Here is a 113,335-nt window from a genome sequence, read left to right on the forward strand (position 1 = left end):
TTCCCAGCGCCGATGGTACTGCACTCGGGAGGGTGTGGGAGAGTAGGTCACCGCCGGACAATTGTTAGGTGAGGGCGGGAAGAGGACCCCTGTTGAGGGGTTCTCTTCCCGCCCTTTCCGTTTTTATGTGTGTGGGATCTTTCTTGTGTTGTGGGGGGTGTCGGGTTTTCTGGCAGGCGGGGCTGCGGCTTTGGGGGGCGGGTGTTCCGTTTGGGGTTGGTGTTCTGTTGTTCGTGGCTGGCGCTGTGCAGGGGTCGGGCCTGGCTGACATCAGCGTCTCGGTCGGAGCTGCAGCTGCTCGGCCTGTCGATCTAGAAACTGTCGGCCACCCAGGCCTGAGTGGTCCAGCTAAGGTGCTTCGGCGGATCTAGCGGTTCGGGCCGCCGGAGCACGTGGTCCGGCGGCCCGCGAACCCGCGGTCGGGCCCGACGGCTGGGGCGATCGGTGAGTCAGCAGCCGGGGCGTGACCGCCGCCTCACCACGGTGCACCACCCGGACGCCCTCCACCAGCTCCTCGGGGGAGATGTTCGTGGGTAGAAAGCCCGAGGCCCCGGCCCGCAGCGCGTCGACGACGTACTCGCCAAGGACTACGTTGCAGGCGGGCGGTAGCCACCTGGTCTGCGACCGGGCGTCGGCCACAGACCAGGCGCGGCTGTCAGCTTCTCGGCGTGTTCCACCATGACGTCGTGGTGGACAGGTCGCGTTCGACGTTGGTGACGCAGTGGATGTCGCCGCCGACGGTGCCGACGTGGTGGGCGTAGTCCCAGTCCTCGATCCAGTGGACCCGGACGCCGACCTTCTGCAGCGCCCGTTCGATGGCCTCGGCGAAGACGTCCGCACCGGCTCGCCGCGGGCCGTGCTGTTTGGGGGCCAGGTAGCCGCCGGTGCCGGTGCTGACACCGTTGGCGGCGTTGGGCAGGTAGGCCGCCGTGACGTTCTGACGCGGATAATCCTTAGGCAGGGCGACCTTGGTGTAGAGCACCGGGATCCGGACGATGTCGTCCTCGGTGATGTCGGCCTGCTCACGCAGTTGCCGTAGCGCCTTGTCGACGCCTTGGGCCGCGATGCGGGTGCCGTTCACCAGGGCCTTGTCTCGTACCGCCTGGGAGACCGTCATTGCGGGGTGGTCGGTCTTCGCCGGTTTCACGCCCTGGACCAAGCGCCGGTTCCCGCCGCCGGTGCCGGCGAGGTCTTGGAGGAGCTTCATGGCCATACGCGGGTCGGCGACCACCGCGGCCCAGCCCCGCTTGTTACGGGCGGGAACGAAGTGCAGGAACTCATCGAGGTGCCCGACGCCGAGCCAGCCGGTGTCCACGACGACCGGATCCTGGTAGCCCTGCGCGGCCAGCATTTTGGTGAACGCCGGATCCGGGGAGAACCTGCCCGCGCCGCCGTACACGATCCGGCCGGTGGGATAGCCCTGATGGGGCGGGATCGTCCCGAAGTTGCCCGGGGAGCTGGGCGATCCGTAGTAGAGGTTGACGTCCGGCTGGTCGACACGGGCGGCGTCGAACTGCTGGACACCGGCCACACCGGGCCCGCGCAGCTTGGTGAAGACCGGGCGCGAGGCGTCACGCAGCGGCCGGTCGCGGGCGGGCAGCTTCGGCATGACGGCTGGCGATCTGAGGTCCACCACGATGCGGTGCTCCTTGCCGTCCGGTCCCGGCATCGAGGCGTACGCGGCCTTATACATGTCACCGATCCACTGGTCTCCGCCGGCGGGCCACTCACGGGACGGCTTGTGCAGGCCCGCGGCGTTCAGGGCCCGCCGCAGATCCCGGCGGTAGGCCTGCGCTCCCGGCACGGTCTTGCGGGCGGCCTTGCGTCCTTCAAGAGTTTCGGGCGCCTCGGGGCTGGCCACGACCGCCCGCTCCAGCGGCAAGAGATCGTGCTGGAAGAGGACCGGGGCGACGCGCAGCCGGACCCGGTCGGTTCTCGTGCTTGCCGAGCTGACGACGGTCAAGGTGAGATCGGTGACTCCCGACCAAACGGCGGGGTCCCTGATGACGTCGCGGGCTTCGATCGCGAGTCGCACCCCGCGGCGCAGCTCGTTCGCGGAGATCCGGCCAGCGGTGACCCACTTTCCCTCTCGCTCGACGAAGAGGCGGACTTTGCCGCGTGAGCGCACGTCGGGAACCACGGTCGCCTCCGCCTCAGGGGAGATGTGTGGCATCGCGGGTATCTCCAGGCGGGCGAGATCCGCGAGGTCGGCCGCGCCGTTCACCACCTCGTCCGCGGCATCGTTGCAGGCGGCCAGCACGGCGTCCGAAAGACGGGCCCCCTTCGGGCCCGTCGTGCGACAGCTGGATTGATCGTCATCTACGTTCGGCAGCATGATGGCGCCGCGGGCCGCGGTCCAGGTGTCGTCCCCCGCGTCATCATCGGCCGTCAGACGGCCGTCGCGGTTGCTGTCGGCGCGCAGCAGAACCTCTGAAGGCGTGGCGGCCGCCGCGGTGGCGGTCGGCCCGGCGAGCACCACGATCGAGGTGAGCGCTGCGAGGCCGCCGCGTAGACGTGGCAAGTGATCAGACATGGGAGAAGCTTCGTGGCGGAGACCTCGCCTACATATCGGCCATACGATCGATATCCTGTCCAACGCTTCGTCCACATGGCTGGGGCCACGCCGAGCCGAGAGCCGGCTCAACATGCGGTTGGGGGTTGTTCTGAGTTCGGATCATGCTGCCGGGTGGAGGCTGCGGAGCCAGATGACCGCTCCGCGTAAATGGAGTCCGGCGAGGTAGCTGGCGGGGGTGTCCCTATGGGATTCGTCAAGCGATGATCTGGAAGCGCTGGTGCTGGTAATCGTCAGGCGTCGCTCTCGGTCCGGTCGTCGCTGAGGACGGGTTCGGGCAGGGTGCCGGCGTTGTGTTCGACGAGCCGCCAGCCTTTGCGGCCTTCTTCGAGGATGGACCAGCAGCCGTTGGACAGCCCGACGGAGCGGCTAACTACTGCTCGCCCGAGACGAAGCCAACCTGGTCTTCTCGATGATCTCCAAACGATACGAGAAAGGCTCCATCCTGCTGACCAGCCACGAAGCCGAGTGAGGCCAGGTCTTCGGCTCCAGAGTTCCTCTGGGAAGCCGAGCCAGCGCAGCATACCGATGCGTATGGCGGCGCCGTGGGACACGACGACGAGGAGGCCTCCATCGGGGATGCGTTCCAGGGCGCGTTCGAGGGCGGCGCTGAACCGTTTCGCGACCTGTTCGCCGGTTTCGCCGCTGGGGGGTTGCCAGATGGCGTGTTCGTCGGGGTAGCGGGTGCGGATCTCGTGGTTGGTGAGTCCTTCCCAGACGCCGCCGCTGCGTTCGATGAGGTCGGGATCGTGGGTGACGGTGAGTCCGGTGGTGTCGGCGAGGGCTCGGGCGGTGGCCGCGGCGCGTTGCAGCGGGGAGGAGACGATCGCGGTGGGGCGTAGAGCGGCGAGGAGTCGGGCGGCGCGGGCGGCCTGTTCGGTGCCGACGGCGTCCAGCGGAATGTCGGTCGTGCCTTGGAAGCGGCGTTCGACGTTCCATGCCGTCTGGCCGTGCCGCCACAGGACGATCTTGCGCGATCCGCCTCCAGCCGTCACTGGCCCTCCCCGGCGCGTACGCGCTGCGCTGCATGGGCGTTGATGTTCTCGGCGGCGATCCGGACCAGCCGGGTGGCCTTGTCGGATGCGGTCACGGTGGTGTCGTGTTCCTCCCAGCGGGGGGTTGGGTCGTCAGTCACGATAGAGCCTCGCTTATTGACCGGTCAGCAGTTTCATGCCGATGTCCTGGTTGCGGGCTCGGCGATGAGCCGTCACGACGTGGATGTTATGGGCGGGCTCGTGCGGGGTTGCTCATGCGGCGTGGGCGGTGGGATTGCGGTCGGGTTGGTAGGGCTGCTTGTCGCGGAGCATGGCGTAGATGACGTCGCTGCGGCGGCGGGCCAGGCAGATGACGGCGGCGTTGTGTTTCTTGCTCTCGGCTCTCTTCTTGTCGTAGTAGGTCCTGCTAGCGGGGTCGGACAGGGACACGAACGCGGACAGGAACGTGGCCCGTTTCAGGCTCTTGTTGCCGCCTTGTTGGATCTGCACTGAACGTCTCGATCGCGGCCCACGTGTCCTGCTGAACGGGTGTGAGGTTCAGTCCGCGTGGCAGGTGAGTCCGGCGGCGGGCAGGGTTCCGTCGCGAAAGTAGGTGTTCACCGCGTTGTCCACACAGGCGTTCGGCAGGCGGCCGAAGATGCCGTGCATGCGCACGTCCTGGAGGGTGACCAGGCGGGAGCCGGACATCGCCCGGTGCAGGTTCACGCCTTCCTGGTAGACGGTGCGGGTGTCGCGGGTGGCTTGGACGATCAGGGCGGGGACGTCGTTGCGCACAGTGGTCTTGGGCTCGCGGGGCGACGGCCAGAACGCGCAGGCGGTGATGTTGTTCGCGTACGGCCCGAATACCGGCTGGCTCGCCCGGCTGCGCTGGATGGTGCGCCAGTACCACCGCGGGTCGCGGGGCACAGCGGCGTCACCGCAGATCACGGCCGCCTGGCCGGACAGGTCCTGGGGCCGGCCCGTCAGCGTGAAGCGCAGTTCGTCGTCGAAGTCCTTGGTCGGCTGGACCGGTTTGCCCTCGGCAGCGTCGGCGATCTGCCGGACCCGCGCGGCCAGGTGGGCGTTGTAGCGGGCATCGGGCAGCAGCGTGAACAGCGTCATGGGCAGGAACCGCTCGTCCAGGAGGTGTTCGCCGATGCGGATCGGCGAGTCGGCCGCCTGCCTGATCAGGCCCTCGACCCGGGCCCGAACCTGTCGGCCGGTCGTGCCGAGGTGGTAGTCGGCGTCGCGGGCCGCGGTCCAGTCCGCCCACTCATCCAGTGCGGCCTCGTTGATCGGCCCTTGGTTCCTGATCGACCCGGCCATGTACGCGGTCGGGTCGATCGCGCTGTCCAGGACGATCCGGTCGCTGCGGTGCGGGAACATTTGGGTGAAGACCGCGCCGAGGTAGGTGCCGTAGGACATGCCGAAGTAGGAGAGCTTCGCCTCGCCCAGGGCGGCGCGGACGACGTCCATGTCCCGCGCGGTGTTGCGGGTGGTGATGTGGGCGATCCTGTCGCCCTCCTTGCGCGCGCACCGCCGTGCGAGATCGGCCTGGGTCCGTACGGCCTCGCTGAAGTCTGCCCGATCCAGCCCGGCCGACCAGAGCATGTGCCCGATGGGCCACGCGCAGTCGATCGCCGCGCTCCGCCCGACGCCCCGCGGGTCCATACCGATCAGGTCGTAACGGGAGGAGACCTCAGGGGTCATCGCCCCTCGGATGTAGAGCATGAAGTGCAGGCCTTCGCCGCCGGGACCGCCGGGGTTGGAGAGCATGATCCCGCGGCGGCGCTTGGTGTCGGTGGCCTTCAGCCGCGAGATCGCCACCTTGATCGTTCGGCCCTGCGGCTCGGAGTAGTCCAGTGGCACCGTGATCTCGGCGCATTGGGCGCCCGCCTGGTCCAGCGCGGCGTCCCCGCAGGCCTTCCACTCGACGGCTTGCTCGTAGAAGCGGCTCAGAGTCTCGGCGCCGGCCACGCCGGTCCCGGTCAGCACCCCGGTTCCCACCGTCAGCGCGGCGAGTACAGCAGCTACCCGTTTCATCACTCATCGTCCTCGGATAAGGGGAGTTCGCAGGCGCGCCACGGGCTGCAGGTGGATCGACCGAGGCGCGCACCACAGAGAGAATGAAGCAACCGTAGTTGACTAATCCGAAGATAGTCAACCCAAGTTGCTTATCTCCTGGAGCCTCGTCGGCCCGCCGATGCGGCCCTCTGCTTGGGTCCATGTCAGCCTCATTGCGGTGGCGGCCAGGCCTTGCTTCATAGGTGACCGCCTATGAAGCAGCGCGCGCGGCGGGGGTGGCAGCCACGCTCGTGGTACACGAGCACAAGCGGCTCGGCTGCGGCCTCGACCTCGCCGAGCAGCTGTGCGCCGCCGACATCGGCCAGGAGTTCCTCGCCAGCGACCTGTAAGGCGCCCACGATCCCTCAGGTGTGGTGTTCACCGTGCTCGCAGCCCTGTCCGGAATGGAGCGCGAGTGCATCCGCGACCGCACCCTGGAAGGCCGCGAATCCGCCCGCGCCCGCGGCAAGGCCATCGGCGGCGCCGGCGTCACCGACAAGCCGCCCTCGAAACCAAAGATCTGAAGCGGGCTGCGTCGGTGCCGAAACGTACGCCAACGCCTTCGAGCGCGCCTCATGCGGTGCCCCATCCTGGCCTGCGGGAATGCGCTTACCGTACGAAACGGTTCCGTTGCAGGTCCACCCCCTGGCCGTGGCCCGTTCTCGGGTTGAGGCCGACTTGCCGTCGACGTCCTGTAGTGGTGACTGGGGGCGTCGAGCGGCGCTGTTAGGCGGATGCTCTATCGGGAATGGAGGGTGAAGACCTGGCGAGGGCGACATTCGCGCTCGTCGTAGGTGAAGTCCACGCCCGCCTCGCGGGCGGTGACGAAGGACGCCTTGTAGGTGTCCTCTGACTCCCATTGGCCGGTGGTGACGACGGCGTCACCGTCATTCGTGACCCAGCAGTCGGCGGACAGACATCCTGGTGTCACTCGTATGGCTTCGACGGCCTGCTGTGCGCGGGCGATGAACTCGTCAAAGAGTTTTGGCTCGGGGTAGTGGAAGGCGACCAATCCAACTGTCATCCCGCTGCTACCTCCTTCGGTTGACATGGGCGCGGACGCGCCCGATGTGGCATACCGTCAAATATACGGCACCGTATATTTGGTGGCTGATTCGAATGGTGGGTTGGTCGGTCCAGCAGGCGATGATGGCCAGCCATGGTCGCCGTCATGCGCACACCACGCAGCAGCTGGATCGAGGAGCGTGCGGAAGTCGTCTCCCGTGCCGCCAGCCTCCTGCTCGAAGCCGGCACCAATCCGTAATGTCCTGTCGTCCGGGCTTCGGTTGGGCGGTCGGGTCGCGATTTATGTCGCGGGTCACTAATACTTTCGGATGATTCGGCGCCTCCAGGACGGCGACCTTGGTCGAGGGAGCACAGGCTTGCGGTCGATGTGGTGCTGGAGCGTCGGCCTCTACCGTCAATGTCGTGGTGTTGAGCCTGCTGGACCGTCCGCCCGTGCCGTGCTCGGGGCGCGGCGGTTGGCGCGCAGTTGTGCGGGGACCTGGTGGCCGACGCGAAGCTGTGCAGGGCGTGGCGGCTGGCGCGGACTTGTGTAGGACGCGGCTGTTGACACCAAGCTGTGCAGTCGAAGAGACAGAGGCTGGAGTGAAGAGCTGTGCGGTCTCTGGAGATTTGCTGGAGGAGGGGCGCTGTCGATGACATCTGATGTGTCGTCATCTCCCGATCAGACAGTGGTGGCCCGGCCGGTGGGGGAGCGAGTCCTCGTCTGGTGTGGGGCTCCGCTGTTGGGAGCCGGGGCCGGGTGGCTGCTGAAGGTCGTTGCCGACTGGGCGACGTCGTTGCCATGGACCCCGTTTCAAAAGCCCCTGGAACTCATTGCGTCATTGCCGGCTGGGCCGGTCACGATCGCCGTCGTGGCCCTCGGGAGCGTTGCCGGGCTGGTGGTCGCGTTTCTCGCCGAGCGGGACTACGTGACGGTAGTCGTCGATGACGACCAGGTCACCATCGCGTACCGGGAGTCGCGGCGGGAGGTGCGGCGCGCGTCGATCGAGGCGGTGTTTCTCGACCGAAAGCGGCTCGTGCTCCTCGGCCACGCGACTGAGGAGCTCGTCCGGCAGACTGGCGACCTGCCTGATGCCAAACGGCTCAGCGATGCCTTCCAAGCGCACGGCTACCCCTGGCGATCGGGCGGCGACCCGCACGGGAACGATTTTCGGCGCTGGGTGGCAGATCATCCGGACCTTTCCGCTGCCGCCCACGCCTTCCTCAAGGCACGCGAACGAGCACTGGATCAGGGCGACGGCGGGGACGCCGAGCAGCTACGCGCGGAGCTGGCCGAGCATGGCATCGTGGTTCGTGAGGAGGGCAAGCGCCAGTACTGGCGCCGCACCAACCAGGCGTCGGAGAGCTCGGACGACCTGGGCGGTTAGACCTCGATTTGTTGGCCTGAGGCGGCCGCGATGCCGGGCCGCCGAAGAACGTCTCGAACACGTCGATGGCAGGCTGGCCCGGCGAGCGTCGGGCGTATGGCCGGAAGGGTTGTGCGGGTGGAGAACGCCGTGATCGTGGCCCGTGATGAGGACCAGGTGCCCGCCCCGGCCAGGCGCGGGCGCCACCGGTGGCGGCCGGCGTCTTGAGAGACCCTGCGCCGCGCAATGCGGAGGAGGCGTAGGCGGTGGTGGCCCGCGCACGGCGAGGGCCTAAGCCTACGGCTCGGTCTGGTGTGAGCAGGACGACGAGTTGCAGCGTCCCGCAGGGGCCTGAAATGGACTACCGGCCCCTGCAGGAGGCACGCACCACCTGCCCGGTTCGCGTTGAGTAACGGGTGAGCAGCCGTTCCGTACTAGCGAGTGCTCACCTGTTCGTTACGTCAGAATCCGGGCGGTGGAGTCACGCCTGCCCCTGGCTCGACGTGCAGGATGATCACTCCGTCGTGGTACGTTTCGGCTGTCGCCACCTTCCAACTTGGATCGACGCGGGAAGCGGGCACTTCCTCGTAGCGAACGCCCACGCCCCCGTCCCGGAGCGGCCAGTCGAGTTGGTAAGCCACCTTCAGGTCGTGGTCGCGCACGACCTGTACCGCCTCGGCCACCGAACGTCCCTGAAGCTTCACACCGGCCAGCGCTTCACCTGGCAGGCTCGCATCGACAGGGGAGGCGTACTTCTCGCCTGGCTTCGCCAGGCGGCCTAGGAGGAGCTGCGCGGGCCCCTTGAGGTCAGCGGTGACGCCGAAGGCCGTCAGGCACCCTTCGACACGCTTGCCACAGGCGGATTTGGTGTAAGACGTGGTGGACGACATGCGGGAGCCGGGAGAATTCGCGTCGAAGTCGGCGTAGCTCTCGACGTCTTGCGGCGCGACGGGGACCAGCTTGACCGTGATGTTGTCCAGCCCGACCTTCCGGAAGGCCTTCTCCAACTCGGCAGGATCGGGATCGCCGTCAGTGATGTAGAAGTTGTACCATTCACCGTCGCGGTCAATGGTCACGGCCTGGCTGGCGTACACCTGCTCGGCCCCCTTGAAGAGGGATGGCCCGACGACAAAGGCTCCAGCCAGGACAACCGAAGCGGCCAGGCCCAGCAGCGCGCGCCGGGGTGACGGCGTGAGCCGCCGCCGCCGGGCCGGCTCCTGCTCCAGCAGGACGATCTCCGCCAGCAGCGCGTCCGCCCCCGCGGTGGACGCCCGGCCGGCCAGGTCCTCGTCCAGCACCCGGGCCCGGTTCTTGAAGATCTGGTCGTTGTTCACCGTGACTCCTTCTCGATGAGCGGCCGCGCTTCGAGGCGGGGCATGGATCGGCGGGTCTTCTCCAGCGCTTTGGCGAAGCGCTTGCGGGCCCGGTGCAGGCGTATGCGTGCGGCGTTGCGTGAGCAGCCCAGCACTGCGGCGATCTCTCCGGGGTCGAGTTCCTCCCAGAAGGCCAGGGCCAGCAGCTCGCGATCATCGTCGGAGAGCATTTCCATGGCCTCGCCCGCTTCGTCAGTCCCGGTCTGAAGAGAGGGCGGGGCGTAGAGGACTTCAACCTCGGACGTGAGTTCGACGTGCCGGGTGGCTCTGCGTCGTTCGCCACGACGGTGGTTGGATAGGGTCCGCCGGGCCACACCATACAGCCAGAGTCTGCCAGCCTCGCCATGCGGAAGCTCCGCTATCCGCCGCCACGCGATCACGTAGGTCTCGGCCACGACATCGGCCGCGTCCTCGGGAGAGGAACACCGCCGCATGGCGTAACCAAGGATCTGTTCATATGTTTGCCGGTACATGGTTTCGAACCGGTGCCGGCTGCTTGCTTCATCCACGCGTCATCCTCATCCAGACCCTCCGAACGCTTTTGGGTTTCGCTTTCTACGTGTCCGCGAGCGACGGCAGAATTTCAGGCCCGGTGCAGAATCCCCGACGGGATCGAGAGCACCTCGGTCGCTGGCGCGGTTGGTTCCCGGCCGAACGCCACCAAGCAGATACGCCAGCGTCGCAGCCGCCGTTGACCGGTACCTCGACTCCAAGCAGAACAAGACCACCCGTGACAGCTACGCCGAGACCCTCACACGCCTCACGGCGCTCGCCGGGAACGAGCCCGCCGCCGTGCTGACGGCCGAGGACTACGCCGCGGTGATGGACCGGTGGGACGGTGCGGCGGCCGCGACCTGGAACCGGCACCTGTCGGCGCTGACGTCGTTCACCGCCTGGGCAGGGCGACAGGAGATCCTCGCCCCCAACCCCGCCCGCCGCCTGGAGCGCCGTAAGCCCGTCCGCCGCGGTGACCGCTCGATCCCGCGCGCCCGGCTGGACAAGCTGTTCACCGACGACCGGCACGGCCTGCGCGAGCGGGTGTTGTGGCGGATGCTGTACGAGACCGCCGCCCGCGCCGAGGAACTCCTGTCCCTCAACATCGAGGACCTGGACCTGGAGTTCCGGTGCGGCCGCGTCCGCTCCAAGGGCGGCGCGATCGAGTACGTCCACTGGGCCACCGGCACCGCCCGTCTCCTGCCCCGGCTGCTGCGAGGCCGCGCCTCCGGACCGCTCTTCCTCGCCGACCGGCGTGCCCCCGCCTCCGGGCCGCGAGCCCCGGCGGCCGCCGACATCTGTTCCGAGACCGGTCGCGGCCGGCTACCCGCGCGCCGAGTACCTCTTCAAGACGGGAACCGCCGCCCTCGATCCGCACAAGAACGGCTGGACGCTCCACCAACTGCGACACAGCGCGCTCCAGCATCTGGCCGCCGACGGCCGCACTGCCCTCGAACTGCAAGCCAAATCCCGCCACCAGCACCTCGCCAGCCTCGGCCGCTACGTCCAAATCGGCGAACGGACCTCCGCCCAGGTCACCGCCGACGCCGCCCCCGCCGCAAACCTCGCTGACCCCCGCTACGCCTTCATCAGACCGGCCCGGACGCCTTGGACGGGCCGGTCCGCCACCTCTCCCCGGAGTTCCACGCGTGCGCCGCCAACGACGCCACGAACTCTCCCTCGAAGTCCGCGAAGTCCTTCAACCCGAAGATCTTTTGGATCTGGCCGGCGTGCTCGCGGTGCGTCTCCTCCCGTTGCGCGTACTTCTTCAGGCAGGACGCGTCCTGAATCCCCAGCTGCTCGGCCAGGCAGTCGATCACCTCGGTCGGCACCCCGTTCAACGGATCCGTCAGGAACCTGCCGACATATCGGACCGTCGTGAGTTGGACGGCATAGCCGAGCCGGTTGTGCGGACCCCGGCACCTCTTCACCAGCCTGCGATCCGCGTCGTCAACGTTCGCAGAGACGGCGTCTGCGCAGCCCATCCCGCCGAGTGTGATGGAACGGGAACGTACGCCAGGCCGCTTCACCGCCCGCGTTCCACCGTCACGGTTGAGCTGCGGGAACGGGCTTAGCGTACGCTTTCGTTCCGCCACACTCTGCCCCCCGCTTCCTGCGGTCTGTGGGGCGGCGTCGCCTGCGGGTTTGTGCTCCGGGCGGGCCTGGGGTCCGTGTTTCCTGCGGGGCCGTGCTTCCTGGGGGCTGCGGGTTGGCAACTCCTGAGGGTGCCGCACGGGCCTGGGGGGCCGTGGCTCCTGTGGATTCCTCGTTCTCCTGTGGAGTCGCGGGTCCGCGTCGCCTGCGGGTTCGTGCTTCCTGTGGGCCTGCGCGCCCGTGCCTCTGCGGGCCTGGCGCCCACGCGCCCGTGCCTGCGCCGTGTCGACGGTGCCGCTGCCGCCGCTTCGTCGGGTGCGGCTCGGGCAGCCGATGGGCTGGCAGTTTGATGCGGGTGCTGCCCGTGGTGCACACAGCGACTCGACGACGGTGTCCGTGCGCAGCGACACGGCGACGGTGTCCGTGCGCAGCGACTCGGCGGGGTTTTTGACGTTGTCGAAGGGAGCCTCAGACGTGCAGGTCGGCTGTGAGGACGGTGACGGCGCGGCCCGAAAGGTCGACGCGGTCGCCCCTGGCGGTGACCCGGACGAGGCCGCCTCGTTGGGAGAGCTGGGCTCCCACCAGGTCGTTGCGGCCGAGGCGGGCCGCCCAGTACGGCGCGAGGGCGCAGTGGGCCGAGCCGGTTACCGGGTCTTCCGGGACGCCCACCCTGGGGGCGAAGAAGCGGGAGACGAAGTCGGTATTCGTGCCTCTCGCGGTGACGATGACACCTCTTGCGTCGATTGCGCGAAGGGCCTCGATGTCCGGTCTGAGGGCGCGTACCGCTTCCTCTGATTCCAACTCCACCAGCAAGTCGAGATTGCTCTTGCCCACCTGCTCCACTGCAGCTCCGAGGGCTTTCTCGAGGTTGGGTGGCGGTGTGGTGGGTGTCACTTCCTTGGCCGGGAAATCCATCGTGATCATGCCGTCGGGGCTGCGATTCACCGTGAGCGTTCCGCTGGCCGTGGTGAATTCGAGCCGTCCGGTGGCGGCGCCCGTCGAATAGAGGACGTGCGCTGTAGCGAGCGTGGCGTGCCCGCAGAGGGAGACCTCGACCACGGGGGTGAACCAGCGGAGGGAATCGCCGAGCAGGAAGGCGGTCTCGGAGAGGTTCATCTCGGCCGCCACGGCCTGCATCCACGTGTCGGGAGCCGAAGACTCCAGCAGGCAGACGGCGGCGGGATTACCCTGGAAAGGACTGTCGGTGAAGGCGTCTACAGTGAACACTCGCATGTTCCGAGGCTAGCGGGGGTGCGATATCCGGGTGAAACCTGGATGCCAGGCGTACAAAATGGAAATGGTCGTGGGCGTGTCGCATGGCGAACACGGAATCGTCGGTTACCGTCCAATGTGTGGGGACGTGCCGATTGCGGTGAGTTCCTGAGGAAAGGACAAACCGATGGGGGCAGTGCGCAAGGTGGTGAGCTACCTTGGCCTGGGCGGGATCGACCAATACGAAGACGGCTACGACGACGAGCAGTACGAAGAGGAGTACATGCCGGCGGCGGAGCGGGCGGCCAGGAGGTGGCGTTCGACCGTCGACTCGTCGCGGATCGTCATGGTGCAGCCGCTCAAGTACAACGACGCGCCGATGATCGGTCAGCACTTCCGTGAGGGGCAGACGGTCATCATGGACGTGACGGGCATGCCGATGCCCGAGGCCACCCGCATGGTGGACTTCGCGGCCGGGCTGGCCTACGGGTGCGAGGGCCGGATCGAGCGCATCGCAGACCGAGTCTTCCTGCTCGCGCCGGCGCACGTGGAGATCGAGACCACCTAGTAGGTGCTAGGCCGCTCGCGGGCCGCGACGGATCAGCCGGGTCAGCTCGGCCGAGTCGTCGGCGGCCTGCTTCGCGCGTGCGTCCGCTTCGCGCGCGTACGCGTGTAGTGCCCAGAAGGCACCGTCTGCCAGCTCTTTGAGTTCGGCCAGTTGGGCGGCCACGTACCGGGAGTCTGCTTCGATCGCCTTGCGGCGCTGCCAGAGTTGCCACCCGGCGAGCCCGAGCAGGGCCGCGCCGAGCACGGCGAGCGGCCAGCCGACGGCGACGGAGCCGGCCAGGCAGGCGATGCCGGCCACCATCAGGACGATCGCGCCCCAGGGCCAGCGGCGTGGCATGACCCCCTCGGCCACGATCGCGTTCTCGGCCTCGGCCAGCGACCTCTCGTCGGGGCCCTCCGGGCGCAGTTCGACCGAGTGGCCGAGCAGTGTCACGGTCACGGTCGCCGGCGGCATCAGGCGGGTGTCCTCTTCGAGCTCTTGCGCCAGGCCGCGCAGGATCGGGGCCGCCACGTGCAGCGCGATCGCCGCCAGGTGCGGGTCGGCGCCGGGGCGCAGGTCGTCGAGGAGATGCGAGGTCAGCGAGGCCATCGGGCCCGAGGGGCCGCCCTGCCCGATCAGCGAGCGGAGGACGGCCAACGGCTCGTCCTCGGCCCAGGCCGCGGCAGGGCTGGACGAGTTGTTGGTGAGCGGGGCCGAGGAGACGGGTTCGGCCTGGCGGGTCGAGGTGATCTCGGCGCAGCGGGCGCGCAGCCTGGCGAGCCGGGCGGCGGCCTGCGCGGGCTTGGCGAGTTCGGGGATCTCCGCCATCTCGGGGAAGTCGGCCAGCGAGGGCGGTACGACGACGGACGGCTCGCTGGGGGCGAGCGCCTGCACCCACTCGTGCACGTCCGCGTGTTCGGGGACGGCGACCGCGTCGAGCTTGCGCAGCACGAAGATCTTCCCGGCGGGGCCGTAGGCGCCTCGGGCGGCGGCGCGCCAGAGGGCGCGCTGGCCGTGGCTGACCGGCCGGTCGATGGCGAGGTCGCCGAAGGCGGTGCCGAGCCAGGACGCGTGGATGCGGCTGCCATGACCTGCGACGGCCAGGGCGAGGCAGAGGAAGAGCGCGGTCTGCTGCTGGTCGCGGCCGGCGGCGCGGCTCAGTGGTTCGAGCGGGTCGGCGCCGCTGAGGATCATGGTCAGCGCCTCGACGGCGGCGGGCAGCCAGTTGCCCGGAATGTCGCGGAAGCCCGGGGGAGCGGGAGGCATGGTGCCGTTCGCGGCGAGATGTGCCAGCAGTGCTTCGGCGTAGCGCTGGAGCTCCGTCGCGGCTTGGGGGCTCGCGGTCAGGTCCGTGCTCAAGGCAGAAGACTCCCCCATGTCGGCCTCAGTCATGACCGCGTAAAGCCTAGCCGGGGGGCGCGCCAACCAGGTGGAGGCGCGCCCTACTCCGGAGCGGAACAAAGCCGGTCTTACATGCGATCGGGGACAGGAACCCCCAGAAGGTGGAGGCCGTCGTGCAGCACGCGGAGGGTCAGCGCGCAGAGCGCGAGCCTGGAAGCCCGTGTCTCGGGGTCGACGCCCTCCTTGATGACCGGGCAGTTCTCGACGAACGCGGTGAACGTGGTGGCGGTCGCGTAGAGGAAGGCGGCCAGCCGGTGCGGCTCGCTCAGGGCGGCCACCTGCTCGACCACGGCCCCGAAGCCCAGCACCTGCAGGGCCAGCGCCCGCTCGGCCGGGTGCCCGAGAGTGATGGGCCCGGTCGCGGTGGCGGGGTCGATGTCGCCACGGCGGAAGATCGAGCGGATTCTGGCCTGCGCGTACTGCAGGTAGGGAGCGGTGTTGCCGGTGAAGGCGAGCATGCGGTCGAAGTCGAAGACGTACTCGCTGTCGTGGCTGACCGACAGGTCGGCGTACTTGACCGCGCCCATGCCCACGGCCCGGGCGATCTCCGCGCGGGTCGCGTCGTCGTAGCCGCGCTCGTCGAGGAGGGCATCGGCCCTGTCGACGGCCTCCTGCAGGAGGTCCATCAGCTTGATGGACTCGCCGGAGCGGGTCTTGAACCTGCGGCCGTCCTTGCCGAGCATCATGCCGATCTGGACGTGCTCGGCCGACACCGTGTCGGGCAGCCAGCCCGCCAGCCGCGCTGCCGCGAACACCATGCGGAAGTGCAGCGCCTGGTCGGCGCCCACCACGTACAGGACGCGGTCGGCCTTGAGGTCGTCGACGCGGTAGCGGACGGCCGCCATGTCGGTGGTCGCATATCCGTAGCCGCCGTCGCTCTTCCTGATGATGAGCGGCAGCGGCTTGTCGTCGGAGCCGGTGAAGCCGGGCGGGAACACGCACAGCGCGCCCTCGCTCAGCACCGCGACCCCGGCGGCCTGGAGGTCGTCGCAGGTCTTCTCGAGCATCGGGTTGTAGATGCTCTCGCCGGCGATGTCGGCGTCGGTGAGCGTGACGCCGAGCAGGCCGTAGATCTTGTCGAAGTAGCGGACGGTGGCGTCCATGAAGACGTGCCAGAGCCGGATGGTCTCGGGGTCGCCCGACTGCAGCGTGGTCACCCGGACGCGTGAGCGCTGCTTGAACGTCTCGTCGCTGTCGAACTTGGCCCGGGCGGCCTGGTAGTACTCGGTGCCCATGCCGGCTTCGAGCTGCGCGATCGCGGCTTCCTCGCCGATGTCGAGCAGGTGCTCGATGAGCATGCCGAACGGGGTGCCCCAGTCGCCCAGGTGGTTCTGCCTGATGACGTGGTTGCCGAGGAGCTCGTGGACGCGGGCCAGAGAGTCGCCGACGATGGTGGTGCGCAGGTGGCCGACGTGCATCTCCTTGGCCGCGTTGGGCGCGGAGTAGTCGATCACCACGGTCTGCGACGGCGCGGCCGTGCCGACGCCGGTGCGCGGGTCGGCGAGCATCTCGGCGGCCTCGGACGCGATCCACGAGTCGTCGAGGGTGATATTGAGGAAGCCGGGGCCGCTGACCTCCACCGTGCCGGGGAAGTCGGAGAGTGCGGCCTTGAGCGTCTCAGCGACCTCCCGCGGGGCCCGTCGCAGTCGCTTGGCCAGGCTCATTGCGACGTTCGCCTGGAAGTCGGCGAACTGGGAGGGCCGGATCAGCGGGTCTGCATCGGCGTACTCAGAACCGAACGCGTTCGCCAGCGCCTGCTGGACGCGCTCGGTGAGCACTATCTGCGGGTCGGTCATGGTCTAAGAGTACCGGCGACCTTGACCGCGGCGCTGATGACTATTGCGGCAATCACGGAGATTCCGACGGCCGTCAGATCGTTGCTGATGTCGCCGGGGACGAGCGCGAAGAATTGCCGGACGAACGGGATGAGCAGGGCCACCCCGAACAGCACGGCCATGGCCGCGACGAGGCCGATCCGCCACCAGGTGAGGGGCCGGGCGATCAGCACCAGCACCCACCAGGTGGTGAGGAAGAGCGCGATCACCGCCGAGGTCTGGTCCTCGACCAGGGTGGACGTGCTGGTGTGCGCGGCCCAGAACGCCGCGAACACCGCGGCGGCGCAGAGCACCCCGGCCGGGACGGCGAAGCGCAGCACTCTGGGCACGAACCCGGGCTTCGAGCGCTCCAGGGTGGGGGCGAGCGCGAGGAAGAACGCCGGGATGCCGATGGTCAGCGCGTTGACCAGCGTCGAGTGGCGCGGCGCGAACGGGAACTGCAGCCCGACGACGCCCACCAGCAGCGACAGCGCGATCGCGTAGAAGGTCTTGGTGAGGAACAGGTTCGAGATCCGCTCGATGTTGGCCAGCACCCGGCGTCCCTCGCCGACCACGTGGGGGAGGGTGGCGAACCGGTTGTCGAGCAGCACGACCTGGGCCACGGCCTTGGTGGCGGGGCTGCCGGCGCCCATCGCGATGCCCAGGTCGGCGTCCTTGAGGGCGAGCACGTCGTTGACGCCGTCGCCGGTCATCGCCACGGTGTGGCCGCGCGACTGGAGCGCGCCGACGAACAGGCGCTTCTGCCTGGGGGTGACGCGGCCGAAGACGGTGTTGGCGTCGAGCAGTTCGGCGAGCTTGTCCTGGTCGTCGTCGGGCAGCGTGCGGGCGTCGATGGCGCGATCACCGTCCGGGATGCCCAGGCTGGTGGCGATGGCGGAGACCGCGTCGGGGTTGTCGCCAGAGATCACTTTGACTGTGACGCCCTGCTTGGCGAAGTACTCCAGGGTCTGGTGTGCGTCGGGCCGGATGCGCTGCTTGAGGGTGATCAGCGCGACGGGTTCGACGTCGCCGCCGGCCTCGGCGGACGGCAGGCCGTCGGCGCGGCACAGCGCCAGCACCCTGGTTCCGGTGGCGGCGAGCTCGGCGGCCCTGTCGTACCCGTCGGCGCCGGCGTCGAGCAGGACGTCGGGCGCCCCCAGCACCCAGGCGCCGTGCCGGCCGAAGTCGGCGCCGCTCCACTTGCGGGCGGAGGAGAAGGGCACGGTCGCGGTGGCGGCCCACCCGTCGGGGACGGCGTCGTAGCGTGCCTGGATGGCCAGGGCCGTGGCGTTGGGCCGGTGGTCGGCGCCGGCCAGGGCGGCGAGCGCGTCGTCGACCGGCTGGTCGTCGCGCAGGCGCAGGACCTGGTCGAGGTCCATGCCGCCCGCGGTGAGCGTGCCCGTCTTGTCGAGGCAGAGGACGTTCACCCTGGCCAGGCCCTCGATCGCGGGCAGCTCCTGCACCAGGCACTTGCGCCGGCCCAGGCGGACCACGCCGACGGCGAAGGCGATCGACGTCATCAGCACCAGACCCTCGGGGATCATGGTGACGATGCCCGCGACGGCGCCGGTGATGGCGGTGCCGAAGTCGGTGGAGTGGCGCAGCTGGCTGTAGAGCAGCAGCGCGCCGATCGGGATGACCAGCCAGGTGATGTACTTGATGAAGTTGGCGACGCCGTCGCGCAGCTCCGAGTGGGCGAGGTGGAACTTGCTGGCCTCCTCGGCCAGCCGCACGGCGTAGGCGTCGGTGCCGACCTTGGTGGCGACGAACGAGCCTGACCCCGCCACGGCGAAGCTGCCGGAGAGCACCTGGTCGCCCTCGTGCTTGTGCACCGGGTCGGCCTCGCCCGTGAGCAGCGACTCGTCGACCTCCAGCCCGTCGGACTCGACGACCTCGCCGTCGACGAGCAGGCGGTCGCCGGGGCCGAGCAGGATCAGGTCGCCGAGCACCACCTGGCGCGGCTGGATCTCCTGGTCCCGTCCGTCGCGGCGGACCCGTACCGGGGCCTCGTTGATCACGGCCAGCTTGTCGAGGGTGCGCTTGGCGCGCAGCTCCTGGACGATGCCGATCAGTGTGTTGGCGACGATGACCAGGCCGAACAGGCTGTCCTGCCAGTGCCCGAAGATCAGGATCAGCACCCACAGGACGCCGATGACCAGGTTGAAGAGCGTGAAGACGTTGGCTCTGACGATCGCGGCCAGCGATCTGCTCGATCGCCGCGGCACGACGTTGGCCTTCGCCTCGGCAACCTGTGCTGAGGTGAGCCCGTCCACACAACCCCCCGTTTCTGTGGATCTGCCCCAGACTACGGGGTTACCACAGTCTGTGTGATCGATGCGAGGCGGTGATTCTGTCACCGATCCTGGCCACGATGCCGCGCGCGGACAGGTCGGCGGCGAGTTGGCAGGCGGCGCTGATGGCCGGCGCCCTGGACGAGCCGTGCGCGATGACCATGGTGCCGTTCAGGCCGAGCAGGACGGCGCCCCCGTGGGCCTCGGCGTCGAGCCGATGGCTCAGCTCGCGCAGGCGCGAGCGCTGCATGAACGCGCCGATCCTGGCCACCTTGCTGTCGCTGATGGCCTCCCTGAGCTCGCGGAAGGCGTAGCGGACGGCGCCTTCCATGGTCTTCAAGGCCACGTTGCCCGTGAAGCCGTCGGTGACGATCACGTCGACGCTGCCGGTGAGCAGGTCGTGGCCCTCGACGTTGCCGGCGAAGTCGAGGCCCGGGGAGGTCTGGAGCAGTTCGTGGGCTCGCCTGACGACCTTGTTGCCCTTCTCGGCCTCGCTGCCGATGGTGAGCAGGCCGATCCTGGGCTTGGCGACGCCGTAGGCCAGCTCGGCGTAGGCCGCGCCGAGGTGCGCGAACTGCACCAGCATCTCCGGCTTGGCCTCGGCGTTGGCGCCCGCGTCCAGGAGGAGCGTGGGGTGGGGCAGCGTGGGGAGGGCGACGGCGATGGCGGGCCTGAGCACGCCCTGCTGGGCCTTGAGCCTGAGCCTGCCGGTGGCCACGATGCCCGCCGTCGAGCCCGCCGACACCACCGCCGACACGTCGCCGCGGCGCAGCAGGTGGCAGGCGATCGCGATGCTGGAGCGGGGGCGGCGCAGGCTGGCCAGCGCGCCCTCGTCCATCGCCAGGGCCTCCTCGGCGCGGACGATCGGGATCTCCTTGGCCGCGTCGTGATCGGCGAGCGCCTCGTACAGGACGCGTGGCGAGCCGACGAGCACCACCGGCAGCCCGCGCTCGCGCACGGCGTGGACCGCCCCCGCCACGATCTCGTGCGGCGCGTGGTCGCCGCCCATGGCGTCAAGCGCGATCGGCCTGCTGTCGGACAAATGGTCACCTCGTGCGGCATGCGAGCCCGCCGCCACGGCTCGGCCGGGTGCGAGTTCGGGTATCTCCGCATCGTAGGCAAGGCGGAGGCCAGGTTGACCGGCGGGTAGGCCGGTTCCCCGCTAGGCGAGGTTCCAGTCGGTGACTGCGCGCGACACGATCACCTTCGAGAACGTCGACCTGCCCACGATGCGGATGAGCGGGCCGTCGCCCTCGGAGCCGCCGGTCACGCTCCGCTTGCCGAACGTGGAGCCGCCCTCGTCGATGACGCGGGCGTTGTCGGGGACGCGGACGATCAGCTTGCCGAAGCAGGCGTCGGCCTCGATCGTGATCTCGCGGCCCGGCAGCACGGCCTCCGACAGGTCGACGATGAGCGCGCCGAACCTGGCCGACAGCTTGGTGTGCCGGGAGGCGACCCAGCGGCCCTTCCGAATGGTCTTGCTGAACGTGGAGTCGATCGTCTGCTGTTCGACGGTGGCGGGGGCGGCGCTCACGGACACGTCCGGCAGGTCGCGGGTGAGGGGGACGAGCTCGCCGACGGTCTTGGCCGTGTAGGCCGCTTCCAGGCGGTCGGCGTGCTCGACGCTGGTGAGTCTTCCGGTGGCGAGTGCCTCGCCGAGCACCGCGGCCACGCGGTCGCGGTCGGCGTCGGAGGCGCGAAGGACGGGGTCGTCGGTCACGGTTAGAGAGTGTATGCCCATTCGCGATATGTCGCGAGTGGTGTTTTCCTCCAAGGAAACTTGGAGCCCAGCGGAACCGGAGGTGAGGTCCGCCGCGTCCGGGATATAAGAGCCTTAGACGCGCGACAGGGTCGTGAGGTTTACCGCCGACCGGACAAAAAAGATGGGAAATGCCTAGTGATCTTGAACCAACCGGGAACACGGCGCTTCCGGGCGTACACGTCCAAGCATCTCGACGAGCTTCTGCAGCGTGCGGGGCTCGGTGACGAGGAGCGGCTGAAGGTCCGGGCCGTCGCCACGGTCCTGCCCTTCAGGACCAACGCCTACGTCGTGGATGAACTCATCGACTGGTCGGCGGCGCCCGACGATCCCATATACCGCCTGGTCTTCCCGCAGGAGGACATGCTTCCCGCGGCGGACGTCGCCAGGCTGGCCGACCTGCTGAAGGCCGAGGCGCCCAACGCGGAGGTCCAGGCCGAGGCGAACAGGGTGCGGGCTCAGCTCAACCCGCACCCGGCAGGTCAGAAGGAACTCAACGTGCCGCGGATCGGCGACGAGCCGGTGCCGGGCATGCAGCACAAGTACTCGGAAACCGTGCTGTTCTTCCCCAAGCAGGGGCAGACCTGCCACGCCTACTGCACGTACTGCTTCCGGTGGGCGCAGTTCGTCGGCGACGCGGACCTGAAGTTCGCCTCCGACGACATCGACCAGATGGTCGGCTACATCCGTCAGCATCCCGAGGTCACCAGCGTGCTGATCACCGGCGGCGACGCCATGATCATGGGCGAGCCGGTGATCAAGCGGTACATCGAGCCGCTGATCGGCCTCGAACAGCTCGAGTCGATCAGGATCGGCACCAAGGCGCTGGCGTACTGGCCGCAGCGCTTCACCACCGACCCCGACGCGGCCGACACGCTCAAGCTCTTCGAGCAGGTGGTGGACGCCGGCAAGAACCTCGCGTTCATGGCGCACTTCACGCACCCGCGGGAGCTGGAGTCGCCGATGGTCGAGGCGGCGGTCAAGGGGATACTCGGCTCCGGCGCCACGATCAGGACTCAGGCGCCGCTGATCAGGACGATCAACGACGATCCCGAGATCTGGTCGGGCATGTGGCGGCGGCAGCTGCGCATGGGCATGATCCCGTACTACATGTTCGTCGAGCGCGACACCGGCCCGCAGGACTACTTCGCGGTCCCGCTGGCGCGCGCGTACGAGATCTTCAGGGACGCGTACGCGTCCGTCTCCGGGCTCTGCCGGACCGTTCGCGGGCCCTCCATGTCGGCCACGCCGGGCAAGGTGTGCGTCGACGGCGTCACCGAGATCGCGGGCGAGCGGGTGTTCGTCCTTCACTTCATCCAGGCCCGTGACGCCTCGCTGGTCGGGCGGCCGTTCTTCGCGCGGTACGACCCGACGGCGGTGTGGCTGACGGATCTGCGCCCGGCTTTCGCCGACCGCTTCCCGTTCGAGTCGGAGGACGCGCTGCTCATGGTCTGAGCGGTCAAGCGCGTGCCCTGCTAGCGGAAAATCTGCGCCGCGGCCCGTGACATTTGTTTTTCCAGACGCTTGTTCACGGGCCGTGTGGCCGCCGCTTCCGCTCGCGGGAGACGTCGACGGAATATCGGAAATAGCCCCCTGCTATTTGCCGACTTGTCTCCCCGTCCGGCCGCCCTTTCTTGATCGCCAACCGGCTCCTCAACCGAGCTGTGGACGGGCTTTTCCGCGCTCACGGCCGGTTGTGCGGGGTGATAGAACTGCGTGTGCAGCTCAGCCGGGACGGCGCGTTCGGTGTGGTGCCCACAGCGCGTACGCCGCGGCAATCGGGGGTTTTCGATTCGCATTTCCACTGCGTTCCAGAGCGATCGATCAGAGCCGGGAAGGCAATCATGAAACGTGCAGGAAAGGCGGCTTTTGCCGTCGCGACATTCGGGCTGGCGGTCGCGCTGGCCGCGCCCGCGTACGCGAGCGACGATCCGGTGAGCGGCCTGCTGGGCAGGTTGCTGGGCGGCGGGTCGTCACTCGGCGGGCTCTCGCTGAGCGGCGGGCCGCTGGGTGGAGGGCTGCCGGGCTTGCTGGCCGCGTCGGGGGCTCACGACGCGCTCGGGCAGGCCCGTCTGGGCGTCGCGGGCGAGTCCGGCAGCGTCCAGGGCGACCTCGACGGTGTCGACGGGTCCGGCAGTGTCCAGGGTCGCCTGAACGGTGTCAACGGCTCCGGCAGCGTCCAAGGTGGCCTGAGCAGCGTTCAGGGTGGCCTGGACGCCGTCAGCGGGCCGGGCGGCGTCAACGAGCCGGGCGGCGTTCAGTGGCTGCTCGCGCCGGTCGCCGGTCTGGGAGGCGTCGGCGGGCCTGGTGGCGTCCGCGGCACGCTCTCCTCGGCCGACGACCCGGCCGGTGCCGCCTCCGGCGCGCTGGACGACGGCGCCGGCAGCCTGTCCGGGCTGGACGCCGCCGTCAGGCAGGCGCTCCCCAGCACGACCCCGGTGCGGCTCGCGCCGCTGCCGGGGAAGGTCGCGCCGAGCGAGACCGCGCCAGTCGTCCGGGCTCTGCCCGGCGTCGGCAGGGCCGCCACCGTCGACGGGATCGCCCCGCTCGTCGAGGACGCGTCCAGAGCCGGTGCCTCCCAGGGGGTGCGGGTGGCCGATGCCTACAACGACGTGCTGACCGGTGTCGCCTGGGCCACGGAGAGGCTGACGGCCGCCGTCGGCCGCTGACGTGGCCATGGCGTGCCATGGAGACCGTCCGCTGAACGCCGAAGCGGAGGTCCGCGAGTGTCCCGGTGCCGGAGCTCGATGGATCGGACGTGGAGGCGGCGACGCGGCGGGCCCGTGGCCGCCAGAAACCGGCAGGTGATGCATCCCGGTTCGTGGGGGTATCGCTGCCATCACCTCGCGCGGCTTGCCGGCGGGTGTCCCGGTGCCGGGGTGCTCACCGTACGGGCGGTGCAGGTTGCGAGATCGGCGCGTGAGGGCGCGGTCTCAGGACGGGTTCGGGCGGACGCGCCCGGACGCGGGCGGCATCCGCGTCGCGTCGCTCTGCAGGGCAGCGGCGCCACGGCGGGTGCACCAGCCGCCGGCCCCTGGTCAGGGGGTCGGCGGCTTCTTCGTCTTCGGGAGCCCGACCACTCTCAGCCTCCGCGCCGTCAAGGGCCCGACCGCCTGGCGCTTCTGCCTCTTCGCCCTCAGGGGAGCCGGACTCCGGTGCGTCGGGCGATCTGAGCCTGCAACCTGGCCATCTGCCAGTGGAGCTCGATGAGCTGCTCCGCGAGCTGCAGTCGCGGGATCTCGGTCACGTCTTCGATGGCCAGGTGGTCGATCGCGGCAGAAAGCTCTCCCATCGCGCGCCTCCAGAGTCCTCGTATCGAATCTGCGTTCGAATCCTATCCGAACGCCAGGCGCGATGTCAGTGATTTGCCTCTGGAGTCGCTCGTGTCACGCAGCTCAGCCCTTGTTGTAGGCGGCGAGGACTTCCTTCGGGTCGCCGTCCATCTTGATCTTGCCCTTGTGTAGCCAGATCACCCGGTTGCAGGTCTCCTCGATGACCTTGAGGTCGTGCGCGACCAGGAAGACCGTGCCCGCGGACTCGCGGATCTGCCGGATCCGCTGCTCGCTCTTCTTGCGGAACTCGCGGTCGCCGGTGGCCAGCGCCTCGTCGATGAGGAGCACGTCGTGGGTCTTGGCGGAGGAGATGGCGAAGCGCAGGCGGGCGCCCATGCCGGAGGAGTAGGTGGACATCGGCAGCTGGACGAACTCGTCGATGCCGGAGAAGTCGACGATCTCCTGGTACTTCTCCCTGACCTCGGACGGGGTCATGCCCATGGCGTAACAGCCGAGGACGATGTTCCGCTCACCGGTCAGCTCACGCATGAGCGCGGCGTTGACGCCGAGCAGGGACGGCTGCCCGTCGGTGTAGACGGCGCCCTCGTGGGGCGGCAGCAGCCCCGCGATCGCGCGCAGCAGGGTGGACTTGCCGGAGCCGTTGCGCCCGACGATGCCGATGGCGTCGCCGTGGTAGGCCACGAAGGTGACGCCCTTGACGGCGTGGACCTCCTTCATCTGCGGTCGGCCCTGGCGCTTGAGGATGCGCGTGAGGGCGTTGACCGCGTTGCCCTTCTCGGCGTCGTTGGCCGCTCCGTAGACGCGGTAGACGATGTGCAGGTCGTCGACGATGACGGTCGGGGTGCCCGTGGGCGCGTCCAGCGGTCGCTTGCCTGCGGGCTCCGGGTTGGGATGCACCCTGACGTCCTTGCTCGGGACGGCGGGCTGATCGCCCTTCACCTGTGACAGCTCCTCGGTCAGTTCAGCCACGCCCGTACCTCTCCTCGCTTCGCCAGAAGTACCAGAAGCCGAAGCCGAGTGCGAACAGTGCCCAGAATACGCAGGATGCCCAGACCATCTGCGGAGGGTTGTGGTCTTCGATCAGGATGTCGCGCATGAACTCGATGTAGGAGGCTGCCGGGTTCAGGTACATCACGTCGGCGACCCACTGGGGGAGGTGGGCGCCGCTCCAGCCGCCGGCCGTGGGATGCCCGACGACTCTGTCCTGGATGGAGAAGAAGACACCCGAGGCGTACAGCCAGGTGCGGGTGATGAACGGCAGGAGCTGGTTCAGGTCACGCACCGAGGAGCCGAGCCTGGCTATCACCAGCCCCGCCCCGATGTTGAACATGGTCTGCAGCAGCAGCACGACCGGGATCATCAACCAGTACCAGGTGGGGAACTCGCCGGTGAGCATCACGATCACCATGAGCACGCCCATGGAGATGGCAAGCTGTTGCAGTTCCTGGATCGTGTAGGCCAGAGGCAGAGAGGCCCGGGGGAAGTGCAGCGCACGGATCAGCGACAGGTTGCCGGAGATCGACTTTGCGCCCGAGGTGACGGACCGCTGCGTGTAGGTGAAGACGAACATCCCGGTCAGCAGAAAGGCCGGGTAGTTGTGGATGCCGTTCTTGCCCCCGAGGATGACGCCGAACATCAGGTAGTAGATGGCGGCGTTCAGCAGCGGGGTGAGGATCTGCCACAGCTGGCCGAGGGCCGAACTGGAGTACTTGGAGACGTTGCGCGAGGTCGCGTACGTCAGGATGAAGTGTCGCCGCTCCCAGAGCTGGCGCAGATAGACGGGGAACCTCGGACGTGCGATGGCACGGCGAAGACCATATCTCGCGGCGAGCTTGGCCAGCGGCTCCTGCCTGCTCCGGCCGCCCGCCTGGGCGTCCGCGACGGCGGATTCCGGCTGGCTCATGGCATGGACTCTATTGGATCCAGGTCGTTCGGGTGCCTGCGACGGCGGTACGCAGCAGACACTTGGACGGTGTCTGGCCGCGCGTGGTTCCGGTGCGCCGCCGAGACTCGGTCAACGGTAGCCCAGAGGTACAGGAGTTGGCTGCCGGGGCGCAGGCACAGTCCGGTGAAGGGTACCTTTGCTCGACTGTCGGCGTACCAGCTTGTCAGGTTCTGGTCGTTTTATCCGCTTTAATGCTGTTTGCGGGAAATGACTGTGACGCTGGATAGGCGTACGTGTGACCGAACTGCAACGCGCCAGAGACTCGCTGGTGGCACGTAGTGAGGGATAGTCGCGATCGACTGGCAGGGCGTCGGCTGGTTTGACCATGTCAGCCAAACCCGGGGGCTTACAAGGAACCTCCGTCAGGCTGCTCACGATCATCGCAGCTCAGCGCTTACGCCCACCTGTAGAGGGAGGAATCTTTTCACCATGCGTGTTACTAAGGGCGCACAGATCGTCGCCGGTACCGCGCTTCTCGCCCTCGCGGTCGCCGCGTGTGGCGGCGGCAGCAGTACCTCGACCGGCAACTCGTCGGGGTCGGGCGGTGACACACCGGTCCGCATGGAGCTGGGCGAGCCGCAGAAACTGCTGGTCCCGTCGGACACCACGGAGTCGGAGGGCGCTGAGGCGCTGGCGGCGGTGTTCGAGCCTCTCGTGAACTACGACGAGAACAAGAACGTCGTCGAGGCTGCCGCGCAGTCGATCGAGACGACCGACAACAAGGTCTGGACGATCAAGCTCAAGCCGGGCTACACCTGGCAGAACGGCGAGCCGGTCATCGCGCAGAACTACGTCGACGCGTGGAACTACGCGGCCAACCAGGACAACGCCCAGGGTGCAGGCTACTTCTTCGGCCGTGTCGAAGGCTACGAGGACCTCAACCCCGGTGAGGGCAAGCAGGTCACCACCAAGGAGATGAAGGGCCTCAAGGCGGTCGACGACACGACCCTCCAGGTGACGCTGAAGGAGCAGTTCTCGCAGTTCAAGACCATGCTCGGCTACACCGCGTTCTACCCGCTGCCCAAGGCCGCCTTCGGCGCTGACGGCAAGGTGACGGCGGAGTTCGGCGAGAAGCCGATCGGTCAGGGCCTGTTCAAGCTCGACAAGCCCTACAAGAAGGGCACCGACCAGACGATCGAGCTGTCGGTCTACGACAAGTACCCCGGCCCGAAGCCGAAGAACTGGACCAAGCTCCAGTTCAAGCTCTACAACAGCTCGGAGACGGCCTACAACGACCTCCAGGCCGACAACCTCGACATCCACGACTCGCTGCCCGCCTCGGCGATCTCCAGCGCGAAGACCGCGCTCGGCGACCGCTACCAGGACCAGCCTGACGGCGGTGTCGGGTACATCGGCTTCCCGCTGCAGTACAACGACATCTACAAGGACGTCAAGGTGCGCGAGGCCATCTCGATGGCCATCGACAGGAAGACCATCGCCGAGACGGTCTTCTCCGGCACCCGCGCCCCCGCCGACGACTTCATCAACCCCCTCATCGCGGGCTACCGCCAGGGCGCCTGCGCGGCCTGCCAGTACGACCCGGGCAAGGCCAAGGCCCAGTACGCCGCGGCCAAGGGCCCGGCCAAGCTGGAGCTCGGCTACAACGCCGACGGTGGTCACAAGGAGTGGATCGAGGCGGCCGCCAACAACCTGCGCGCCAACCTGGGCGTCGAGGTGACGGTCAAGCCGTTCGAGAAGTTCGCCAACATCCTGGACGACCTGGACGCCAAGAAGTACCAGGGCATGTTCCGGATGGGCTGGGCCATCGACTACCCGTCGGCCGAGGACTACCTGACGCCGATCTTCTCGATCGGCGCCATCAAGACCGGTTCGAACTACGCGGGCTACAAGAACCAGGAGTTCGACGACATGGTCGCCAAGGGCGACCAGGCGAAGACCCCTGAAGAGGGCCTGAAGTTCTACCAGCAGGCGGACGACATCCTGATCAAGGACCTCCCGTACATCCCGGTGTACTTCTACCGGAACAACTCGGGGTACTCGACCAAGGTCAAGAACGTCAGGATCAACCTGCTCAACCAGGTTGAGTGGGCCGAGGTCGAGAAGGCCTGACGTTGTTCCCGGGGGCGGGCGGGCTGCCGCCCGTCCCACGAGAGCCGTCTTGAAGGCAGTCAAGCGAACCGCGTCACCCGGGTTCCAGCGGCTGCCTTCTTGGCATGTACGGGAGACTTGAATGGGCCGTTACATCATCAGGCGCCTGATCCAAGCGATACCAGTGCTTCTGGGCGCCACACTGTTCATCTTCGCCATCGTCTTCGCGCTGCCTGGTGACCCCATCGCGGCGATGGCCGGCGAGAAGAGGCAGGACCCCAACATCGTCGCGATCATCCGCGACCAGTACCACCTGAACGATCCGCTGCTGCTGCAGTACTGGTACTACATCAGCGGCATCCTGTTCCGCGGGGACTTCGGCAAGACCTTCGCCGGAGTGCCTGTCACCGAGCTCATGGCGGGCAAGTTCCAGGTCACCCTGAACCTGGCACTCGTCGCGCTCGTCATGGAGGCCGTGATCGGCGTCGTGCTCGGCCTGTGGGCGGCCCTGCGCCGCGGCAGGGCGTCCGACACCATGATCCTGGCCTCGACCCTGCTGCTCATCTCCGTCCCGACGCTGGTCACCGGCTTCGTGCTGCAGCTGTGGCTGGGCGTCTGGCTGAAGCAGGTCACCGGCGAGCAGATCTTCCCCATCGCGGGCATCGACGCCGGGTTGCGGTCGTACCTCCTTCCCGGGTTCGTCCTGGCGGGCGTGTCGATCGCGTACCTGACCAGGCTCACCAGAACGAGCCTGGTGGAGACGTTGAGATCGGACTACATCCGAACAGCGACGGCCAAGGGCCTGTCGCGGCGAAGAGTCATCGGCAGGCACGGGTTGCGCAACGCGCTCATCCCGCTCGTCACGTATCTCGGCGCCGACCTGGGCAACCTCATGGGCGGCGCGGTGATCACCGAGACGATCTTCAACCTGCCGGGTATCGGCAACCAGCTCTATCAAGGCGTATACCTGCGAGAGCAACCCATTGTCGTAGGTATCGTGACAGTCCTGGTGCTGGTGTACATCGTGGCGAACCTGATCGTTGACCTGCTGTACGCCGTGCTCGACCCGAGGATCCGCTATGAGTGACACCCCACAGGTCGGACCTGTACACCCGGAGACCCAGACGCTGACCGCGGACCAGGTCACGGCGGCGCCGTCCCCCAACGGAAAGCCCAAGAAGGAGGGCAAGCCGGCGAGCCTGTGGAGCGACGCCTGGCACGACCTCCGGCGCAGGCCGATGTTCATCGTCTCGGTCGTCATCATCCTCGTCCTGCTGGTGATGTCGTTCTGGCCGTCGCTGTTCACGTCGATCAACCCGTTCGACGCGAAGACCTGCGAGCTGGCCACCGCGCGGCAGTCGCCGAGCGCGGGCCACATCTTCGGCCGCGACAGTCTCGGCTGCGACGTCTACGCCCGGACCATCTTCGGGGCGCGCAACTCGATCGTGATCGGCGTGAGCACCACTGTCATCACGGCGATCGTCGGCGGGCTGCTCGGGCTCATCGCGGGCACGCGCAGCGGGGTCGTCGACACCGTCACGTCCCGCATCACGGAGATCTTCTTCGCCATCCCCTCGATCCTCGGCGCGCTGCTCATCACTGCCACCTTCCGTGACCTGGACCTGGGCATCTGGTTGGTCGTGCTGGCGCTGTCCGTGCTGGCCTGGCCCATGACCTTCCGCATCATGCGGGCGGCCGTGATCACCGCCAGGAACCAGGACTTCGTCGTCGCGGCGCGGGCGCTGGGCGCGAGCCAGAGCCGGATCATGTTCCGGCACCTGCTGCCGAACGCGCTGGCCCCGGTCATCGTCATCGCCACGATCAACCTCGGCGGCTTCATCGCGGCAGAGGCGGCGCTGTCCTTCCTGGGAGTCGGAGTCCAGTCTCCGGACATCTCGTGGGGCCTGATGATCGCCGACGCCCGTAACCGGTTCCTGGAGGCGCCGCTGCCGCTGGTCTTCCCGGCGGTGTTCCTGAGCATCACGGTGCTCGCGTTCATCATGCTCGGCGACGCCGTACGCGACGCGCTCGACCCGAAGCTCAGGTAGGAGGGGACACGATGAGAACGACGTCACCGGACGCGTTGTCCGCCGAGGGAGGGCTGGACGACGGTCCGCTGCTGGCAGTGGAGGACCTGCACGTCGAGTTCGCCACCCGGGCGGGCATCGTCCGCGCCGTCAACGGTGTGAGCTACTCGCTCAACCCGGGCGAGACGCTCGCCGTGCTCGGCGAGTCGGGTTCCGGCAAGTCCGTGACCGCGCAGGCGATCATGGGCATTCTGGACATGCCGCCCGCGCGCATCCCGAAGGGCGAGATCCGGTTCCGCGGCACCGACCTGCTGCGGCTCTCGGACGAGGCCCGGACGCAGGTGCGCGGCCAGCGCATCGCGATGGTCTTCCAGGACGCGCTGTCGGCGCTGAACCCGGTGTTCACCGTGGGCTGGCAGATCAGCGAGATGTTCCGGGTGCACAGGGGCATGTCCAAGCGCGACGCCATGAAGAAGGCCGTCGAGATGATGGACAGGGTCCGTATCCCGGCCGCCAAGCAGCGCGTCAACGACTACCCGCACCAGTTCTCCGGGGGCATGCGCCAGCGCATCATGATCGCCATGTCGATCGCGCTGGACCCTGAGGTGCTGATCGCCGACGAGCCGACCACCGCGCTCGACGTGACCGTCCAGGCCCAGATCATGGAGCTGCTCGCGGAGCTGCAGCGCGAGAGCAACATGGGCATGATCCTGATCACGCACGACCTCGGCGTCGTCGCCGACGTCGCCGACAAGATCGCGGTCATGTACGGCGGGCGCATCGTCGAGAACGCCCCCGTGCACGACATCTACCGGGCTCCGGCCCACCCGTACACCAAGGGCCTGCTGGAGTCGATCCCCCGGGTCGACCTCAAGGGCCAGGAGCTGTACGCGATCAAGGGCCTGCCGCCCAACCTGCTCGACATGCCGACCGGATGCGCGTTCCACCCGCGGTGCCCGTACCGCCAGGACGACTGCGCGACGGACGTCCCCCCGCTCAACGAGATCAGCGGCACGCGCAGCAGCGCCTGCCACTACTGGAGGGAGGTCCTCGATGGAGACCAGAGGTGAGCGCATCCTCGAGGTTCGTGACCTGGTCAAGCACTTCCCCCTGACCCAGGGCATCATGTTCAAGAAGCAGATCGGCGCCATCAAGGCCGTCGACGGCGTCTCGTTCGACCTCCACAAGGGCGAGACCCTGGGAATCGTGGGCGAGTCGGGCTGCGGCAAGTCCACGCTGGCCAAGGTGCTGATGGCGCTGGAGCGGCCGACCAGCGGCTCGGTCATGGTCAACGGGCGCGACATCGGCCAGGCCAAGGGCGGCGAGCTCAAGCGGATGCGCCGCAACATCCAGATGGTGATGCAGGACCCGTACACCTCGCTCAACCCGAGGTCCACGGTCGGCGACATCATCGGCGAGCCGTACGAGATCCACACCGAGGTCGCGCCGAAGGGTGACCGCCGCAAGAAGGTGCAGGAGCTGCTGGAGGTGGTGGGCCTCAACCCCGACCACATCAACCGCTACCCGCACCAGTTCTCCGGCGGTCAGCGTCAGCGCATCGGCATCGCCCGCGGCCTGGCGCTCCAGCCGGAGGTCATCGTCTGTGACGAGCCGGTCTCCGCCCTGGACGTGTCGATCCAGGCGCAGGTGATCAACCTGCTGGAGCGGCTGCAGAACGAGTTCAACCTGGCGTACATCTTCATCGCCCACGACCTGTCGGTGGTGCGCCACATCTCCGACCGGGTCGGGGTGATGTACCTGGGCAAGTTCGTCGAACTGGGCAAGGACGTCGAGATCTACGACCGTCCCGCGCACCCGTACACGCAGGCGTTGCTGTCGGCCGTGCCGGTCCCCGACCCCGAGGGCCGCGAGCAGCGCGAGCGGATCATCCTGCAGGGTGACCCGCCCTCGCCCGCCAACCCGCCGTCGGGCTGCCGCTTCCGCACCCGGTGCTGGAAGGCGCAGGAGATCTGCGCCGAGGAGGAGCCGCTGCTCCAGATCCGGCCGGGTACGGCGCACGCGAGCGCGTGCCACTTCGCCGAGACGCACGACGTGGTCCACGTCGGGTAGCGGCCGACCAGGGAAGCCCTCCGCGCCCCCGCGGAGGGCTTTCTCATGGGCGGGGTCAGCGGGTGGCGATGATGGCGGAGCCGTGGCCGAACAGGCCCTGGTTGGCGGCCAGGCCCACGCTGGCGTGCTCCACCTGACGGGGACCCGCCTCGCAGCGCAGTTGCCGGGTCAGCTCGCACACCTGGGCGATCGCCTGGGCGGGGATGGCCTCGCCGAACGAGGCGAGGCCGCCGGACGGGTTGACGGGGACGCGCCCGCCGAGCGCGGTGTCGCCGTCCCGCAGCAGCTTGCCCGCCTCCCCGGGCGAGCAGAGGCCGATGTCCTCGACCCAGTCCAGTTCCAGGGCGGTGGACAGGTCGTAGACCTCGGCGAGCGACAGGTCCTCGGGGCCGAGCCCGGCCTCCTCGTAGGCGGCGTGCGCGAGGGCCGACCTGAACGTCCGTTCCGGGGGCGGCACGGCGGCGGACGAGTCGGTGGCGAACTCCGCCAGCCCGAGGACCGTGTTCGGGAACGTCGGGGTGACGGTGGAGACGGCGGCGAGGCGCACCGGGTTGCCGGCGCCGAGCCTGCGGGCGTACCGCTGGGACGCCAGGACCACGGCGGCGCCGCCGTCGGAGGTGGCGCAGATGTCCATGAGGCGCAGCGGGTCGGCGACCATGGGGGAGGCCAGCACCTGCTCGGCGGTGACGGGCTCGCGGTAGCGGGCCAGCGGGTTGAGCGACCCGGCCAGCGCGTTCTTGACCTTGACGGCGGCGAAGTCGTCCGGGGTGGAGCCGTACAGCGTCATCCGCCGACGCGCATAAAGGGCGAAATATGCCGGATTTGTCGCCCCGAGCAGCCGGAATCGCAACCAGTCCGGATCGTCCGGGCGGTCCCCGCCGACCGGTTTGAAGAAGCCCTTGGGCGTCGAGTCGGCCCCCACCACCAGCGCGACGTCGCAGAGCCCCGCCAGGATCCGGGCTCGGGCCAGGTCGATCGCCTGCGCCCCGGAGGCGCACGCCGCGTAGCAGGACGTGAGCCGCGCCCCGGACCAGCCGAGCGCGCGGGCGTAGGTGGCTCCGGCGATGAAGCCGGGGTAGCCGTTCCTGATCGTGTCGGCGCCGGCCAGGAACTGCACGTCGGTCCAGGCGATCCCGGCGTCGCGCAGCGCCTCGCGCGCCGCGGCCACGCCGTACTCCACGAACGGCCTGCCCCACTTGCCCCACGGGTGCATCCCCACGCCCAGCACGACGACGTTCGCTGCGGTCACGAGAGCGGCCCCCACATCCACACCAGCGGGCCGTCGGTCAGCGGGCCCGTGGTCAGCTCGAGTTCCATGCCGACGTCGAGGTCGTCGACCGTCAGCCCTGTCACCTGGCCCAGCACCACGATGCCCTCCTCCGCCAGTTCCACGGCGGCCAGCGTGACCGGCGTGTACGGCTCCGCGGTCACGTACGGGGCCGGCGGCGGATAGCAGGCGTTGGTGTACGACCAGACCCGCCCGCGCCGCGGGAGCCTGACCTCCGCCATGGACTCGCCGCCGCAGTGCGGGTTGGGGCAGAACGGTCGCCGTGGCGGGAAGCAGACCGTGCCGCAGGCGGCGCACCTGGTGCCGATCAGGTACGCGCCGTCCTCACCGATGCCGAACCAGCCGTCGATCGCCAGGGTCATAGCCCAGAAGTATCACACAAGCGCTTGCTAGGTAACACCCTCGCGGAGGTGCCGCACGACCACCCTGACCGACATCCCCGCCGCCAGCAGCAGCATCCCCACCACCACAGGCAGCCGGGACGGCGGCGGCGAGGCGGGCGGCCCGCCGCCGAAGTACCCGCCGGGCGCGGCGGGCGAACCCACGGACCCGGCCAGCCGGTCCGCGGCGCGCAGCGCGAGCGCCGCGTCGGCCACCCCGTGCCCGTAGGAGCTGTCGTAGCCCCCGGGGGGACGCCTCCTGGTGCCCTGCTCGACCGCCATCCGCACGTGATACGGCGACAGGTCCGGATGCGCGGACCTGACCAGCGCCGCGATCCCCGCCACCAGGGCGGCGGCGGAGCTCGTCCCGTCGCCCACCATGTACGCGCCGGCCCCGTCGGCGGTGACGATCTCCGTGCCCGGCGCGACCACCGACAGGTAGTCCTGCCGGTTGGAGAACGGCGTCACCCTGAGCCGCTTGTCGACCGCCCCCACCGCGATCACGCCCGGATAGGCGGCGGGGAAGTTCTTCCTGTTCGTCGAGTTGCCGTCGTTGCCGGCCGAGGCCACCAGGACGGCCCCGCGCCCGATCGCGTACTGCACGGCCTCCTCCTCGGCCGCCGAGCCCTCCCACGAGCCGCTGCCGCCGCCGAGCGACATGCTGATGACGTCCGCGCCCTGGTCGGCCGCGTACCTGATGCCGCGGGCGAGCGCGTCACGCGAGCCCGAGCCGCGCTTCCCGCGCAGCGGGTCGCCGTTCTCCAGGGTGACCCTGACCGACAGCACCCGGGCTTCGGGCGCCACGCCGAGCACGCCGTCGTCCTTGGCCGCCCGCGCGTGGTCGTCGCTGTGCCCGCGCCCGGCGATCAGGCTGGCCATGGCGGTGCCGTGGTGCCCCCACATCTCCGGCTCCCTGGCGGCGCCGGTCAGGTCGGGGCCCTCGATCACGGCTCCGTCCAGGTCGGGGTGGCGGCCGTTCACGCCCGTGTCGAGGACGGCGACGAGCACGCCCTTGCCCTCGCTCTCCCGCCACGCCTCGGGCAGCTGGAGCGCGGACAGCTGCCACTGCCTGGCCCGCGCGGTGGCGCCCGTGTCGAGACGTCCGTCCGGGGCGCCGCCGACCAGCACCGCCGTCAGGCAGACGGGGACCAGTCCGGCCATCAGCCTGCTCATCGCGTCAGGTTCCGGTACAGCGCCGTCGCGAGCTGGCGCGCGGTGGCGCGGAGCCGCGCGGGAGCGCGGTCGCCGGGACGGTACGCCCTGCCGTCCGCGTATCCGGCTGCGGTCAGCACCACGTAGCGGTCGCGGGCGGCCGTGCGGCCACCGGTGAAGTACTGCTGCGGGCCGAACCGCTCGGCGGGCCCGCCGGAAAAGGCCACCGGACGCACGGTCGGCGGACGGCCTCCCCAGTGGGCGGACGTCCGCCTGCCCGGCTTGGCCAGGACGGCGATGCCGACCGTGGCGACGTAGGTCTGCGTGCTGTCCGCGTAGGTGGCGCGCAGCGCGGTGAGGCAGCCCGGCAGCGCGGGCAGGGCACGGCGCTGGAACGCCGCCCGGCAGGACGTCTCGGGGGCGATCCCGGCCAGCACGTACGTCACGCGCGCCCCGGAGGGGCTGGTGCCGGGCACGGTACGGGGGAAGATCCTGATCGTCGGCCACGCGTGCCAGCGGTCCGGCACGGGCGGTTCGGCCGCCGGCCAGAGCGCGGACAGGAGCGACAGCAGGGCAAGCGACAGTTGGAACACGTCGACCTCGGGGGAAGGGGACGCCCGATGTCCGTGCATTCTGACATGCGACCGGTGATTCAATCCGACGCTTCGGTAAACAGACCGATACGCGGTGTAATTACCGTTCTGTGGCTTTCGTCTTAGGGAGTCGGAGAAAGCCGGACGTGGGCCCCAGGCGGAAGGCCGAGGCGCTGCGCCGCGTCACCGCCGTTCACCGCGATCGCGACCAGCCCGGCGGAGTCGGCGAACGCCACCAGCTCGCCCGGAGGCACGGCCGCGTATGTCTCCCGGTACGGCACCGCGTGCTGCCTGCGTCCCATCCAGACGCCGAGCGTGTCGCCGGCCCGCACGCCCAGTGCGGCCAGGTCGCTCGCGGCGATCGAGAGCTGGGTGTTGCCGTACCGGTCGACCGAGACCACCTCGCCCTCCACCGCGCCCTCGCGCCGCACCGAGGTCGGCGCCGGCAGCGAGACCAGCCGGTCGAGCGGCAGCTCGGGGCCCAGGTCGGACGGGCGCAGGCCGCAGCACAGCCGCCCGGCGACGGGGGAGAACACGTCGCGCCCGTGGAAGGTGGGCGAGACGGGCCGCAGGAAGTGCTCGTCGTTGCTGATCTCGTAGGCGGCCTCCGGGCCGCCGCTGGCGTGCACGGCCCAGGACAGCAGCCCGTTGTCGGGGCCGACGAACACCCGCCCGCCCGCCTCCACGGCCACCGCGCGCCTGGCGCCGCCCGCTCCCGGATCGACCGCGCCGATGTGGACGCCCGGCGGAAGGTACGGGATGGTCTGGGCGAGGATCACGGCGCCCCGCCGCACATCCCCGGAGGGGACCAGGTGGCACACGTCGATCACGCGCGCCTGCGGGGCGGTCGCGGCTATCACCCCGTGGCACGCGGCGACGTAGCCGTCCTCGAGCCCGTAGTCAGTGAGAAGCGTGATGACAGAGGTCACACCTGGTGACTGTACGTCTCGCAATCCGCCGTGAACACCCGTACTCGGCACATTACGATGGCGACGGGCCGCGATGCGCGCGACGTGATCGTCGTGTGCCCTTCCGAGGAGGAAACCATGGACACCGCACCGCTCAGCGGTGACAGTGCTGCCGAGGAACCGTCCCGACAATCCCTCACAGAACGTGATCTAGAGCTCCTCGCCTTCGAGCGCCAGTGGTGGCGCTACGCGGGCGCGAAGGAGCAGGCCATCAAGGAGACCTTCGGATTCTCCGCCACCCGCTACTACCAGTTGCTCGGCGAATTGATCGACAGGCCGGAGGCGCTGGAACAGGACCCGATGCTGGTCAAACGGCTGCGCAGGCTGCGCGCCGCGCGCCAGCGCGACCGCGCGGCCAGACGATTTGGCATGCGTCCCTGACCTGCTGGGTACGGCAGGCGCGTGAGGAACATCCCTGGAATGGAAGCGATTCTGAGAGACCCAGGCGGAGCCGTGATCGGGCTCGACTTCGACGGAACGCTGTCGCCGATCGTGCCCGACCCCGCCTCCGCCAGGATCCACCCGCAGGCCGCCGCCGTGCTCGCCGATCTGGGGCGGTACGTGTGCGCGGTGGTCATCGTGACAGGCAGGCCCGTGGCCAAGGCGCTGGAGCTCGGCTCCGGCCTGGCCGACGTGCCCGGCCTGGTGATACTCGGCCACTACGGCTTCGAGAGATGGGAGAACGGCCGGGTCTCCGCGCCCCCGCCCCCGCCAGGTGTGCCGCGCGCCGAGGCGGAGCTGCCGCTCCTGCTCGACTCGCTCGCCCTGGAAGGCGTGACGGTCGAGGACAAGGGCCGGGCCGTGGCGGTCCACACCAGGCGCGCCGCCGACCCCGAAGGCGCGCTGGCCGCCTTGCGCGAGCCGCTGGCCAAGCTGGCGGAGAAGCACGGGCTGGTGATCGAGCCCGGACGGATGGTGCTGGAGCTACGACCGCCCGGAATGGACAAGGGCCACGCGCTCGGCCTGTTCCTCGCCGAGCGGGCCGCGAGGTCCGTGCTGTTCGCCGGCGACGACCTCGGTGACCTGGCCGCCTTCGACGCCGTCAGGGCGTCCGGGCTGCCCGGCGTGACGGTGTGCAGCGGTTCGACCGAGGTGACGGCGCTGGCCGAGCGCGCCGACATCGTCGTGGACGGCCCCGACGGCGTGGTGGCGTTGCTGGCGGAGCTGGCGTCGGCTCTAAGCCGTTCGTGAGCCGTCTGCAAGCGCCCGTCGCTACGGTCGCGGCATGTCGAAGACCAGTTTCGCCGTCGCGGCCGTGGCCGCGGCGGCTGTCCTGCTGACGCCCGCTGCCGCGTCGGCCACTGCGACCCGCCCGCTCGAACTGCGCAACGGGCTGACCCTCCACCTGCCGAACGGTTGGAAGACGTACGGCAAGGGCGACTGGATCCGGGTGGTGACCGGGACGTGCGCCAAGCCCCAGCAGGGGTACGGGGAGCCGGAGTGCGACAGCTTCTGGGTGCTGGGGCCGAAGGCCATCAAGGTGGGCGACGAGCTGTTCCGCTCCTACAACGGGACGCGTCCGTTCTATCCGGCGACGGACGTCCAGCTCTGCCCGCACAACCGCACGTGGGGGCAGGTGCCCGGCACCACCGGGGTGAAGGGCCTGCGCCAGGTCGGGCCGGGGCACAAGGCGTCCTACCGGGAGTGGAAGGCCACCTGCGTCTCCCTCACCGGTGGCAAGGTCAAGTCCCGCTACACGCAGCGCGAGTGGTACCTGCCGACCAGCAAGGTGCTCGTCGTCGACCAGTGGAACACCCCCGGCCTGCCGGACGTGCTCAAGAACGCGTCCTGGAGCTGAGCACGCCGCAGACGGCCAGCCCGATGAGCACCGGCACCAGCAGGAACGCGGTGCTGGTGCCGAAGCCGTCGGCGAGCGCGCCCAGCAGGAGCGGCCCGACGGCCATCGCGACGCCGGCCCAGATCGGCGCGGCGGCCGAGGCGCGGTCGGGATGCTCGCCTGAGGCGGTGATCATCCCGGCCAGCGCGAGCGGGAACTGCAGCGCGGCGCCGAGCCCGGCGATCACCAGCCCCGCGTAGCCGATCACCGGCTGGGCGCCCAGCCAGAAGACCAGCCAGCCCGCCCCGGTCAGCAGCATCGCGCCGACGAGCAGCCGGGCGGGCGGCAGGCGCAGCGCCAGGTTGCCCCCGGCGAACCTGCCGACCGCCAGGCCGACGGTGAACGCGGTCAGGCCGGTGGCCGCCTGCGCGGCGCTGAGCCCGGTGTTGGCGGCGAACAGCGCGGCGGCCCACAGGTTGAAGCAGAACTCCAGCGCCACGACGCAGAACAGCACGGCGCCCGCCAGGTGGAAGCGCCAGCCCGGACGCCCAGCCGTCGCGTGCGGGCCGCCCGCGCTCCGGTCGCGTTCGGGGACCCAGACCCTGCCCAGGGCGGCGGCCAGCACGGCCGTGAGCACGGGCGTGACCAGCAGCGCGGGCCGCCAGCCGAGCCCGCTCTGCGCGGCCACGCTGAGCAGCAACGACACCCCGATCCCGAGGACGACCGCGACCCCGTTCGCCTCGCTGATCGCGGCGGGTCCCGCCGGGCCGTGGTGCTCGCTGAGCGCGGCCATCGCGCTGTAGAGCGCCATCGAGCCGAGGCCGCCGCCCAGCCCGTACCCGAGGATGGTGGCGGCGGCCGCGGGGACGAGCACGATGAGCACGACGCTCGCGCTCATGCCCGCCAGACCGGCCCAGACGAGGGCGCGCCTGCCGAACCTCCTGGTGAGGACGGGCAGCAAGAGCCCGGTCAGCACGTTGCCCGCGGCCATCGCGGTGCCGTGTAACCCGGCGACCGCGTTTGACACGTGCAGGTCGTCGCGCAGGAGCGGCAGGGCGGCGCTCAGGCCGTACAGGAACGTGGCGAACGTGCCGAGCTGGAGGTAGACGAGCCAGGTGGGCAGGTCTCGGGTGAGCCGGATGCGTGCAGAGACCGTCGCCATCCGGCAGCCCCCATCGAATATGCGTGGATGTCACCCGAAGTGGATGTCAGCTGAAATCGTAATTCAGCGCATCCAGCTGGGCCGAGAGCCATTTCTGTGGCGGCAGCGCGGTGGCCGCCGCCTCCAGGCTGTCGCGGCGGCGCATGCGCTCATCCTCCGGCATGACCAGCGCCCGGTGCAGGGCCCCCGCCGTGTCGATGACGTCGTACGGGTTGACGACCAGCGCGTGCTCGCCCAGCTCGGCCGCCGCGCCCGCCTCGCGCGAGAGCACCAGCGCGCAGCGCGGCGACAGGACCGGGCCCTCCTTGGCCACCAGGTTCATGCCGTCGCGGATCGGGTTCACCAGCAGCACGTCGGCCAGGCGGTAGGCGGCCAGCGAGCGCGGGTAGTCGTCGTTGACGTTGAGGATCAGCGGGTTCCAGTCTTCGGTGGCGTACTCGTCCTCGATCTCCTGCGCGCAGCGCTGCACCGACGCGGTGTACTCGCGGTACTCGGGCAGGTCGTGCCTGCTGGGGTAGGCGAAGGCGAGGTGGACGACGCGTCCGTGCCACTCGGGATGGGCGGCCAGGAACTCGCGGTAGGCGAGCAGGCCGCGCACGATGTTCTTGGACAGCTCCGTGCGGTCGATGCGGACGATCAGCTTGCGGTCGCCGACCTCGTCCCTGAGCGCGGCCATGTGCGACTCGACGTCCGGCTCGCAGGCCCGTGCCCACAGCGCCTCGCCGTCGACGCCGAGCGCGTGCACGCCGACGCGGGTGGTCCGGCCCTCGTGGGCGACGGTACGGCCTGAGCGGTCGACCTGCGCGCCCAGCAGCCGCTCGCAGCAGTCCATGAACGCGGCGGCCCAGCGCTCGGTGAGGAAGCCCGCGTGGTCGGCGCCCAGGATGCCCTCCAGGACCTCGTGGGCGACCGCGTCGGGCAGCAGCGAGAAGTACTCGGGCGGCGCCCACGGCGTGTGGCTGAAGTGCGCGATGCGCAGGTCGGGACGCTCGGCGCGGAGCATCGCCGGGGTCAGCGTCAGGTGGTAGTCCTGGACCATCACGCGGGCGCCGTGGGCGGCCTCCTCGGCGAGCGCGAGCGCGAACGCGCCGTTGTAGTCGCGGTAGGACTCCCACTCGCGCTGGAACCTGGAGCCGAAAGTGGGCGCGTTGGGGATGTCGTAGAGCAGGTGGTTGACGAACCAGAGCGTCGAGTTGGCCACCGCGTTGTAGGCGCGGTGGAACGTGGCCGGGAGGATGTCGAGCATCCGCAACGCGCCGGTGTCGTAGCCCGCCTGGTCGAGCCGGCCGCTGGGCGACTGCCGGACGGCGCTGCGATCACCGTCGGAGAGTGCCGCGCAGACCCAGAGCACGCCGTAGTCCTTGGCGACCCCTGAAAGCCCTGACACCAGGCCCCCACCACCGCGCTTCATGGTCAGCACGCCGTCGTCGGACACGGTGAACGAGACCGGCCCTCTGTTCGAAGCCACCAGCACGCTGTTCATCGAAACTCCTTGAGCGTGGAGACTCCCGCCTTCAGGAGGGGGAGGAAACACGGCCCGGTGCCGCACGTTCTGGATCGAACCTGTGCACGAAGCTCTACTGGCCGTAGTAGCTTGTGCGCGTGGCGCAGTCGGTCATGCGGGCGTTCAAGTGCCGCAGGAAGTCGCGCCTGTCGGCCGAGTGCACCCGCTCGGCCTTCGCCTACCGGAACGGTCTGCTCACCCTGGCGAAGATGGACACGCCGCCGGCAGTCGTGTGGTCGCGTCCTTGGCAGTGCGCCTGTGGCGCGTCCCACGACCGCGACGTCGCCGGGAACATCCTCGCCGCCGGGCCGGCGGAGCGGTGAAACGCCTGTGGAGCTGATGTAAGGCCTCAACGGGAGACCACCTCCTTGACGGGCGATCGGCGGTGAAGCAGGAACTCCTCACGGGCGACCGTGGGGAATCCCCCTCATTCGCGAGGGGGAGGATGTCAATTCGGTTCCCTCCGACCTTAGGATCCCAGCTATGGCGCTTGATGAGCTAACCGAGGAACTTGCCCGCTCCGCCGCTGCCGGAGATCATCGCGCACTCGGCGAGCTCCTGAAGCGGATCGAACCGGACGTGCTGCGGCACTGCGCTCGTATCCTGCCCTACCACCAGGATGCTGAGGAGGCCTCCCAGGACACCCTGCTCGCCGTCGCGCGGAACATCGGCCGGTTCGAGGGGCGTGCCAGGTTCAGCACCTGGCTGCACATCGTGACCGCCAACTGCGCGCGCACCACGTACCGGTCGCTGAAGCGCAGGGCGGCGGAGCAGAGCTCCGACGAGCTGCCCCTGCAGAAGCCGGACGTGCGGCGGGTCAGCGTGATCGCCGGGTCGCGGCTCGATCTGCTCGACGCGATGGAGGCGCTGGAGGCCGACAAGCCCGACCTCGCGCAGGCGCTCGTGCTGCGCGACATCGTGCAGCTCGACTACAACGAGGTCGCCGAGCAGCTCAAGATCCCGCTCGGCACCGCCAAATCGCGCATCCACCAGGCGCGCAAGTACGTCCAGGGCGTGCTCGGCGAGGAGTATCGATGAGATCGGCTGTCTCGTATTCTGAGACATCTGGTCGGGATGCGGGCGTGGCCAGGTAACATCCATTTCGACAACTGAATATTGCTCATCCAGAGGGGTGGAGGGACCGGCCCTACGAAGCCCCGGCAACCCTCCCGGTTCAAGGCTCGCGACCCGCGAGGCCGACCGGGACAAGGTGCCAATTCCGGTCTGCGGTCAGGGTGGCCGCAGGCGAAGATGAGGGAAGGCCTCGCTTCATGTCGCTTGACTTTGGTCCTGCTGTCGGTCTCTCCTGCCGCGAGTGCGGCACCCGCTACGACCTTGGTCCCAGCTTCGCCTGTCTGGAGTGTTTCGGGCCGCTTGAGGCGGCCTACTCCTTCGGCGAGGTGACCCGGGCGCAGATCGAGTCCGGGCCCGCGAACATCTGGCGCTACCGTTCGCTGCTCCCCGTCCCCGTCGACGTCGCGTCCAAGCCGAACATGAACCCCGGCTGGACGAAGCTGGTCAAGGCCGGCAACCTCGGGCGGGCGCTGGGCATCAAGTCCCTGTACGTCAAGGACGACTCGGGCAACCCCACCCACTCCTTCAAGGACCGGGTCGTCGCGATCGCCGTCGAGGCGGCGCGCAACTTCGGCTTCCACACCCTCTCCTGCTCCTCCACCGGCAACCTGGCGGGCGCGGTCACGGCCGCCGCGGCCAGGGCCGGGCTCGACGCCTGCGTGTTCATCCCCGCCGACCTGGAACAGGCCAAGATCGCCATGGCCCGGGTGTTCGGCGGCAAGCTGGTCGGCATCCAGGGCACCTACGACGAGGTCAACCGGTTCTGCTCCGAGCTGATCGGCGACCCGCTGGGCGACAAGTGGGGCTTCGTCAACGTCAACCTGCGGCCGTACTACGCCGAGGGCTCCAAGACGCTCGCGTACGAGATCGCCGAGCAGCTCGGCTGGCGGCTGCCCGAGCAGATCGTCATCCCGATCGCCTCGGGGTCCCAGCTCACGAAGATCGACAAGGGCTTCAAGGAGCTGGTGGCGCTGGGTCTGGTGGAGGACACCCCCTACAAGGTCTTCGGGGCCCAGGCGCTCGGCTGCTCGCCGGTGTCGGCCGCGTTCAAGGCGGGCCACGACGTGGTGCAGCCGGTCAAGCCCGACACCATCGCCAAGTCGCTGGCCATCGGCAACCCCGCCGACGGGCCGTACGTGCTCGACATCGCCCGCCGCACCGGGGGAGCGGTGGAGGACGTCACCGACGCCGAGATCGTCGCCGCGATCAAGCTGCTGGCCTCGACTGAGGGCATCTTCGCCGAGACTGCCGGCGGGGTCACCGTGGGCGTGCTGAAGAAGCTCGTCGAGACCGGGCAGCTCGACCCGGAGGCCGAGACCGTGGTCCTGAACACCGGCGACGGGCTCAAGACGCTCGACGCCGTGGCCGCCGACGCCACCCCCACCGCCGTGATCCGGCCCTCTCTCGACGCGTTCCGCGCGGCTGTCTGACAACCAGGAAAGGCGAGTTAAACCCATGAGCGTTTCTGTGCGGATTCCCACCATCCTGCGCACGTACACCGGCGGTAACGCGGAAGTGAGTGGCGAAGGCGCGACTCTTCGTGACGTCCTTGCCAAGCTCGACTCCGACTACCCGGGCATCGGAGCGCGAATTCTGGATGATTCGGGCAAGATTCGTCGTTTTGTCAACGTTTACGTTGGCGAAGAGGACGTCCGTTTTGTCGAAGGGCTCGACACGCCAGCACCTGAAGGCGCACAGATCTCTATCATCCCGGCAGTCGCCGGCGGCTGACCGTCAGGCGGAGAAGGGCGCCCCTCGGGGCGCCTTCTTCATTTCCCGTTCAATTCAACGGGCTCACCCTCTGGACGAAATATGCGGTTCGTAGATTGACTCTGTTGCCAAACGCCGTGCCACAGGTATGGTCGAGGGCGATCGTCTGGCTGATTTAGCGATAAGTCATGCGATTACGGGTCGCGTATGGAATGGGCGCGATCTGTGAGCCCAGTAAGAGGAGTCGGAAGTGGCGCAGGGCACCGTCAAGTGGTTCAACGCGGACAAGGGCTACGGCTTCATCGCGGTAGACGGTGGTAAGGATGTTTTTGTCCATTACTCAGCGATCATGATGGACGGGTACCGCTCTCTCGAACAGGGACAGCGTGTCGAGTTCGAGATCACGCAGGGTCAGAAGGGGCCGCAGGCGGAGTCTGTCCGCACGGTCTGAAGCACTGGTACGCATCGGCCGGCCCGCACGGCAGCGCAGTCCGTGCGGTCTCGCCGTCCCCTTCCCGCCGACCTGGGTACGGCGGGCCGAGTGGCCCGCCGTACCGACTGACCTGGGCGGCAGTGGTGTTCGCTTGCACTCGGCTGGGTAGAGTGCTAAACAGTTCGTTGGCACTCTCTTCCACAGAGTGCCAACACGGGATCGAGGCGATGGGGCCTGCCGAACGGAGTTGCGGGCCCATATGCCGTCGCGGGCGTCGGCTCGGTCCACAACAAGCCACCCTGCATCTGGGAGGTCTAGCCTTATGGCAGCCAAGATGATCGCGTTTGACGAGGACGCCCGGCGCGGTCTCGAGCGCGGTATGAACCAGCTCGCTGACGCCGTCAAGGTGACCCTCGGCCCCAAGGGCCGCAACGTCGTGCTGGAGAAGAAGTGGGGCGCTCCCACGATCACCAACGACGGTGTCTCCATCGCCAAGGAGATCGAGCTCGAGGATCCTTGGGAGAAGATCGGCGCTGAGCTGGTCAAGGAAGTCGCCAAGAAGACCGACGACGTCGCCGGCGACGGCACCACCACCGCCACCGTGCTCGCCCAGGCGCTGGTACGTGAGGGTCTGCGTAACGTGGCCGCCGGCGCCAACCCGATGTCGCTGAAGAAGGGCATCGAGTCGGCCGTCGAGCGGGTCAGCGAGGAGCTTTCCAAGCTGGCCAAGGACGTGGAGACCAAGGAGCAGATCGCCTCCACCGCCTCCATCTCCGCCGCCGACCCCGAGATCGGCTCGCTCATCGCCGAGGCGATGGACAAGGTCGGCAAGGAAGGCGTCATCACCGTCGAGGAGAGCAACACCTTCGGCCTCGAGCTCGAGCTCACCGAGGGCATGCGCTTCGACAAGGGCATGACGTCGATGTACTTCGTCACCGACTCCGACCGCATGGAGGCCGTGCTCGAAGACCCGTACATCCTGATCGTCAACTCGAAGGTCTCGGCGAACAAGGACCTCCTGCCGCTGCTCGACAAGGTCGTGCAGTCGGGCAAGCCGCTCCTGATCATCGCCGAGGACGTCGAGGGCGAGGCCCTGGCCACCCTGGTCGTCAACAAGATCCGCGGTCTGTTCCGCTCGGTTGCCGTCAAGGCTCCGGGCTTCGGTGACCGTCGCAAGGCGATGCTGGGCGACATCGCGATCCTGACCGGTGGTCAGGTCATCGCGGAGGAGGTCGGCCTCAAGCTGGAGAACGCCACGCTCGACCTGCTCGGTCGTGCCCGTAAGGTCGTCGTCACCAAGGACGAGACCACCATCGTCGACGGCGCCGGTGACCCCGACGCGATCGCCGGTCGGGTCAACGAGATCCGTGCCGAGATCGAGCGGACCGACTCCGACTACGACCGTGAGAAGCTCCAGGAGCGTCTGGCGAAGCTGGCCGGCGGCGTGGCCGTCATCAAGGCCGGTGCGGCCACCGAGGTCGAGCTGAAGGAGCGCAAGCACCGGATCGAGGACGCCGTGCGCAACGCGAAGGCGGCCGTCGAGGAGGGCATCGTCCCCGGTGGTGGCGTGGCGCTGCTGCAGGCGGGCGCGAAGGCGTTCGACAAGCTCGAGCTCCAGGGCGACGAGGCGACCGGTGCGGCGATCGTCCGCAAGGCGCTGGAGGAGCCGCTGAAGCAGATCGCGGTCAACGCCGGTCTTGAGGGCGGCGTCGTGGTCGAGCGGGTTCGCAACCTCACGCCGGGCGAGGGCCTCAACGCCGCTACGGGTGAGTACGTGAACATGTTCGAGTCGGGCATCATCGACCCGGCCAAGGTGACGCGTTCGGCGCTGCAGAACGCCGCTTCCATCGCGGCGCTCTTCCTCACCACCGAGGCCGTCATCGCCGAGAAGCCGGAGAAGACTCCCGCGGCCCCGGCCATGCCGGGCGGCGGCGACATGGACTTCTGAGTCCACGCCTCACACGAGATCAGGGCGACCCGTTCGGGCCGCCCTTTTCTTGTGTCCGCCCCCGGCCCGCCATTCGGGCCCCTGCGCCGCGCCGGGTTTCGGCCGCCGGCTTGTCGTTCGGGCCCTCTGACGTTGAGTCCGGCGGCTCGGGCCTTCCAGGCCCGGGCAGCTGTCGTTCGGGCCCTCCTGCGTCGCGCCCGGCAGCTCGGGCCCTTCGGCCCCAGGCACCTGCCGATCAGGTGGTCATGTGCCGCCACCCGCACCTCATCAGGAGGCGCGGGAGTGGTTGCTCCGGGATCTTTGGGGCGTTCGGGGGCGCGGTGTGTCAGACGCCGAAGTGGGTGACGATGTGGCCGCGGGCGAGCGTGTTGGCGGTGATGTTGAAACCCACCACGGCCGGGCTCGCGTCGCTGCCGACGCCCAGCGCGTCGACGCCGAGCGCGTGCACGGTGAAGACGTACCGGTGCGGGGCGCCCGGAGGGGGAGCGGCGCCGCCGAACTCCTTGGTGCCGTAGTCGTTGCGCGCGTGCGCCGCCCCCTGGGGGAGCCCCTTGAACTCGGGGCCGGTGCCTGCGCCGGTGGCCAGTTCCGTGACCGAGGCCGGGAGGTCGTAGAGCACCCAGTGCCAGAACCCGCTGCCCGTGGGGGCGTCGGGGTCGTAGCAGGTGACGGCGTAGCTCCGGGTCTCGGCCGGGGCGCCTGACCAGCGCAGGTGCGGCGAGAGGTTCTGCCCGGTCATCCCCCAGTCGTTGAAGACGTGGAGGTCGCTCAGCCTCTCGCCGTCGGTGATGTCGTCGCTCTCGACCACGAGCGCGGGAACGGGCGGCAGGTATTCGTGCGGGAGCGGTGCGGGCACGGCGTCCTCCTAGGGTGAGAGAGCTCGTCGCCACCATCCTAGGGACGGGCCGCCCCGCCGGAATCGGCATGCCGTGTGGCGGGCGTCATCCGGAAACCGGCGGGCGGCCCTCCGGAACCGGCTCGGTGAGCGGGGGTGCCGTGTGGCGGGTGGCCCGCCACACGGGAGCGCTCAGGCCGTCAGCTGGGCGGGCAGCGCCTTGTGGTGCAGGACGGTGAGCGAGGTGACCGCACGGGTGAGCACCACGTACAGCCTGGCCAGGCCGCGCGGCTCCGCCGCCACGATGTCGGCGGGCTCGACCACGATCACGTGGTCGTACTCCAGACCCTTGGCCAGCGTCGCCGGGATGACCAGCAGCCGGTGCTCCTCGGTGGAGTCGGGGCCGAGCACGGCGTGGGCCAGGCCGTCGAGCTCGGCGGAGACTCCGGCCACCAGCGCGTCGGGCACGATGACGCCGATCGAGCCCTCACGTTCCAGCGCCTCGCGGACGGCCTCCGCGACCGCGCCGCCCTGCCGTACCGCCAGCGAGCCCACGCCAGGACGCAGGGAGCGCGGCGGCGCCAGGCCGGGGGCGATGGACGGGAGCAGCTGGGCGGCGTAGTCGAGCACCTCGCGAGGCACGCGGAAGCCGAGCGTCAGCTCGGTGACCTCGCCGTCGGCCTGGCCCAGGTGCTTGAGGACGGTCTCCCAGGAACTGGTGGACCACGGGGTGGTGCCCTGGGCGAGGTCGCCGAGGACGGTCGCCGAGCCGTTGCGGCAGCGTCGGCCGAGCGCGCGCAGCTGCATCTCCGACAGGTCCTGCGCCTCGTCCACGACCAGGTGGCCGAGCGAGGGTGTGCGTTCGATCAGGTCGGCGAGCTCGTCGAGCAGCGCCGCGTCGGCCGCCGACCACTTGGCGGACCTGTGCCCCCGGAACGGCTTCCGCCACAGCAGCATTTCCTGCTCTTCAGGCGAAAAATCGGACTTGCAGGCTTTGGCGAGGAATGCCGGGTCCGAGAGGAGCCTGAACAGGACCTGCTCCGGAGTGAGCTTGGGCCAGACGGCATCGACCAGCTGCTTGACCGGCTTGGACCTGGCCACGGCGTCCTGGACCCGGTCGTCGGGCGACTCGCCGCGCTGCTCCATCCGTACCAGCACCTGGTGGGCCAGCCGCTGCGCCAGCGCCGCGCGCCCGGGACCGTAGCGGGTGGTGCCGCGCAGCGAGGCGACGATCTCGCGCACCTCGTAGTCGGCCACCCGGAACCGGTAGGCGCCCTTGGTGTACACGACGCCCTCTTCCGGCTTCACGATGTGCAGCCAGAGCGCCCGCTCCAGCACCGCGGCCATCCGGGCGTCGCCCTTCACGGCCGACACCATCGGCTCCTCCGGCCAGGCGTGCTCGCCGAGCAGCCCCGCGACGGTCGTCTGGTCGACCTTGACCTCGCCCAGCGCGGGCAGCACGGACGAGATGTACGACAGGAACGCCTTGTTCGGCCCCACGATCATCACCCCGGAGCGGGCCAGCCGCTCGCGGTGGGTGAACAGCAGGTAGGCGGCCCGGTGCAGGCCGACCGCGGTCTTCCCGGTGCCGGGAGCCCCCTGGACGCACACGGTCTGCGACAGCGTGGAGCGGACGATCTCGTCCTGGTCGGGCTGGATGGTGGCGACGATGTCGCGCATCGGGCCGGTGCGCGGGCGCTCGATCTCCTCGGTGAGGATCTTCGACGGGCCGATCTCCCCGCCCTCGGCCAGGGGCTCGTCCTCGAAGGCGGTCAGCGCGCCGCCGTGGTAGCCGAAGCGGCGGCGGCGCACGATGTCCATCGGCTCGGCGGGGCTGGCCTGGTAGAAGGCCCGGGAGACGGGCGCCCGCCAGTCGATGACCAGGGCGCGGCTGTTGCCGTCGTGGACGTGGCGGCGTCCGACGTAGATCGTGGTGGGCAGGTCGTCGCCGGCCGAGCGGTCGAGGCGGCCGAAGAACAGCGGCGTGTCGGGGTGGTCGGCGAGGGCGGCCACCCGCTGGTCGAGCAGCGACTGCAGGATCTGCTGCGACACCCAGTCGCCGGCCGCGTCGGCCGAGAGCGACTCGGCGTGCGTCCGCATGGCCTTGAGCGCGGCCCTGGACTCTGCCAGGTGGGCCTGCTCTGACGCGAGCACGTCGGCGGGTATGTCGGGGGCCAGTTGGTGTGCGGGCATGCGAAAGTGCCTCCCCATCGGAGAATCGGAGGTGGTAACAGGCAGCGAATCCGCCAGTTTAGTACCTGGCGCGGGCAGGCTTCCAAAGCATTTCGCTGGGGTAGGAAGGGCCTGTGGCGCGCGTGCGGCTCGGTATCTCGCCGATCATCCCGACCATCGCCAGCTTCCTGCTCGCGGCGTTCTGGGGACTGTCGGTGTTCGCGGGGTGGGGGCTGGAGGCGTTCTGCACGGGAGAAGAGCCGGTCGTCGGCTGCTCGGAGCGGCTCGAGTCGGTGTCGTTCGTGTCGGCGTGGTTCGCCGTGCTGGCGGCTTGCTCCACGGCCGGGGCCTGGCTGATCCCGGCCTCCCGGAACGATCAGGTGGTGTTCACCCGGTTCATGGTGGTGAGCGTGGCCGCGTGGATCGTCGCGGAAGGGGTGCTCTTCCTCGGTGGCCTGCTCGCCAGATAACAGCGCCCTGACAAATGCGAAAATTTCGGGCATATCTGGTGGGATTGCCGGATCATGGGGGTATGTCGCAGGCTGTCTCGGATGCGGCGGTTGTTAGCGCGCAGGTGAGGGGGGTGGTTCGATTGTCGACGGCCCGTGGAGTCTCGTGGACGTGACAGACGGCCGATGCCTGGCCGCTCGCTCAGGAGCGGCCGGGCCTCAGCCTCAGACCCCGCCCAGCACGTCGTCGGCGTCGATGATCTGGTAGGCGTATCCCTGCTCGGCCAGGAACCGCTGGCGGTGCGCCGCGAACTCCTGGTCCACCGTGTCGCGGCTGACCACCGTGTAGAAGCGCGCGCCGCCGCCGTCGGCCTTGGGCCGCAGCACCCGTCCGAGCCGCTGCGCCTCCTCCTGGCGTGACCCGAACGTCCCCGACACCTGGATGGCCACCGCCGCCTCCGGCAGGTCGATGGAGAAGTTGGCCACCTTCGACACCACCAGGACCTGGATCTCCTTGTCGCGGAAGGCCTGGTAGAGCCGCTCGCGCTCCTTCACCCTGGTCTCGCCCTTGATGACCGGCGCGTTCAGGTGCTCGCCCAGCTCGTCGAGCTGGTCGATGTACTGGCCGATCACCAGCACCTGGTCTCCCAGGTGCCGCCGGACCAGCGCCTCCGTCACCTGCGTCTTGGACGGGGTCGTGGCGCAGAACCGGTAGCGCTCCTCGTTCTCGGCCATCGCGTAGGCCAGCCGCTCCTCGTCCGTCAGCGTGACCCGCACCTCGACGCAGTCGGCGGGGGCGATCCAGCCCTGGTTCTCCATCTCCTTCCACGGCGCGTCGTAGCGCTTGGGGCCGATCAGGGAGAACACGTCTCCTTCGCGGCCGTCCTCGCGCACGAGTGTCGCGGTCAGCCCGACGCGCCTGCGGGCCTGCAGGTCGGCGGTCATCCGGAAGATCGGCGCGGGCAGCAGGTGCACCTCGTCGTAGACGATCAGGCCCCAGTCGCGGGCGTCGAACAGCTCCAGGTGGCTGTAGACGCCCTTCCGCCTGGTCGTCATCACCTGGTAGGTGGCGATGGTGACCGGGCGGATCTCCTTCTTCGTGCCGGAGTACTCGCCGATCTCGTCCTCGGTCAGTGAGGTGCGCTTGAGCAGCTCCTGCTTCCACTGGTGGGCGCTGACCGTGTTGGTGACCATGATGAGCGTGGTGGCCTGGGCGTGCGCCATCGCGGCGGCGCCGACGATGGTCTTGCCCGCGCCGCAGGGCAGCACGACCACGCCCGAGCCGCCGTGCCAGAAGGCGTCGGCCGCCTCCTGCTGGTAGGGGCGCAGCGCCCAGCCGTCCTGCTGGAGCTTGATCGGGTGGTGCTCGCCGTCGACGTACCCGGCGAGGTCCTCGGCGGGCCAGCCCAGCTTGAGCAGCGCCTGCTTGACGTTGCCGCGGTCGCTCGGATGGACGGCGACCGCGTCGGCGCCGAGTCGCTCGCCCAGCATCGGCTGGATCTTCCTGGAGCGCAGCACCTCCTCCAGGACCGCCCTGTCGGTCGAGGTCAGGACGAGCCCGTGGACGGGATCCTTCTCCAGCCTGAGCCGACCGTATCTGGCCATGGTCTCGGCGACGTCGACGAGCAGCGCGTGCGGGACGGGGTAGCGGCTGAAGTTGATCAGCGCGTCGATGACCTGCTCCGCGTCGTGCCCGGCGGCGCGCGCGTTCCACAGCGCCAGCGGCGTGACGCGGTAGGTGTGGACGTGTTCGGGCGCGCGCTCGAGCTCGGCGAACGGCGCGATGGCCTTGCGGCACTCGTCGGCCTTCGCGTGCTCGACCTCTAGCAGCAGCGTCTTGTCGGACTGGACGATGAGCGGGCCGTCGTTCACGGACATCCCTTCCTACGGTTGACCCTTATCCAACACGCACGACGGCGAGAACAGTCCCCGAACAGGCGGTCAGCTGCTGGATTCGTCGTCCAGGTAGCCGTTCACCCCGAGGAAGACGAAGGTGCCGACCGTCAGCACGAAGCCCAGCCCGAACAGGACCCAGCTCCAGACGAGCAGGCTGCGCGCGCTCTCCGGGCGGGTGCTCACCCGGCTCAGGGCCAAGCCCGCGAGGACGGCGCCCGGGATGGCCAGGATGTTGCAGCACGAGGGATCGCGACAGTGTTGAGCACGAGCGCGACGATCGCGTGGGCCCTCGGCCCGTCGGCGTGGGGCGACGGGGGGTGACCATAGCCGTACTGCGGCGGAGGTTGCCGGCCGTACGGCGCGCCATAGGGCTGGTAGGGGTAGTCGCCGTCGAACGGGGGTTCCTGGCTCACGTCACCTCCTAGTTCGTCCACCAGGTTCGCCAACATTTATCACGAATGCCGCACGTGGCTGGGGTGCTTGCCACGGATCAGCATGCCGGAACGGCCTCGCCGCCGAGCCCGCTTGCCTGAACCGGGCAGGTTGTCGGGCAGGGGCCTTGCCTGCGCGACAACCCGGCGGTTACTCGCCGAGCCTGGCGCGCAGGAGCTTGCGGTCGAGCTTGAGGACGCTGGTGACCGGGATCGAGTCGGCGAACCTCACCTCGCGCGGGTACCGAACCCTGCCCACCCGGTCGCGGGCCCAGCCGATCAGCTCCTCGGCGGTCGCCGTTCCACCCGGCCTGAGCTGGACGAACGCCACGACCTCCTCTCCGACGCGCGGGTCGGGGCGGCCCACGACACAGGAGGCGGCCACGTCGGGGTGCCGGTCGAGCGCGTCCTCGACGTCGTGGGGGAACACGTTGAACCCGCCGCGGATGATCAGGTCCTTCTTCCTGTCCACGACGTACAGGTAGCCGTCGTCGTCGACGCAGCCGATGTCGCCGGTGCGCAGCTCGCCGTCGACCAGCGCGGTGCCCTCCGGGTCGGGGGCGAGCTCACCCCAGTAGCCGAGCATCAGGGACTCGCCCGCCACGCAGATCTCGCCCACGTCCCCGGCCTCGACGGGCTCGCCGGACGAGTCACGGATCGTGATCCGGTAGCCCGACAGCGGCAGGCCGACGCTGCCGATCCTGCGCCTGCCGGGCGGGTTGAAGGTGGTGACGGCGCTGGTCTCGGTCAGGCCGTAGCCCTCCAGGACCTGCACGCCCGGCATCCGGCGCTCGAACTCCTCCAGCAGCTCCCTGCCGAGCGGCGCCGCGCCGCAGGTGAGGAAGGCCAGGTCGGGCAGCGGGTGGGCGTCGAGCGGCTCCTCCAGGAGCATCCGCAGCATGGACGGGACGACGGCGCCGTACTGCACGCGCTGTTCGGCGGCCAGCGCGAGGAACGCCTTCGGGTCGAACCACCGCATCAGGACGGCCTGCTGCGGCTGCCGGGCGTGCATCCCGGCGACCGTGATGATGAGCCCGTAGGCGTGGGAGAGCGGCACCGGCACGATCGCGCGGTCGACGCCCTCCTGGTGTGACAGCTCGTAGGCGTCCTTGGCGACGTGCCAGAGCCCGCCGTGGCTCAGCATGACCCCCTTGGCCGTGCCGGTGGTGCCGCCGGTGTACATCAGCGCTGCCAGGTCGGTGGGGTCCCTCGGCGCCGGCCCGCGCTCGTCAGCCTGCTCCAGCTCGGACGTTTCCACAAATACGCGGATATCGACACCCGCCGCCTCGACCGTCTCCACGAGCTCGGGGGACGTCACGATCGCGACCGCGCCGCTGTCGAGGAGGATGTGCCGCAGCTCCTCGGCGCCCACCAGGAACACCACCGGGGTCACCACCGCCCCGGCCGCCCACAGCGCCTGATAGATCAGCGGGACCTCGGGGGAGGTCGCCATCATCACCACGACCCGGTCGCCGGGCCGCACCCCCGCGTCCGCGAACCCGCCGCACACCCTGCGCGCCCGCGCGGCCTGCTGGTGGCTGCGGTGCCAGACCCCCTCGTAGAACACCGAGTCGAAGTCCTCGAACCTGTTCCACGACTCCTCGGCCAACCGGCCCAGTGATTGCTCGGTCACATGCCCAACCTGATGTGATCAACGCCGCCCCGTCAAGCCTCGGGACTAGTCACACGGGAGGACGACGTCGAGGGGCACGCTATGACTTTCGGGTCATTTGCCGGGCCACTGGACGCGATCGTGTATCGATCCGCCGATCTGAAGCTCTTTCACCTTGCATACTCGACAACCGTCGTGTTCGGTTACTTCGAACAAGATCGATAGGAAATATGGTTGACATGAGTGAATACGAGCGGGCACTGCTCGTATTGAGCGATACAGGGAACGGCAGGAGGGACGAAGCCCTCCAGAGAATCCAGGAGGAGGCGGCCGGGGCGGCTGGGCTGAGGAGAGACGCCTGGTCGAAGCGGCACGAAGGCGGCAGAGAGCTGGCCCGCGTGCCCGCCACCGAGCCGGAGCGGCTGGTGGTCGACGACTACGTCCGGCACCTCAACACGGCTCTGACCTCGCACAACGCCTCGCTTCCCGCGGAGGAGCGGACGCAGCTGCGGATGGCCGTGGGGCGCGACGCCGCGGAGGTGGACCGGCTGATCGGCGCGGACGCACCACGGCGGATCTTCCGCGCGAACAAGGACGCTCATCTGGTTCTGCTGCTTACCGACGGCATCCACGCCGACGTGGTGGCGGCTCAGGGACACACCAGTCCACAGGAATTCGTCAATATTCGGATTCGAGAGAAGGAATTCCTCGGCAACGTTTGGGTGTGGACGCCGAGACACGATCTGGCCTTCGTGGTCAGGCCGGATGAATCCCGCCCGCGGCCGATCCTGACCGATCTCTACGGCCCGGTGGACGCCCGCCAGGCGGTCCTGCGCGGCGGCGCCTGGTAACGCGTACCGGTCAGACCCCGGCGACGCCGGTGATGCGGTGCAGGGCGAAGCGGTGGACGGCGGCCCTGGTCTCGTCGTAGGCCGTCAGGTAGCCGCCCTCCATCCGGGCCGGTTCCAGGATGCGCGAGGTGGCGTTGCCCTGGGAGTCGAGGTAGCCGATCCACACCCGGACGCCCTGCCTGATCGCGTCCTGGAGCGCCGAGATCGTGGCGGTCGCCGGGCCGCGCGGGATCTGCCCGTTCGGCGCCTCGACCGGCTCGCGCCGCGCCAGATGCGCGGCGTCGCCCGCACGCAGCGCCCGGACGGCCGCCACCGCGACCCCCGAGTCGAGACCGCCGTTCGTGGAGGCGGTGACACGGGCCGCGGGCAGGCCCTCGGCCCGCCGGCTGTCGAGCTGGGAGATGATCACGTCCCCGTCGAGCGACTCGGCCACCGGGGCGTAGCCCATCGCGCGCAGCGAGTCGACCAGCGCGGCCCGCGACGAGCGCGAGGCGATCACGGTCGGCGCGAGCCGGCGCAGGCGCAGCGCGGCCGAACGGCGGTCGGCGGTGATCTGGTCGAGCAGCGCGGGATCGTCGCAGCGGACGTAGGCGCTGGCCGTCCCCACCCTGATGCGCCCGTGGCGGCGAGCCACGTCGGTCACCAGGTACGACAGCGCCTGCGGCACCGGCGTCGCCGAATGGCGCTCCAGCATGGCCAGCAGCTCCTCGGCGCCCTGGCCCGCGTCCAGCGCACGGCGGATCGAGCTCTCGCCGAAGCGGTAGACGGTCGCGCCGCCCTTGGACTCGACGTCGGCGGCGAGCGTCATCCAGCGGTTCAGCTCGCTGGTGAGCGGGCCGGGCGCGACGGCCGTGAGGTCGGCCTGGAGGAGCACGTGGTCAACCGGTTCGGGCAGCAGTGGCGCCAGCGCCGCGGCGGCGCCCTCGCCCGCCATCAGCGCGCGCCCGTGCCCCGACAGCACGCCCAGCCCGGTGACGCCCAGCTGCTCGGCCTCACGCAGCGTGAACTCCGTGAGCTGCTCGCGCCGCGGGCCCCGGCGGCGCGGCTGCTCCCAGGCCAGCCGGTCGAGCACGGAGTCGCGGGTCGGCGCCAGGCCGGGAGCCGAGGCGAGCACGCCCAGCACCGCCGACCGCACCGAGGGCGCGGACGACCGGCGCAGGTCCGGGTGGAGCGCGTTCAGCGGGCGGTCGCGGTCGTCGCGCTCGCCGACCAGGCCCGGCACGCGGTCCATGTGCAGCCAGGTGGTCGCGAGAGCCACCCACCGCTCTTCCGTCGGCCTGACGCGCCACAGGTCGTATCCGCTGGTGGGCAGCCACTCGCCGTCGACGCTGCCGCCCGACGCGAGCAGCCCGGCCGCGTGCGCGACCTCCACGACCAGCGAGGCGGCCCACTCGGGCAGATCCAGCTCGGACGCCGTGCGCTTCATGTCGCGGACGCCGAGACCGCCGGTGCGCAGCACGCCCGGCGGATCGACGCTCCACCGCTCGCACAGCTCCTCGACGGCCCTGACGAACATGAACGCCTGCCCGGCAGCCGTGCGGTCGGCGAGCTGCTGGTCGCGCGCGGACCCCTCCAGGGCGGGCGGGACCGGGCTCAGATCGCGGTGGACGCGCCCGCCGCGCAGGTGAACGCCCACCTCCCGCGGCAGCGTCACGCTCTCCTCGCCCGTGGCGGCCAGCAGGCCGCGTGCCAGCAACTGCTCGATGGGCGAGCGGGCGGACCCGATGCGGACCTCGCGCCTGGCGTTGGGCACCCGGCCGGCCGGCGGACCCCACGCGAGCTGGTCCAGCGCCGCCCTGGCTTCGGGCGAGACCTGCCCGACCAGCTCGCCGGGCTCGGACAGGGCCGCCGCCAGGCGCTCCTTGCCGGTTCCCGCGGTGCCGGGCGCGATGTCGTCGGCCAGCTCGTCGAGCTGCTCGGGCGGGTGGTGCCTGAACGCGTCCACGGCGGGCGGCCCGAGCCCCGCCGGATCGTCCAGCGCCTTGCGGACTCCTGGAGCCAGGCGCAGCGCCTCGTCGGGGCCGAAGACGAGAGCCAGCTCGCGCAGCCGGCGCAGCGCGGTGGACAGCGCGGGCTCGACCTCACCGGACGCCAGCGCCCGGCCGACGACCTCCCCGAGCGCCGGCTTCGCCACGGCCTCGTCGCGTGCGCCGGACACCGTACGCGGCTCCAGGACGGGCACCGTCTCCAGGACGGCCAGCGTCTCCACGACGGCGAGCGTGAAGCGGTCGAGCCGGTCGAGGACGCGGGCGATCGCCGACGGACTGGCCGCGCGCGAGGCGAGCCCCTCCAGATGGGCGGGCACCGGAGTGACCAGTTCGGGACGCGCGGAGACGAGCGCCCGAAGCTGCTCGTCGGTGCGCCCCCTGATCCACTCCGTGAACTCCATCGTTGCCATGGTATGTCCCTCCTGATTGGGGCAGCATGGCTCACGTGATCGAGCGAGCGGACCAGCTCATCCTGAACTACGTCAGCAGAGCGGCTGACGCGGCTCACGGCGTGCTCCGTCCTGACCAGCGGCTCGACTTCGCCACGCGGCTGCGCGCCAGGATCGAGGCCGAGCGGGCGGGCAGTCAGAACGCCCGCCAGGTGGCCAAGGTGCTCGCCAGGTTCGGCGATCCGGCGGCGCTGGCCCGGCGCGAGGCCCGCAGGCTGGCGGAGCCCCCCGCGACCGCCCCGGGCGTGTCGTCTCCCAGCATCGTCGACGACGTGGTCACGCCTCCGGAAGCGCTGCGGGAGCGCCCGCCGGGCAGGAGGTCCCACGGGCTGCCGTTCGCGGGGCTGCGCAGGGCCGTCATGGCCGGCGCGAACCCGATGGCCACCCAGGGACGGGACGCCAGGACCGTCGTCAAGGAGTACCCGCGCGAGACCACCGCGCTGGTGATCCTGGTGGCGGCGGCGCTGCTGGTGCCGTTCGACCTGGCGCCCGTGGCGATCTTCCAGGTGCCCGTGCTGGTCTGGGCGCTGGGCGCGGTGCTGGTGGTGTCGAGCGACAGCTGGCCGCTGCGTGTCCGGCTGCTCGGGATCGGCGCGCCGATCCTCGGCTACGTGGTGGGCGGAGTGCTCGTCGGCGGCCTGCGCGTGGGCGGTCAGCCCGGGTTACAGGCCTTCTTCGTCGAGTTCTTCGACGTCAGCGGCGTGATGTTCATGATCGGGACGGGCCTGGGCGTGGTCTGGCTGGCCTACCGCCTGCTCGACGTCACCTGACCGGAGCGGGGCTGGGCAGCAGGCCGACGGCCAGCCGTACCCACGCCTCGACGAACTGGTCCTTCTCCGCGTGGCCCGGCGACTCGCCCACGGTCTCCTGGAACAGCCGGTAGTGCACCACGGAACCGCCGAGCACGGCGGCGATGCCCGTCCAGTCGAGCTCGGCGTCGCTGTACTCCGGCTGCGCGCGGAACCAGGTCGTGATGGCGTCGAACATGGGCTGCAGCAGCCCTTCGCGTACCACCGTGACCAGCTCGGGGAACTGGCTGAGGTCGCGGAAGAACACCCTGGTCAGCTCCGACTCCTCGCGCACCTTGGCCAGCCCGGCCCGGCACAGGTGCGACAGCCGCTCCTCCAGAGCTGCGGACGACTCCATGCCGCTCAGCTGGTCCAGGCTCTCGGCGACCTGGACGCGGGTGCGGGCGGCGTGCTCGTTGATCGCGGCGGCGAGCACCTCGTACTTGGACTTGAAGTGCCGGTAGAGCCCGCCGGCGCCGGGGGAGAGCCCGGAAGCAGCCTCGATCTCGGCCACCGAGGTGGCGGCGTATCCGCGCTCGGCGAACAGTCGCAGGGCCTCGTCGATGATCCGCTCACGCGTCGATCTGGTCATGTCTATCCTGTTACCTCCGTGAGGAGCGTAGCCGTCACGGAGCCGCGCGCCGGATGAGACCCGCCACGACCGAGCCGATGACCAGCCACACGAGCGCGGCGAGCCCGTAGTCGACCAGGGTCGTCCACCGCGCGTCGGCGAGCTCGAACAGGTTGGCCAGCCCGAGCGAGAGCGACCCGGCCAGCGACTCGACGAACTGGTACCAGATGTTCGCCTGGTTGGCCCCGAACACCTTGAACAGCGCGTAGAGGACGAGTACCAGCGCCGCCAGCCTGGACGCCACCCTGACGGCCCACACCAGCACGGCCACCGTCCGCTGCCACGCCCGCACCCCTGGCGGCGCGGGCGCCGGCCGCGCGGGACGGTGCGGACGCGGCCGGCTGGAGGTGGCGACGAGGCGGTCTCCGGCCTGCGGGGGTTTCGGGCTCTCGGTCATGACCACTCCTCGCGATAAGTAATTCCTTTCTTCTCATTCCCACCGTCCCACAACAAGGCCCGTTACGCGGGGCGAGTCGTCGTTTGGCATCCTGCACATGTGGTGACATCGGTGGGATTCGACCTGGACATGACATTGGCAGACACGCGATCGGGCATCGCGGCCGTATACGACGAGCTGGCCGCGCGACTCGGCATCGACATCGACAGCCAGGCGATCACCGCCCGGCTCGGCCCGCCGCTGGAGTACGAGCTGGCCAACTGGCTGCCGCCGGAGGAGATTCCCGCGGCGGCGGAACTGTTCCGGCAGATCTACCCCGAGTACGGCGTACCGGCGCACACCGCCATGGAGGGAGCGCACGAGGCCGTGGAGGCCGTGCGGGCCCAGGGCGGCAAGATCATCGTGGTCACCGGAAAGAACCGGCGCGACGCGACCAGCACGGTCAATCTCCTCGGGCTCCCTGTTGACGAGATCGTCGGCTCGGTTTTCGGCGCCGCGAAGGGTTCGGCGCTCGCACGTTTCGGTGCGTCCGCCTATGTTGGTGACCACGTCGCGGACATCGAGGCGGCGCGGGCAGGAAACGCCGTCAGCGTGACGGTCGCGACAGGCCCCTACACGGTAGGAGAGCTGCGTGAGCACGGAGCCGATGTGGCGCTGACAGACCTGACGGAATTCGCCGACTGGTTCGCCGAGTGGCGCCGACGCGATGAAGTCCGGTAATTGACCGGAAATTACCCGGTCGCTTGTGCGCCTTCCTGGGCATAACCTACGTCCATCATCCTTTTCGACTGTTTGAACGAGGTCTCTCCTGTGCCGAGTGGCAAGGTCAAGTGGTACGACGCCGACAAGGGTTTCGGCTTCCTCACCCGCGACGACGGTGGTGAGGTTTTCGTGCATTCCTCCGCGCTGCCCGCCGGCGCCGGGCCGCTCAAGCCTGGCCAGAAGGTGGAGTTCGGCGTGGCCGAGGGCCGGCGCGGCCAGCAGGCCCTCTCGGTGCGGATCCTCGACCAACCGCCGACGCTGGCCAAGCCGAAGCCCAAGGCCAAGCGGAAGAAGCCGGACGAGATGGTCGTCATCGTTGAGGATCTGATCAAACTGCTCGACGACGTCTCGACGTCCTACCAGCGGGGCAAGCACCCGGACGCGGCGCACGCCAAGAAGATCGCGCAGGTGCTCAGGGCCGTCGCCGACGACCTCGACGCCTAGCCGTGCGGGTTGGTCAGCGGTTTCGTCGGGTCTAGGGAGTCCGAGCGCGGCTCGCGCACGTCGGGCTCCGTCCGGTCGTACGGGCTCGGCTCGCGCACGTCGGGCTCCGTCCGGTCGTACGGGCTCGGCTCGTGCGGGTTCGGCTGGTGTGGAGGTGGCTCGTCCGGGCCGGCGGCCGTTTGCCCGGACAGGTCGGGTTCGCGTTGGTCGTGCGCGTCCGCGCGGACCCTGGCGTCCGCCGCGCGGACGCGCTTCCTCCTCCTGACGACCAGCCAGCCCAGGCTGACGGTCAGCACCACGGCCAGCGTGACCAGCCCCGCCAGGCTGTTCTCCGCCAGCGACAGCACCAGCCCGACCAGCCCGCCGAACACCCAGGCGAGCTGCAAGACCGCCTCGACCACGCCGAACGTGGACGAGCGCACCTCCTCGCCGATCTCGCGCTGGACGATCGCGTCGAGCGCGAGCTTGCCCAGTTCCTGGGCGAACGCGGTGATCAGTGAGAGCGCGACCGCGGCCCACAGGCCGAAGAAGACGGCCGTCGCGATCGTGGTCGCGCCGGTCACGGCCAGCGTGAGCAGCACGATGAGCTGGGGCGCGTGGTTGCGCGTCCAGTTGGCGACCGCCGCGCCCAGCAGGCCGCCCAGCCCGGCCGCCGCCGCCAGCACCGCGATCGTCTTCGGGACGTCGAAGAACGGCGCGCGCTCCGACAGCCACGGCACGCCCTTGTCCTGCACCAGGAAGAGCATGAAGAACAGCAGGAACCCGGAGAACAGGCGGATGGCCACGTTCGCCCAGACCGCCTCGGCCACCGCCGGGCCCACGTTGAGCAGGGTCCGCCAGCGCGGCGGCCTGCCCTCCTCGGCGTCCACGTCCTCCAGGTCGGGCGAGTCGACGTGCCGGGGCAGCCGCAGGGAGACGACGCCGACCAGGAGGAACACGGCCATCGCGACGCGCAGCGTGACGGCGCTGCCGAGCCACGCGGTCAGGCCCGCGCCGATGGGCACCGCCACACCCGCCGACACCAGCGAGAACAGCGCCACCCGCGCGTTGGCCGACACCAGCGTGATGTCGGCAGGCAGCACGCTCGGCATGATCGCCGCACGCGACACGTTGTAGGCCTTCGACAGCACCAGGACGCCCAGCGCACCGCCGAACAGCGTCACCAGGTCGCCGGGGCCCACGGCGGCGGCCATCGCGAAGCAGAGCAGGCCGCGGCCGAACAGGGTGCCGGCCATCACGTAGCGGCGTCCGGACCTGAACCGGTCGAGGATCGGCCCGACGAACGGCGCGAGCAGCGCGAACGGCAGCATCGTGATGACCAGGTAGAGCGCCACGGGCCCGCGCGCCTCGCCGACGGGGACGCCGAAGAAGACGGTGCTCGCCAGCGCGACCGTGACCACCGCGTCGCCCGCGCTGTGGCCGGCGGTGAGCTCGATCAGGCGGCCGAGCCCGGTGCGGTCGGCGCCGTTGGCGTGGGTGAGGCGGCGCGTGGCCCTGCCGACACCCCGGGCGCCTCTGCCGACGCTCCGCGCCCCCCTGGCGGTGGCCACGCTCGCGCGCTTGGCGCCGCTGGCGGTCGCCCGTGTGGCGCGCGCGGTCGCACGGCCGGCGTCGGCGACTCCGTGCCCGACGCGGCGTGACATGTGCCGCCAGCCACTCTCCACGCCTACCAGTCTTACCCGACGCGTTCGGGATCTAGGAGGCGGATCGGGACGCGTGCGCTTTCTGCTCCCGCTCGTGGGCATTGCCGCAAGTCCGGATTTATGAGTTTTAAGGACCATTTGAGGACGTGGAGGCGAAATCGTGATGTGTGCGTATTCGGCGATGATCGTGGGTTCCGGAGGCGTGATCGGGCTGCTGCGCCATTCGGTCCTGGCGTGGCAGACAGGACCCGTGTGACCTCGGGTGCTGCCATGGATGAGGCGGCAACGTGAGATCTGTGTGCCTACGGAGCTCGGCATGTGGGCATCTTCAGGTCCCGCCATGGGTGAGAATGAAGTGTGAGCGAACAGCACCTTTTGGCGGAGGCGGTCTCATGACCCGCACTCGGACCCGCGTCTCCGCGCCCGACCAGGCCTGTGTCGCCGCGGTGGAGCTGGCCCGCGCCGCCGCCGAGGAACTCGCGCGTCCTGGCGAGCCCGGCGAGCACCTGGGCTACGAGGGCGAGGGTGACCGGATCGTCACCCACTACTTCGCCTGCCTCGACCGGGCCTACCGCGGCTGGCGCTGGGCCGTCACCGTTACGCGAGCCTCGCGGGCGAAGAAGGTCACGGTCAGCGAGGCCGTGCTGCTGCCTGGCTCCGGTGCGCTGCTCGCCCCCGAATGGCTGCCGTGGAGCGAGCGGCTGCGTCCCGGCGACCTCGGCGTCGGCGACCTGCTGCCGACGCCGGAGGACGACGACCGGCTGGCGCCCGGCTTCACCGAGACCGACGACGACGTCGATCGCCAGACGGTTTTCGAGTACGGCCTGGGCCGGGCCCGTGTGCTCTCGGCCATCGGCAGGGACCGGGCGGCCAGGCGCTGGCACTCGGGCGAGCACGGGCCGCACACTCCGATCGCACACGCCGCTCCCGCGCAGTGTTCCACCTGTGGGTTCTACTGGCTGCTCGCGGGTGGGCTCCGGCAGACGTTCGGGGTCTGCACGAATGAGTACGCGCCCGACGACGGCCGCGTGGTCGCCGCCGACCACGGCTGCGGCGCGCACTCCGAGGCCGCGGTCATGCCGCCGCCGATGGAGGCGGCCACCCCGATCCTCGACGACCTGGGCTTCGACCTGATCGAGGAGGAGGCGGGCTCGGTCGACGAGTCGGCCAGCGAGGAGCTCGGCCACTCCTGACGCCGGGCGTCCAGGCCCACTGTCGGCCGTGGGCGTCGGCGCGGTGAGAGCGTGGTGTCGGCCGTGGGTCGGCGCTGCGGAACGTGGTTTCGGTCGGCGGTGAGTGACGGTTCGGTCCCGCGCTGCGGGGACGTGGCGTCGGCTGCGGTTTCGGTCGGCGGCGCGGGAGCGGTGAGTGACGGTTCGGGCCGGTGCTGCCGGGAATGTGGTGGTGGCTGCGACCGGTGGTTGCGACCGGCGTGGCCAGAGCGTGGTGTCAGGCGTGGGCTGACGGTCCGATGCAGGGCCGGGGCGTTCGGTCGGCGTCGCACCAGTGTGGTGCCCGTCGTGGGTGCGGGTTTCGGCCGCGACGGTCCGCGCGGGCCGTGAACGTCGGTCGGGGCCGCTAGCCTACGGTGACCCCCTACCCACAACGAGGATCGTGATCGATGACCGACACCTTTGGCACCGACCGGATGCGCGCCGCGGTGCTGGCCGCGTGGGCGGCGTCGCCCGCCAGGTTCCGCGAGGACGCCAACGCCGAAGAGGACTTCGCGCTCGGCGGCTACCGAGACCGGCTGATCGTCGAACTGGCGCAGAACGCGGCCGACGCGGCGCTGCGCGCCGGCGTGCCAGGGGTGCTCAGGCTCACGTTGCGCGACGGCGAGCTGACGGCGGCCAACACGGGCGCCCCGCTCGACGCCACGGGCGTGGAGGGTCTGTCGACGCTGCGTGTCTCCGGCAAGCGCGACGAGGCGGGCGCGGCCGGCCGTTTCGGCGTCGGCTTCGCCGCGGTGGTCTCGGTGTGCGACGCGCCGGTGATCGGGTCCCGGGAGGCCGGGGCGGTCCGGTGGTCGCGCGAGGAGACGTCCGCGGCGGTGGCCTCGATCCCGGCGCTGGCGGGTGAGCTGGCCGACCGGGCCGGTCACGTCCCCCTGTTGCGTCTCCCGTTCGCGGCCGACCCGCTGGACGTGCCCGACGGGTTCGACACGCTGGTGCGGCTGCCGCTGCGCGACGAGGCGGCGGAGGCGGCGGTCCGGCGCATGCTGGAGGAGACCAGCCCGGCCCTGCTGCTGGGCATGCCCGCCCTGACCGCGATCGAGATCACCCTCAACGGCGAGTCCCGCACCGTGGTGGCCGACGGCTGGCACGTCGTCTCCGAGTCGGGCGAGTTCACTCCCGAGCAGGTGGCGGCCTTCTTCGCCGACCGTCCCACGGAGGAGCGGGCCCGGCCGTTCTGGTCCGTTCGCTGGGCCGTCCCGCTGGCGGGGGCGTCCGGCGCCGCCGAGGTGGCGGAGCCGGGGCCGCTGCCCTCGGCCGTGCCCCCCGTGGTGCACGCGCCGACGCCGAGCGACGAGCCGCTCGCCCTGCCCGCGCTGCTCATCGCGTCCTTCCCGATGGCGACCGACCGGCGGCACGTGGCGAAGGGCCCGCTGACCGGTTTCCTGGTCGAGCGGGTCGCCGACGCGTACGTGCGGCTGCTCCGCGAGTTGCCTGCCACGCCGAAGCTGCTCGACCTCGTCCCCGCGCTCATGGGCAAGGGCGAGCTCGACGCGCGCATCCGGCGGGCCATCCTGGAACGGCTGCCCGACACTCCGCTGCTGCCCGCGCTGTCCGCTCCCGCGCCTGCGGTGCAGACCCCGTCGTTCGCCGACGCCGAGGTCTACGAGCCCGACGCCGAGTGGCAGGTCGAGCACCCCGCGCGGGAGCCCGAGGCGGGCGTCTGGCTGGTCGCCGGGCGCGAGGCGGCCGTGGTCGCCGGGTCGGGCGAGCTGCTTGAGACGATCGCCGAGATCGTCCCGGGGCTGCTGCCCGCCGGGTGGCCCGCCAGGCATCCGGCCATGAACGCGCTCGGAGTGCGCAGGGTCGAGCTGTCCGAGGTGGTCGACCTGCTGTCGGGCGAGGTGGTCGAGGGCAGGGAGCCGTCCTGGTGGCGGTCGCTGTACGAGGTGCTGCCCGCCGACGACCCCGAGGCGCTGGGCGCGCTGCCGGTGCCGCTGGCCGACGGACGGCTGGTCCGCGGTCCGCGCGGCACGCTCATCCTGGAGCTCGGCGGCGCCGCCCGGCTGAAGGCGGCTACCGGGCTGGGCGCCTCCGCGCCGGCCGGGGCGGGGCTTGATCTTGCGCCGCTCGGGTTGCGGATCGTGCATCCGGAGGGGGCGCACCCGTTGCTGCTCCGGCTCGGGGCCGCCGAGGCGACGCCGCGGACCGTGCTGGAGGATCCGCTCACGAAGGCGGCTGTCTCCGAGTCGCTCGACAGCCCCGATCCCGAGCCGGTGGCGCGGGCTGTGCTGTCCCTGGTGGAGGCGGCGGGCCTGGTGCCGGGCGAGGCGCCGTGGCTGGCCGAGCTGGCGCTGCGCGGCGCCGACGGCGAGCTGTACCCGGCGGGCGAGCTCATGCTGGCCGACGGGGAGCTGGCCGGGCTGCTGGAGCCCGACACCCACCTCGGGGTGGCCGCGTCCGAGCTGGAGGAGGCGTACGGGGCGCGGGTGCTGGCCGCCGCCGGAGTGCTCGACGGGTTCGCCGTGGTGCACGACTCCGACGTGCTCCTCGACCACGACGACTGCGACCACGACCTCGACGGAGAGGACGACTGGCTCGACCACGTCCTCGACCTGCTGCCGGAGCTCGACGTGCCGCCTGTGGTGCCCGAGTTCGTGGCGGTTCGCGACCTTGAGCTGGTCGCCGACTGGCCCGCCGCGCTGGCGTTGCTGACCAGGCCGCCGCTGCGGGGTGCGCTGCATCCGCTGCGCGTCGAGGGCGTCGAGGTGCCGTCCTACACCGCGTGGTGGCTGGCGCGCCATCCCGTGCTGGGCGGGCGCAAGCCGGGCGAGCTGCGGCTGCCCGGCGCCGACCCGCTGCTCCAGGGCCTGTACGGCGACGCGCCCAGCGGGCTCGACGAGGCGGCGCTGGCGATGCTCGGCGTCCGCACGACGCTGGCCGATCTGCTGGCGTCCCACGGCGGCCCGGAGGAGCTGCTCGACCTGATGGCCGACGAGTCGATCGAGGTCGACAGGGCCCAGTTGCGCGCGCTGTGGATGGCGCTGGCGGGGGTCGAGGCGAGCCGGGTCGCGCCGCCGTCGCGGGTGCGGGCGGTGCTCGGCGGCGACATCGTGGTGGCCGCGGCCGAAGACGCCGTGGTGGTGGAGGCGCCCGACCTGCTCCAGCTCGTCACCGACCATCCGCTGGTGCTCGCGTCGTACGACCTGGCCGAGTCGCTGTCCGAGCTGCTCGACCTGCCGCTCGCCGGTGAGATCGCGCAGGGGCAGGTGACGTCGGCGGGCGAGGTGCGGCAGGTGCCGCCGGAGGTGCGCTCCCTGCTCCCCACGGCCCCCGAGACCTACGTCGAGCACGAGAAGCTGCTGGTCGACGGCGTCCCCTGCACGTGGCGGTTCTTCGAGGGCGCCGTGCACTGCACCGGTCCCGAGGGGTTGGCGCGCGGGCTGGCCTGGGCCACGGGGCAGTGGAACGACCGGCTGGCGGTCGCCGCGCTGCTGCGCGACCCCTCCGCCGTCCCGCTTCTGCTGGCGGAGGCCGACCTGTCCTGACCCGCTCCCCGCCCCTTGCCGATCAAGGGGCGGGAGCCTGCGCTTGTCAGATCTTGCCGCTCAGGCGGCTGCGGCCGGGGCTTGCCGTTCCGGTGGTGGTCAGGGGCGGGAGGCTCGTCGGCGGACGAACCAGAGGCCGAACAGGCCGAACCCGACGCCGGTCGCGCACGTCCAGATCCACCAGGTGTTCTCCGGTGCCGGACGGAAGATCAGGAGAACGACCAGGGCGACCGCCCACAGGGCGGTGCCGACGGCGACCGCCGCCGTGTCGTTGGTCTTGATCGGCTCTGGATCGGGGTGCCACTGCCGCTTCACGCGATCCAGCCTAGCTTCCAATCAGGTCTCGATCCGATTACCGGCTCTTTTCGCAGATGAACCCTTACTGCCACTCTTCGCGCGTGAGTGACACAAATAGTGCAATAGACCGCTTCTTCTCCATCACCGAACGAGGCTCGACGATCTCCCGCGAGGTCCGCGGCGGGCTCGCCACCTTCTTCACCATGGCCTACATCGTCGTGTTGAACCCGCTCATCATCGCCACAGGCAAGGACGCCCACCAGCAGTTCATCGGCGACGGCTCGACGTTCGACATCCCCCTGGTGGCGGCGGGAACGGCGTTCCTCGCCGGGGTCCTGACCATCCTCATGGGCGTCGTCGGACGGGTGCCCTTCGCGATGGCCGCCGGGCTCGGCCTGAACGCCTTCGTCACCTTCACCATCGCTCCCAAGATGAGCTGGGAGGAGGCGATGGGGCTGGTCTTCGTGGAAGGCGTGATCATCGCCATCCTGGTGCTGACCGGGTTCAGAGTGGCGGTCTTCAACGCCATCCCCGGCCAGTTGAAGACCGCCATCAGCGTGGGGATCGGCCTGTTCATCGCGTTGATCGGCTTCGTGGACTCGGGCTTCGTCCGCAAAGGCGCGGGCACGCCGCTGGAGCTGGGCATCGGGGGCAACCTCACGTCCTGGCCGATCTTCGTGTTCGTGGTCGGGTTGCTCATCACCGCGGCGCTGGTGGCCCGCAAGGTCAAGGGCGCGATCCTGATCGGGATCGTCGGGACCACCGTGCTTGCCGCGGTCGTCGAGCTGCTCGCCAGCCCTGGCAAGGCGTCCCCGGAGAACGCGGGCGGCTGGATGCTGAACGTGCCGACCGTGCCGGAGAAGATCTTCGGGTTCGAGAACCCGCTCGTCCTGTTCAAGGAGTTCGACCCGATCGGCGCGTTCACCCACGGCTCGGTGCTGCTGGCCGTGCTGTTCGTGTTCACGCTGCTGATCACCGACTTCTTCGACACCATGGGCACCATGGTCGGCGTCGGACGCCAGGCCGGGCTGGTCGACGAGCAGGGCATGCTGCCGCGCACCCGCCAGATCCTGCTCGTGGACTCGATCGGCGCGGCGGCGGGAGGCGCGGGCTCGGTCTCGTCCAACACCACCTACATCGAGTCGGCGGCCGGGGTCGGGGAGGGCGCGCGCACCGGGCTGGCCAGCGTGGTCACCGGCCTGCTCTTCCTGGTGGCGATCTTCTTCGCGCCGCTGGTCGAGGTCGTGCCGTACGAGGCGGCCGCGCCCGCGCTGGTCGTGGTCGGCTTCCTGATGATGACGGCCATCCGCGACATCGACTTCACCGACTACGACACCGCCATCCCGGCGTTCCTCACGATCGTGGTCATGCCGTTCACCTACTCGGTCTCGAACGGGATCGGCGCGGGCTTCGTCAGCTACGTCCTGATCAAGGCGGTGAGGGGCAAGGCCCGTGCGGTCCACCCGCTCCTGTGGCTGGTCGCCGTCCTCTTCGCGGTCTACTTCGCCATGGGCCCCATCAAGGTCCTCCTCGGGCTGGGCTGACGTTCGGGGCACCGGCGAAGACCGGTGCCCCGGAAGCACGCCGGATCAGACCCACTCGAAGGACTGGTTCCAGCCGCCGTGGCACCTCCACATTTGCATCGGCGTGCCGTTCGCGTGCTGCTTGTCCGTCGCGTCGAGGCACTTGTGGTTCATGCGGCTGCGGATGGTCTGGTAGCCGGACCTGCCGTACTTGGAGCCGCCCAGGTACCACTGCTGGTTCGACCGGCCGCTGCACTTCCACAGCTGGACGGCGGCGCGGTTCTTGCCGTTGAAGTCCCTGATGTCGAGGCACTTGCCGTTGAGTGCGCTGCGGACGCTGCCGTCGGCGTTCATGGTCCAGAGCTGGTTGGCGTTGTGGTTGCACTTCCACAGCTGGACGGTGGCGCCGTTCTTGCCGTTGAAGTCCCGGACGTCCAGGCAGAGGTTGTAACCGGAGATCTTGATCCGCTTGGGGGCGGAGGCCGCGGCCGGGGCGGCCATGAGCGCGACTCCCGCAGCGGCCGCGGCGATCATCACGCCGACTTTCGTTAACGACATCGTTGCCCTCAGTTCATCGTCGAGCCATCTCGTGCTGTACGTGAGATGCATTCAAATGCGAGGTGGTTCGAGGTGTTCTGCACCGGCTTCGGCCAGGGGCTCGACGAGGTGTCCGTGGCCTCGCGGCCCGGGTAGGGTCCGGGCAGCAGGTGGCTTCCCATGGGCACGGGTGCGGAACGCGGCTCACTGGGTACCGAAGAGCAAAAACTGACCTAGGGAAATATCTTGCGATCGTCTATAGTTAGCAAAGGTAATGACTCATGCTAACCAAGAACCAGCACCCCAAGATGGACCTGCGCAGCGACGCAGGCCTGGCTTCAGCCCTGCGCGTGTCGCTGGCGCGGCTGACCAGGCGACTCCGACGACAGGCGGCAGCGCACTCGCTGACTCCCACACAGTTCGCGACGCTCGCCGCGGTAGAACGGCATTCCGGGATAACCCCCGGCGAATTGGCCGAGCTCGAGAAGGTGCAGCCGCCCTCGATGACGCGCGTGATCGCCACGCTCGAGGAACGCGGCCTGGTCTCCCGTACCCCGCACCCGGCCGACCGGCGACAGGTGACCGTGACCGTGACCGAGGCCGCCCAGACCCTGCTGAAGGAGGAGCGACGCCGCAAGGAGGCGTGGCTGACCCAGCGGCTGAAGGAGCTGACTCCCGAGGAGCGGGCGATTCTCCGGCAGGCGGCACCGATCCTGGAGAAACTCAGCAAGATCTAGAACCCGAGGAACCCGGCACCGGAATGTTCCGGTCACTCAGGGTTCGCAACTACCGCATGTTCGCAGCCGGCGGTGCCGTCTCCAACGTCGGTGGCTGGCTGCAACGCACCGCCCAGGACTGGCTGGTGCTCGACCTGACCCACGGCAGCGCTGCGGCGCTGGGCACCGCGACCGCGCTGCAGTTCCTGCCGATGCTGCTCTTCGGGCTGTTCGGCGGCGTGCTCGCCGACCGCTACCCCAAGCGGCCGATCCTCATCGCGGCGCAGTCGCTGATGGCCGTGCTGGCGCTCACGATGGCCGTGCTCACGATGACCGGCAGCGCCCAGGTATGGCACGTGTACGTGATGGCGTTCACGCTCGGCATCATCTCCTGCGTCGAGGTGCCGACCAGGCAGGCGTTCGTGGTCGAGATGGTCGGCCGTCGCGACCTGTCGAACGCGATCGCGCTCAACAGCTCCAGCTTCAACCTGGCCCGCGTCGTGGGCCCGGCCATCGCCGGCGTGCTGATCTCGCTGCTCGGCAGCACGGGCCCGATCTTCCTGATCAACGGGCTCACCTTCGCCGCCGTGATCTCCAGCCTGGTCTTCATGCGGAAGTCCGAGCTGAACCCGGCCGAGCGGGTGCCGAGGGCCAAGGGGCAGCTCCGCGAGGGTCTGCGCTATGTGATCGAGCGCGAAGAGCTGCTCATGCCGATCCTGCTGATCGCGTTCGTGTCGATGTTCTCCCAGTCGTTCTCGATGTCGATCGCGCTGATGGCGCGCGAGGAGTTCAAGGCGGGGGCCTCCTCGTTCGGGCTGGCGTCCAGCATGTTCGCGGTCGGCGCGCTGGGTGGCGCGCTGCTCGCCGCGCGCAGGGCCATGCCGTCGCGCAGGACGCTGATCGCGGGGGCGATCGGGTTCGGGCTGTTCCAGATCGTCACGGGGCTCTCCCCGTTCTACCCGGTGTACCTGCTGCTGCTGATCCCCACCGGCATCGCGCTGATCACGATCAACACCGCCGCGAACGCGAGCGTGCAGCTGGCCACGTCGCCCGACATGCGCGGCCGGGTCATGGGCATCTACATGCTGGTCTTCACCGGCGGCGCCCCCGTCGGCGCCCCGCTCATCGGCTGGCTGTCCGACCTCGGCGGCCCCCGGATGGGCGTCATGCTCTCGGGCGTGCTGGTGCTGGTGGGCACCGGGCTGGCCGTCCTGATGACGAGAATGATCGGGGCCCGCACGGCCAGACCGGCGCTGGCAGTGGCCTGAGTCAGACACAATCGGTTGGCATGAGGCTCTTCACGGCCCTGCAGCCGCCCGGCGAGGTGCTCGACGAGGTCGAGCAGGCGATCGCGCCGCACGTCGGGCGGGTGCCGGGCCTGCGCTGGCCGGACCGCGCCACCTGGCACATCACGCTGGCCTTCTTCGGCGAGGTGCCGGAGGGGGCCCTGCCCGACCTGGAGACCCGGCTGGCGCGGGCCGTGCGCCGTCACGACGTCCTGGACGTGGCCTTCACCGGGTTCGGCGGATTCTCCTCGGCGGGACGAGCCAGAGTGTTCTGGGCTGGTTTGTCGGGGGACCCGATGAACCGGCTGGTCGACTCGCTGCGGGCGGCCGGCCGGCGGGCCGGCGCCGCGCACACGGATGAAAAGCGATTCCACCCACATCTGACGCTTGGACGCGCTAAAACTGAGGTGGATCTCCGCCCGCTGGTTGAGTCACTCTCCGGGTTCAGCGGCTCTGTCTGGCGGGCGGAGGCCGTTCACCTCGTACGCAGCCATCTCGGAGCGCAGGTGAGGTACGAGTCACTTGCGAAATGGGCGCTATCACCTGTTCGGCGGGATTAGGCTCCAGGTCGTGGACCGTCCTCGCTCCTGGCTGCTGCCCATCGTGCTCGGCCTCCTCCTGCTGATCGTGCTCGTCGGCGCGCTGCTGACCTGAGTTACCAGGCGTAGTCCTCCGGCGCGGTGCGGTGGCCGGGGAAGATCTCGTCGAGGCGGGCCAGCGCCTGGTCGTCCAGCGTGATCTCCAGCGTCCGCATGCTGCCGTCGAGCTGCTCCATGGTGCGCGGCCCGATGATCGGGGCGACGACCGCCCGCTGCCTGAGCAGCCAGGCCAGCGCCACGTCGGCGGGGTTCTCGCCCAGCTCGTCGCAGAACTTCTCGTACTGCTCGACCTTGTCGCGGTGCTTCTCGAGCTGCTTGACCATGGTGTCGCTGGCCGAGCGGCCCTTGTCGATCTTGCGCAGCACGCCGCCGAGCAGGCCACCGGCCAGCGGGCTCCAGGGGATCACGCCGAGGCCGTAGTCCTCGCACGCGGGCAGCACTTCCAACTCGACCGTACGGGTCAGCAGGTTGTAGTGACTCTGCTCGCTGACGAGGCCGAGCGTGCCCCGCTTGGCGGCCGTCTCCTGCGCCTTGGCGATGTGCCATCCGGCGAAGTTGGACGAGCCGACGTAGATGATCTTGCCCTGCTGGCGCAGGACCTCCATCGCCTCCCAGAACTCGTCGAACGGGGTGTCCCTGTCGACGTGGTGGGCCTGGTAGATGTCGATGTAGTCGGTCTGCAGGCGCTTCAGCGAGGCGTCGCAGGCCCTGCGGATGTTGAGCGCGGACAGCTTCTGGTCGTTGGGCCAGTCGCTCATCCCGCCGTAGAGCTTGGTCGCGATGACGGTCTTCTCCCGGCGTCCGCCGCCCTGGGCGAACCACCGGCCGATGATGTGCTCCGTGATGCCCTCGCCCAGCTTCCATCCGTAGACGTTGGCCGTGTCGAAGAAGTTGATGCCCAGCTCGTGAGCCCTGTCCATGATCGCGAAGGAGTCCTCCTCCGTGGTCACCGGGCCGAAGTTCATGGTGCCGAGGCAGAGCGGGCTGACCTGGAGCCCGCTGCGTCCGAGGTTCACGTAATCCATGTATCCGACCTTAAGTACCTGGAGTGCGCTCCAGGCTAGTAGGGTCGTCTGGGTGATTCTGTGATCATTCTCCTCCGCTCGGCGGTGCCGCTGTTCCTCTCGATGGTCACCGGCATGGTGGGGTCGCTGGTGGTCACGTCCGTGCTGGGGCGGCACGCGACCGTCACGCTGGCCGCGTTCGCGGTCATGACCGCCGTGCTGAACCCCGCCTCCACCGCCGTCGCGGGCGCGCTGCGCGGCCTGTCGCCGTTCGTCGCCCCGCATCGCGACGACCCCGCCGCCGCCCTGCCGATCCTGCGTGACGCGCGCTGGCTCAGCCTCCTCGTCGGCTTGGCGGGCGCGCTCGCGGTGCTCTGCGTGCCGCCGCTGGCCAGGGTCTCCGGCGTGCCGGAGGAGGTGGTGGGCGAGCTCGGGCCGCTGCCCTGGCTGCTCGCCCTCTACCTGGTGGTCTTCGCCTCGGGCGGCGGCGCGACCACCGTGCTCGTCGCCATCGGACGCAGCCGCCAGGTGCTCTGGTCCAGCCTGGCCAGTACGGCGACCGTCATCGTGCTGTCACTCGTCCTCGTGCCCCGGATCGGGCTCACCGGCATGGGCGTCGCGGACCTCGCCTCGGGCGTCGCCGGGGTCGTCATCTCCAACCTCTGCCTGCGCCGCGCGCTGCGCAGGCCCATCGGGCGGGGGAGGCCGCGGTTCGCCGAGATCATCCGCCTGGCCAGAGTGAGCCTGCCGCTCGCCGGCACCGTGCTGATCAAGTTCGGCACGCTCGGCGTGATCACGTTCGCGGCCACCACGACCAACACCCGCGACGCCGCCGCGCACGCCGTCCTCAGCACGCTGACCGGGTTCACCATGCTCGCCTCGCTGGCCGTCGCGCAGGCGTCCGTGCCCGAGATGGCCAGGGCCGTCGGCGCCGCGGCCGTGCGGCGGGTCAATCGGACGGCCGCGCTGCTGGCCGTCTCGGGGGCGTCCGTCGGCGCGCTGGCGCTGCTGGTGCTCGGCGACCCGCTGATCGGGCTGTTCAGCGACGATCCGGCGGTCAGGGCCAGGGTGCTCGCGCTGGTGCCGCTGATGCTGCTGTCGTCCATGGCGGACGCCGCCCAGGCCGTGCAGGGCTTCGGGCTCACCGCGCTCAAGCGGTCGGGCGCCAGCCTCGGCTACTTCGCCATCGGGTACGGCCTGCTGGCCGTGGCCGCCGTTCCCGTCGCCGCGACGTGGGGGATCACCGGGCTGTGGGTCGCCATGGCGGCAGGCAACGCGCTGCTGGTCGTGCTCCAGGGCGCCGGCTTCCACCGGCACAGCGCGCGGATAGACGCGGACCCTGTTGGGGCATGATGGCGGCGTGGGGGATGTCCTGATTCGAGCGCTTGCGGTGGCAGGCGTGACGTGCGTGCTCTCGGCCTGCGTGCTCCCGGGAACGCCGGCCGCCGCCGACGACGGCACGCGGAAGCTGTTCACCTTCCGCGACCCGCGGATCACCGAGTCGAGCGGGCTGGCCGTGTCGCCGACGCGTGACGGCATCTACTACACCCACAACGACAGCTCGGCCGAGCCGGTGTTCTACGCCGTCGGCGAGGACGGCAGGACCAGGGCGACGTACCGGCTGCAGGGCGCGCAGGCGCGCGACTGGGAGGCCATGGCCGCCAGCAAGGACCCCGAGACCGGGCGCGGCGTGCTCTGGTTCGCCGACATCGGCGACAACCTCGACGGCGCCTGGCCCGACGTGTCCGTCTACAAGGTCATGGAGCCGACCAGCCTGCACGACGCCACGCTGCCCGCCGTCCGCTACCGCTTCAGGTACGAGGGCGGCGGACGCAACGCCGAGGGCATCATGGTCCACCCGCGGACCGGGCGGCTGTACGTGGTGTCCAAGGAGTTCTCCGGGTCCGTCTACGAGGCGCCGAGCCGGTTGCGCACGAGCGGGACCAACAAGCTGCGCAAGATCGGCTCGGCTCCGATCATGGCCACGGACGCCGCCTACGCGCCCGACGGGTCCAGCTACGTCATCAGGACGTACTTCTCCGCCACCCTCTACCGGCCTGACGGGCACACGATCGCCAAGCTCTCGATGCCCGAGCTGAAGCAGGCCGAGTCGATCGCCTACACCCGCGACGGCAAGGCGCTGCTGACGGGCAGCGAGGGCGTCGACAGCCCCGTCTACCGCGTCCCCCTTCCTGACGCGGAGCAGCGCTCGTCCTCGCCGGAGCCCACGCTCAGCCCCGCCGCCGACCGGGCCGACGCCCGGAAGTCTCCCGACGTCGCGGTGGCCGCCGAGTCGGGCGGGCTGACGGGCCGGGACATCCTGATCTGGCTCGCCGCGGCCGCGGGCGCCACCGGCGTCATCGTCTTCCTCGCCCGCCGCACCCGGTAACGCCCCCGCCTTCCTCGAGCGGGCAGCGGCGGCGGGCACGCCCGCGGACCTGTGTGTGTTGCCGTCTGGGCGATCTGGGTGGGTCTGACGTAATACCTGGTCAATTGACCAAGATAAAAACTGTACAGCTGTTGAGTTCTCTTTGCTGCCACTTTACTCTCGGGTCTGAGGCGCGCGAAAACCCCGCGTGCGCCGACGGAACGGGAGACACGGAATGCTGAAAGTGATCGGCGCGGGCTTCCCGCGCACCGGAACCAGCTCGATGAAAGCCGCACTGGAGCGGCTGGGCTTCGGCCCGTGTTACCACATGTTCGAGATCCTGACCCACCCCGAGCACGTCGAGCGGTGGCTGCCCGCAGCCTCCGGCGAGCCGCTCGACTGGGAGCAGGTCTTCGCCGGCTACCAGTCAGCCCAGGACTGGCCTGCCAGCGGCTTCTGGCGCGAGCAGGCCGCGGCCTACCCCGAGGCCAAGGTCGTCCTGACCGTCCGCGACCCCCAGCGCTGGTACGTCAGCATGCAGAACCTCATCGACAACGGCCCCCGCCGGGCCTTCGCGGCGGATCCGTCGCAACTGCCGGAAAAGGCGATCGCCGTCTTCACGGCGATGGGGAAGATGGGCCCGGTGCTGGACAGGATCGGGCGGAACGCCTTCGGTGACGCCTGGAACTTCGAGGAGGGCATGCCCGAGGAGAAGATCGCCATCGAGGCGTTCGAGCGGCACGTGGACGCCGTGAAGGAGAGCCTGCCCGCGAACCGGCTCCTGGTGTTCGACGTGCGTCAGGGATGGGGCCCGCTCTGCGAGTTCCTCGGCGTCGACGTACCCGACGGCGAGCCGTTCCCGCATCTCAACGACTCCGAGTCGATGAGCCGCATGTTCCAGGAGCTGGTGGCGGGAGGCGACATCGCCTCCGCCTTCCCGCGGAGCCACTAGGTCAGCGCCGCCTCCTGCCAGGCCGCCGATCCCAGTACCATCGGGGGCCAGCAGGAGGTGGTGATCCATGTCGGCAGCCGAGATCGCCGCTCGCTCCCCGTCCGAGCAGGCGGGTGAGGCGGAGAGCAAGGGGCGGCGCACGCGGCGCCGGATCCTGGAGGCCGCCCGCCGGACCTTCGGCGAGCTCGGCTACGAGCGGGCCACCATCCGCGCGATCGCCGCCGAGGCGGGCGTCGACAAGTCCTCGGTCATCCAGTACTTCGGCACCAAGCAGCAGCTCTTCCGCGAGTCCCTCGACTTCTGCGTCGACGTCGGCTCCCTGGCCGACGACGACCCGGGCCGCTCCGCCGAGAACTACCTGCGTGCCATGCTCGAACGGTGGGGCACCGCCCCCGACGGCCCGATGGCCGTGCTCCTGCGTACCAGCCTGACCAGCGAGGAAGCCGCCCAGATGCTGCGCGAGCACGTGACCTCGGAGGCGATCGACCAGATCGCGCCCGGGGTGAGCGGGCCCGACGCGCGGCTGCGGGCGGCGCTGGCGGGTGCGGTGATGTTCGGCATCACCGTCCACCGCCACCTGCTCCGCATGCCCGACCTGGCCGAGGCCGACCTGGACGACGTCCTGCGGCTGGCCGTGCCGCTCGTCCGCGCGCTCCTCGACGCCGAGGCGGCCGCTCCCTGACCTCAGGGCCGGCGGCGCAGGGTCGCGGTGAAGCCCTCGCCGCGCAGGGCCCGCTCGACGACCTCGATGGAGCGGGCGAGGCGCACCAGGCGGGGGCCCTCCTCGCGGTAGGCGTCGAGCACCGCCTCTATCGCGTGCGGCGGCAGATGCTCCTTGAGGTCGACCGCCGCGTTGCGGTAGCCGGTGCGCGCCGCCTCGGTGACCGCGTGGACGTGGTGAGCCGCCATCCGGGCCAGGGCGATCGGGTGGCGGCGGAGCACTTCGTAGGCCCGGTAGTCGGGCGGGACGGCGTCGAGCAGCCAGGCCACGGCCGAGTTCTCCCAGTCGGGGACACTCGGTGGCCGCACCTCGACCGGCCACTCCGGCGGGACGTACATGCGACCATCGTACTCATGTTCGAGTCTCGCGCCGAGAGTGGTTGAAGGCTGTCCCAAGTGAGCGCTAGTTTGGCGAGCATGCGCGTCTTGGTGACCGGTGCGTCGGGATTCGTCGGGTCGCACGCGGTCGCCGCGTTGCTCGCCGAGGGGTATGAGGTCCGGGTTCTGGTGCGAAATCCGGAAAAAGCGCGACGTGTTCTGTCGCGGCTGGAATCGGCGGAGCGGTTGGGAGCCGACGGGTTGCGGGCCGGGGACGTCCGGGACGCCCGTGCGGTACGGGAGGCGCTCGACGGCTGCGACGGCGTGCTGCACGCCGCCGCCGACATGGGGGTCACCGGGCGGGACGCCGACCTGCGGGGGGCGAACGTGGCCGGGCTGCGCAACGTGCTCGGGCAGGCCGTCGAGCTGGGGCTCGATCCGGTGGTGCACGTCTCGACCGTGGCCGTGTTCGTGCCGCCCGCAAGCCCCGTCATCACCGCAGAGAGCCCGCTGGCCGGTCCGCGGAACGCCTACGGCCGCTCCAAGGTCGAGGGGGAGCGCTACGCCAGGCAGCTGGACGGGGTGACCATCGTCTACCCGGGCGGCGTCGTCGGGCCGGGGCAGCCGACGCTCGACGCGCTCAACGAGGGCATCAGGGCCGGGATGCGGTGGGGGTGGCCGGTCGTGCCGGGCGGGGTGAGTGTGCTGGACGTCCGCGATCTGGCCGTCGCGCTGGCGCGCTGCTTCGAGCCGGGGAAGGGCGACCGCCGCTACCTGCTCGGGGGACATTTCGTGAAATGGGCGGAGATGGCGTCCCTCTGTCGGCAGCTGACCGGCCGGAAGGCGCGGACGTACCGGCTGCCCGCCGCCCTGCTGCGCGGCGCGGCGGCGGCACTGGACGGGCTCAAGGCCGCGCGCGTCAGGATCGACTACCCGCTCACCCGCGACGCCGCCGACTTCATGCTCACCCTCGTGCCCACCGACGACCGGCCCGCGCTCAAGGAGCTCGACCTGGTCCTGCGCCCGGTGGAACAAACCGTTTCGGACACATTGCGGTGGTTGGTCGCCGAAGGGCACCTCGATCGCCGCAAAGTCGGCAGACTGGCTGCGTGACAGAGAGGATTGGGGTCGTCGGCGCGGGCATCGTCGGCCTGGCCGTCGCGCGCGAGCTGGGCGGCCGCGGCGCCGAGGTGACCGTGCTCGACAAGGAGGACCACGTCGGCGCGCACCAGACCGGCCACAACAGCGGCGTCGTGCACGCGGGCATCTACTACCCGCCGGGCTCGCTCAAGGCCAGGCTCTGCCGCGAGGGCGTGGCGCTGCTCAAGGAGTACTGCGCCCAGCACGGCCTGCCGTACCAGGAGGTCGGCAAGCTGGTCGTGGCGAGCACCCGGGCTGAGCGGCCGATGCTCGCCGCGCTGGCCGAGCGCGCCAGGGCCAACGGCGTGCCGGGCATCGCCGAGCTCGACGCGCTCGGGCTGCGCGAGGTCGAGCCGCACGCGGTCGGCGTCGGCGCGGTCCACTCGCCGCACACCGCGATCACCGACTTCCCCGCCGTCGCGCGCAGGCTCGCACTGGACGTGGCCGCGCAGGGCGGTTCGGTACGGCTCAGCCACCGGGTCGGGGCGATCAGGCAGACGTCCAGGGGCGTGGAGGTGCTGGCGGCCGGGCGGAGGTTCGCCTTCGACCGGCTGGTGGTGTGCGCGGGGCTCGGCACGGACGCCGTCGCCAGGATGGCCGGCGACCCGGGCGACCTGCGGATCGTCCCGTTCAGGGGCGAGTACTACGCGCTGGCCGGGCAGGCGAGGGAGCTGGTGCGCGGGCTGATCTATCCGGTGCCCGACCCGCGCTACCCGTTCCTCGGCGTCCATCTGACCCGGCACATCGACGGCGAGGTGCTGGTCGGGCCGAACGCCGTGCTGGCCCTCGCCTACGAAGGCTACAGATGGCGAGATATCCGGAACATTCCGCAGATCGCCGCCTGGCCGGGCACCTACCGCATGGCCAGGAAGCACTGGCGCACCGGGATCAAGGAGGTCTACGGCTCGCTGGCCAAGCGCGCCTTCCTGCAGGCGGCCCGGCGTTACGTCCCGGAACTGACCGCCGCCGACCTGCGCAGGGCCGAAGGCGGCGTGCGCGCCCAGGCCGTGGCCAGGGACGGCCGCCTGGTCGACGACTTCGCCGTGGACGTCCACGGCGGCATCGTGCTGGTACGCAACGCGCCCTCCCCGGCGGCGACGTCCAGCCTGGCAATTGCCCGGCACATCGCCGGAATTGTCCCAGCACTGGTCCGATGAGGGCATGCTTAGGGGTGATGGAAGCGCGCCTGCTGATCGTCGAGGACGACCCGAACATCCTCGAACTCCTCGCCGCGAGCCTGAGGTTCGCGGGTTTCGACGTGACCACCGCCAAGAGCGGCCTGGACGCCGTCAACGCCGTGCAACGGCACCGGCCCGACCTCGTCGTCCTCGACGTCATGCTGCCCGACGTGGACGGTTTCGAGATCGTCCGGCGGATGCGCAGCGGCGGCATGCACACGCCCGTGGTCTTCCTGACCGCCCGCGACGAGACCGAGGACAAGATCCGCGGCCTGACGATCGGCGGCGACGACTACGTGACCAAGCCGTTCAGCCTCGAGGAGGTGGTCGCCAGGATCCACGCGGTGCTCCGCCGCACCAGCGGTGAGGTGCAGCCACCGCCGCCGAGGCTGACGTTCGCCGACATCGAGCTGGACGAGGAGAGCCACGAGGTCTGGCGCGGCGGCAACGCGATCGCCCTGTCGCCGACGGAGTTCAAGCTGCTGCGCTACTTCATGACCAACGCCGGACGGGTGCTGTCGAAGCCGCAGATCCTCGACCACGTCTGGGACTACGACTTCAGGGGCGAGGTCGGCATCGTCGAGTCCTACGTGTCGGTGCTCCGCCGGAAGATCGACAACCGTAGCCCGCGGCTCATCCACACCCTGCGCGGCGTCGGATACGTCCTGCGGCAGCCGCCGGGCCCGTGATGCGCGGCCTGCCGCTCCGGATCAAGCTGATCGCGGTGATGCTGGCCCTGCTCGGTCTCGGGCTGACCTTCATCGGCCTGGTCAGCGTGTCGGTGCTGCACGGCTACCTCCTGGACCGCGTCGACAGCCAGGTCAACCTGGTCTCGGTGCGGATGCACAAGAAGCTCGAGTACGACCAGATGCGGCGGGACAAGGGCAAGAAGCCGGGCGACAAGCCGCCGCTCATCGAGTCCGACACGATCGTCCTGATCAAGCAGCCCGACGGCAGGTTCACCCCGCTCCTGGCCGGCCGCGACGTGGACTTCAAGCCGCTGCCGGTGCTGTCACCCGCCCCCCGCGACGACACCTACACCGCCAAGGCCGTCAGCGGCGGCGGCGAGTGGCGGGTGCTCCAGATGACCACCCCCCGGTACACCTTCGTGGTCGCCGCCGACCTGGAGGAGGTCGACGAGATCACCAGGCGGCTCGGCCTCATCGAGCTGCTGGGCGGCGGCGGCATCCTGCTCATCCTGGCCGTGGTAGGCGTCACGATCGTGCGCAGGAGCATGCGCCCGCTGGTCGCGATCGAGCGCACGGCCGGCGCCATCGCGGGCGGCGAGCTGGGCCGCCGGGTGCCCGACGGCGACCCGCGGACCGAGGTGGGCCGCCTGGCCAGGTCGCTCAACGGGATGCTGGCCCAGATCGAGACCGCGTTCGCGGCCCGCTCCGCGTCGGAGGCCGCGGCCCGGCGCTCCGAGGACCGGATGCGCGAGTTCATCGGCGACGCCTCGCACGAGCTGCGCACCCCGCTGACCTCGATCCGCGGCTTCGCCGAGTACGCCAGGCAGAACCCGTCCGCCGACCCCGCCGAGCTGATGCAGCGCGTGGAGAAGGCCGCCGGGCGGATGAGCCTGCTCGTCGACGACCTGCTGCTGCTCGCCAGGGTCGACCAGGCCAGGCCGCTGCAGATGCGTCCCGTGGACATGCTGGCGCTGGCCGCCGACGCCGTCCAGGACGCCAGGATCCTGGCCCCCGACCGGGCGATCAGCCTGGACGTCGTCGGCGGCGCGGCGCTGATCGTCTCGGGCGACGAGGTCCGGCTGCGGCAGGTCGTCTCGAACCTGGTGACCAACGCCCTCGTCCACACCGAGGCGGGCACCCCGGTCACCGTCCGCGTCGGGGTGGCGGGCCGTACGGTGTTCCTGGAGGTGGCCGACAAGGGGCCGGGGCTCACACCCGACCAGGTCGAGCGGGTCTTCGAACGCTTCTACCGGGTGGACTCCGCCAGGTCCCGGCGCCGCTCGGGCGAGGACAGGGGCAGCGGGCTCGGGCTGGCCATCGTCCAGGCACTGGTGCGGGCGCACGGCGGCACGGTGCGGCTCGACAGCTCGCCGGGCGCGGGGTCGACGTTCCGGGTCGAACTCCCACTCGCCTTGGAGTAGACGTTCAGCATTTCCTCAGCTCTCTGGGTCAGTCTGGGAGGGTGAGCAAACCGGAAGCGCTGATCATGGTGGTGGACGACGAGCCCAGCATCAGGGATCTGCTGTCCGCGAGCCTGCGCTACTCCGGGTTCGAGGTGCTGACGGCGGCCGACGGGTACGAGGCCGTGGAGGTGGCCGAGCGGGTCGGCCCCGACCTGGTCATCCTCGACGTGATGCTGCCGGACCTCGACGGGTTCGAGGTGGCCAAGCGCATTACCGCGCCCGTGCTGTTCCTGACCGCCCGCGACAACACCGAGGACAAGATCGCCGGTCTGGGCGTGGGCGACGACTACGTGACCAAGCCGTTCAGCCTGGAAGAGGTGCAGGCGAGGATCCGCGCGGTGCTCCGCCGCACCCGGGCGGACGCCGTGCCGATGAGCCGCCTCAAGGTCGCCGACCTGGAACTGGACGAGGAAGCGCGCGAGGTGTGGCGCGGCGGACGGCAGGTGCGCCTCTCACCGACCGAGTTCAAGCTGCTGCACTACTTCATGTCCAACGCCGGACGGGTGGTGTCGAAGGCGCAGATCCTGGACCACGTGTGGAACTACGACTTCGGCGGCGACGCCGGCGTGGTCGAGTCGTACGTCTCCTACCTGCGGCGCAAGGTGGACGACGTGGAACCCCGGCTCATCCACACGCTGCGCAGCGTCGGTTACGTGCTGAGGGAGCCGCCCGCGGGCTAGCGTGGACGGTATGGATCTGCTGGGCGCGCTGGAAGGGCTGCGCCGCGAGCTGGACCGCGAGCTGTTCCCGCTCGCGATCGGAGAGGCCGCGGCGGACCGTCACGCGCTCGCCGAGCTGGCCGGGCAGCTCGACGACTACCTGCTGCCCAGGCTGCGGGCGATCGACGCGCCGCTGCTCGCCGTCGTCGGCGGGTCCACGGGGGCGGGCAAGTCCACCCTGGTCAACTCGCTGGTCGGAGCCGACGTCGCCGAGCCGGGCGTGCTCAGGCCGACCACCCTGGTGCCGACACTCGTGGTGAGCCCCGCCGACCACGACTGGTTCATGGGGCAGAACGTGCTGCCGGGCCTGTCACGGGCCACCGGCTCCGCCGCGGGGGCGCTGCGGGTGGTGACGTCCGGCTCGCTCGGCGCGGGGCTCGCGCTGCTCGACGCGCCCGACATCGACTCCGTCGTGACCGCCAACCGCGAACTCGCCGCGCAACTGCTCGCCGCCGCCGACCTGTGGCTGTTCGTCACGACCGCCGCCCGCTACGCCGACGAGGTGCCGTGGGGCTTCCTGCGCTCGGCCCGCGAGCGCAGCACCGCGCTGGCGGTCGTCCTCGACCGGGTGCCCGACGAGGCCGTCGGACCGGTCTCGCGCGACCTGCGACGCCTGCTGGTCGAGAACGGCCTCGACGGCACCCGGCTGTTCACCGTGCCGGAGGCCGCGCTGCCGTCCGAGCGGGCCCGGCTGCCCGCTCCGCTCGTCTGCCCGATCTCGGAGTGGCTGTCGGCGCTCGCCTCCGACGCGGCCGAGCGGTCCCGCGTCGTCCGGCAGACCCTGTCCGGCGCGCTCGACAGCCTCGCCGCCCGGGTGCCGTCGCTGGCCGACGCGGTCGTCCGGCAGCGCTCCGGGTTCGACGGGCTGCGGTCCATCGTGTCCGGCGCGTACGCGGGCGGGATGGCGGACTTCGACGCCGGCATGCGCGACGGGTCGCTGCTGCGCGGCGAGGTGCTGGCCCGCTGGCAGGACTTCATCGGCACCGGCGACCTGATGCGCTCCCTGGAGAGCCGCGTGGGACGGTTGCGCGACAGGATCGTCGGCTTCTTCACCGGGCAGCCGCCCGGCGCCGACCTGCGCGTCGCGCTCGAAAGCGGCGTGGAGACGCTGATCAGGGGCGCGGCCGACGCCGCCGCCGAACGCTCGCTCGACGGCTGGTCGGCCGCCCCTGGCGGGCTCGACCTGCTCGGACGGCTCGGCCCCGTCGAAGCGGCCAGGCTCGGCCGCGCCTCCCCCGACGTGAGCCAACGGGCCGAGGCGGCGGTGCGGGGCTGGCAGGAGTACGTCCTCGACCTGGTCAGGGAGGAAGGGGCCGAGAAACGGACCACCGCCAGGGTGGCGTCGTTCGGCGTCAACGGGGCCGGGCTGCTGCTGATGCTGGGCGTCTTCGCGTCCACCGGGGGATTGACCGGGCTCGAGGTGGGCATCGCGGGCGGCACCAGCGTCCTGTCACAGAAGCTGCTGGAGGCGGTCTTCGGCGACCAGGCCGTCCGCTCGCTGACCGTCCGGGCCCGCGACGACCTGCGCGAACGGGTCCGTGCGCTGCTGGACGAGGAGGCGGCGCGGTACACCGTCCTGCTGGACGCCGTCGAACCGCCCGACGGGACGGCCGAGGCCCTCCGCCAGGCCGCCACCGCGATCCGCCACCGCCATACCACGGCACGCCCGGCGACAGATGCGCTTGAGGGGGGCGAGGGGGCGCGCCCGACGTCGGCTGAGAGCGGTGACCCGGCCTCCGATCGGCCTGACGTCGACTCCTTGGGCGACCGGCGTGAGGGAGATCACGGGGACTTTGGGGGCCTTGGGGACCTTGGGGGCAGCCCGTCGCGCGACGTCGGGGATGACCGGGAGCGTCCCGCGCGTGACGTGGGGGATGACCGGGAGCGTCCCGCGCGTGACGTGGGGGAGGGATCGTGAAGCTGCTGCGCCGCAAGGAGGGGCCGTCCCTGGACACCCGGCTGGCCGCCCTGCTGGAAGCGGCCGAGCTCGGCACCGGACGGCTGCCCGAGACCGCTGTGTCGGCCGCGCGGGCGGTGGCGGAGCGGGCGGGCGCGCGGCGCGACCTGTCGGTCGAGCACACCGCGGTGGCGCTCGCCGGTGCCACGGGGAGCGGGAAGTCGTCCCTCTTCAACGCCGTGGCCGGGACCGATCTCGCCGCGGTCGGCGTCACCAGGCCCACCACCGCGACCGCCCAGGCCGCGCTCTGGGACGGCGCAGGCGCGGGGCCCCTCCTCGACTGGCTGTCCGTCCCCCGCAGACACGCTGCCGGCGACCCGGGTCAGCCGGGCCGGCCGAATGGCGGGCCGGACGCGCATGGTGAGCAGCCGGGCGACCTGTCCGGCCTGATCCTTCTGGACCTTCCCGACCACGACTCCATCGAGCTGGCCCACCGCCTGGAGGTGAACCGGCTGGTCGAGCTGGTGGACCTGTTGGTGTGGGTGCTGGATCCGCAGAAGTACGCCGACGCCGCCGTCCACGACCGCTACCTGCGCCCGCTGTCCAGGCACCGGGACGTCACCGTCGTGGTGCTCAACCAGATCGACCGGCTGCCCCGCGACGCCGTGAACCGCTGCCTGGCCGACCTGCGCCGCCTCCTCGACGAGGACGGCCTGGCCGGTGTGCCTGTTCTGGGCACCTCGGCGCGCACCGGCGCCGGCCTGCCGGAGCTGCGCGCCCTGCTGTCGGAGCGGGTCACGCACCGCAGGTCGTGGGCGTCCCGGCTGGCGGCGGACGTCGCCACCGCAGCCGACGCCCTCGCCGCCGCCTGTTCGCCCACCGCCTCCTCGCCCGGCATCGATGTCTCGGGCACTGGAGCTCTGGGCACCGGGCAGCCCGTGTCGGGCCTGCGGGCGGGACGGCTCACGGTGGCGCTCTCGGAAGCAGCGGGAGTGCCCCTTGTGGTCGAGGCCGTGGAGAGGGGGCACCGGCACCGGGCCGTGGTCGCGACCGGATGGCCCGTCACCAGGTGGCTGCGCCGGTTCCGTCCCGACCCGCTGCGCAGGCTCCGCCTCGGCACGCAGACCGGAGCGCTCCCCGAGCGCGCATCCGGGGAGGTCACCGGCCGAGGCATCAGGTCCGCGCGGTCCGGGGAGATTGCCCGGCGCGGCTCGGAGGGGGCTGGGCGTGACTCCCGGCGTTCGGGCGCGGGGGAGGTCGTCGGGCGCACGTCTGTGCCTGCCGCTTCGGCCGTCCAGAAGGCGCAGGTCGGCACCGCCATCCGGGACGTCAGCGAGCGGGCCGCGCGGGACCTTCCCGCGCCCTGGGCGGCCTCGGTGAGGGAGGTGGCCCGCTCGCGCACGGATGAGCTGGCCGACGCGCTGGACCGGGCCGTGGCCACCACGTCCCTGGGCGCGACCGGGCGTCCCCGGTGGTGGCGGGCGGTGGGGGCGCTGCAGTGGCTGGTGTTCGCGGCCATGGTGGCGGGAGCCCTCTGGCTGGGGGCGCTGTTCGGGATGGCCTACCTGAAGCTGCCCGAACCGCCGACGCCGACCGCGGGCGAGCTGCCGTGGCCCACCACGCTGCTGCTCGGCGGGGCCGTCGCGGGCATGCTGGTCGCTCTGCTGTCACGGCTGGCCGCCTGGGCGGGCGGCCGGCGCAGGGCCCGGCAGGCGTCCAAGGCGCTGCGGGCGAGCATCGCCCAGGTGGGTGACGAGTACGTCCTCGGACCCGTCGAGACGGAACTGGACAGGTACGCCCGCTTCACCGAAGCCCTCGCCCAGGCCCGCGCCTGACCCCGCCGTCCACCAGTGACCGTCCGCGTCTCAGTCGTGGACGAGGGAGCCCGCGACCGTGCGGAGGGTGTCCAGGAGGGGGCGCAGCAGCGGATGCGCGTCGGCACCCCGGCGGACGGCGGCGAAGACGCGGCGTTCCGGCCCGGGCGTGCGGCGGACCGCCACGCCCGGCAGCACCATGTCACGCAGCGCCAGCCTCGGCACCAGCGCCACCCCGGCACCCGCACCCACCAGCGCCACCACCGCGCGGAAGTCGTCGGACGAGTGCGCGAACCTCGGCGTGAACCCCGCCTGCTCGCAGGCGAACGTGATCACGTCGTGCACGGGGTTGCCGGGGTAGGGGCCGATCCACGGCTCGTCCCCCAGCGCCGCCAGGGGCACGTCCCCGAGCGCCGTCGGCGCCTCGTCCGGCCGGAAATGGCCGTGCGGGTGGTCGGCGAGGACCAGGAGGTGGTCCTGAGGGAGGACGAGGTCGAACGGCTCGGCGTACAGGGGGAGGCGCGACAGGCGGCGATCGGCCGCGTCGGGCGCGCCCCGGTACTCGACGGAGATCGTCAGGTCGGCCTCGCCGTCCAGGAGCAGCGCCAGGCCGTGGTCGCCCTCGGCGTCGCGGACGCGGACCTCGAGGCCGGGCGCCTTGGCCCGCAGGTCGGCGATCGCGGGTGAGAGCACGGCGCTGATCGCGGTGGCGAAGCAGGCCACGGTCACCTCGCCCGCCGTACCCGTCGCGTACGCGGCCACCTCGGCCTCGGCGCGTTCGAGCTGGGCCAGCACCTCGTTGGCGTGCCCGAGCATGATCCGGCCGACGGCGGTGAGGCGGACACCCCGCCCGTCGCGGGTGAACAGCCGGTGACCCACCTCGTGCTCGAGCGCGACGAGCTGCTGCGAGACCGCCGACGGGGTCAGGTGGAGCGCGGCTGCCGCGCCGGTGACCGTGCCGTGGTCGGCCACCGCGCGCAGCGTCCGCAGCCGCCGCGTGTCTATCACGCAGCGAGAATACTCAGCCATGCCCGCTGCCCGCGCCGACGTCCCCCTCCGATCCGTCGATCACGGCCGCGCCGGAGGCCGGTCGATGAGCGCGTCGATCGGAGGCACGGCCTCGGCCACCGGCGGGGACGCCTGTCAGGCGGTGGCGGCGGTCAGCCGCGGGCCTGGACGAACGCCGCCACCGCACGGTCGACGTCCTCGGTCGAGTGGGCGGCCGAGAGCTGGACGCGGATCCGGGCCTGGCCGTGCGGCACCACCGGGTAGGAGAAGCCGATCACGTAGATGCCGAGGTCGAGCAGGCGGTCGGCCATGGCGGCGGCCTCTGCGGCGTCGCCGATCATCACGGGGACGATCGGGTGGTCGCCCGGCAGGATGTCGAACCCGGCCTCGGCCATCGCGCCGCGGAACCGGGCGGTGTTGGCGCGCAGCTGCTCGCGCGCCTCGCTGGACGTCTCCAGCAGGTCGAGGATCCGCAGCGACGCCGAGGCGATGACGGGGGCGAGGGAGTTGGAGAACAGGTACGGGCGGGAGCGCTGGCGCAGCAGCTCGCAGATCTCCTTGCGGGCTGCGACGTAGCCGCCGCTGGCGCCGCCGAGCGCCTTGCCGAGCGTGCCGGTGATGATGTCGATCCGGTCGGTGACGCCGTGCAGTTCGGGGGTGCCGCGCCCGGTCGGGCCGACGAAGCCGACCGCGTGGGAGTCGTCGACCATGACCATGGCGTCGTACCGGTCGGCCAGGTCGCAGATCTCCCGCAACGGGGCGAGATATCCGTCCATGGAGAAGACGCCGTCGGTGACGATCAGCTTCCTGCGCGCGTCGGACGCCTCCTTCAGCCTGGCTTCCAGCTCGGCCATGTCGCGGTTGGCGTACCGCAGGCGCTTGGCCTTCGACAGCCGGATGCCGTCGATGATGCTCGCGTGGTTGAGCGCGTCGGAGATCACCGCGTCCTGAGCCTCGAGCAGCGTCTCGAAGACGCCGCCGTTGGCGTCGAAACACGAGCTGTACAGGACGGTGTCCTCCATGCCGAGGAACTCCGACAGCCGGGTTTCGAGCTCTTTGTGCACCTCCTGGGTGCCGCAGATGAACCGGACCGAGGCCATGCCGAAGCCCCACCGGTCGAGCGCCTGCTTGGCGGCGTCGATCACCTCGGGGTTGTCGGCCAGGCCGAGGTAGTTGTTGGCGCAGAAGTTCAGCACCTCGCGCCCGGCCACGCTCACCGCCGCGTTCTGCGGTGTGGTGATCACCCGTTCTGGTTTGAGCAGCCCCGCCTCGGCGATGTCGTCGAGGGTCGCCCGCAGCTGCTCGCGGGTATTGGTGAACATCACGCGCTCCAATCCATGATGACCTTGCCGGTGCGGCCGCTGGCGGCCGTGTCGAAGGCGGCGTCGAAGTCGCGGTACGAGAACCTGTCGGTGATCACCGGAGCGAGGTCGAGCCCCTTCTCCAGCAGGACCGACATGTTGTACCAGGTCTCGAACATCTCCCGGCCGTAGATGCCCTTGATGGTGAGCATGGACGTCACGATCGTGGCCCAGTCGACGGCGAACTCCTCGGCGGGCAGCCCGAGCATCGCGATCTTCCCGCCGTGCGTCATGTTCGCGATCATGTCCCGCATGGCCCGCGGGTTCCCCGACATCTCCAGCCCGACGTCGAACCCCTCGCGCATGCCCAGGCGGCGCATGCCGTCGGCGATCGAGGTCTGCGCGACGTTGAGCGCGAGCGTGGCGCCCAGCTTCCCGGCCAGGTCCAGCCGCTCGGGGCTGACATCGGTGATCACCACGTTGCGGGCGCCCACGTGCGCGGCCACCGCCGCGGCCATCAGGCCGATCGGGCCGGCGCCGGTGATCAGCACGTCCTCGCCGACGAGGGGGAACGACAGCGCGGTGTGGACGGCGTTGCCGAACGGGTCGAAGATGGCGGCCACGTCGGGGTCGACGGGCGTCCTGTGCACCCAGACGTTGGAGGCGGGCAGCGTGACGTACTCGGCGAAGGCGCCGTTCCTGTTCACGCCGAGCCCGACCGTGTTGCGGCACAGGTGGCGGCGGCCGGCCATGCAGTTGCGGCACTTGCCGCACACGATGTGCCCCTCGCCGCTGACCAGGTCGCCGACGGAGATGTCCTCGACCCCTGGGGCGACCTCGACGACGTCGCCGCTGAACTCGTGTCCCACGATCAACGGAAGCTTCAGGGTCTGCCGCGCCCAGTCGTCATATTTCCGGATATGCAGGTCTGTGCCGCAGATCCCGGTGCGGAGTACCTTGATCAGCACCTCGCCTGGGCCAACCGTAGGCTCCGGCACGTCGACCAGCCAGAGGCCGCTTTCGGGCCGCTCTTTGACCAGCGCTTTCATGGCACGACTCCCCCTCGTCCGAACCTAACGCACTGTGCCCGTTCAGCAGCGGCACTGTCCATCGAGGGATTCTTAAGTGCCCCCACAGCACAGCTTCACGCCGCAGGCGGGGACGGGCACGATTACGCAAAGGAGTTGGTTAAGTAGGATGACAATCCTGACGATGACTGGAGGAATCGGTGCGACAACAGAGCGGCGACGCCTCCCTTCTGCGCAAGCTCAACTCGGCCGCGATCCTGCGCGTGCTGCGCGAGGCCGAGGCGGCGACCCTCTCCGAGCTGGCCAGAGCCGCCCGGGTGTCCAGGCCCACGGCCGAGGTCATCGTCGACGACCTGCTCGCCGGAGGGTGGGCGGAGGAGTGCGTCGAGGACGAGGCGGGCGACCGGCAGCGCGGCAGGCCGGCGAAGCGGTTCAGGTTCCGGGCGTCGGTGGGGCACGTGGCCGGGGTCGGCATCGGACGCTCCGGCGTGCGGGCGATGGTCGCCGACCTCAACGGTGGGCTCGTCACGACCCGCAGGCGGCTCCTTCCCGTCGACACCCCGGCGCCCGAACGGGTGGACGCCGTCGCCGAGCTGGTCGCGACGGTCGCCGAGGAGGCGGGGCAGGCCGTGCCTGAGCTGCTCACGGTCGGCGTGGGCACCACGGGCGTGGTCGACGGCGAGGGCCGGGTGGTGAAGAGCGTCGTCCTGCCCGACTGGACGGGGGTGCGTCTCCAGGAGGAGCTGCAGGCCAGGATCCCGGTGCCGGTGGTCGTGGAGAACGACATGCGCTTGGCCGTGCTCGCGGAGCACTGGCGCGGCGCCGCCCAGGGACGCAGCGACGTGGTCTACTTCTTCGCCGCCGACCGGATCGGGATAGGGCTGCTCATCGGTGGCCGCCCGCACCGGGGTGCCCACGCGGCCTCCGGCGAGATCGGCAGGCAGCCCAACCAGAACTGGATCGCCTTCAGGCACGTGATGGACTACGCGATGTCCGTGGAGCCGGGGGAGCTGCGGTCGAGCAGGCAGAGCGCCGAGTTCGCGATCGCCAGGGCGCGGGCGGGCGACGAGCGGGCGGCCAAGGCCGTCAGGGAGTTCGCGCGGGGCCTGGCGGGCGGGCTGATCACGGTGGTCAACCCGCTCGACCCGGAGCTGGTGGTGGTCGGAGGCAGCCTCTCGTCGGCCGGTGACCTGCTGGTGGAGCCGATCCAGGAGGTGCTCGACGAGTACTGCCTGTACCCGCCGCGGGTCGTCGCGTCCGGGCTGGGCAACGAGTGCATCACGCTCGGCGCGGTGCGCTACGCCCTCGATCACGCCGAACGGCTGCTCTTCACCCTGCCACGCTGAACGCGTGCTGAGCTTCACGCTGCCGGGCTGAACGCGCGCCGAACGCGCGCTGAACGGCTGCTCATTACGCTGCCAGGTTGAATATCTGGCTGGCCGAATCCCTGTCGCAGGGCCGTCGGCGCGCACGCGATGCTCACAGCATGCCCAATCGCGTCCCATTTACTCTAGTTTTTTGCATAAATGGGCGCTAGCCTCCAGGGCATCCCCGCACAGACCTGGAGGTGAGACGTGGTCGCATCCACGGCGGCCCCCCTGGTGGATGCCCAGCAGGGCACCCGCCCACAGCGCCGAACCCTCCGCGATCGGCTGAGACGCGACTGGACGTTGCTGGCGCTGTGCGTTCCGGGCGTCCTGTATTTCGCAATCTTCTTCTACGTGCCCCTGGTGGGGAACGTGATCGCGTTCAAGGACTACGCCCCGTTCCTGGGCGTCGACGCCAGCCCGTGGGTCGGCCTCGAGAACTTCACCCTGCTCCTGGACGAGCCCGAGTTCTGGACGGCGGTCGGCAACACCCTGCAGATCACCGCACTCCAGCTCATCCTGTTCTTCCCGGCGCCGATCGCGCTGGCCCTGCTGCTGAACTCGCTGGTCGGCCACCGGATCAAGCGATTCATCCAGACCGTGGTGTATCTGCCGCACTTCCTGTCGTGGGTCGTCGTGGTCGCGATGTTCCAGCAGGTCGTGGGCGGCGCGGGCACGCTCACCACCTTCCTGAACGCGCACGACGTCACCATCGGCAACCTGATGTCCAACCCGGACACCTTCAAGCTGCTCGTGACCGCCCAGGTGATCTGGAAGGACTGCGGCTGGGGGACGATCATCTTCCTGGCCGCGATCACCGCCATCGACCTGAGCCAGTACGAGGCGGCCGCGATCGACGGCGCGGACTGGAAGCGACGGCTGTGGCACGTGACCCTGCCCGGCATCCGCCCGGTCATCCTCATGCTGCTGATCCTGCGCCTGGGCGACATCCTCTCCGTCGGCTTCGAGCAGATGATCCTGCAGCGTGACGCCGTCGGCGCGGAGGCGTCCGAGGTGATCGACACCTACGTCTACCACCACGGCGTCATCAACGGCGACTGGGGGATGAGCACCGCCGCCGGCCTGATGAAGGGCCTGATCGGCGCCGCGCTGATCTACGCGGCCAACAAACTCGCACACCGCTTCGGAGAGCAGGGGATCTACCGATGAGGGCGCCATGGATGGAACGCCCGACGCTCGCCGGGCGCACGCTCAAGTTCGCCGTGCTCACCGCCATCGTGCTGGCCGTGCTCTACCCGTTCGGGCTGGCGGTCGGAACCAGCCTGACGGGACGCGAGGAGAGCATCGCCAACGGCGGCAGCTACGTGCTCCTGCCCTCGCACCCGTCCCTGGACGCCTACCGGCTGGTCCTGTCGGGTGGGCAGGTCACCAGGGCCGTGCTGATCAGCATCGGCATCACGGTCACCGGCACGGCGCTGAGCCTGCTCTGCACGGTCTTCCTCGGGTACGCGCTGTCGCGCAGAGGCATGCTCGGCGGCAAGCCGATCCTGCTGATGGTGCTGGCCACATTCCTGTTCACGCCGGGCATGATCCCGACCTACCTGACGGTCAAGGAGCTCGGGCTGCTCGACACCTACCAGGCGCTGATCGTGCCGGTGCTGCTCAACGCCTTCAACGTGGTCGTGGTCAGGTCGTTCTTCCAGAGCCTGCCCGACGAGCTGTTTGAGGCGGCCCGCATGGACGGCTGCAGCGAGTGGCGGATGATGTGGCGGATCGCGATCCCGCTGTCGAAGGCCGTCATCGCGGTGGTCGGCCTCTTCTACGCCGTCAGCTACTGGAACACCTTCTTCAACGCGATCCTCTACATCAACGACCCCACCAAGCACCCGATCCAGGTGGTGCTGCGCCAGTACATCTTCCGCGGCTCGGGCCAGGCGGGCGCCGACGTCGCGATCGTCCGTGACCTCCCGGCCGCCTCGGTGCAGATGGCGGTGCTGATCATCGCGCTGGTCCCGATCCTGCTGGCCTACCCCTTCCTCCAGAAGTACTTCACCAAGGGCGTCCTGACCGGCGCCATCAAGGGCTGAAACCCCCCACAGGAGAAACCATGGCAACAAGCATGTCCCGTCGCGGCTTCCTCGGTCTCGCGCTCGCCGGCGCCACGGTCGCCGGTCTCGCCGCCTGCGGGGGCGAGGGCGGCGGCGCGGCCGGCGTCAAGAACGGCGGCGCCGACCTGTCGAAGAAGCTCAGGCTGCCGACGTACACGGCCGCCAAGATCCCCACCCCCGACCTGCCGGTCGACGCCGGTCAGGACCCCGCGTACCTGAAGTACCCCGCGGAGCTGGTCAAGTCGGTCGCCAGCCCGCCGGGCGACGGCAGCAAGATCACCTCGCTCACGCAGACCTGGGACGTCGCCCCGCCGGCCCTCGGCCAGAGCGCCTACCTGCAGGAGCTCAACAAGCGGCTGGGCGCCGAGTGGAACATGAACATCGTGGTCGGCGACGGCTACCCCGACAAGTTCAACGCGATCATCGCCAGCGACGACCTGCCCGACCTGGTCTGGTTCCCGCCGAACCAGGGCCTGCAACGGGTGCCCGAGCTGCTCGAGGCCAAGTTCCACGACCTGACCCCGCACCTCAGCGGCGACGCGATCAAGAAGTACCCGAACCTGGCCAACCTCGGGGACGTGACGTGGAAGTCCGCCGTCACCAACGGCAAGCTCTTCGGCGTGGCCGTCTCCTACAGCAGGTTCGGCCAGGTGCTCCTGGCCGACCAGGACTTCTGGAAGCCGGTCGGCGGCCTCGCCTTCACCAGCGCCGACGACTTCCTGGCGAAGGCCACGCAGCTGCTGGACGCCAAGAAGAACAAGTACGTGCTCGAACCCGCCTACTACAACTTCGTGCACATGTTCAGCCACTGGTACGGCGCGCCGAACACCTGGAAGCTCGCGGGCGGCAAGCTGACCCACCAGTTCGAGACGCCCGAGTACCTCGCCGCGCTGGAGTTCGCGATCAAGTGCTTCAAGGCGAACCTCTTCTGGCCGGACGCGACCCTGGCCAACGTCAAGGAGAAGGTCGCCAACGGCCAGCTCGGCGCCTACGTCGAGTCCTTCCCCGGCTTCATCAACGACGCCCGCAACCAGAAGTACAACCTGGGCGCGATCGTCCCGTTCGCGGCCACCCCGTCGTCCAAGCCGATCTACAACGCCGGACTCGGCTCGGTCGGCTTCACCGCGATCAACAAGAAGGCCGACCCCAAGCGGGTCGAGATGCTGCTGGCCGTGCTGAACTTCATGGCCGCCCCCTTCGGCACCGAGGAGAATGAGATCATCAACTACGGTGTCGAGGGGGTGCACTTCACCAAGTCCGGCGGGGATCTCACGTTCACCGACAAGGGCAAGGCCGAGGTGCCGACCACGCAGCAGCCGATCTCGTTCGTCATCGGCTCGCCCAGCGCGATCTTCCTGCCGGGCCAGCCTGAGCGCACCAAGCTCATCCACGACTTCGAGACCAAGGTCGCGCCCATGTTGCAGCAGCGGGTCACCACCGGGCACTTCTCCGACACCTTCACGCAGAAGGGCGGGGAGCTGAGCACGATGGGGACGGACATGGTGGTGGACATCGTCTCCGGCCGCAAGCAGCTCTCCGACTGGCAGCCCTTCGTCAAGCAGTGGCTGAAGAAGGGCGGCGAGGCGATGCGGGCCGAGTACGAGGCGTCCCTCGCCAAGGGTTGATCATTGCACTACCCCTAAGAAAGGACTGAAGTGGAAGACCTGCGCATCGGTGTCATCGGCCTCGGCCTCCGGACGAGTCTCGCCCTGGCCGCGCACCGGCCCGGACGAGGGTCCGCCGTCGTGGCGCTGTGCGACTCCGATCCGGCGGCGCTCAAGAGCCAGGCCATGAGGTTCGAGGCGGAGTTCCTGACCGAGGACTACCGCGAACTGCTCACCCGCGACGACCTCGACGCGGTCATCGTGATGACGCCCGACGACACGCACGAGCGCATCGCGATCGACTGCCTGGAGGCCGGCAAGGCCGTCTACCTGGAGAAGCCGCTCGCCATCACGGTGGAGGGCTGCGACGCCGTGCTGGAGGCCGCGCGACGCACCGGGACCCGCCTGTACGTGGGGCACAACATGCGCCACATGGGCGTGGTCAGGCTGATGCGCGACATCATCCAGAAGGGCGTCATCGGCGAGCCGAAGACGGTCTGGGTACGCCACTTCGTCTCGTACGGCGGCGACTACTACTTCAAGGACTGGCACGCCGACCGTACCCGCACCACCGGCCTGCTCCTGCAGAAGGCCGCGCACGACCTGGACGTGATCCACTGGCTCGCCGGAGGCTACACCACCAGGGTGAACGCCCTCGGCGACCTGATGCTCTACGGCGACCTGCCGCGCCGCGAGCCGGGCACCCCCAGGCCGGACGGCTGGCTGCGGGAGTTCGACTGGCCGCCCACCCGGCGCACGGACTTCCACCACGTCATGGACGTCGAGGACGTGTCGGTGATGAACATGCGTCTCGACAACGGCGTCATCGCCGCCTACCAGCAGTGCCACTTCACCCCCGACTACGTGCGCAACTACACGGTGATCGGGACGGAGGGCCGGCTGGAGAACTTCGGCGACGGCCCCGGCGACACGGTCAAGGTCTGGAACACCGGTCCCTCGGGCTACCGGAGTGACGGCGACATCACCTACCGGGTGCCCGAGGCGATGGGCTCGCACGGCGGGGCCGACCCGGCCATCATGGACGAGTTCTGCAGGTTCGTCCGGGAGGGCGGGGCCACCGACACGTCCCCTGTGGCCGCGCGGATGAGCGTCGCCGCCGGTTACATGGCCACGATGTCGCTGCGTGACGGCGGCGCGCCGTACGACATCCCGCCGATCGATCCGGAGCTGGCGGCGTACTTCGACCGCGGCCAGCGGTGAACGCCCGCACGGGCCTTCGGAACTCGAAGGCCCGTGCGGACAGTACCTGTATGTGGATATGTCGATGCGTGCCCGGATACAGGACGGGGATACGGCGGCCTTCGAAGAGCTCTTCGACGACTACGCGAAGGCCGTCTACAACCACGCCTTCCGCCTGACGGGCAACTGGTCCGCGGCCGAGGACGTGATGGCGCTGACCTTCCTGGAAGCCTGGCGGTTACGCGGACGGGTCGACGCGGTGGGCGGATCGCTGCGGCCCTGGCTGCTGGGCATCGCCACCAACGTCGCCCGCAACGTCCGGCGCGCCGCCCGCCGCCACGACGACGCCCTCGCCAGGATGCCCAGAGGCGAGGCCGTGCCGGACTTCGCCGACGAGGTGGTCAACAGGATCGACGACGCCGAGCGGCTGGCCCTGGTCCGGGAGGCGTACGGGTCGCTGCGCCGTCAGGAGCAGGACGTGTTCGCGCTGTGCGTCTGGTCGGGGCTCGACTACGCCGAGGCGGCCGAGGCGCTGGGCATCCCGGTGGGCACGGTCCGCTCGCGGCTGTCACGGGCCAGGAAGAAACTCGGGAAGTACGCGGAACCGCCGCCTCTCGGCCGACAGGTAGATGGTGACCGAGGCCCCCGCAGGGAGGAGATCCGATGAACTGGCCAGTCGAACGCGACCTTCCAGAGGGCCGTCACCAACTGCTCAAGGAGTTCGTGATGACCGAGATCGAAAAGCAGAAGAAGCCGAAGCGCGGGCTGCTGCGTCCCCTTGTCCTGGCCCCCGTGCTGGCCGGGGCCGCCGCGCTGGCGATCGCGGTGCCCACCCTGCTGGGCGGCGGCGAGCCCGCCTACGCCGTGACCGACAACCCCGACGGCACCGTCCTGATCGAGATCAATGAGCTCAGGGATCCCGATGGGCTGCAGGCGGCGTTGCGCCGGCGTGGGTACAACGTGGTCGTGAACTACATCCCGGACGGGAAGAAGTGCTCCCCGCAGCCGAGGAGCACGAACTGGGTGCCGGACTCCAAGACCATCCGGATGCCCACCGGCGACTTCTCCACGCCGACGTTCCTGTTCGACCCTTCGGTGATCAAGGCCGGTCAGACGGCTGTGCTGGAGTTCAGCATCTCCGAGCCGCTGCCCCCCGAGGTGTCGATCAAGCCCGGTCAGGAAAATGTGGTGGACCTCGAGTCACAGGCCGGTGGGATGCTGATCGGGGTCTGGGACCGCGTCTCCAAGGGGCCGGTGGCCGACTGCAAGCTGGTCGACACGACAGAGGCCCCGCTGTCCCACTGATCACCCAGGGTGACGTGCTGCTCGGCCATCCCCCTCCGACGGGGTGCCCGCCGCACGTACGTGCGGCGAGCACTGCGCTGCCTTCTAGCGTTCCTGGTGCTCCCTGTCGAGGTCGGGGAAGGGTGTCGGCTCGTCGACGGCCTGGGTGATCTGGCGCGGCCCGTGGGGGCTCTCCGCCTCCTGGGCATCGGCCACCGCCTCGGCGGCCGCCTCCGACGCCCTCATGACCTCCTCGTCCTGCTCCGCGGAGGCGGGCAGCTCGTCGCGGGTCGCCGCCGACCTGGGCAGCGCCTCCGTGAACGCCTTCGACACGCCCTGCAACGCCGAGGTGACCTCGCTGGGGATGACCCAGAACGTGTTCCCCTCGCCCTGCGCGAGCTGCGGCAGCACCTGTAGGTACTGGTAGGCGAGCAGCTTCGGGTCGGGGTCGTTGCGGTGGACGGCCTGGAAGACCTGGTCGATGGCGCGCGACTGGCCCTCGGCCTCCAGGATGGCGGCGGTGCGCTGGCCCTCGGCCCGCAGGATGCGGCTCTGCTTGTCGCCCTCGGCGGTGAGGATCTGCGACTGCCTCTGGCCTTCGGCGTTGAGGATCGCCGCGCGTTTGTCACGCTCGGCCCGCATCTGCTTCTCCATCGCGTCCTTGATGGTTTTTGGGGGGTCGATGGCCTTGACCTCGACGCGGTTGACGCGGATGCCCCACTTGCCGGTGGCCTCGTCGAGCACGCCCCGCAGTTGGCTGTTGATGGTGTCGCGGGAGGTGAGTGTCTTCTCCAGGTCCATCGAGCCGATCACGTTACGCATCGTGGTGACGGTCAGCTGCTCGATCGCCTGGATGTAGTTGGCGATCTCGTAGGAGGCCGCCCGCGGGTCGGTGACCTGGAAGTAGAGCACGTTGTCGATCTCGACGACCAGGTTGTCCTCGGTGATGACGGGTTGCGGGCGAAAGGTCACGACCTGCTCGCGCAGGTCGATCATGGGGTAGACGCGGTCGATGTACGGGATGACGAAGTTGAGCCCCGGTTTGAGGGTGCGGTGGTAGCGGCCGAGTCGCTCCACGTTGCGCGCCCTGGCCTGCGGCACGATCCGCACGGCCTTCAGCAGGGTGAGCGCCGCGAAGAAGATGACGAGCAGACCGACTATCAACAGTGGATCCATGGTCACTCCCGTGGATAGACGAGGGCCGTGGCGCCCTCGATCTCTATGACATCGACGGTGGCCCCCGTGGGGATCACCAGGGTCTCGTCGTAGGCGCGCGCTGACCACTCCTCGCCCCCGATGCGGACCCGGCCTTCGCGTCCCGTCACCTCGGAGATCACGTAGGCGGGCTTGCCGACGAGCGCTTCCACGCCGAAACGCTGGAGTTGCGGCTGGCGGATGTGGCGGATCGCGATCGGCCTGACCACGATCAGCCCCGCCGCGGACGACAGGGCGAAGACGAGGAGTTGCAGGGGAACCGGCAGGCCGATGGCCGCGGTCGCGGCGGTCAGGAGTGCGGCCACACCGAGCAGGCCCAGTGCGGCGGTGACGGTGAAGATTTCCGCCAGGCCGAGAACGACTGCGAGGATTACCCAGATGATCCATTCATCCATGCTCTGGCCCTCCTGACTTGTCAACGGGCCGGTATCCGCGAGTGGTTCCCCCTCTACGGTAATCCCCGGTTTACCGAAGGTCCGCACAAGAGCCTCGGCTTTCAGACCGGGATGAGCGGGCACGCCGACATCGTCGGGGCGAAGAACACGTTAGCCAGATATCGGGCGGCCGGGCTGGTCGTCCCAGGGCGTGGAGACCCATCCGGGTCTGTGAAGCGTCAAGCACCCCGTTCCACAGCACGGGCCGCGTAAGCGGCACGGGAATCTCCGTCCTTTAGGGCGGAGAGCATGTCAACGTTCTAGTCCAGCCTGTACGGGGTTGTGAAGGGCGCTGCCGAGCCGCCATTCGTCCCAGGGGAGCTGCCAGAAACCCCAGCCGTTGTTCCACTCGAGCGCCCGGGTGGTGCCCGTGATCGTCACGGGGTCGCCGCGCAGCGAGGTCGTGTAGAACCAGGCCGCCTGGTCGGGCCGGGCGTTGATGCAGCCGTGGCTGACGTTGGCCCGGCCCTGCGCCCAGACGTTGTCGCGGGCGTGGACGTACTCGCCGCTGTTGGAGATGCGGACGGCGTAGTCGATCAGCAGGTCGTAGAAGCCGGGCTCGCCCTTGACCCGGCCCGGCGAGATCATGCGGACCGGGTTGCCCTTGTCCATGGTCAGGTGGACGCCGCTGGTGGTGGTGTACTCGCGGGTGGTGGCCATGCCCGCGCTGATCGCCATCCGCTTGCGCGCCCGCTGGTCGCGGCTGACCACCATCTGGTGGGTGCGGGTGTCGATGGAGCTGATCTGCTCACGGCCCACCGTGAAGGCGAACGAGCGGTTGACGGTGCCGTAGACGCCGCTCGCCGCGCGCACGCCCGCGAGGTGGGCGGTGACGGTGACGGCCTGCCGGGCGGGCCAGTAGCTGCGGGTGCGGTAGACCGCCTGGGTGTCGCTCGTCCACCGCCAGGCTCCCTCGACGGGGGACGCCGCCCGCACCTCCAGTGCCCGTTCGACGGCGGCCTTGTCGAGGATCGGGGTGTCGAAGTCGAGGATGATCGGCATGCCCACCCCGACCGTCTCGCCGGGCAGCGGGGTGGTCGCGCGCAGGCCGAACGTGCGCTTCGCCGCCCGCGTGCGGAAACGGCCCACGGCCATCGTCGCGGGGCCGTCGCCGCTCGCTGCGGTGGCGGTGACCGAGTACTCGGCCCCGGGCGTGAGAGTCCAGCTGGAGCGCCACGTCCTGCCGGCCTTGTCGAGGACGCCGGGCACCTGCGCGCCCGCCGCGTAGACCCGCACGGTGCGCAGCGTGCCGCCCTTGGCCCTGACCACCAGGGCCTGGTCGGGGCGGGCCCGTGCGGTGTCGAAGGCGGGCGAGACGCGGATGACGGGCGGCGGGGGCGCGTCGCCGTTCACCGCGCTGCAGCCCACAGCGACCTGACCGGTGAGGACGACGAGACAGATCACTGCGGCGCGCCGCATCGCACTCCTGCTTTCCGGGGGGACTTCCGGGGGACCTCCCAGATTAGCGGGCAGTGACGGTCAAAGCACGCGGAGTGATCTATCGGATGGTTCCGGAAACCTCCCCGAGGGTCAGGTCGCCCGCCTTGGCCCGGATCGTCACGGTGTCGCCGTCTTCGAGGAACGTCCTGGTCTCGCCGTTGGCCAGCTTGACCGGGTCCGCGCCGTTCCAGGTGAGCTCGATGAGCGAGCCCCGCTCCTCACGCAGCGGCCCGGAGATCGTGCCGCTGGCGAACAGGTCGCCGGTACGCAGCGAGGCGCCGTTCACGGTCAGGTGGGCGAGCATCTGGTCCGGTGTCCAGTACATGGACGAGTACGGCGGGCGCGAGACGACCTCCCCGTTCAGCGCGACCTCGACCGCGATGTCCAGCCCCCAGTCGCCCTGCCTGCGCAGGTAGTCGAGCGGCTCGGGATCCTGCGTCCGTCCGGGAAGCCTGGGCAGCGCCTCCAGCGGGGTCACCCACGGCGAGACCGACGTGGCGAACGACTTGCCCAGGAACGGGCCGAGCGGCACGTACTCCCACGCCTGGATGTCGCGCGCGCTCCAGTCGTTGACCAGCGTCACCCCGAAGACGTGCTCCTCGAAGGGGCCGGCGGGAGAGCCGAGCTCGGACGGCACGCCGATGACGAACCCCAGCTCCGCCTCGATGTCGAGCTTGCGGCACGGCCCGAACGCGCCCGCGCCGAGCTGCCCGCTCGGCCGCCTGACCGGGGTGCCCGACACCACCACCGTCCCCGACCTGCCGTGGTAGCCGACCGGCAGGTGCCGCCAGTTGGGCAGCAGCGGCTCGGCGTCGGGCCGGAAGATGCGGCCGATGTTGCTCGCGTGGTCGAGCGAGCAGTAGAAGTCGACGTAGTCGCCCACCTCGAACGGCAGGTGCAGGCGTACCTGCTCCAGCGGCACCAGGTGCGGCTCGGTGATCGCGCGGTCGTCGGCGAGCTTGTTCTGGATCAGCGCTCTGGTGTCGTGCCAGGCCTGGCGGCCCCTGGCCATGAACGGGTTGAGCGACGGGGCCGCGAACACCTCGTCGTGCAGTGCGGCGGCCAGGTCGAGCACCCGGTCGCCGTAACGCACGCCCACTCTCGGCGCCTCGCCGCTGCGGGAGAACACCCCGTACGGCAGGTTGTCGAGGCCCCAGCTCATAGCACTCCTAGCGTTCGCAGGTCTTCGATGGGCGTGCCGGTGTTGCACGAGCCGTAGCTCACCAGGAGGCGCCGCGCCCTCTTGGCGGTCTCCTCGGTCACGGCCCGCGCCAGCCGTACCAGGTGGCCCACGTCGGTGGTGCGCAGCACGGGCACGGGATCGCGGTCCTCGACCGTCTCGCAGACGGCGAGCACCAGGTTGAGGAAGCCGTGCCGGTCCACGCCCAGGGTCGGGTCGAAGTGCCGTACGGCGTGGTGCAGCCCGGCGGTGGCCTTGAACGGGACGTCGTGGTCGGCGCAGAACCGGATGAACGCGGCGAGCTGTTCGGCCGGCGGGAAGTCCTCGGCGGCGGTGCCGCCGCAGCGCAGCTTGAGCGCGGCGCCCTCGGGCACGTCCACGGCCGGCTTGCCCGGCGGCACCTCGACGAACAGGCGCACGCCGGGCGGCAGGTCCAGCCTGCGGACCAGCTGCTCGACCGTCTCGTCCGGCGGGAGCCTGATCTCGACGAAGTCGACCGGCAGGTCGTCGAACGGCGGGACGTCCGGCGTGTCGACGATCAGGCCGATGCGCAGCGGCAGGAAGGACTCGGCGCGCAGCCGGTCGATCCGGCTGGCCGGACAGAGGAAGCGGTGGGTGAGCACCTCGTCGCCGCGCTCCTGGTCGCGCCGGTGGCGTTCCAGGGCGTCGGACATGTGCAGTGAGGTCGGCGGGAAGAGCCCCGCGTCGTCGATGAGCGCGGTGAAGAGGATCATCGTGACCAGGTCCAGGCGTAGCCGGGGTCCTCGCAGGACAACGCGCCCTGTCCGAGGTCGAGCGGGCGGAAGGTGTCGACCATCACCGCGGTCTCGCTGGTGGTGGTGACGCCGCGGCTGACCGCGTCGATCACCGCCTCGACCGCGCCGGGCTGCGGGCCGTGCGTGAACCCGGCCGGGTGCAGCGAGACGGAGCCGACGTCGATGCCGGAGCCCCTGCGGGCCGAGTAGTCGCCGCCCACGTAGAACATGAACTCGTCGGAGTCGACGTTGTGGTGGTTGTACGGGATCGGCACCGACTCCGGGTGGAAGTCGAGCGGGCGCGGGCAGAAGGAGCACACCACGAACCCCGGGCCTTCGAAGGTCTGGTGGACGGGCGGCGGCGCGTGCGTCTTCTTCACGATCGGTTCGAAGTCGTTGATGTTGAACGCGAACGGGTACAGGCAGCCGTCCCAGCCGACCACGTCGAAGGGGTGGTTGCGGTAGACGAGCCTGGTCAGCCCGCCCCGGGTACGCACCAGCACCGGCACCTCCTCGCCCTCGACCGTCAGCGGCTCGGTGGGGCTGCGCAGGTCGCGTTCGCAGTAGGGCGCGTGCTCCAGGAACTGGCCGTACTGCGACAGGTAGCGCCTGGGCGGCCTGATGTGCCCCGACGCCTCGATGGCCAGCACGTTCACCTGCCCGTCGGGCACCCAGCGGTGGATCGTGCCGGTCGGGACGACCACGTAGTCGCCCTCGGCCGCCTCGATCACGCCGTAGGTGGACTCGAAGCGCACCCGTCCGCGCTGCACGTAGACGCACTCGTCGCCCATCGAGTCGCGGTACAGCTCGCTGGGCCGGTCGCTGGTCGCGTACGACAATCGGACGTCGTTGTTGCCGGCCAGCTGGATGCGCCCGGTGACCAGGTCGCCGGCGCTGGCGAGGTCCTGGGTGCGGAAGTGGCGCGGCGAGAGCGGCAGGTTGGGCTGGAGGCGGGTCTCCGTCGTGGGCGTGACGGTCTCCGCCTTGATGATCGCGGTCGGCAGGTAGCGGTGGTAGAGCAGCGAGGAGTCGGACGAGAAGCCCTCCTCGCCCATCAACTCCTCGGCGTACAGCCCCCCGTCCGGCCGCCTGAACTGCACGTGACGCTTGCGCGGCACCTCGCCCACAGTGCGGTAGTACGGCATCCGCCCTCCTTGGAGCGTCCGTTTATCGGACGAAAACGTCCTTTATCTGTAATTACCGTCGTCCATCGCCCGGTGTGCTGTCAACCCAGGGCGTCGGCCAGTTCGGCCGCAGCCTGGACGACCCGCGGCCCGGTGGACTCCTCCAGAGGCCCGAACGTCACCACCCCCACGGACGCCTCCAACCACGGCAGCCCTGTCACCGGCGCGGCGATCCCCCGAGCGCCCTCCTGCAACTGCCCCTCAGTCACCAAATAGTCGTGGCGTCCCTCGCGCAGGGCCAGGATCGCCTGCCCCGCCGCGCCTTTCGACAGCGGATGACGCGACCCCTCCCGGTAGGCCACGTGCATGTTCGTCCACGACGGTTCGACGACCGCGACGGCCAGCCCGTCGTCGCCCTCGGCCACGGTCAGGTGCGCGGTCGCGCCCACCTGCTCGGCCAGCCGCCGCAGCGCCGGCAGCGCCGCCGCGCGCAGCAGCGGCTGCACGGCCTGGGCGAGCACCAGCACGCCGTACCCGAGATGCACCCGGCCCTCGGTGTCACGGCGGACGAACCCCTCGTTCATCAACGTGGTCAGCAGGCGGTAGACCACCGGGCGGCTGAGCGACAGCCCCGCGCTCAACTCCGTCGGGGTGCGGCCCCCCTTCCCGTCGGCGAGCAGCCTCAGCAGGCGCAGCCCGCGTTCCAGGGTCTGAGCGGATTCAGCGGCCATGCACTGATTATCTCCGCGTGAGGTGGGCGTGACGCTACGCGGTGAGAGGGGTACATAACGGGTTAGTCGAACCGGGGGGTAAAGGATGCGGCAAACCTGGATATTCCTTGTTGCCGGTCTGCTGCTCTGCGCGCTCGTCTCCGTTCTGCCAACGGTCGGCGCGCAGTCGGCCCGTCTGCTGGGCTCGTCCGTGCCACGCGGGTTCCTGGTGGACGAGCCACCCAGCGGGCGCCTGGTCGAGGACACCTTCTACCTCACCCAGGGCATCGAGGTGACCAAGCGGCTGCTGCCGCTTCAGGAGGGCGTGCGCGTCCACGCCGCCCACCTCGGGCCCGGTCTGGACATCGACGCCGACGGCGTACTGGTGGGCACGCCCACCCGCGCGGGCACGTACTCGGCCGACGTCGCGCTCTGCGGCGTCACGAGCTGCGCCGTCCAGCGCGTCACGGCGGTCGTGCTGCGGAACGTGCCGTGGGAGCCGCGCGTGCTCACCTTCCCCGGACGCGTCGGCGCCGCGTTCGACGGCGAGATCGCGATCAACGGCGGCCCCTCCGGCGTGCCGCCCACCTTCAGCGTCACCGACTACGGCGCACTGCCCGACGGGGTCTCGATCGGTCCCGACGGGCACGTCGGCGGCGTTCCCGTCGCGTCGGGGGTGTCCGAGGTGCCGGTGCGGGTCTGCGTGGCGGGCAACTGCGCGGGCGTGGTCGTGACGTTGATCGTGGTCTGACCCCTTGCGGTGGGACGGCTCAGCGGTCACGGTGGTCCCATGAAATCGGTCATTGTGGTCGGAGCGGGCATTTGGGGTGCGTCTTTGGCGTTGCGGCTGGCCGAAACGGGCTGGCGGGTGACGCTGGTCGAGCAGCACCAGCCGGGACACGTCCGGCAGGCCAGCGCGGGGGAGACCCGTCTGCTGCGCTGCTCCCACGGCGCGGACGACTGGTACGCCCGACTGGCCTGGCAGGCGAGGGACGACTGGCGGCGGCTGGAGGAGCGGGCCGGGGAGGTGCTGTACCACGAGGCGGGCATGCTCTGGTTCGCGGGCACCTCGGACGGCTGGGAGAACGCCAGCGCCCAAGTCCTGAAAAATCTGGATATTCCGTGTGAGGTGCTGGACCCTGCCGACGGCGCCAGGTTCTTCCCCGAGTTCCGCGGCGACGACCTCAGCTTCCTGCTCTGGGAGCCGCACGCGGGCGTGCTCAGGGCCAGGCGGGCGACCCAGGTCACCGCGCGACTGGCGGTCGAGGCCGGAGCCCGGCTCGTCAGGGCGCGGGCGCTGCCCGTGCCGGGGGAGCCGTACCAGAGCGCCGTCGCGATCGACGGCGAGGTGCTGCGCGCCGACCGGGTGGTCTGGGCGTGCGGCGCCTGGCTGCCCGCGCTGTTCGACGTCCCGCTGACCGTCACCAAGCAGGACACCCTGCACTTCGCGGCACCCCCCGCGTGGACCACCCCCGGCATCCCCGCCTGGGTCGACTACGGCGCGTCGGCCTACGGGCACGGAGACGTCGACGGCGTCGGCATGAAGGCCACCATCGACGCCGAGGGCCGTCCCTACGAGCCCGAGCACGGCGAACGGACCGTGGACCAGGCCAGCGTCGATCAGGCCAGGGCCTACCTCGGACGCAGGTTCCCGTCGCTGGCGTCGGCGCCGCTGCTGTTCACCCAGGTCTGCCAGTACGCGCTCACCCCCGACGCCGAGTGGATCATCGCCGAGGTCGCCCCGGGGGTGTGGCTGCTCGGCGGCGACTCGGGCCACGGCTTCAAGCACGCTCCGGCGCTGGCCGCGTACGTGGCCGGGGTGCTCGGCGGAGAGCACGCGCCGGAAGCGCGCTTCGGGCTGCACGAGCGGCTGCCCTCCCGCGGCCTGCGGACGAGCGGCGAGGTCTGGTAGGGCTGGCCCCAGCAGGGATTGGGGGGACGGCGGGCATGATCCGGAGGGCCGTCGCGGCGCAGACTCCTGGTGTAACCCCACCCCCATGGAGGCCGATCATGACCGTCACCACTCCCGAGTCCCGGGTGGAACCGCCGCCCGTCGTGCACGCCGCCGCGCTGCTCTGGCTCTGCGCCGTCGCCGCCGGAGCGTTCGAGGCCACGCTCGTCGTCGCCAGGGACCTGTCAGCCTTCGGAGAGTTGCTCCCCGGGCTCGCGTTCCGGGTGGCCGTCTTCGCCACGGCGATCTTCCTCGCCCTGCGGCTCAGGCAGGGCCAGAACTGGGCCCGGCTGACACTGGCGGTGGGGCTGGGCGTGTTCGGCACGCTCTCGCTCGTGGTCGAACCCGTCCGGTGGCTGCTGGCCGGGCACTCGGTCGGCGAGGCCCTGGCCGCCGCCGACACGGTGGGGCTGGTGTTCGGTGCCAGCCGGATCCTGCACCTGATGGCCGTGCTCGGGGCCATGGTGCTGATGTTCCAGCCCAGGGCCAACGCCTACTTCCGATCAGCCTGACACCGGCTCCGGCCGCCCGAACTGCCCCGGCGGCTCCGGTGGCTCCGGCTGAGGCGCGCGCAGGTTGCGCACGCCGGGCGAGGTCAGCGCGGCGAGCGTGGACAGCACGACGATGGCGGCGCAGCCGAGCAGCGCCGTCTCCGCGCCGACCAGGGCCGCCACCGGCCCCGCCAGCATCAGCCCGATCGGGCCGAACATCAGCGAACCGAGCGCGTCGTACGCGCTGACCCGCGACAGCGACTCCGCCGGGACCTCCCGCTGCATGGTGGTCTGCCAGAGCACCCCGAACACGTCGAAGCAGATGCCCAGGACGAAGGAGCCGCCCACGATCGCCCAGAGCGGCGCGTCCAGCCCGAGCAGCACGTACGGCAGCGCCGTCGGCAGGCACAGCAGCGTGCCCAACAGAATCGGACGCCTCGGCCGCAGCCGCAGCGACACCAGAACCCCCACGAGAGTTCCCACCGCCTCGCCGACGAGGAACGCCGACCAGGCCGCGGGCCCGCCGAGGCTCTCCTTGGCCAGCAGCGGCCCGAGCACCCCGTGACCCGCCTGCATGGCCATCACCAGCACCGAGAACTGCGCCACCACCACCCAGATCCACTGCCGGGAGCTGAACTCGCGCCAGCCGTCGCGCAGGTCGGCCAGCACCGAGCCGCTCCCGTCCGCGGGCCGCTCGCCCCGCTCCAGGCGGAGCAGCGCGATCAGCACGGCGGCCGTGGCGAACATCGCCCCGCTCACCGCCAGCGCCCAGCCGCCGCCGAGCAGCAGCACGGTGCCGCCGCCCAGCACCGCGCCCGCCACCCGCGAGACGTTCGCCCCCAGGCCGAGCAGCGCGTTGCCGGTCTGCAGCCGGTCGGCGGGCACCACCTCGGGGATGATGCCGGTCAGCGCGGGGAACAGCACCGCCATCGCCAGGCCGCTGGCGGCCGCCGCGGCGGCGAGCGCGGGCAGCGGCGTCCATCCGACGAGCATCATCGCGGCCAGGGCCAAGAACGCCAGCGCGTTGATGGACTCCCCCGCCATCATCACCCGCTGCCGCGGAAACCGGTCCGCGATCACGCCGCCGACCAGCATGAACACGACCATCGGCAGCGACTCGGCGGTCAGCACGACCGACAGGGTGGTGGCGTCGGCGCCGGGCAGGCCGAGGACGCCGAACGCGAGGGCCACGGGGGCGAACGCGCTGCCCAGGACCGAGATCGTCCTGGCGGAGAGAAGCAGCGTGAACCGCCGATCCCGGAGCAGCCCGAGATCATTCACCATGTCCTCCGGATGAAGCCCGGTCCTTTAGCTTTAGGGCCGGGAGGTATCCGGACCCCGCAAGGGGTGGCCCGGCGGAGTCGGGACACCCGAGGGCGCGAAGCGCACATAACGTCACCTTCTCCCTTTCGCTTACGGATCTTTCTGTGCTGCGGCAAAATGCGAACGTGCGTACGGCGTACAAGGTGCGGGTCTACCCCACTCCCGAACAGGCTGCGGTGCTGAATCGCACGTTCGGCTGCGTACGCCTGGTGTGGAACAAGACGCTGGCGTGGCGGCAGCACCGCTACCGCGCCGACGGGGCCACGACGTCCTACGCGCAGAGCGACCGGTATCTGACCGAGTTGAAGCGTGACCCCGAGTTCGGGTTTCTGTTCGAGGTCTCCTGTGTGCCGTTGCAGCAGACGTTGCGGCACCAGTACGCGGCGTTCGTGAACTTCTTCGCCGGACGCGCCCGCTATCCCCGGTTCAAGTCCCGGCACGGCAAGCAGTCGGCGACCTACACCCGCTCGGCGTTCCGCTGGAAGGACGGGCGGCTGTTCCTGGCGAAGATGGACGCGCCGGTCGCGTTCGTATGGTCCTGGCCCGAGGCGGACCCTGCCACGCTGAACCCGACCGCGGTGACCATCTCGCGCGACCCTGATGGCCGCTGGCATGCCTCCCTCGCCGTTGAGACCGCCGACGGAACAGCCGTCGAGACCGCGGGCGAAGGCGGGCAGGCTCCCGCCGCCGCCAGCTCGGCGGTCGGGGTGGACCTGGGGGTCAAAGACTTCGCGGTCCTGTCCACCGGGCAGCGCATCGCCAACCCACGCCTTCTGGAACGCAAGGCGGAGAATCTGGCGCGCTATCAGCGGCGCATGGCCCGCAAGCAGCGCGGGTCGAACAACAGGATCAAGGCGAGGGCGAAGGTTGCCCGCGCGCACACCAAGGTCCGTGACGCCCGCGCCGATTTCCTGCACAAGACCAGCGCCCGCCTGGTGCGCGAGCACGACCTGATCGTGATCGAGGACCTGGCCGTGACGAACATGGTCCGCAACCGTTGCCTGGCGCGGGTCATCTCCGACTGCGGGTGGGGCGAGTTCCGGCGCCAACTGCAGTACAAGACCGCCAGACAGGGGCGGCACCTGATCGTGATCGACCGCTGGTACCCCTCCAGCAAGACCTGCTCGGCGTGCGGGCACCTGCTCGCCGAACTCTCGCTCGACACCCGGACGTGGCCATGCCCGTCCTGCGGCACCCGGCACGACCGGGACACCAACGCCGCCAAGAACATTCTGGCCGCTGGTCAAGCGGCGTCCGCCTGTGGAGCTGACGTGAGACACTCCGGGCCCTCCCGGGTGCGGTCGGCTGCGAAGCAGGAAACCCCACTCGCGAGGGTGGGAATCCCCCTCCGTTAGGGAGGGGGAGGAAGTCAAAAAGCTGTGCACGCGTAGCCCCCCTCGACATCCCTCAAAGCCGCACTATTCTGCCGCTTCTTGTCCTTAGCTGTCGTCCGAATATCCGGGCGGTTGTCACGGCGGTGACAACACTGGACGAGGAATGTGCAGGGGTTTGGCAAGAATCGACGCCATATCTGCCGTAATTTGCTAGGTCCTATGAGGACGGCGAGGGGACCGGGCCGTGCCTGACGCACCGATCGCCCTGGAGGGCGCCCTTGTTTGAGTCGGTGGGGCGCCTGGTCTACCGCGGTAGGTGGACGCTGCTGGTGCTGAGCCTGGTGGCGGCCGTCCTGCTCGCGCCCTTCGGGCTGGACCTGTTCGGCCGGATGGCCGACGGCGGCTTCGAGGACCCGTCCGCCGACTCCACCACCGCCGCCCGCTGGAACGACGAGTGGTACGGCGGCGACACCCCCGACGTGGTCGTGCTCTACCGGCACCCGACGGTCAAGGTGCGCGACCCGCGCTTCAAGAAGGCCGTCCACGACTCGCTGCGCGCACTGCCGGCCCAGTACGTGCGCGCCTCCGCCACCTACTGGACGACGGGCTCCGGGAAGCTGGCGTCCGCCGACGGGCACGCCACCTACGCGCTGATCAGCCTGAAGGGCGGCACCCAGGCCAAGCAGCAGGGCTACGCCGCGATCAGGGACCGGCTGGCCGTGCGGAACCTGGAGGTCTCCGTCGGCGGCCCGGTGCCGCTGCTGAAGGAGCTCAACGACCAGACCGGCGCCGACCTCGCCCGCGCCGAGGCCATCTCGATGCCGGTGCTGCTCGTCCTGCTCGTGGTCGTCTTCGGCAGCCTGGTCGCCGCCGGGCTGCCGCTGCTCGTCGGCGCCGTCGCGGTGGTGGGCGCGCTGGTGCTGCTCAGGCTGCTCACCGAGGTGACCGAGGTGTCGGTGTTCTCGCTGAACGTCGTCACCATGCTCGGGCTCGGGCTGGCCGTCGACTACTCGCTCTTCGTGCTGAACGCCTTCAGGGACGAGATCGGCCGCGGCGCGTCCACCGAGCAGGCCGTCGTGCGGACCATGGCCACCGCCGGGCGCACCGTCGCCTTCTCCGGGCTGACCGTGGCCACCCCGCTGCTGGCGCTGCTGCTGTTCCCGCAGATGTTCCTGCGCTCGATCGGGCTCGGCGCGGCGGTCGTGGTGCTCGTCGCGATGGGAGCGGCGCTGGTCGTGCTGCCTGCCGCGCTCGGCGTCCTCGGCAGGCACGTGGACGCGATCAGGATCACGCCGGACTTCGGCCGCTCCCGCGGCGAGGGCGGGGCCTGGCACGCCGTCGCGTCCAGCGTGATGCGGCGTCCGGGGGTCTGCCTGCTCGCCGTGACAGCCGCGCTGGTCGCGCTGGCCCTGCCGGTGCTGCACGTCCAGTTCGGCGGCGTGGACCACCGGATGCTGCCCGCCACGTCCGAGAGCCGCCGGGTCGCCGAGGCCATCGACCGCGACTTCGCCAGGAACTCGATGGCCGCGATCGACGTCCACGTGCTGTTCGAGCGCTCCTTCGCCGAGCGGCCCGCCACCCCCGGGCCGCTCGGGCAGGGCTACGACCCGGTCAGCTCGGTCACTCAGGTGAACCCCACGGACGTCAAGCCGTTCGCCGACCGGCTGAAGCGGCTGCCCGGCGTCACCGGCGTCGACCTCACGGGCCTCTCGCAGGGCAACGGCGCGGTGCGGCTGGCGGTCCGCTACTCGTCCGACCCCATGTCGGCCGGGGCGCGGAAGCTGGTGACGCTGATCAGGTCCATGGCCGAGGAGCCGAACGTCAGGCAGGTCGTGGTGGGTGGGTCCACCGCCGCCCAGCTGGACCTGCTGGACAGCCTGCTCGGCACGTTGCCGTGGCTGGCGCTGGTGGTCGGCGGGGTCACCTTCGCGCTGCTGTCCGCCGCGTTCGGGTCCGTCCTGCTGCCGGTCAAGGCGCTGCTGGCGAACGCGCTGTCGATCGGGGCGTCGTTCGGGGTGATCGTCTGGGCCTTCCAGGACGGAAACCTGGCGGCGGCCCTCGACTTCACCCCCACCGGGACGATCGAGCCCACGGTCGCCGTGCTGATCCTGGCGGTGGTGTTCGGGCTGTCGATGGACTACGAGCTGTTCCTGCTGTCGCGGGTGCGGTCCGAGTGGCTGCGCACCCGCGACAGCGCGGCGGCGGTGGCGTCCGGGTTGCAGCGGACGGGCGGGGTGATCACCAGCGCCGCGTTGCTGCTGCTGGTGGTGGTCGGGGCGTTCTCCACGGCGGGGATCACGATCGTGAAACTGCTCGGCGTGGGCGTGTTCGTCGCGATCGCGGTGGACGCCACGCTGGTGCGCGCGCTGCTGGTGCCCGCGACGATGCGCCTGTTGGGGGACGCCGCCTGGTGGCGCCCGCGCTTCCCAAGCCGCGACCGCAACCGCCCCGCCTCCGTCCCCCGCACCCCCCAGCCCCGCGCCCTCCCCTCCACGCCCGCCATCTCGACCCCCGCCATTTCAGCGCCCGCCACTTCCTCGGCTGCGCCCCCAGCCGCCCGCCAGCGCGCAGCCTCGCGAGCGCCCGAGGCCGGAGCGCGGCAGGGCCGGGTGATCAAGCCCAACCCTGACTGCCCCGGCTGGTACTGGGCGGAGGAGGGCTCCGGCCCGTCGGTGACCGTCAACGGCCGCCCCGCGCGGTTCGGGGCCGACACCGACCCCCTGCCGGTGTCGGCCGAGCACCAGGCCGCCGCCGAGCTGGTGTCGGCCGAGCGCGAGCCTGCCGAGTCGCTGTCGGCCGAGCGCGGGACCGTCCCGACACCGGAGCCACCCACGTCGCGGCCTTCGCGGAGCCCGGCGGTATCGGCGGAGGGACCGCAGTCGGCCGCGTCCGGGAAGGGGGCGCCTCTCAGGAAGCTCCCTTACTCCACGCCCGCGATGGGCGGCGGCAGGCGCCCCACCCCGGAGAGGAAGGAGCCGGGCCAGGACGAGAAGAGGGAGCCGGAGCAGCGGGAGGGCTGGGTGAGGGTGAGCGCCGGCCGTACCCGGGTGGTCAGGGCGAACCCCGACGGCCCCGGCTGGACGTGGGTGGAGGTGGACATGTGATCGGCGGGCCCCTGGAACGGTGTGACCTCCGCCGATCTCATTGAACGTCACCGATCATCCCGATATTGTGCAATATGCCCGACGATCACCCCCAGGAGTAAGGCGCCATGCGACTGCGGCAGCTCTTCGTCATCGGACTCGCCCTCTCACTGCTCGGCATCGGCGTTCCTGCGTGGTCGGAGGACGACCCCCGCAGCTGCAACGACCTGCTGTCCGGCGACACCCCGGCGTACGTCGTCTGCCGGTGGATGGCCACCCCAGAGGAGGCCGCCGACATCGCCCGGTTCTGGCTCGCCAACGACGGCCAGAACATGAAGGACACCAACCCGATGGACCCGGTCGTCGTGAACTGCCAGGAAGAGGGCAACGAGTGCGCCACTGACTCGGAGGGCGACGGCGAGATGCACGACGTCGGCGACCCCGACGTCGAGGGCGCCGAGGACGGCGGCAAGCCCGAGTGCCAGGCGGGCGAGCAGTGCTACACCGACCCGAGCGAGATCACCCAGGCGGAGAAGACCGCGGCCGCGAAGACCCAGGCGGGCGGGGCCGTCAAGGCCGCCGCCGACTCGGGCATGCGCGTCTGGGTCGACACCGAGCTGGCCGACGACTGGAAGTCCGGCAAGCTGGACGAGGCCGTCAGGAAGGTCGCCGCCCTGGCCGTCCAGCCGGGCGTGGTCGGCATCAGGTTCACCTCGCAGATCGGGTTCAACCAGAACTTCCAGACGGCCGACGAGATGGACAAGTTCGTCGCGGAGGCGTCGGCGGCGCTGCGTAAGTCCGCGCCGGGCAAGAAGCTGGCGGCGCACACGGTCGTCCCGGCCTTCGGCTGCGGCGCCAACGAGGAGTGCAAGACCGAGCTGGCCAAGAAGTACCCGCTGCTGGACGCCGACCGGATCGGCGCCTGGCTCTCCAAGGGCCTGCTCGACCAGCTCGCCCTCGACAGCGGCCACCTGGCGTCCGAGTACGCCACCTGGAAGATCGACGCCGCGACCGCCCAGCGCAACCAGTGGATCCAGGTCCGGGCCCGCGCCTGGGACGCCTACGGTCAGGTCGCCGCCGAGGACGCCGGCTTCGCCGCCCCGGGCTCGCCGCAGCTGACCGCCGAGCAGGCGACCAAGTCGATCACCGAGCGGGTGGCGAGCCCCCTCCAGGACGACGCCGCCGAGACCGTCACCCTCTGGACCCGCTGGCAGAACGACCAGGGCCAGGTAAACCGGGTCTACGGCGAGAAGTGGGCGGCCAACGCCACCTGGGACCAGCTCAAGAAGCTCACCTCGGTCCGCCCCCGCCTGGCCACCCTCTACGACCCGGCCAAGCCGGAGGTCGACGAGGCCACCGACCTGAAGAACCTCTCCGAGGTCTTCGGCCAGGTGTACGTGCACGCCGCCTGATCACGCCGCCTGACGGCCGGTCACCTTCCGGTCGTCAGGGCGGCCTGGCGGGCGCGGAGCACGATCTCCAGCTCGAACCGGATGTCGGGGTCGGCGAGCTGGTCGCCGTAGAGCTCCTCCAGCTGCCGCAACCGGTAGCGGACGGTCTGCGGGTGGACGTGCAGCCTGGCCGCCACCTCTCCCGCGCCCCTGCCGTGCCGTAGCCAGGCGAGCAGTGTCTCGGCCAGCCGATCCTGCTGGGTGGGACGCAGGTGAGCCAGGGGTGCGAGGCGGGCCTCGGCCAGCGCGCCGACCAGTTCTTCGTCCTTGAAGACGATGAGCGTGGCCATATGGTCGGCGCAGCGCAGCAGGCCGCGCGGCAGCACGCCGCGCCTGGACAGTCCCAGCGCCTCGCACGCCCACCGCAGCGACGTGGCCGCGGCGGGCAGCGGCACGGCCGGCCCGACGGCGGCCGGGCGCCCGCGCAGTGCGGCGGCGAGCATCTGTGCCTGGCCGGGCCCGTTCGGGTCGGGCACGAGCAGGCAGGGGATGGGCCGGTCGTGGCCGGTCAGCACGTCCGGCGGCAGGGACGGGGCGCGGAACGCGGTGTGCTGGTCGTCGAGCGCGACGCAGGCGACGGTCTTCGGCAGCCGCCACCCGGCGGCCTTGGCCAGGTCGGCGATCGCCTGCGGACCGGCGGGCGGCCGGCTGAGCAGCAGGTCGAGCAGCCGGTCGCGGCGCCGCTCCATCTCGCCCGCGGCGTGCGCCCTGGCCTCGTCGAAGCCCTCGGCCGCGGCGTCGGCCAGCTGGTCCAGGTAGACGAAGATGGCCTCGCCCAGGTCGTACAGCGACTGCGGCGACAGGCCGAGCGGCTCGGCGAGCTCGGTGAGCCGCCGCCAGCCGACCCTGGCGCCG

Annotated in this window: 105 protein-coding genes, 1 pseudogene and 1 riboswitch (1 of these 107 cut by a window edge); of the genes and pseudogenes, 56 read left to right on the forward strand and 50 right to left on the reverse strand. The window is 70.2% G+C overall.

Annotation, left to right across the window (positions count from 1 at the left end; genetic code table 11):
• Positions 1-655: 655 nt before the first annotated feature.
• The 5 genes and pseudogenes from ABT294_RS21280 to ABT294_RS21305 all read right to left on the reverse strand — a co-directional run bounded on the left by ABT294_RS21280 (position 656) and on the right by ABT294_RS21305 (position 5,589).
• Positions 656-2,533, reverse strand: a complete 1,878-nt coding sequence (locus ABT294_RS21280; protein ID WP_350807814.1) for a protein-arginine deiminase family protein — start codon at positions 2,531-2,533, stop codon at positions 656-658.
• 272 nt (positions 2,534-2,805) lie between these two features.
• A complete protein-coding gene (locus tag ABT294_RS21290) occupies positions 2,806-3,567 on the reverse strand; it encodes a histidine phosphatase family protein (RefSeq protein ID WP_502912090.1) in 762 nt (253 codons plus the stop codon).
• Positions 3,564-3,707, reverse strand: coding sequence for a hypothetical protein (locus ABT294_RS21295; RefSeq protein ID WP_350807815.1), 144 nt, complete (start codon positions 3,705-3,707; stop codon positions 3,564-3,566). The genes ABT294_RS21290 and ABT294_RS21295 overlap by 4 nt, the downstream gene beginning before the upstream one ends.
• Positions 3,708-3,819: 112 nt before the next feature.
• Positions 3,820-4,095: pseudogene (locus tag ABT294_RS21300) on the reverse strand (IS110 family transposase); the annotation flags it as partial.
• A 9-nt stretch (positions 4,096-4,104) separates the two neighbouring features.
• Entirely contained in the window at positions 4,105-5,589 is a 1,485-nt protein-coding gene (locus ABT294_RS21305) for an alpha/beta hydrolase (protein WP_350807817.1), read from the reverse strand.
• Between the two features lie 224 nt (positions 5,590-5,813).
• Here ABT294_RS21305 and ABT294_RS21310 point away from each other — a divergent pair, with 224 nt between their 5' ends.
• Positions 5,814-5,960, forward strand: coding sequence for a hypothetical protein (locus ABT294_RS21310; protein WP_350807818.1), 147 nt, complete (start codon positions 5,814-5,816; stop codon positions 5,958-5,960).
• Between the two features lie 21 nt (positions 5,961-5,981).
• The gene (locus ABT294_RS21315) at positions 5,982-6,134 is read left to right on the forward strand and encodes a recombinase family protein (RefSeq protein WP_350807819.1); all 153 of its coding nucleotides are present in this window, start codon (positions 5,982-5,984) and stop codon (positions 6,132-6,134) included.
• Positions 6,135-6,349: 215 nt separating this feature from the next.
• Here ABT294_RS21315 and ABT294_RS21320 read toward each other — a convergent pair whose 3' ends face one another.
• Entirely contained in the window at positions 6,350-6,634 is a 285-nt protein-coding gene (locus tag ABT294_RS21320) for an antibiotic biosynthesis monooxygenase (RefSeq protein WP_350807820.1), read from the reverse strand.
• A 634-nt stretch (positions 6,635-7,268) separates the two neighbouring features.
• On the opposite strand from ABT294_RS21320, the gene ABT294_RS21325 reads away from it, so the two are divergent.
• Entirely contained in the window at positions 7,269-8,003 is a 735-nt protein-coding gene (locus ABT294_RS21325) for a YqeB family protein (RefSeq protein ID WP_350807821.1), read from the forward strand.
• A 440-nt stretch (positions 8,004-8,443) separates the two neighbouring features.
• Here ABT294_RS21325 and ABT294_RS21330 read toward each other — a convergent pair whose 3' ends face one another.
• Positions 8,444-9,316 (reverse strand): hypothetical protein, encoded by an 873-nt coding sequence (locus tag ABT294_RS21330; RefSeq protein ID WP_350807822.1) that lies wholly within the window; start codon positions 9,314-9,316, stop codon positions 8,444-8,446.
• Positions 9,313-9,828, reverse strand: a complete 516-nt coding sequence (locus ABT294_RS21335; protein ID WP_502912100.1) for an RNA polymerase sigma factor — start codon at positions 9,826-9,828, stop codon at positions 9,313-9,315. The genes ABT294_RS21330 and ABT294_RS21335 overlap by 4 nt, the downstream gene beginning before the upstream one ends.
• Before the next feature lie 166 nt (positions 9,829-9,994).
• Here ABT294_RS21335 and ABT294_RS21340 point away from each other — a divergent pair, with 166 nt between their 5' ends.
• The gene (locus tag ABT294_RS21340; RefSeq protein WP_350807824.1) at positions 9,995-10,921 is read left to right on the forward strand and encodes a site-specific integrase; all 927 of its coding nucleotides are present in this window, start codon (positions 9,995-9,997) and stop codon (positions 10,919-10,921) included.
• 17 nt (positions 10,922-10,938) lie between these two features.
• Here the strand turns inward: ABT294_RS21340 and ABT294_RS21345 are convergent, their stop codons facing one another.
• A complete protein-coding gene (locus ABT294_RS21345) occupies positions 10,939-11,334 on the reverse strand; it encodes a DUF4158 domain-containing protein (protein WP_350807825.1) in 396 nt (131 codons plus the stop codon).
• A 577-nt stretch (positions 11,335-11,911) separates the two neighbouring features.
• Positions 11,912-12,676, reverse strand: coding sequence for a PhzF family phenazine biosynthesis protein (locus ABT294_RS21350; protein ID WP_350807826.1), 765 nt, complete (start codon positions 12,674-12,676; stop codon positions 11,912-11,914).
• A gap of 166 nt (positions 12,677-12,842) precedes the next feature.
• On the opposite strand from ABT294_RS21350, the gene ABT294_RS21355 reads away from it, so the two are divergent.
• Complete coding sequence (locus ABT294_RS21355; protein WP_350807827.1) at positions 12,843-13,223, forward strand: cell division protein SepF; 381 nt, start codon at positions 12,843-12,845, stop codon at positions 13,221-13,223.
• A gap of 6 nt (positions 13,224-13,229) precedes the next feature.
• On the opposite strand, the gene ABT294_RS21360 is transcribed toward ABT294_RS21355, so the two are convergent.
• From ABT294_RS21360 to ABT294_RS21380, 5 genes are all read right to left on the reverse strand, one after another.
• The gene (locus ABT294_RS21360; protein WP_350807829.1) at positions 13,230-14,561 is read right to left on the reverse strand and encodes a hypothetical protein; all 1,332 of its coding nucleotides are present in this window, start codon (positions 14,559-14,561) and stop codon (positions 13,230-13,232) included.
• A 110-nt stretch (positions 14,562-14,671) separates the two neighbouring features.
• Positions 14,672-16,399, reverse strand: coding sequence for an arginine--tRNA ligase (gene argS, locus ABT294_RS21365; protein ID WP_350807830.1), 1,728 nt, complete (start codon positions 16,397-16,399; stop codon positions 14,672-14,674).
• Positions 16,396-18,690: an HAD-IC family P-type ATPase gene (locus ABT294_RS21370; protein WP_350807831.1), complete on the reverse strand. Its 2,295-nt coding sequence runs from the start codon at positions 18,688-18,690 to the stop codon at positions 16,396-16,398. The genes argS and ABT294_RS21370 overlap by 4 nt, the downstream gene beginning before the upstream one ends.
• Positions 18,691-18,730: 40 nt before the next feature.
• On the reverse strand, positions 18,731-19,750 hold the full coding sequence (gene plsX, locus ABT294_RS21375; RefSeq protein WP_350807832.1) for a phosphate acyltransferase PlsX: 1,020 nt from the start codon (positions 19,748-19,750) through the stop codon (positions 18,731-18,733).
• A 120-nt stretch (positions 19,751-19,870) separates the two neighbouring features.
• Complete coding sequence (locus ABT294_RS21380) at positions 19,871-20,428, reverse strand: DUF1707 SHOCT-like domain-containing protein (RefSeq protein ID WP_350807833.1); 558 nt, start codon at positions 20,426-20,428, stop codon at positions 19,871-19,873.
• Positions 20,429-20,605: 177 nt separating this feature from the next.
• Here ABT294_RS21380 and ABT294_RS21385 point away from each other — a divergent pair, with 177 nt between their 5' ends.
• Both ABT294_RS21385 and ABT294_RS21390 read left to right on the forward strand, forming a co-directional pair.
• Positions 20,606-21,922 (forward strand): KamA family radical SAM protein, encoded by a 1,317-nt coding sequence (locus tag ABT294_RS21385; RefSeq protein WP_350807834.1) that lies wholly within the window; start codon positions 20,606-20,608, stop codon positions 21,920-21,922.
• A 389-nt stretch (positions 21,923-22,311) separates the two neighbouring features.
• The gene (locus tag ABT294_RS21390) at positions 22,312-23,136 is read left to right on the forward strand and encodes a hypothetical protein (protein WP_350807836.1); all 825 of its coding nucleotides are present in this window, start codon (positions 22,312-22,314) and stop codon (positions 23,134-23,136) included.
• Positions 23,137-23,603: 467 nt separating this feature from the next.
• Here ABT294_RS21390 and ABT294_RS21395 read toward each other — a convergent pair whose 3' ends face one another.
• The 3 genes from ABT294_RS21395 to ABT294_RS21405 all read right to left on the reverse strand — a co-directional run bounded on the left by ABT294_RS21395 (position 23,604) and on the right by ABT294_RS21405 (position 25,663).
• Positions 23,604-23,759 carry a hypothetical protein gene (locus ABT294_RS21395; protein WP_350807837.1) on the reverse strand — a complete coding sequence of 52 codons (156 nt, stop codon included), beginning with the start codon at positions 23,757-23,759 and terminating at the stop codon, positions 23,604-23,606.
• A 103-nt stretch (positions 23,760-23,862) separates the two neighbouring features.
• Positions 23,863-24,729 (reverse strand): ABC transporter ATP-binding protein, encoded by an 867-nt coding sequence (locus ABT294_RS21400; RefSeq protein ID WP_350807838.1) that lies wholly within the window; start codon positions 24,727-24,729, stop codon positions 23,863-23,865.
• Positions 24,722-25,663 carry an ABC transporter permease gene (locus tag ABT294_RS21405; RefSeq protein WP_350807839.1) on the reverse strand — a complete coding sequence of 314 codons (942 nt, stop codon included), beginning with the start codon at positions 25,661-25,663 and terminating at the stop codon, positions 24,722-24,724. Before ABT294_RS21405 ends, ABT294_RS21400 begins: the two co-directional genes overlap by 8 nt.
• A gap of 471 nt (positions 25,664-26,134) precedes the next feature.
• Between ABT294_RS21405 and ABT294_RS21410 the strand changes: the two genes are divergently transcribed.
• The 5 genes from ABT294_RS21410 to ABT294_RS21430 all read left to right on the forward strand — a co-directional run bounded on the left by ABT294_RS21410 (position 26,135) and on the right by ABT294_RS21430 (position 31,851).
• A complete protein-coding gene (locus ABT294_RS21410; RefSeq protein ID WP_350807840.1) occupies positions 26,135-27,775 on the forward strand; it encodes a peptide ABC transporter substrate-binding protein in 1,641 nt (546 codons plus the stop codon).
• Between the two features lie 121 nt (positions 27,776-27,896).
• Positions 27,897-28,841, forward strand: coding sequence for an ABC transporter permease (locus ABT294_RS21415; RefSeq protein ID WP_350807841.1), 945 nt, complete (start codon positions 27,897-27,899; stop codon positions 28,839-28,841).
• On the forward strand, positions 28,834-29,802 hold the full coding sequence (locus ABT294_RS21420; RefSeq protein WP_350807842.1) for an ABC transporter permease: 969 nt from the start codon (positions 28,834-28,836) through the stop codon (positions 29,800-29,802). Before ABT294_RS21415 ends, ABT294_RS21420 begins: the two co-directional genes overlap by 8 nt.
• An 11-nt stretch (positions 29,803-29,813) precedes the next feature.
• Positions 29,814-30,851: an ABC transporter ATP-binding protein gene (locus tag ABT294_RS21425; RefSeq protein ID WP_350807843.1), complete on the forward strand. Its 1,038-nt coding sequence runs from the start codon at positions 29,814-29,816 to the stop codon at positions 30,849-30,851.
• Positions 30,835-31,851 (forward strand): ABC transporter ATP-binding protein, encoded by a 1,017-nt coding sequence (locus tag ABT294_RS21430; RefSeq protein ID WP_350807844.1) that lies wholly within the window; start codon positions 30,835-30,837, stop codon positions 31,849-31,851. The genes ABT294_RS21425 and ABT294_RS21430 overlap by 17 nt, the downstream gene beginning before the upstream one ends.
• A 55-nt stretch (positions 31,852-31,906) precedes the next feature.
• Here the strand turns inward: ABT294_RS21430 and ABT294_RS21435 are convergent, their stop codons facing one another.
• The 5 genes from ABT294_RS21435 to ABT294_RS21455 form a co-directional block, all read right to left on the reverse strand.
• Complete coding sequence (locus tag ABT294_RS21435; RefSeq protein WP_350807846.1) at positions 31,907-33,100, reverse strand: lipid-transfer protein; 1,194 nt, start codon at positions 33,098-33,100, stop codon at positions 31,907-31,909.
• On the reverse strand, positions 33,097-33,501 hold the full coding sequence (locus ABT294_RS21440; protein WP_350807847.1) for a Zn-ribbon domain-containing OB-fold protein: 405 nt from the start codon (positions 33,499-33,501) through the stop codon (positions 33,097-33,099). Before ABT294_RS21440 ends, ABT294_RS21435 begins: the two co-directional genes overlap by 4 nt.
• A gap of 27 nt (positions 33,502-33,528) precedes the next feature.
• Positions 33,529-34,692, reverse strand: a complete 1,164-nt coding sequence (locus ABT294_RS21445) for a S8 family serine peptidase (protein WP_350807848.1) — start codon at positions 34,690-34,692, stop codon at positions 33,529-33,531.
• Entirely contained in the window at positions 34,689-35,303 is a 615-nt protein-coding gene (locus tag ABT294_RS21450; RefSeq protein WP_350807850.1) for a hypothetical protein, read from the reverse strand. Before ABT294_RS21450 ends, ABT294_RS21445 begins: the two co-directional genes overlap by 4 nt.
• Before the next feature lie 83 nt (positions 35,304-35,386).
• On the reverse strand, positions 35,387-36,193 hold the full coding sequence (locus ABT294_RS21455) for an SAM hydrolase/SAM-dependent halogenase family protein (protein WP_350807852.1): 807 nt from the start codon (positions 36,191-36,193) through the stop codon (positions 35,387-35,389).
• A 117-nt stretch (positions 36,194-36,310) separates the two neighbouring features.
• On the opposite strand from ABT294_RS21455, the gene ABT294_RS21460 reads away from it, so the two are divergent.
• The 3 genes from ABT294_RS21460 to ABT294_RS21470 are packed head-to-tail and all read left to right on the forward strand — an operon-like array spanning position 36,311 to position 38,030.
• On the forward strand, positions 36,311-36,613 hold the full coding sequence (locus ABT294_RS21460; RefSeq protein WP_350808198.1) for a DUF3263 domain-containing protein: 303 nt from the start codon (positions 36,311-36,313) through the stop codon (positions 36,611-36,613).
• A gap of 39 nt (positions 36,614-36,652) precedes the next feature.
• Positions 36,653-37,423, forward strand: coding sequence for a trehalose-phosphatase (gene otsB / locus ABT294_RS21465; protein WP_350807854.1), 771 nt, complete (start codon positions 36,653-36,655; stop codon positions 37,421-37,423).
• A 34-nt stretch (positions 37,424-37,457) separates the two neighbouring features.
• Entirely contained in the window at positions 37,458-38,030 is a 573-nt protein-coding gene (locus ABT294_RS21470; RefSeq protein ID WP_350807855.1) for a hypothetical protein, read from the forward strand.
• On the opposite strand, the gene ABT294_RS21475 is transcribed toward ABT294_RS21470, so the two are convergent.
• Together ABT294_RS21475 and ABT294_RS21480 are read right to left on the reverse strand one after the other, a co-directional pair.
• On the reverse strand, positions 38,008-39,171 hold the full coding sequence (locus tag ABT294_RS21475) for an MFS transporter (RefSeq protein ID WP_350807856.1): 1,164 nt from the start codon (positions 39,169-39,171) through the stop codon (positions 38,008-38,010). The two genes, ABT294_RS21470 and ABT294_RS21475, sit on opposite strands and share 23 nt — an antisense overlap.
• A gap of 46 nt (positions 39,172-39,217) precedes the next feature.
• Positions 39,218-40,654, reverse strand: a complete 1,437-nt coding sequence (locus ABT294_RS21480; protein ID WP_350807858.1) for an alpha,alpha-trehalose-phosphate synthase (UDP-forming) — start codon at positions 40,652-40,654, stop codon at positions 39,218-39,220.
• Positions 40,655-40,773: 119 nt separating this feature from the next.
• Between ABT294_RS21480 and ABT294_RS50855 the strand changes: the two genes are divergently transcribed.
• The 6 genes from ABT294_RS50855 (at position 40,774) to groL (ending at position 45,840) form a co-directional block, all read left to right on the forward strand.
• Positions 40,774-40,998 carry a hypothetical protein gene (locus ABT294_RS50855; protein WP_502912091.1) on the forward strand — a complete coding sequence of 75 codons (225 nt, stop codon included), beginning with the start codon at positions 40,774-40,776 and terminating at the stop codon, positions 40,996-40,998.
• Between the two features lie 160 nt (positions 40,999-41,158).
• Entirely contained in the window at positions 41,159-41,713 is a 555-nt protein-coding gene (locus tag ABT294_RS21490; RefSeq protein ID WP_350807859.1) for an RNA polymerase sigma factor, read from the forward strand.
• A gap of 79 nt (positions 41,714-41,792) precedes the next feature.
• A riboswitch (SAM riboswitch) is annotated at positions 41,793-41,933 on the forward strand.
• Between the two features lie 13 nt (positions 41,934-41,946).
• The gene (gene thrC, locus ABT294_RS21495) at positions 41,947-43,179 is read left to right on the forward strand and encodes a threonine synthase (RefSeq protein ID WP_350807860.1); all 1,233 of its coding nucleotides are present in this window, start codon (positions 41,947-41,949) and stop codon (positions 43,177-43,179) included.
• 25 nt (positions 43,180-43,204) lie between these two features.
• Positions 43,205-43,480, forward strand: coding sequence for a MoaD/ThiS family protein (locus ABT294_RS21500; protein ID WP_350807862.1), 276 nt, complete (start codon positions 43,205-43,207; stop codon positions 43,478-43,480).
• 229 nt (positions 43,481-43,709) lie between these two features.
• Complete coding sequence (locus tag ABT294_RS21505; protein WP_106250594.1) at positions 43,710-43,910, forward strand: cold-shock protein; 201 nt, start codon at positions 43,710-43,712, stop codon at positions 43,908-43,910.
• A 304-nt stretch (positions 43,911-44,214) separates the two neighbouring features.
• On the forward strand, positions 44,215-45,840 hold the full coding sequence (groL, locus tag ABT294_RS21510) for a chaperonin GroEL (RefSeq protein ID WP_350807864.1): 1,626 nt from the start codon (positions 44,215-44,217) through the stop codon (positions 45,838-45,840).
• Between the two features lie 325 nt (positions 45,841-46,165).
• Here groL and ABT294_RS21515 read toward each other — a convergent pair whose 3' ends face one another.
• Complete coding sequence (locus ABT294_RS21515) at positions 46,166-46,696, reverse strand: YbhB/YbcL family Raf kinase inhibitor-like protein (RefSeq protein ID WP_350807866.1); 531 nt, start codon at positions 46,694-46,696, stop codon at positions 46,166-46,168.
• Between the two features lie 171 nt (positions 46,697-46,867).
• Positions 46,868-48,868 (reverse strand): HelD family protein, encoded by a 2,001-nt coding sequence (locus ABT294_RS21520; RefSeq protein ID WP_350807868.1) that lies wholly within the window; start codon positions 48,866-48,868, stop codon positions 46,868-46,870.
• Positions 48,869-48,981: 113 nt separating this feature from the next.
• Between ABT294_RS21520 and ABT294_RS21525 the strand changes: the two genes are divergently transcribed.
• Positions 48,982-49,317: a hypothetical protein gene (locus tag ABT294_RS21525; protein WP_350807870.1), complete on the forward strand. Its 336-nt coding sequence runs from the start codon at positions 48,982-48,984 to the stop codon at positions 49,315-49,317.
• 204 nt (positions 49,318-49,521) lie between these two features.
• Here ABT294_RS21525 and ABT294_RS21530 read toward each other — a convergent pair whose 3' ends face one another.
• From ABT294_RS21530 to ABT294_RS21540, 3 genes are all read right to left on the reverse strand, one after another.
• The gene (locus tag ABT294_RS21530; RefSeq protein WP_350807872.1) at positions 49,522-51,174 is read right to left on the reverse strand and encodes a DNA repair helicase XPB; all 1,653 of its coding nucleotides are present in this window, start codon (positions 51,172-51,174) and stop codon (positions 49,522-49,524) included.
• Positions 51,175-51,237: 63 nt separating this feature from the next.
• Positions 51,238-51,375 (reverse strand): hypothetical protein, encoded by a 138-nt coding sequence (locus tag ABT294_RS21535; protein ID WP_350807874.1) that lies wholly within the window; start codon positions 51,373-51,375, stop codon positions 51,238-51,240.
• Between the two features lie 399 nt (positions 51,376-51,774).
• Positions 51,775-53,256: an AMP-binding protein gene (locus ABT294_RS21540; RefSeq protein WP_350807876.1), complete on the reverse strand. Its 1,482-nt coding sequence runs from the start codon at positions 53,254-53,256 to the stop codon at positions 51,775-51,777.
• A gap of 377 nt (positions 53,257-53,633) precedes the next feature.
• Between ABT294_RS21540 and ABT294_RS21545 the strand changes: the two genes are divergently transcribed.
• On the forward strand, positions 53,634-54,086 hold the full coding sequence (locus ABT294_RS21545) for a hypothetical protein (RefSeq protein ID WP_350807878.1): 453 nt from the start codon (positions 53,634-53,636) through the stop codon (positions 54,084-54,086).
• Positions 54,087-54,096: 10 nt separating this feature from the next.
• Here the strand turns inward: ABT294_RS21545 and ABT294_RS21550 are convergent, their stop codons facing one another.
• The gene (locus tag ABT294_RS21550; RefSeq protein WP_350807879.1) at positions 54,097-56,475 is read right to left on the reverse strand and encodes a helicase-associated domain-containing protein; all 2,379 of its coding nucleotides are present in this window, start codon (positions 56,473-56,475) and stop codon (positions 54,097-54,099) included.
• 44 nt (positions 56,476-56,519) lie between these two features.
• Here ABT294_RS21550 and ABT294_RS21555 point away from each other — a divergent pair, with 44 nt between their 5' ends.
• Complete coding sequence (locus ABT294_RS21555; protein WP_350807881.1) at positions 56,520-57,293, forward strand: hypothetical protein; 774 nt, start codon at positions 56,520-56,522, stop codon at positions 57,291-57,293.
• Here the strand turns inward: ABT294_RS21555 and ABT294_RS21560 are convergent.
• Together ABT294_RS21560 and ABT294_RS21565 are read right to left on the reverse strand one after the other, a co-directional pair.
• Entirely contained in the window at positions 57,286-57,903 is a 618-nt protein-coding gene (locus ABT294_RS21560) for a TetR/AcrR family transcriptional regulator (RefSeq protein ID WP_350807883.1), read from the reverse strand. The genes ABT294_RS21555 and ABT294_RS21560 overlap by 8 nt on opposite strands.
• 34 nt (positions 57,904-57,937) lie before the next feature.
• On the reverse strand, positions 57,938-58,339 hold the full coding sequence (locus tag ABT294_RS21565; RefSeq protein ID WP_350807885.1) for a hypothetical protein: 402 nt from the start codon (positions 58,337-58,339) through the stop codon (positions 57,938-57,940).
• Between the two features lie 99 nt (positions 58,340-58,438).
• On the opposite strand from ABT294_RS21565, the gene ABT294_RS21570 reads away from it, so the two are divergent.
• Both ABT294_RS21570 and ABT294_RS21575 read left to right on the forward strand, forming a co-directional pair.
• On the forward strand, positions 58,439-59,059 hold the full coding sequence (locus tag ABT294_RS21570) for an HAD family hydrolase (RefSeq protein ID WP_350807887.1): 621 nt from the start codon (positions 58,439-58,441) through the stop codon (positions 59,057-59,059).
• Between the two features lie 90 nt (positions 59,060-59,149).
• A complete protein-coding gene (locus ABT294_RS21575) occupies positions 59,150-59,545 on the forward strand; it encodes a cold-shock protein (RefSeq protein ID WP_350807889.1) in 396 nt (131 codons plus the stop codon).
• On the opposite strand, the gene ABT294_RS21580 is transcribed toward ABT294_RS21575, so the two are convergent.
• The gene (locus ABT294_RS21580; RefSeq protein WP_350807891.1) at positions 59,542-61,209 is read right to left on the reverse strand and encodes an MFS transporter; all 1,668 of its coding nucleotides are present in this window, start codon (positions 61,207-61,209) and stop codon (positions 59,542-59,544) included. The two genes, ABT294_RS21575 and ABT294_RS21580, sit on opposite strands and share 4 nt — an antisense overlap.
• Before the next feature lie 371 nt (positions 61,210-61,580).
• Here ABT294_RS21580 and ABT294_RS21585 point away from each other — a divergent pair, with 371 nt between their 5' ends.
• A complete protein-coding gene (locus tag ABT294_RS21585) occupies positions 61,581-62,381 on the forward strand; it encodes a DUF3027 domain-containing protein (protein WP_350807893.1) in 801 nt (266 codons plus the stop codon).
• Positions 62,382-62,809: 428 nt separating this feature from the next.
• Positions 62,810-65,908, forward strand: a complete 3,099-nt coding sequence (locus ABT294_RS21590) for a sacsin N-terminal ATP-binding-like domain-containing protein (protein WP_350807895.1) — start codon at positions 62,810-62,812, stop codon at positions 65,906-65,908.
• Positions 65,909-66,007: 99 nt separating this feature from the next.
• Here ABT294_RS21590 and ABT294_RS21595 read toward each other — a convergent pair whose 3' ends face one another.
• On the reverse strand, positions 66,008-66,223 hold the full coding sequence (locus ABT294_RS21595) for a DUF2530 domain-containing protein (RefSeq protein WP_350807897.1): 216 nt from the start codon (positions 66,221-66,223) through the stop codon (positions 66,008-66,010).
• Positions 66,224-66,279: 56 nt separating this feature from the next.
• Here ABT294_RS21595 and ABT294_RS21600 point away from each other — a divergent pair, with 56 nt between their 5' ends.
• Positions 66,280-67,749 (forward strand): NCS2 family permease, encoded by a 1,470-nt coding sequence (locus ABT294_RS21600; protein ID WP_350807899.1) that lies wholly within the window; start codon positions 66,280-66,282, stop codon positions 67,747-67,749.
• Positions 67,750-67,794: 45 nt separating this feature from the next.
• Here ABT294_RS21600 and ABT294_RS21605 read toward each other — a convergent pair whose 3' ends face one another.
• Positions 67,795-68,286, reverse strand: a complete 492-nt coding sequence (locus tag ABT294_RS21605; RefSeq protein WP_350807901.1) for an RICIN domain-containing protein — start codon at positions 68,284-68,286, stop codon at positions 67,795-67,797.
• Positions 68,287-68,546: 260 nt separating this feature from the next.
• Here ABT294_RS21605 and ABT294_RS21610 point away from each other — a divergent pair, with 260 nt between their 5' ends.
• From ABT294_RS21610 to thpR, 3 genes are read left to right on the forward strand one after another with little or no spacing between them, the layout of a single operon-like run.
• Complete coding sequence (locus tag ABT294_RS21610) at positions 68,547-69,002, forward strand: MarR family winged helix-turn-helix transcriptional regulator (RefSeq protein WP_350807903.1); 456 nt, start codon at positions 68,547-68,549, stop codon at positions 69,000-69,002.
• A gap of 23 nt (positions 69,003-69,025) precedes the next feature.
• On the forward strand, positions 69,026-70,249 hold the full coding sequence (locus ABT294_RS21615; protein WP_350807904.1) for an MFS transporter: 1,224 nt from the start codon (positions 69,026-69,028) through the stop codon (positions 70,247-70,249).
• Between the two features lie 20 nt (positions 70,250-70,269).
• A complete protein-coding gene (gene thpR, locus ABT294_RS21620) occupies positions 70,270-70,827 on the forward strand; it encodes an RNA 2',3'-cyclic phosphodiesterase (RefSeq protein WP_350807905.1) in 558 nt (185 codons plus the stop codon).
• A 95-nt stretch (positions 70,828-70,922) separates the two neighbouring features.
• Here the strand turns inward: thpR and ABT294_RS21625 are convergent, their stop codons facing one another.
• Positions 70,923-71,891 (reverse strand): aldo/keto reductase, encoded by a 969-nt coding sequence (locus ABT294_RS21625; protein ID WP_350807906.1) that lies wholly within the window; start codon positions 71,889-71,891, stop codon positions 70,923-70,925.
• Between the two features lie 60 nt (positions 71,892-71,951).
• Here ABT294_RS21625 and ABT294_RS21630 point away from each other — a divergent pair, with 60 nt between their 5' ends.
• The 4 genes from ABT294_RS21630 to ABT294_RS21645 all read left to right on the forward strand — a co-directional run bounded on the left by ABT294_RS21630 (position 71,952) and on the right by ABT294_RS21645 (position 75,872).
• Positions 71,952-73,223, forward strand: a complete 1,272-nt coding sequence (locus tag ABT294_RS21630; protein WP_350807907.1) for an MATE family efflux transporter — start codon at positions 71,952-71,954, stop codon at positions 73,221-73,223.
• A 46-nt stretch (positions 73,224-73,269) separates the two neighbouring features.
• Entirely contained in the window at positions 73,270-74,259 is a 990-nt protein-coding gene (locus ABT294_RS21635; protein WP_350807908.1) for a hypothetical protein, read from the forward strand.
• Between the two features lie 214 nt (positions 74,260-74,473).
• On the forward strand, positions 74,474-75,190 hold the full coding sequence (locus ABT294_RS21640) for a sulfotransferase family protein (RefSeq protein ID WP_350807910.1): 717 nt from the start codon (positions 74,474-74,476) through the stop codon (positions 75,188-75,190).
• Between the two features lie 67 nt (positions 75,191-75,257).
• The gene (locus ABT294_RS21645; RefSeq protein WP_350807911.1) at positions 75,258-75,872 is read left to right on the forward strand and encodes a TetR/AcrR family transcriptional regulator; all 615 of its coding nucleotides are present in this window, start codon (positions 75,258-75,260) and stop codon (positions 75,870-75,872) included.
• 2 nt (positions 75,873-75,874) lie between these two features.
• On the opposite strand, the gene ABT294_RS21650 is transcribed toward ABT294_RS21645, so the two are convergent.
• Entirely contained in the window at positions 75,875-76,249 is a 375-nt protein-coding gene (locus ABT294_RS21650) for a hypothetical protein (RefSeq protein ID WP_350807912.1), read from the reverse strand.
• A 78-nt stretch (positions 76,250-76,327) separates the two neighbouring features.
• Here ABT294_RS21650 and ABT294_RS21655 point away from each other — a divergent pair, with 78 nt between their 5' ends.
• The 7 genes from ABT294_RS21655 (at position 76,328) to ABT294_RS21685 (ending at position 85,149) form a co-directional block, all read left to right on the forward strand.
• Positions 76,328-77,341 (forward strand): NAD-dependent epimerase/dehydratase family protein, encoded by a 1,014-nt coding sequence (locus ABT294_RS21655; protein ID WP_350807913.1) that lies wholly within the window; start codon positions 76,328-76,330, stop codon positions 77,339-77,341.
• A complete protein-coding gene (gene lhgD / locus ABT294_RS21660) occupies positions 77,338-78,525 on the forward strand; it encodes an L-2-hydroxyglutarate dehydrogenase (RefSeq protein WP_350807914.1) in 1,188 nt (395 codons plus the stop codon). The genes ABT294_RS21655 and lhgD overlap by 4 nt, the downstream gene beginning before the upstream one ends.
• A gap of 17 nt (positions 78,526-78,542) precedes the next feature.
• Entirely contained in the window at positions 78,543-79,235 is a 693-nt protein-coding gene (locus ABT294_RS21665) for a response regulator transcription factor (RefSeq protein WP_350807915.1), read from the forward strand.
• Positions 79,235-80,656 (forward strand): sensor histidine kinase, encoded by a 1,422-nt coding sequence (locus ABT294_RS21670; protein ID WP_350808199.1) that lies wholly within the window; start codon positions 79,235-79,237, stop codon positions 80,654-80,656. Before ABT294_RS21665 ends, ABT294_RS21670 begins: the two co-directional genes overlap by 1 nt.
• A gap of 65 nt (positions 80,657-80,721) precedes the next feature.
• Positions 80,722-81,378, forward strand: a complete 657-nt coding sequence (locus ABT294_RS21675) for a response regulator transcription factor (protein WP_350808200.1) — start codon at positions 80,722-80,724, stop codon at positions 81,376-81,378.
• A 10-nt stretch (positions 81,379-81,388) separates the two neighbouring features.
• Positions 81,389-83,335, forward strand: a complete 1,947-nt coding sequence (locus ABT294_RS21680; protein WP_350807916.1) for a GTPase family protein — start codon at positions 81,389-81,391, stop codon at positions 83,333-83,335.
• Positions 83,332-85,149: a GTPase gene (locus ABT294_RS21685; RefSeq protein ID WP_350807917.1), complete on the forward strand. Its 1,818-nt coding sequence runs from the start codon at positions 83,332-83,334 to the stop codon at positions 85,147-85,149. Before ABT294_RS21680 ends, ABT294_RS21685 begins: the two co-directional genes overlap by 4 nt.
• A gap of 30 nt (positions 85,150-85,179) precedes the next feature.
• Here ABT294_RS21685 and ABT294_RS21690 read toward each other — a convergent pair whose 3' ends face one another.
• From ABT294_RS21690 to tdh, 3 genes are all read right to left on the reverse strand, one after another.
• On the reverse strand, positions 85,180-86,136 hold the full coding sequence (locus ABT294_RS21690; protein WP_350807918.1) for a LysR family transcriptional regulator: 957 nt from the start codon (positions 86,134-86,136) through the stop codon (positions 85,180-85,182).
• A gap of 152 nt (positions 86,137-86,288) precedes the next feature.
• Positions 86,289-87,458: a glycine C-acetyltransferase gene (locus tag ABT294_RS21695; RefSeq protein WP_350807920.1), complete on the reverse strand. Its 1,170-nt coding sequence runs from the start codon at positions 87,456-87,458 to the stop codon at positions 86,289-86,291.
• Positions 87,458-88,486, reverse strand: a complete 1,029-nt coding sequence (gene tdh, locus ABT294_RS21700) for an L-threonine 3-dehydrogenase (protein ID WP_350807921.1) — start codon at positions 88,484-88,486, stop codon at positions 87,458-87,460. The genes ABT294_RS21695 and tdh overlap by 1 nt, the downstream gene beginning before the upstream one ends.
• A gap of 179 nt (positions 88,487-88,665) precedes the next feature.
• On the opposite strand from tdh, the gene ABT294_RS21705 reads away from it, so the two are divergent.
• From ABT294_RS21705 to ABT294_RS21735, 7 genes are all read left to right on the forward strand, one after another.
• The gene (locus tag ABT294_RS21705) at positions 88,666-89,811 is read left to right on the forward strand and encodes an ROK family transcriptional regulator (protein ID WP_350807922.1); all 1,146 of its coding nucleotides are present in this window, start codon (positions 88,666-88,668) and stop codon (positions 89,809-89,811) included.
• 228 nt (positions 89,812-90,039) lie between these two features.
• Complete coding sequence (locus tag ABT294_RS21710) at positions 90,040-91,002, forward strand: ABC transporter permease (protein ID WP_350807923.1); 963 nt, start codon at positions 90,040-90,042, stop codon at positions 91,000-91,002.
• Positions 91,003-91,013: 11 nt separating this feature from the next.
• Positions 91,014-91,880 carry a carbohydrate ABC transporter permease gene (locus ABT294_RS21715; protein WP_350807924.1) on the forward strand — a complete coding sequence of 289 codons (867 nt, stop codon included), beginning with the start codon at positions 91,014-91,016 and terminating at the stop codon, positions 91,878-91,880.
• Between the two features lie 20 nt (positions 91,881-91,900).
• Positions 91,901-93,526, forward strand: coding sequence for a type 2 periplasmic-binding domain-containing protein (locus ABT294_RS21720; protein ID WP_350807926.1), 1,626 nt, complete (start codon positions 91,901-91,903; stop codon positions 93,524-93,526).
• Between the two features lie 30 nt (positions 93,527-93,556).
• A complete protein-coding gene (locus ABT294_RS21725) occupies positions 93,557-94,726 on the forward strand; it encodes a Gfo/Idh/MocA family protein (RefSeq protein WP_350807928.1) in 1,170 nt (389 codons plus the stop codon).
• Positions 94,727-94,790: 64 nt separating this feature from the next.
• Positions 94,791-95,372, forward strand: coding sequence for an RNA polymerase sigma factor (locus tag ABT294_RS21730; RefSeq protein ID WP_350807929.1), 582 nt, complete (start codon positions 94,791-94,793; stop codon positions 95,370-95,372).
• Positions 95,369-96,010: a hypothetical protein gene (locus tag ABT294_RS21735; protein ID WP_350807931.1), complete on the forward strand. Its 642-nt coding sequence runs from the start codon at positions 95,369-95,371 to the stop codon at positions 96,008-96,010. Before ABT294_RS21730 ends, ABT294_RS21735 begins: the two co-directional genes overlap by 4 nt.
• Before the next feature lie 84 nt (positions 96,011-96,094).
• Here ABT294_RS21735 and ABT294_RS21740 read toward each other — a convergent pair whose 3' ends face one another.
• From ABT294_RS21740 to ABT294_RS21770, 7 genes are all read right to left on the reverse strand, one after another.
• On the reverse strand, positions 96,095-97,165 hold the full coding sequence (locus ABT294_RS21740) for an SPFH domain-containing protein (RefSeq protein WP_350807932.1): 1,071 nt from the start codon (positions 97,163-97,165) through the stop codon (positions 96,095-96,097).
• 2 nt (positions 97,166-97,167) lie between these two features.
• Positions 97,168-97,599, reverse strand: coding sequence for an NfeD family protein (locus ABT294_RS21745; RefSeq protein WP_350807934.1), 432 nt, complete (start codon positions 97,597-97,599; stop codon positions 97,168-97,170).
• Positions 97,600-97,890: 291 nt separating this feature from the next.
• Complete coding sequence (locus tag ABT294_RS21750) at positions 97,891-99,057, reverse strand: L,D-transpeptidase (protein ID WP_350807935.1); 1,167 nt, start codon at positions 99,055-99,057, stop codon at positions 97,891-97,893.
• Positions 99,058-99,136: 79 nt separating this feature from the next.
• Complete coding sequence (fahA, locus tag ABT294_RS21755; RefSeq protein ID WP_350807936.1) at positions 99,137-100,240, reverse strand: fumarylacetoacetase; 1,104 nt, start codon at positions 100,238-100,240, stop codon at positions 99,137-99,139.
• Positions 100,237-100,992 (reverse strand): hypothetical protein, encoded by a 756-nt coding sequence (locus ABT294_RS21760; protein ID WP_350807938.1) that lies wholly within the window; start codon positions 100,990-100,992, stop codon positions 100,237-100,239. Before ABT294_RS21760 ends, fahA begins: the two co-directional genes overlap by 4 nt.
• A complete protein-coding gene (locus ABT294_RS21765) occupies positions 100,989-102,158 on the reverse strand; it encodes a homogentisate 1,2-dioxygenase (RefSeq protein ID WP_350807939.1) in 1,170 nt (389 codons plus the stop codon). Before ABT294_RS21765 ends, ABT294_RS21760 begins: the two co-directional genes overlap by 4 nt.
• An 80-nt stretch (positions 102,159-102,238) precedes the next feature.
• Positions 102,239-102,868 (reverse strand): helix-turn-helix domain-containing protein, encoded by a 630-nt coding sequence (locus ABT294_RS21770; protein WP_350807940.1) that lies wholly within the window; start codon positions 102,866-102,868, stop codon positions 102,239-102,241.
• A gap of 85 nt (positions 102,869-102,953) precedes the next feature.
• Between ABT294_RS21770 and ABT294_RS21775 the strand changes: the two genes are divergently transcribed.
• From ABT294_RS21775 to ABT294_RS21785, 3 genes are all read left to right on the forward strand, one after another.
• Complete coding sequence (locus ABT294_RS21775; RefSeq protein WP_350807941.1) at positions 102,954-103,598, forward strand: hypothetical protein; 645 nt, start codon at positions 102,954-102,956, stop codon at positions 103,596-103,598.
• Positions 103,599-103,637: 39 nt separating this feature from the next.
• Complete coding sequence (locus ABT294_RS21780) at positions 103,638-104,759, forward strand: NAD(P)/FAD-dependent oxidoreductase (protein ID WP_350807943.1); 1,122 nt, start codon at positions 103,638-103,640, stop codon at positions 104,757-104,759.
• Between the two features lie 98 nt (positions 104,760-104,857).
• The gene (locus ABT294_RS21785) at positions 104,858-105,310 is read left to right on the forward strand and encodes a hypothetical protein (protein WP_350807945.1); all 453 of its coding nucleotides are present in this window, start codon (positions 104,858-104,860) and stop codon (positions 105,308-105,310) included.
• Here ABT294_RS21785 and ABT294_RS21790 read toward each other — a convergent pair.
• A complete protein-coding gene (locus ABT294_RS21790) occupies positions 105,302-106,573 on the reverse strand; it encodes an MFS transporter (protein ID WP_350807947.1) in 1,272 nt (423 codons plus the stop codon). The genes ABT294_RS21785 and ABT294_RS21790 overlap by 9 nt on opposite strands.
• A gap of 164 nt (positions 106,574-106,737) precedes the next feature.
• Between ABT294_RS21790 and ABT294_RS21795 the strand changes: the two genes are divergently transcribed.
• From ABT294_RS21795 to ABT294_RS21805, 3 genes are all read left to right on the forward strand, one after another.
• Positions 106,738-107,967: an RNA-guided endonuclease InsQ/TnpB family protein gene (locus tag ABT294_RS21795; RefSeq protein ID WP_350807949.1), complete on the forward strand. Its 1,230-nt coding sequence runs from the start codon at positions 106,738-106,740 to the stop codon at positions 107,965-107,967.
• Between the two features lie 257 nt (positions 107,968-108,224).
• Positions 108,225-111,050 carry an MMPL family transporter gene (locus ABT294_RS21800; RefSeq protein WP_350807950.1) on the forward strand — a complete coding sequence of 942 codons (2,826 nt, stop codon included), beginning with the start codon at positions 108,225-108,227 and terminating at the stop codon, positions 111,048-111,050.
• Between the two features lie 107 nt (positions 111,051-111,157).
• The gene (locus ABT294_RS21805; protein ID WP_350807952.1) at positions 111,158-112,441 is read left to right on the forward strand and encodes a hypothetical protein; all 1,284 of its coding nucleotides are present in this window, start codon (positions 111,158-111,160) and stop codon (positions 112,439-112,441) included.
• 20 nt (positions 112,442-112,461) lie between these two features.
• On the opposite strand, the gene ABT294_RS21810 is transcribed toward ABT294_RS21805, so the two are convergent.
• Positions 112,462-113,335: the 3' portion of a PucR family transcriptional regulator gene (locus tag ABT294_RS21810; RefSeq protein ID WP_350807954.1), read on the reverse strand. Its footprint extends 305 nt past the window's final position; 874 of the gene's 1,179 nt are visible here — the last part of the coding sequence; the start codon falls outside the window, past its right edge — the gene reads right to left on this strand; the stop codon is at positions 112,462-112,464.

Origin of the sequence: Nonomuraea sp. NPDC000554, from assembly GCF_040300065.1 — a bacterium.
In the GTDB taxonomy this organism is placed as follows: Bacteria; Actinomycetota; Actinomycetes; order Streptosporangiales; family Streptosporangiaceae; genus Nonomuraea.

Bases quoted from the DNA above. Each gene is read 5' to 3' on its own strand.
- ABT294_RS21280 (WP_350807814.1), bottom strand. From the start codon at position 2,533: ATGTCTGATCACTTGCCACGTCTACGCGGCGGCCTCGCAGCGCTCACC.
- ABT294_RS21305 (WP_350807817.1), bottom strand. From the start codon at position 5,589: ATGAAACGGGTAGCTGCTGTACTCGCCGCGCTGACGGTGGGAACCGGG.
- ABT294_RS21320 (WP_350807820.1), bottom strand. From the start codon at position 6,634: ATGACAGTTGGATTGGTCGCCTTCCACTACCCCGAGCCAAAACTCTTT.
- ABT294_RS21325 (WP_350807821.1), top strand. From the start codon at position 7,269: ATGACATCTGATGTGTCGTCATCTCCCGATCAGACAGTGGTGGCCCGG.
- ABT294_RS21335 (WP_502912100.1), bottom strand. From the start codon at position 9,828: ATGTACCGGCAAACATATGAACAGATCCTTGGTTACGCCATGCGGCGG.
- ABT294_RS21345 (WP_350807825.1), bottom strand. From the start codon at position 11,334: ATGGGCTGCGCAGACGCCGTCTCTGCGAACGTTGACGACGCGGATCGC.
- ABT294_RS21350 (WP_350807826.1), bottom strand. From the start codon at position 12,676: ATGCGAGTGTTCACTGTAGACGCCTTCACCGACAGTCCTTTCCAGGGT.
- ABT294_RS21355 (WP_350807827.1), top strand. From the start codon at position 12,843: ATGGGGGCAGTGCGCAAGGTGGTGAGCTACCTTGGCCTGGGCGGGATC.
- argS (WP_350807830.1), bottom strand. From the start codon at position 16,399: ATGACCGACCCGCAGATAGTGCTCACCGAGCGCGTCCAGCAGGCGCTG.
- ABT294_RS21390 (WP_350807836.1), top strand. From the start codon at position 22,312: ATGAAACGTGCAGGAAAGGCGGCTTTTGCCGTCGCGACATTCGGGCTG.
- ABT294_RS21395 (WP_350807837.1), bottom strand. From the start codon at position 23,759: ATGGGAGAGCTTTCTGCCGCGATCGACCACCTGGCCATCGAAGACGTG.
- ABT294_RS21405 (WP_350807839.1), bottom strand. From the start codon at position 25,663: ATGAGCCAGCCGGAATCCGCCGTCGCGGACGCCCAGGCGGGCGGCCGG.
- ABT294_RS21410 (WP_350807840.1), top strand. From the start codon at position 26,135: ATGCGTGTTACTAAGGGCGCACAGATCGTCGCCGGTACCGCGCTTCTC.
- ABT294_RS21415 (WP_350807841.1), top strand. From the start codon at position 27,897: ATGGGCCGTTACATCATCAGGCGCCTGATCCAAGCGATACCAGTGCTT.
- ABT294_RS21420 (WP_350807842.1), top strand. From the start codon at position 28,834: ATGAGTGACACCCCACAGGTCGGACCTGTACACCCGGAGACCCAGACG.
- ABT294_RS21425 (WP_350807843.1), top strand. From the start codon at position 29,814: ATGAGAACGACGTCACCGGACGCGTTGTCCGCCGAGGGAGGGCTGGAC.
- ABT294_RS21430 (WP_350807844.1), top strand. From the start codon at position 30,835: ATGGAGACCAGAGGTGAGCGCATCCTCGAGGTTCGTGACCTGGTCAAG.
- ABT294_RS21440 (WP_350807847.1), bottom strand. From the start codon at position 33,501: ATGACCCTGGCGATCGACGGCTGGTTCGGCATCGGTGAGGACGGCGCG.
- ABT294_RS21445 (WP_350807848.1), bottom strand. From the start codon at position 34,692: ATGAGCAGGCTGATGGCCGGACTGGTCCCCGTCTGCCTGACGGCGGTG.
- ABT294_RS21450 (WP_350807850.1), bottom strand. From the start codon at position 35,303: ATGCACGGACATCGGGCGTCCCCTTCCCCCGAGGTCGACGTGTTCCAA.
- ABT294_RS21460 (WP_350808198.1), top strand. From the start codon at position 36,311: ATGGACACCGCACCGCTCAGCGGTGACAGTGCTGCCGAGGAACCGTCC.
- otsB (WP_350807854.1), top strand. From the start codon at position 36,653: ATGGAAGCGATTCTGAGAGACCCAGGCGGAGCCGTGATCGGGCTCGAC.
- ABT294_RS21470 (WP_350807855.1), top strand. From the start codon at position 37,458: ATGTCGAAGACCAGTTTCGCCGTCGCGGCCGTGGCCGCGGCGGCTGTC.
- ABT294_RS21475 (WP_350807856.1), bottom strand. From the start codon at position 39,171: ATGGCGACGGTCTCTGCACGCATCCGGCTCACCCGAGACCTGCCCACC.
- ABT294_RS21480 (WP_350807858.1), bottom strand. From the start codon at position 40,654: ATGAACAGCGTGCTGGTGGCTTCGAACAGAGGGCCGGTCTCGTTCACC.
- ABT294_RS21490 (WP_350807859.1), top strand. From the start codon at position 41,159: ATGGCGCTTGATGAGCTAACCGAGGAACTTGCCCGCTCCGCCGCTGCC.
- thrC (WP_350807860.1), top strand. From the start codon at position 41,947: ATGTCGCTTGACTTTGGTCCTGCTGTCGGTCTCTCCTGCCGCGAGTGC.
- ABT294_RS21500 (WP_350807862.1), top strand. From the start codon at position 43,205: ATGAGCGTTTCTGTGCGGATTCCCACCATCCTGCGCACGTACACCGGC.
- groL (WP_350807864.1), top strand. From the start codon at position 44,215: ATGGCAGCCAAGATGATCGCGTTTGACGAGGACGCCCGGCGCGGTCTC.
- ABT294_RS21520 (WP_350807868.1), bottom strand. From the start codon at position 48,868: ATGCCCGCACACCAACTGGCCCCCGACATACCCGCCGACGTGCTCGCG.
- ABT294_RS21530 (WP_350807872.1), bottom strand. From the start codon at position 51,174: ATGTCCGTGAACGACGGCCCGCTCATCGTCCAGTCCGACAAGACGCTG.
- ABT294_RS21550 (WP_350807879.1), bottom strand. From the start codon at position 56,475: ATGGAGTTCACGGAGTGGATCAGGGGGCGCACCGACGAGCAGCTTCGG.
- ABT294_RS21560 (WP_350807883.1), bottom strand. From the start codon at position 57,903: ATGACCAGATCGACGCGTGAGCGGATCATCGACGAGGCCCTGCGACTG.
- ABT294_RS21565 (WP_350807885.1), bottom strand. From the start codon at position 58,339: ATGACCGAGAGCCCGAAACCCCCGCAGGCCGGAGACCGCCTCGTCGCC.
- ABT294_RS21585 (WP_350807893.1), top strand. From the start codon at position 61,581: ATGACCCGCACTCGGACCCGCGTCTCCGCGCCCGACCAGGCCTGTGTC.
- ABT294_RS21590 (WP_350807895.1), top strand. From the start codon at position 62,810: ATGACCGACACCTTTGGCACCGACCGGATGCGCGCCGCGGTGCTGGCC.
- ABT294_RS21600 (WP_350807899.1), top strand. From the start codon at position 66,280: ATGAACCCTTACTGCCACTCTTCGCGCGTGAGTGACACAAATAGTGCA.
- ABT294_RS21605 (WP_350807901.1), bottom strand. From the start codon at position 68,286: ATGTCGTTAACGAAAGTCGGCGTGATGATCGCCGCGGCCGCTGCGGGA.
- ABT294_RS21610 (WP_350807903.1), top strand. From the start codon at position 68,547: ATGCTAACCAAGAACCAGCACCCCAAGATGGACCTGCGCAGCGACGCA.
- ABT294_RS21615 (WP_350807904.1), top strand. From the start codon at position 69,026: ATGTTCCGGTCACTCAGGGTTCGCAACTACCGCATGTTCGCAGCCGGC.
- thpR (WP_350807905.1), top strand. From the start codon at position 70,270: ATGAGGCTCTTCACGGCCCTGCAGCCGCCCGGCGAGGTGCTCGACGAG.
- ABT294_RS21625 (WP_350807906.1), bottom strand. From the start codon at position 71,891: ATGGATTACGTGAACCTCGGACGCAGCGGGCTCCAGGTCAGCCCGCTC.
- ABT294_RS21640 (WP_350807910.1), top strand. From the start codon at position 74,474: ATGCTGAAAGTGATCGGCGCGGGCTTCCCGCGCACCGGAACCAGCTCG.
- ABT294_RS21645 (WP_350807911.1), top strand. From the start codon at position 75,258: ATGTCGGCAGCCGAGATCGCCGCTCGCTCCCCGTCCGAGCAGGCGGGT.
- ABT294_RS21650 (WP_350807912.1), bottom strand. From the start codon at position 76,249: ATGTACGTCCCGCCGGAGTGGCCGGTCGAGGTGCGGCCACCGAGTGTC.
- ABT294_RS21655 (WP_350807913.1), top strand. From the start codon at position 76,328: ATGCGCGTCTTGGTGACCGGTGCGTCGGGATTCGTCGGGTCGCACGCG.
- ABT294_RS21665 (WP_350807915.1), top strand. From the start codon at position 78,543: ATGGAAGCGCGCCTGCTGATCGTCGAGGACGACCCGAACATCCTCGAA.
- ABT294_RS21670 (WP_350808199.1), top strand. From the start codon at position 79,235: ATGCGCGGCCTGCCGCTCCGGATCAAGCTGATCGCGGTGATGCTGGCC.
- ABT294_RS21675 (WP_350808200.1), top strand. From the start codon at position 80,722: ATGGTGGTGGACGACGAGCCCAGCATCAGGGATCTGCTGTCCGCGAGC.
- ABT294_RS21680 (WP_350807916.1), top strand. From the start codon at position 81,389: ATGGATCTGCTGGGCGCGCTGGAAGGGCTGCGCCGCGAGCTGGACCGC.
- ABT294_RS21695 (WP_350807920.1), bottom strand. From the start codon at position 87,458: ATGTTCACCAATACCCGCGAGCAGCTGCGGGCGACCCTCGACGACATC.
- tdh (WP_350807921.1), bottom strand. From the start codon at position 88,486: ATGAAAGCGCTGGTCAAAGAGCGGCCCGAAAGCGGCCTCTGGCTGGTC.
- ABT294_RS21715 (WP_350807924.1), top strand. From the start codon at position 91,014: ATGGAACGCCCGACGCTCGCCGGGCGCACGCTCAAGTTCGCCGTGCTC.
- ABT294_RS21720 (WP_350807926.1), top strand. From the start codon at position 91,901: ATGGCAACAAGCATGTCCCGTCGCGGCTTCCTCGGTCTCGCGCTCGCC.
- ABT294_RS21730 (WP_350807929.1), top strand. From the start codon at position 94,791: ATGCGTGCCCGGATACAGGACGGGGATACGGCGGCCTTCGAAGAGCTC.
- ABT294_RS21735 (WP_350807931.1), top strand. From the start codon at position 95,369: ATGAACTGGCCAGTCGAACGCGACCTTCCAGAGGGCCGTCACCAACTG.
- ABT294_RS21740 (WP_350807932.1), bottom strand. From the start codon at position 97,165: ATGGATCCACTGTTGATAGTCGGTCTGCTCGTCATCTTCTTCGCGGCG.
- ABT294_RS21745 (WP_350807934.1), bottom strand. From the start codon at position 97,599: ATGGATGAATGGATCATCTGGGTAATCCTCGCAGTCGTTCTCGGCCTG.
- ABT294_RS21750 (WP_350807935.1), bottom strand. From the start codon at position 99,057: ATGCGGCGCGCCGCAGTGATCTGTCTCGTCGTCCTCACCGGTCAGGTC.
- fahA (WP_350807936.1), bottom strand. From the start codon at position 100,240: ATGAGCTGGGGCCTCGACAACCTGCCGTACGGGGTGTTCTCCCGCAGC.
- ABT294_RS21760 (WP_350807938.1), bottom strand. From the start codon at position 100,992: ATGATCCTCTTCACCGCGCTCATCGACGACGCGGGGCTCTTCCCGCCG.
- ABT294_RS21765 (WP_350807939.1), bottom strand. From the start codon at position 102,158: ATGCCGTACTACCGCACTGTGGGCGAGGTGCCGCGCAAGCGTCACGTG.
- ABT294_RS21770 (WP_350807940.1), bottom strand. From the start codon at position 102,868: ATGGCCGCTGAATCCGCTCAGACCCTGGAACGCGGGCTGCGCCTGCTG.
- ABT294_RS21775 (WP_350807941.1), top strand. From the start codon at position 102,954: ATGCGGCAAACCTGGATATTCCTTGTTGCCGGTCTGCTGCTCTGCGCG.
- ABT294_RS21780 (WP_350807943.1), top strand. From the start codon at position 103,638: ATGAAATCGGTCATTGTGGTCGGAGCGGGCATTTGGGGTGCGTCTTTG.
- ABT294_RS21785 (WP_350807945.1), top strand. From the start codon at position 104,858: ATGACCGTCACCACTCCCGAGTCCCGGGTGGAACCGCCGCCCGTCGTG.
- ABT294_RS21790 (WP_350807947.1), bottom strand. From the start codon at position 106,573: ATGGTGAATGATCTCGGGCTGCTCCGGGATCGGCGGTTCACGCTGCTT.
- ABT294_RS21805 (WP_350807952.1), top strand. From the start codon at position 111,158: ATGCGACTGCGGCAGCTCTTCGTCATCGGACTCGCCCTCTCACTGCTC.